This window comes from Streptomyces sp. WMMC940 (genome assembly GCF_027460265.1).
Taxonomy (GTDB): domain Bacteria; phylum Actinomycetota; class Actinomycetes; order Streptomycetales; family Streptomycetaceae; genus Streptomyces.
On the sequence record NZ_JAPZBC010000001.1, the window covers coordinates 6,786,529 to 6,901,871 of the forward strand.

Annotated in this window: 87 protein-coding genes and 1 pseudogene (2 of these 88 only partly in view); 52 read left to right on the plus strand and 36 right to left on the minus strand. The window is 72.8% G+C overall.

Annotated elements, in window-relative coordinates:
- The 8 genes from O7595_RS30005 to O7595_RS30040 form a co-directional block, all read right to left on the minus strand.
- A protein-coding gene (locus O7595_RS30005; protein WP_269731706.1) for an MFS transporter crosses the window boundary here: on the minus strand, positions 1-313 show its beginning. The gene continues 1,082 nt to the left of window position 1, outside the view; the window shows 313 of its 1,395 coding nt (coding positions 1-313); the start codon lies at positions 311-313; its stop codon lies beyond the left edge, outside the window.
- A gap of 273 nt (positions 314-586) precedes the next feature.
- The gene (locus tag O7595_RS30010; protein WP_269731707.1) at positions 587-919 is read right to left on the minus strand and encodes a putative quinol monooxygenase; all 333 of its coding nucleotides are present in this window, start codon (positions 917-919) and stop codon (positions 587-589) included.
- 351 nt (positions 920-1,270) lie between these two features.
- Entirely contained in the window at positions 1,271-2,350 is a 1,080-nt protein-coding gene (locus O7595_RS30015; protein WP_269731708.1) for an ABC transporter ATP-binding protein, read from the minus strand.
- Position 2,351: 1 nt separating this feature from the next.
- On the minus strand, positions 2,352-3,440 hold the full coding sequence (locus O7595_RS30020; protein ID WP_269731709.1) for an ABC transporter ATP-binding protein: 1,089 nt from the start codon (positions 3,438-3,440) through the stop codon (positions 2,352-2,354).
- Positions 3,437-4,282, minus strand: coding sequence for a carbohydrate ABC transporter permease (locus O7595_RS30025; RefSeq protein WP_269731710.1), 846 nt, complete (start codon positions 4,280-4,282; stop codon positions 3,437-3,439). The genes O7595_RS30020 and O7595_RS30025 overlap by 4 nt, the downstream gene beginning before the upstream one ends.
- Positions 4,279-5,157 (minus strand): carbohydrate ABC transporter permease, encoded by an 879-nt coding sequence (locus O7595_RS30030; protein WP_269731711.1) that lies wholly within the window; start codon positions 5,155-5,157, stop codon positions 4,279-4,281. Before O7595_RS30030 ends, O7595_RS30025 begins: the two co-directional genes overlap by 4 nt.
- Positions 5,158-5,235: 78 nt before the next feature.
- Positions 5,236-6,837 carry an extracellular solute-binding protein gene (locus O7595_RS30035; RefSeq protein WP_269731712.1) on the minus strand — a complete coding sequence of 534 codons (1,602 nt, stop codon included), beginning with the start codon at positions 6,835-6,837 and terminating at the stop codon, positions 5,236-5,238.
- An 18-nt stretch (positions 6,838-6,855) separates the two neighbouring features.
- On the minus strand, positions 6,856-7,881 hold the full coding sequence (locus O7595_RS30040; RefSeq protein ID WP_269731713.1) for an NAD(P)-dependent alcohol dehydrogenase: 1,026 nt from the start codon (positions 7,879-7,881) through the stop codon (positions 6,856-6,858).
- Between the two features lie 181 nt (positions 7,882-8,062).
- On the opposite strand from O7595_RS30040, the gene O7595_RS30045 reads away from it, so the two are divergent.
- On the plus strand, positions 8,063-9,847 hold the full coding sequence (locus O7595_RS30045) for a sigma-54-dependent Fis family transcriptional regulator (protein ID WP_269731714.1): 1,785 nt from the start codon (positions 8,063-8,065) through the stop codon (positions 9,845-9,847).
- 137 nt (positions 9,848-9,984) lie between these two features.
- Here the strand turns inward: O7595_RS30045 and O7595_RS30050 are convergent, their stop codons facing one another.
- The 3 genes from O7595_RS30050 to O7595_RS30060 form a co-directional block, all read right to left on the minus strand.
- Positions 9,985-11,274, minus strand: a complete 1,290-nt coding sequence (locus tag O7595_RS30050; RefSeq protein WP_269731715.1) for a cation:proton antiporter domain-containing protein — start codon at positions 11,272-11,274, stop codon at positions 9,985-9,987.
- Entirely contained in the window at positions 11,261-11,902 is a 642-nt protein-coding gene (locus O7595_RS30055) for a flavin reductase family protein (RefSeq protein ID WP_269731716.1), read from the minus strand. The genes O7595_RS30050 and O7595_RS30055 overlap by 14 nt, the downstream gene beginning before the upstream one ends.
- Positions 11,903-12,087: 185 nt before the next feature.
- Positions 12,088-13,686: a tryptophan halogenase family protein gene (locus O7595_RS30060; protein WP_269731717.1), complete on the minus strand. Its 1,599-nt coding sequence runs from the start codon at positions 13,684-13,686 to the stop codon at positions 12,088-12,090.
- Positions 13,687-13,942: 256 nt separating this feature from the next.
- Between O7595_RS30060 and O7595_RS30065 the strand changes: the two genes are divergently transcribed.
- The 14 genes and pseudogenes from O7595_RS30065 to O7595_RS30130 all read left to right on the plus strand — a co-directional run bounded on the left by O7595_RS30065 (position 13,943) and on the right by O7595_RS30130 (position 38,794).
- Positions 13,943-14,929 (plus strand): AfsR/SARP family transcriptional regulator, encoded by a 987-nt coding sequence (locus tag O7595_RS30065; RefSeq protein ID WP_269731718.1) that lies wholly within the window; start codon positions 13,943-13,945, stop codon positions 14,927-14,929.
- Positions 14,930-15,019: 90 nt separating this feature from the next.
- Positions 15,020-16,531, plus strand: a complete 1,512-nt coding sequence (locus O7595_RS30070) for an aldehyde dehydrogenase family protein (protein ID WP_443071870.1) — start codon at positions 15,020-15,022, stop codon at positions 16,529-16,531.
- Positions 16,528-18,360 (plus strand): non-ribosomal peptide synthetase, encoded by a 1,833-nt coding sequence (locus O7595_RS30075; protein WP_269731720.1) that lies wholly within the window; start codon positions 16,528-16,530, stop codon positions 18,358-18,360. Before O7595_RS30070 ends, O7595_RS30075 begins: the two co-directional genes overlap by 4 nt.
- A gap of 3 nt (positions 18,361-18,363) precedes the next feature.
- On the plus strand, positions 18,364-19,113 hold the full coding sequence (locus O7595_RS30080) for a thioesterase II family protein (RefSeq protein ID WP_269731721.1): 750 nt from the start codon (positions 18,364-18,366) through the stop codon (positions 19,111-19,113).
- 63 nt (positions 19,114-19,176) lie between these two features.
- A pseudogene (locus O7595_RS30085) lies at positions 19,177-19,401 on the plus strand (MbtH family protein); the annotation flags it as partial.
- A gap of 1 nt (position 19,402) precedes the next feature.
- Positions 19,403-20,635 (plus strand): cytochrome P450, encoded by a 1,233-nt coding sequence (locus O7595_RS30090; protein ID WP_269731722.1) that lies wholly within the window; start codon positions 19,403-19,405, stop codon positions 20,633-20,635.
- Positions 20,632-24,579 (plus strand): amino acid adenylation domain-containing protein, encoded by a 3,948-nt coding sequence (locus O7595_RS30095; RefSeq protein WP_269731723.1) that lies wholly within the window; start codon positions 20,632-20,634, stop codon positions 24,577-24,579. Before O7595_RS30090 ends, O7595_RS30095 begins: the two co-directional genes overlap by 4 nt.
- 379 nt (positions 24,580-24,958) lie before the next feature.
- A complete protein-coding gene (locus tag O7595_RS30100) occupies positions 24,959-26,074 on the plus strand; it encodes a winged helix DNA-binding domain-containing protein (protein ID WP_269731724.1) in 1,116 nt (371 codons plus the stop codon).
- Positions 26,075-26,137: 63 nt separating this feature from the next.
- Positions 26,138-27,436, plus strand: a complete 1,299-nt coding sequence (locus O7595_RS30105) for an MFS transporter (RefSeq protein WP_269731725.1) — start codon at positions 26,138-26,140, stop codon at positions 27,434-27,436.
- A 164-nt stretch (positions 27,437-27,600) separates the two neighbouring features.
- A complete protein-coding gene (locus O7595_RS30110) occupies positions 27,601-31,689 on the plus strand; it encodes a non-ribosomal peptide synthetase (protein ID WP_269731726.1) in 4,089 nt (1,362 codons plus the stop codon).
- The gene (locus tag O7595_RS30115; protein WP_269731727.1) at positions 31,682-35,038 is read left to right on the plus strand and encodes a non-ribosomal peptide synthetase; all 3,357 of its coding nucleotides are present in this window, start codon (positions 31,682-31,684) and stop codon (positions 35,036-35,038) included. Before O7595_RS30110 ends, O7595_RS30115 begins: the two co-directional genes overlap by 8 nt.
- On the plus strand, positions 35,035-36,447 hold the full coding sequence (locus O7595_RS30120; RefSeq protein WP_269731728.1) for a condensation domain-containing protein: 1,413 nt from the start codon (positions 35,035-35,037) through the stop codon (positions 36,445-36,447). Before O7595_RS30115 ends, O7595_RS30120 begins: the two co-directional genes overlap by 4 nt.
- Before the next feature lie 26 nt (positions 36,448-36,473).
- A complete protein-coding gene (locus O7595_RS30125) occupies positions 36,474-37,664 on the plus strand; it encodes an acyl-CoA dehydrogenase family protein (protein ID WP_269731729.1) in 1,191 nt (396 codons plus the stop codon).
- Complete coding sequence (locus O7595_RS30130) at positions 37,661-38,794, plus strand: acyl-CoA dehydrogenase family protein (protein WP_269731730.1); 1,134 nt, start codon at positions 37,661-37,663, stop codon at positions 38,792-38,794. The genes O7595_RS30125 and O7595_RS30130 overlap by 4 nt, the downstream gene beginning before the upstream one ends.
- Before the next feature lie 122 nt (positions 38,795-38,916).
- Here O7595_RS30130 and O7595_RS30135 read toward each other — a convergent pair whose 3' ends face one another.
- The 6 genes from O7595_RS30135 to O7595_RS30160 form a co-directional block, all read right to left on the minus strand.
- Complete coding sequence (locus O7595_RS30135; protein WP_269731731.1) at positions 38,917-39,498, minus strand: GNAT family N-acetyltransferase; 582 nt, start codon at positions 39,496-39,498, stop codon at positions 38,917-38,919.
- The gene (locus tag O7595_RS30140; protein WP_269731732.1) at positions 39,498-40,589 is read right to left on the minus strand and encodes a threonine aldolase family protein; all 1,092 of its coding nucleotides are present in this window, start codon (positions 40,587-40,589) and stop codon (positions 39,498-39,500) included. Before O7595_RS30140 ends, O7595_RS30135 begins: the two co-directional genes overlap by 1 nt.
- Positions 40,586-41,272 carry a DUF2461 domain-containing protein gene (locus tag O7595_RS30145; protein WP_269731733.1) on the minus strand — a complete coding sequence of 229 codons (687 nt, stop codon included), beginning with the start codon at positions 41,270-41,272 and terminating at the stop codon, positions 40,586-40,588. The genes O7595_RS30140 and O7595_RS30145 overlap by 4 nt, the downstream gene beginning before the upstream one ends.
- Positions 41,269-42,669: a serine hydroxymethyltransferase gene (glyA, locus tag O7595_RS30150; RefSeq protein WP_443071763.1), complete on the minus strand. Its 1,401-nt coding sequence runs from the start codon at positions 42,667-42,669 to the stop codon at positions 41,269-41,271. The genes O7595_RS30145 and glyA overlap by 4 nt, the downstream gene beginning before the upstream one ends.
- A 34-nt stretch (positions 42,670-42,703) precedes the next feature.
- The gene (locus O7595_RS30155; protein WP_269731734.1) at positions 42,704-46,006 is read right to left on the minus strand and encodes a non-ribosomal peptide synthetase; all 3,303 of its coding nucleotides are present in this window, start codon (positions 46,004-46,006) and stop codon (positions 42,704-42,706) included.
- A gap of 94 nt (positions 46,007-46,100) precedes the next feature.
- The gene (locus O7595_RS30160; protein WP_269731735.1) at positions 46,101-47,969 is read right to left on the minus strand and encodes an AfsR/SARP family transcriptional regulator; all 1,869 of its coding nucleotides are present in this window, start codon (positions 47,967-47,969) and stop codon (positions 46,101-46,103) included.
- Between the two features lie 198 nt (positions 47,970-48,167).
- Between O7595_RS30160 and O7595_RS30165 the strand changes: the two genes are divergently transcribed.
- Positions 48,168-48,365 carry a hypothetical protein gene (locus O7595_RS30165; protein ID WP_269731736.1) on the plus strand — a complete coding sequence of 66 codons (198 nt, stop codon included), beginning with the start codon at positions 48,168-48,170 and terminating at the stop codon, positions 48,363-48,365.
- 24 nt (positions 48,366-48,389) lie between these two features.
- On the opposite strand, the gene O7595_RS30170 is transcribed toward O7595_RS30165, so the two are convergent.
- The 3 genes from O7595_RS30170 to O7595_RS30180 all read right to left on the minus strand — a co-directional run bounded on the left by O7595_RS30170 (position 48,390) and on the right by O7595_RS30180 (position 53,113).
- Positions 48,390-51,410, minus strand: a complete 3,021-nt coding sequence (locus tag O7595_RS30170) for an AfsR/SARP family transcriptional regulator (RefSeq protein ID WP_269731737.1) — start codon at positions 51,408-51,410, stop codon at positions 48,390-48,392.
- Positions 51,411-51,589: 179 nt separating this feature from the next.
- The gene (locus O7595_RS30175) at positions 51,590-52,042 is read right to left on the minus strand and encodes a MarR family winged helix-turn-helix transcriptional regulator (RefSeq protein ID WP_269731738.1); all 453 of its coding nucleotides are present in this window, start codon (positions 52,040-52,042) and stop codon (positions 51,590-51,592) included.
- 897 nt (positions 52,043-52,939) lie between these two features.
- The gene (locus tag O7595_RS30180) at positions 52,940-53,113 is read right to left on the minus strand and encodes a CsbD family protein (protein ID WP_269731739.1); all 174 of its coding nucleotides are present in this window, start codon (positions 53,111-53,113) and stop codon (positions 52,940-52,942) included.
- Between the two features lie 166 nt (positions 53,114-53,279).
- On the opposite strand from O7595_RS30180, the gene O7595_RS30185 reads away from it, so the two are divergent.
- Positions 53,280-53,450, plus strand: coding sequence for a hydrophobic protein (locus O7595_RS30185; protein ID WP_109294168.1), 171 nt, complete (start codon positions 53,280-53,282; stop codon positions 53,448-53,450).
- Between the two features lie 100 nt (positions 53,451-53,550).
- Here the strand turns inward: O7595_RS30185 and O7595_RS30190 are convergent, their stop codons facing one another.
- Positions 53,551-54,336, minus strand: a complete 786-nt coding sequence (locus O7595_RS30190) for a LysR substrate-binding domain-containing protein (RefSeq protein WP_269731740.1) — start codon at positions 54,334-54,336, stop codon at positions 53,551-53,553.
- Between the two features lie 57 nt (positions 54,337-54,393).
- On the opposite strand from O7595_RS30190, the gene O7595_RS30195 reads away from it, so the two are divergent.
- Positions 54,394-54,795 carry a DUF5997 family protein gene (locus O7595_RS30195; RefSeq protein WP_269731741.1) on the plus strand — a complete coding sequence of 134 codons (402 nt, stop codon included), beginning with the start codon at positions 54,394-54,396 and terminating at the stop codon, positions 54,793-54,795.
- Positions 54,796-55,028: 233 nt separating this feature from the next.
- Here O7595_RS30195 and O7595_RS30200 read toward each other — a convergent pair whose 3' ends face one another.
- Positions 55,029-55,223 carry a hypothetical protein gene (locus O7595_RS30200; RefSeq protein ID WP_269731742.1) on the minus strand — a complete coding sequence of 65 codons (195 nt, stop codon included), beginning with the start codon at positions 55,221-55,223 and terminating at the stop codon, positions 55,029-55,031.
- 223 nt (positions 55,224-55,446) lie between these two features.
- Complete coding sequence (locus tag O7595_RS30205) at positions 55,447-56,049, minus strand: LAETG motif-containing sortase-dependent surface protein (RefSeq protein ID WP_269731743.1); 603 nt, start codon at positions 56,047-56,049, stop codon at positions 55,447-55,449.
- An 874-nt stretch (positions 56,050-56,923) separates the two neighbouring features.
- Between O7595_RS30205 and dnaK the strand changes: the two genes are divergently transcribed.
- The 9 genes from dnaK to O7595_RS30250 all read left to right on the plus strand — a co-directional run bounded on the left by dnaK (position 56,924) and on the right by O7595_RS30250 (position 67,845).
- The gene (gene dnaK / locus O7595_RS30210; protein ID WP_269731744.1) at positions 56,924-58,834 is read left to right on the plus strand and encodes a molecular chaperone DnaK; all 1,911 of its coding nucleotides are present in this window, start codon (positions 56,924-56,926) and stop codon (positions 58,832-58,834) included.
- An 8-nt stretch (positions 58,835-58,842) separates the two neighbouring features.
- Positions 58,843-59,358 (plus strand): nucleotide exchange factor GrpE, encoded by a 516-nt coding sequence (locus tag O7595_RS30215; protein ID WP_269731745.1) that lies wholly within the window; start codon positions 58,843-58,845, stop codon positions 59,356-59,358.
- 5 nt (positions 59,359-59,363) lie between these two features.
- The gene (locus O7595_RS30220; protein ID WP_269731746.1) at positions 59,364-60,344 is read left to right on the plus strand and encodes a DnaJ C-terminal domain-containing protein; all 981 of its coding nucleotides are present in this window, start codon (positions 59,364-59,366) and stop codon (positions 60,342-60,344) included.
- Positions 60,341-60,745 (plus strand): chaperone modulator CbpM, encoded by a 405-nt coding sequence (locus O7595_RS30225; protein WP_269731747.1) that lies wholly within the window; start codon positions 60,341-60,343, stop codon positions 60,743-60,745. Before O7595_RS30220 ends, O7595_RS30225 begins: the two co-directional genes overlap by 4 nt.
- Entirely contained in the window at positions 60,736-63,384 is a 2,649-nt protein-coding gene (gene clpB / locus O7595_RS30230) for an ATP-dependent chaperone ClpB (protein WP_269731748.1), read from the plus strand. Before O7595_RS30225 ends, clpB begins: the two co-directional genes overlap by 10 nt.
- Before the next feature lie 5 nt (positions 63,385-63,389).
- The gene (gene trxA, locus O7595_RS30235; RefSeq protein ID WP_269732682.1) at positions 63,390-63,839 is read left to right on the plus strand and encodes a thioredoxin; all 450 of its coding nucleotides are present in this window, start codon (positions 63,390-63,392) and stop codon (positions 63,837-63,839) included.
- A 71-nt stretch (positions 63,840-63,910) separates the two neighbouring features.
- The gene (locus O7595_RS30240; RefSeq protein ID WP_269731749.1) at positions 63,911-64,168 is read left to right on the plus strand and encodes a UBP-type zinc finger domain-containing protein; all 258 of its coding nucleotides are present in this window, start codon (positions 63,911-63,913) and stop codon (positions 64,166-64,168) included.
- Between the two features lie 408 nt (positions 64,169-64,576).
- The gene (locus O7595_RS30245; protein WP_269731750.1) at positions 64,577-65,464 is read left to right on the plus strand and encodes a universal stress protein; all 888 of its coding nucleotides are present in this window, start codon (positions 64,577-64,579) and stop codon (positions 65,462-65,464) included.
- Between the two features lie 257 nt (positions 65,465-65,721).
- Complete coding sequence (locus O7595_RS30250) at positions 65,722-67,845, plus strand: DUF1996 domain-containing protein (protein ID WP_269732683.1); 2,124 nt, start codon at positions 65,722-65,724, stop codon at positions 67,843-67,845.
- Between the two features lie 129 nt (positions 67,846-67,974).
- Here O7595_RS30250 and O7595_RS30255 read toward each other — a convergent pair whose 3' ends face one another.
- The gene (locus O7595_RS30255; protein ID WP_269731751.1) at positions 67,975-68,730 is read right to left on the minus strand and encodes a VOC family protein; all 756 of its coding nucleotides are present in this window, start codon (positions 68,728-68,730) and stop codon (positions 67,975-67,977) included.
- A 479-nt stretch (positions 68,731-69,209) separates the two neighbouring features.
- On the opposite strand from O7595_RS30255, the gene O7595_RS30260 reads away from it, so the two are divergent.
- From O7595_RS30260 to O7595_RS30300, 9 genes are all read left to right on the plus strand, one after another.
- Positions 69,210-70,037 carry an Fpg/Nei family DNA glycosylase gene (locus O7595_RS30260; RefSeq protein WP_269731752.1) on the plus strand — a complete coding sequence of 276 codons (828 nt, stop codon included), beginning with the start codon at positions 69,210-69,212 and terminating at the stop codon, positions 70,035-70,037.
- A gap of 369 nt (positions 70,038-70,406) precedes the next feature.
- Positions 70,407-71,114 (plus strand): nucleotidyltransferase family protein, encoded by a 708-nt coding sequence (locus O7595_RS30265; RefSeq protein WP_269731753.1) that lies wholly within the window; start codon positions 70,407-70,409, stop codon positions 71,112-71,114.
- Positions 71,111-71,374 carry a BON domain-containing protein gene (locus O7595_RS30270; RefSeq protein WP_269731754.1) on the plus strand — a complete coding sequence of 88 codons (264 nt, stop codon included), beginning with the start codon at positions 71,111-71,113 and terminating at the stop codon, positions 71,372-71,374. Before O7595_RS30265 ends, O7595_RS30270 begins: the two co-directional genes overlap by 4 nt.
- Positions 71,371-72,177 (plus strand): metallophosphoesterase family protein, encoded by an 807-nt coding sequence (locus O7595_RS30275; RefSeq protein ID WP_269731755.1) that lies wholly within the window; start codon positions 71,371-71,373, stop codon positions 72,175-72,177. The genes O7595_RS30270 and O7595_RS30275 overlap by 4 nt, the downstream gene beginning before the upstream one ends.
- 118 nt (positions 72,178-72,295) lie before the next feature.
- Entirely contained in the window at positions 72,296-72,676 is a 381-nt protein-coding gene (locus O7595_RS30280; protein WP_269731756.1) for a VOC family protein, read from the plus strand.
- Between the two features lie 106 nt (positions 72,677-72,782).
- Complete coding sequence (locus O7595_RS30285) at positions 72,783-73,244, plus strand: SRPBCC family protein (protein WP_269731757.1); 462 nt, start codon at positions 72,783-72,785, stop codon at positions 73,242-73,244.
- A gap of 186 nt (positions 73,245-73,430) precedes the next feature.
- A complete protein-coding gene (locus O7595_RS30290; protein ID WP_269731758.1) occupies positions 73,431-74,519 on the plus strand; it encodes an iron-containing redox enzyme family protein in 1,089 nt (362 codons plus the stop codon).
- Positions 74,520-74,540: 21 nt separating this feature from the next.
- Positions 74,541-75,176: a HemK2/MTQ2 family protein methyltransferase gene (locus O7595_RS30295; RefSeq protein ID WP_269732684.1), complete on the plus strand. Its 636-nt coding sequence runs from the start codon at positions 74,541-74,543 to the stop codon at positions 75,174-75,176.
- The gene (locus O7595_RS30300) at positions 75,157-75,360 is read left to right on the plus strand and encodes a CDGSH iron-sulfur domain-containing protein (protein ID WP_269731759.1); all 204 of its coding nucleotides are present in this window, start codon (positions 75,157-75,159) and stop codon (positions 75,358-75,360) included. Before O7595_RS30295 ends, O7595_RS30300 begins: the two co-directional genes overlap by 20 nt.
- A 149-nt stretch (positions 75,361-75,509) precedes the next feature.
- On the opposite strand, the gene O7595_RS30305 is transcribed toward O7595_RS30300, so the two are convergent.
- Positions 75,510-75,860 carry a WhiB family transcriptional regulator gene (locus tag O7595_RS30305; RefSeq protein WP_269731760.1) on the minus strand — a complete coding sequence of 117 codons (351 nt, stop codon included), beginning with the start codon at positions 75,858-75,860 and terminating at the stop codon, positions 75,510-75,512.
- 265 nt (positions 75,861-76,125) lie between these two features.
- Here O7595_RS30305 and O7595_RS30310 point away from each other — a divergent pair, with 265 nt between their 5' ends.
- Positions 76,126-77,154 carry an NAD-dependent epimerase/dehydratase family protein gene (locus O7595_RS30310; protein ID WP_269731761.1) on the plus strand — a complete coding sequence of 343 codons (1,029 nt, stop codon included), beginning with the start codon at positions 76,126-76,128 and terminating at the stop codon, positions 77,152-77,154.
- Positions 77,155-77,493: 339 nt separating this feature from the next.
- On the opposite strand, the gene O7595_RS30315 is transcribed toward O7595_RS30310, so the two are convergent.
- A complete protein-coding gene (locus O7595_RS30315; protein WP_269731762.1) occupies positions 77,494-77,991 on the minus strand; it encodes a peptidylprolyl isomerase in 498 nt (165 codons plus the stop codon).
- Positions 77,992-78,223: 232 nt separating this feature from the next.
- Between O7595_RS30315 and O7595_RS30320 the strand changes: the two genes are divergently transcribed.
- A complete protein-coding gene (locus tag O7595_RS30320) occupies positions 78,224-80,803 on the plus strand; it encodes a SpoIIE family protein phosphatase (RefSeq protein ID WP_269731763.1) in 2,580 nt (859 codons plus the stop codon).
- A gap of 148 nt (positions 80,804-80,951) precedes the next feature.
- Here O7595_RS30320 and O7595_RS30325 read toward each other — a convergent pair whose 3' ends face one another.
- Together O7595_RS30325 and O7595_RS30330 are read right to left on the minus strand one after the other, a co-directional pair.
- Positions 80,952-82,031: an NAD(P)/FAD-dependent oxidoreductase gene (locus tag O7595_RS30325; protein WP_269731764.1), complete on the minus strand. Its 1,080-nt coding sequence runs from the start codon at positions 82,029-82,031 to the stop codon at positions 80,952-80,954.
- An 85-nt stretch (positions 82,032-82,116) separates the two neighbouring features.
- Complete coding sequence (locus tag O7595_RS30330; protein WP_269731765.1) at positions 82,117-83,139, minus strand: zinc-dependent alcohol dehydrogenase family protein; 1,023 nt, start codon at positions 83,137-83,139, stop codon at positions 82,117-82,119.
- Between the two features lie 225 nt (positions 83,140-83,364).
- On the opposite strand from O7595_RS30330, the gene O7595_RS30335 reads away from it, so the two are divergent.
- From O7595_RS30335 to O7595_RS30355, 5 genes are all read left to right on the plus strand, one after another.
- Positions 83,365-83,547: a hypothetical protein gene (locus O7595_RS30335; protein WP_269731766.1), complete on the plus strand. Its 183-nt coding sequence runs from the start codon at positions 83,365-83,367 to the stop codon at positions 83,545-83,547.
- Positions 83,548-83,935: 388 nt separating this feature from the next.
- Positions 83,936-84,913, plus strand: a complete 978-nt coding sequence (locus tag O7595_RS30340) for an SAM-dependent methyltransferase (protein ID WP_269731767.1) — start codon at positions 83,936-83,938, stop codon at positions 84,911-84,913.
- 218 nt (positions 84,914-85,131) lie between these two features.
- The gene (locus O7595_RS30345; RefSeq protein ID WP_269731768.1) at positions 85,132-87,204 is read left to right on the plus strand and encodes a SpoIIE family protein phosphatase; all 2,073 of its coding nucleotides are present in this window, start codon (positions 85,132-85,134) and stop codon (positions 87,202-87,204) included.
- Positions 87,205-87,275: 71 nt separating this feature from the next.
- Entirely contained in the window at positions 87,276-89,831 is a 2,556-nt protein-coding gene (locus tag O7595_RS30350) for an ATP-binding SpoIIE family protein phosphatase (RefSeq protein ID WP_332328331.1), read from the plus strand.
- Between the two features lie 115 nt (positions 89,832-89,946).
- Positions 89,947-92,166, plus strand: coding sequence for an NADP-dependent isocitrate dehydrogenase (locus O7595_RS30355; protein ID WP_269731770.1), 2,220 nt, complete (start codon positions 89,947-89,949; stop codon positions 92,164-92,166).
- Positions 92,167-92,295: 129 nt separating this feature from the next.
- On the opposite strand, the gene O7595_RS30360 is transcribed toward O7595_RS30355, so the two are convergent.
- Together O7595_RS30360 and O7595_RS30365 are read right to left on the minus strand one after the other, a co-directional pair.
- Positions 92,296-93,876: a GMC family oxidoreductase gene (locus O7595_RS30360; RefSeq protein ID WP_269731771.1), complete on the minus strand. Its 1,581-nt coding sequence runs from the start codon at positions 93,874-93,876 to the stop codon at positions 92,296-92,298.
- A gap of 247 nt (positions 93,877-94,123) precedes the next feature.
- On the minus strand, positions 94,124-95,593 hold the full coding sequence (locus O7595_RS30365) for an aldehyde dehydrogenase family protein (RefSeq protein ID WP_269731772.1): 1,470 nt from the start codon (positions 95,591-95,593) through the stop codon (positions 94,124-94,126).
- A 340-nt stretch (positions 95,594-95,933) separates the two neighbouring features.
- Here O7595_RS30365 and O7595_RS30370 point away from each other — a divergent pair, with 340 nt between their 5' ends.
- The 6 genes from O7595_RS30370 to O7595_RS30395 all read left to right on the plus strand — a co-directional run bounded on the left by O7595_RS30370 (position 95,934) and on the right by O7595_RS30395 (position 104,888).
- Positions 95,934-96,446 carry a hypothetical protein gene (locus O7595_RS30370; RefSeq protein WP_269731773.1) on the plus strand — a complete coding sequence of 171 codons (513 nt, stop codon included), beginning with the start codon at positions 95,934-95,936 and terminating at the stop codon, positions 96,444-96,446.
- Positions 96,416-97,849, plus strand: coding sequence for a hypothetical protein (locus O7595_RS30375; protein ID WP_269731774.1), 1,434 nt, complete (start codon positions 96,416-96,418; stop codon positions 97,847-97,849). The genes O7595_RS30370 and O7595_RS30375 overlap by 31 nt, the downstream gene beginning before the upstream one ends.
- The gene (locus O7595_RS30380; protein ID WP_269731775.1) at positions 97,846-99,612 is read left to right on the plus strand and encodes a vWA domain-containing protein; all 1,767 of its coding nucleotides are present in this window, start codon (positions 97,846-97,848) and stop codon (positions 99,610-99,612) included. Before O7595_RS30375 ends, O7595_RS30380 begins: the two co-directional genes overlap by 4 nt.
- Before the next feature lie 172 nt (positions 99,613-99,784).
- Complete coding sequence (locus tag O7595_RS30385; RefSeq protein ID WP_269731776.1) at positions 99,785-100,897, plus strand: ATP-binding protein; 1,113 nt, start codon at positions 99,785-99,787, stop codon at positions 100,895-100,897.
- Positions 100,894-103,713 carry a DUF5682 family protein gene (locus O7595_RS30390; RefSeq protein WP_269731777.1) on the plus strand — a complete coding sequence of 940 codons (2,820 nt, stop codon included), beginning with the start codon at positions 100,894-100,896 and terminating at the stop codon, positions 103,711-103,713. Before O7595_RS30385 ends, O7595_RS30390 begins: the two co-directional genes overlap by 4 nt.
- 431 nt (positions 103,714-104,144) lie before the next feature.
- Positions 104,145-104,888, plus strand: coding sequence for a DUF2470 domain-containing protein (locus O7595_RS30395; protein ID WP_269731778.1), 744 nt, complete (start codon positions 104,145-104,147; stop codon positions 104,886-104,888).
- A gap of 446 nt (positions 104,889-105,334) precedes the next feature.
- On the opposite strand, the gene O7595_RS30400 is transcribed toward O7595_RS30395, so the two are convergent.
- The 4 genes from O7595_RS30400 to O7595_RS30415 are packed head-to-tail and all read right to left on the minus strand — an operon-like array spanning position 105,335 to position 111,314.
- Entirely contained in the window at positions 105,335-106,597 is a 1,263-nt protein-coding gene (locus O7595_RS30400) for a type III PLP-dependent enzyme (RefSeq protein ID WP_269731779.1), read from the minus strand.
- Positions 106,594-108,345: an IucA/IucC family protein gene (locus tag O7595_RS30405; protein WP_269731780.1), complete on the minus strand. Its 1,752-nt coding sequence runs from the start codon at positions 108,343-108,345 to the stop codon at positions 106,594-106,596. The genes O7595_RS30400 and O7595_RS30405 overlap by 4 nt, the downstream gene beginning before the upstream one ends.
- 6 nt (positions 108,346-108,351) lie before the next feature.
- Complete coding sequence (locus O7595_RS30410; RefSeq protein ID WP_269731781.1) at positions 108,352-110,130, minus strand: IucA/IucC family protein; 1,779 nt, start codon at positions 110,128-110,130, stop codon at positions 108,352-108,354.
- Positions 110,127-111,314: an ATP-grasp domain-containing protein gene (locus tag O7595_RS30415; RefSeq protein WP_269731782.1), complete on the minus strand. Its 1,188-nt coding sequence runs from the start codon at positions 111,312-111,314 to the stop codon at positions 110,127-110,129. Before O7595_RS30415 ends, O7595_RS30410 begins: the two co-directional genes overlap by 4 nt.
- Positions 111,315-111,506: 192 nt before the next feature.
- On the opposite strand from O7595_RS30415, the gene O7595_RS30420 reads away from it, so the two are divergent.
- From O7595_RS30420 to O7595_RS30430, 3 genes are all read left to right on the plus strand, one after another.
- Positions 111,507-112,367, plus strand: coding sequence for a (2Fe-2S)-binding protein (locus O7595_RS30420; protein ID WP_269731783.1), 861 nt, complete (start codon positions 111,507-111,509; stop codon positions 112,365-112,367).
- Between the two features lie 87 nt (positions 112,368-112,454).
- A complete protein-coding gene (locus O7595_RS30425) occupies positions 112,455-113,516 on the plus strand; it encodes a right-handed parallel beta-helix repeat-containing protein (RefSeq protein WP_269731784.1) in 1,062 nt (353 codons plus the stop codon).
- Positions 113,513-114,583, plus strand: a complete 1,071-nt coding sequence (locus O7595_RS30430) for a methyltransferase (protein ID WP_269731785.1) — start codon at positions 113,513-113,515, stop codon at positions 114,581-114,583. Before O7595_RS30425 ends, O7595_RS30430 begins: the two co-directional genes overlap by 4 nt.
- Before the next feature lie 63 nt (positions 114,584-114,646).
- On the opposite strand, the gene O7595_RS30435 is transcribed toward O7595_RS30430, so the two are convergent.
- Together O7595_RS30435 and O7595_RS30440 are read right to left on the minus strand one after the other, a co-directional pair.
- Positions 114,647-114,979, minus strand: coding sequence for a TcmI family type II polyketide cyclase (locus O7595_RS30435; protein ID WP_269731786.1), 333 nt, complete (start codon positions 114,977-114,979; stop codon positions 114,647-114,649).
- A 25-nt stretch (positions 114,980-115,004) separates the two neighbouring features.
- Positions 115,005-115,343, minus strand: the 3' portion of a protein-coding gene (locus tag O7595_RS30440) for an SRPBCC family protein (protein WP_269731787.1). Its footprint extends 144 nt past the window's final position; only the last 339 of its 483 coding nucleotides appear in the window; its start codon lies beyond the right edge, outside the window; the stop codon is at positions 115,005-115,007.

The following is a 115,343-nucleotide window of genomic DNA, read 5'->3' on the forward strand; positions in this document are numbered from 1 at the left end:
TCGCGAAGGTCGCACCGCCCATCAGCAGCAGACTCAGCACCAGCAGCTTCTTGCGCCCGAGGCGGTCCCCGTAGTGCCCGAACACCAGCGCCCCGAGCGGTCGCGCGGCGAACCCGACCGCGTACGTCAGGAACGACAGCAGGGTTCCCACGAGCGGATCGGACTCGGGGAAGAACAGCTTGTTGAAGACCAGCGCCGCGGCTGATCCGTAGAGGAAGAAGTCGTACCACTCGATGGTGGTGCCGATGAGGGAGGCGGCGACGATGCGCTTGAGGTTCGACGGGGCTGGTGGAGCGGTTGCCGAGGCGGCCATGAACACCACTTCCAGGCGTTGGCGGGGACGTATTCGTGTCGGCACAACGTAGAAAGCAGCACGTCACCATCACATGTGGTGGGGCACCATAGTTCTCCCTGCCGGAGTGCGCTCGCCCACCATGAAGGTGGTGCCGGGCTCTCCGCGAGGGCCTCGACAAGGACTGTGATGGCGCGGCGGTCGCACCGCCCCCTCATCGGAGCCTCCCCGGCACGGCCCTGCCAGGGTGACTGCGGATTCCCCGGGGGCAGCGCCGCACCCGCGCCGGGACCACTACTCCTGGCCGGGGACCGCCATCTCCCCCAGTGGCGACCAGTCGTCCTGCGGAACGGTCATGTGGACGATGCGCGGCGTCTCGACCAGATGGGGTGGCAGCGTCTGCTGCGCCGCCCGGAAGTGGGCGGACTGCACATGCGCGCCCCCGGCCTCGTCGTCGCGGAAGGCCTCCACCAGGACGTACTCCGTCGGGTCCTCCACACTGCGCGACCAGTCGAACCACAGGCAGCCGGGCTCGGCGCGCGTGGCCCGGGTGAAGTCGGCGGTGATCTCGGGCCAGCGGTCGGCGTCCTCGGGACGGACCCGGAACTTGGCGGTGATGAAGATCATGGAATTCCTTCGCTGATGTCGGTGGTGATGTCCGCCGCGCGGCGGCGCGGCACGGAGAACGTTCGGGCCGGCACGGAGCCCCGCCCGCGGCCGGTCTCGTCGTGCACGACCGGCCGGTGGCAGGCCGAACTGCGGCGCGGGGTTGTTCCTCTGTCCTCCCGGAGCCACTCGGGCTCGCCGAGACAGGATCGTACGACCTCCGTCCGCCCGCCGCCGGTCCACGGACCCGCGAGAGCGAACGCGCCGCAACGATCCCGGAACGGCCGCACCGCCCCGCGTCCCACCGCGGCCGTGCGGGCGACCCCGAGCCGCGAGGGGACGCGCAAGTGGCGTGCGCGTCCCGACGGACCGTCAGGACCGGAGCGCCAACCGGCCGTCCGCGTAGGGCAGGACCTTGGCGCGCGGGAGATGGACCAGGACCCCCTCACCCGCCGGAAGCCCCTCCTCCCGCGGTGTCTTGGTCCTCACGAGCTGCCCGGCCACCTCGACCTCGAGCACCCGCTGCGCGCCGTGGTCCGTGACACTCCGCAGTCTGCCGGGGAAGGTGTTGGGACCGGGCTCCGTGACGATCCTGACGTACTCGGGCCGGACGCCCACCTGGAGCCGGGCCGGGCTCTGCGGGATGTCCCAGGCGACGGCCAGCGTCCGGCCCTCCAGGGTGAACTGCCCGTCGGCCCGGTCCACGGTCAGGAAGTTCATCGCCGGTGAGCCGATGAAGTAGCCGACGTAGGTGGTCGAGGGCGCCTCGAAGAGCTGTTCCGGGGTGCCCTGCTGTACGGCGCGGCCGTCCTTCATCACCAGCACCTCCTGCGCGAAGCTCATCGCCTCGTACTGGTCGTGCGTCACATAGATCACCGTGGGCCGGAACTGCTCGGTGATCTCACGGATCCTGCGCCGCAGCGAGTGCTTCAGCTGCGGGTCGATGACGGTGAGCGGCTCGTCCATCAGCACGGCCGCCACGTCGTCGCGGACCAGGCCGCGGCCGAGCGAGATCAGCTGCTTGTCGTCGGCTGTGAGTCCGCGGGCGGGCCGGCTCAGCCGGTCGTGCAGGTCCAGGGCCTCGGCGACCTGCCGGACCTTGGCGTCGATCCTCGCCTTGTCCCAGCGCCTGCACTGCAGCGGGAAGGCGAGGTTCTCGTAGACGGTCATGGACCTGTAGATGACCGGGAACTGGAAGACCTGGGCGATGTTGCGGGCCTTCGTGGGCCGGTCCGTGACGTCGACGCCGTCGAACAGCACCTTTCCCCGCGAGGGTCTGACCAGCCCGGAGAGGATGTTCAGCAGTGTCGTCTTGCCGCACCCCGACGGACCGACCAGCGCATAGGTCTTGCCCGGTTCGAAGGTCAGCCTCAGCGGCTTGAGGGCCCACCGCTCCTCTTCGACGCCCGGCGCGTACGCGTGCCCGACGTCGACGATGTCCAACTGCGCCATGTCAACGCCCTTCCACTTCGGTGTGCTCGTACGAAGGTGTCCGCACGAGTGCCCCTTGCTCGTCGAAGGCGAACAACCGGCCTTCGCGGAGCCGCAGTTCGACCGGGTCGCCGAGGCCGATGTCGTGGATGCCCTCGATCTGCACGACGAAGGGGGTCTCGCCGACGGCAGCGTGGACGAAGGTCTCGGAACCGGAGATCTCCACGAAGACGGCCTCACCCCCGACCCCGCCGGCGGCCAGGCCGACGTCCGTCGCGCGCAGGCCGAACTGGTAGCGCCCATCGGGCAGGTCGGCCAGGTGCGCGGGGGCGGGTACGGCCTGGAGACCGGCCGCCACGACCCGGCCGCTCTCGATCCTGCCCGCGAAGATGTTCATGGGCGGGTCGTTGACGATGGACGCGACCGTCGTGGTCGCCGGGCGTTCGTAGACCTCCCGTGGGGTGCCCGTCTGGAGGATCCGGCCCTCGTGCATGACCAGCACCACGTCGCCGAGCATCATCGCCTCGGCGGGTTCCGTGGTCGTGTAGACGACGATGGTGTCGCCCCGGTCGGAGAAGAGGGTCCGGAACTCGTCGCGCAGTTGTTCGCGCAACTTGTAGTCCAGGTTCGCCAGCGGCTCGTCGAGCAGGAGGATGCCGGTGGCGCGGGCCAGGGCGCGCGCCATCGCGACGCGCTGCTGCTGGCCGCCGGAGAGCTGGGAGGGCTTGCGCCTCTCGAAGTCCGCGAGCCCCACACGCGCCAGGCTCTGCCGGACCCGTCGCCGGATCTCGTCCCGTGGCAGCCCGGCCCGCTTCAGCGGGAAGGCCACATTGTCGAACACGTTGAGATGCGGGTAGTTGATGAACTGCTGGTAGACCATGGCGGTGTCGCGTCGCCACACCGGTGTCCCCAGGAAGTCCCCTCCCGCCCGGGTCAGCGCGCCGGAGTCCGCCTTCTCCAGGCCCGCGATCACCCGCAGCAGAGTCGTCTTCCCGGCCATCGTCCGGCCGATGACGGTGTGCAGCCGTCCCGGCTCGAAGGTCGCGGTCACGTTCCTGAGGTGGTCGACGCCGTCGACGGTCAGGCACAGATCAGTGGCGCACAGGTTCATCGGACGGCTCCCGACAGGTTCCCCTTGGACAGCAGGCGCTCGACCCAGAGGGCGAGCAGGACGAGCGGTGCCACGCCGAACAGCGCGGCGGCGGACAGCGTCCACCACGGTGGAATGGAAGAGTTGAGGGCGACGACCGCCTGGGGCAGAGTCTGGACCTCGGTGAAGGTCAGCCGGAAGGCGAAGAAGAAGTCGTTCCAGCCGAAAACGGCGCAGAACATGGCGGCCACGGTCAGCCCGGGCAGGGAGTTCGGCAGTATCGCCCGGACGAAGGTCCGGAACGGGGGGCAGCCGTCCAGCATCGCCATCTCGTCGATCTCCCGCGGGATGCCGTTGAAGAAGTCGACCATCACCCAGACCGCGATGGGCAGCAGCAGCGCGACCGTCACGATGACCAGTCCGGCGATGCTGTCCAGGAGGCCGCCCCATTGCAGGAGGTAGAAGAAGGGGATCACCAGGACGACGGGCGGCATGATCCGCTGGGAGACGAAGAAGAAGACGATGTCGCTGTTCTTGATGAAGCCCAGCCTGAAGCGGTAGCGGGACAGCGCGTACGCGGCCAGGGACCCCAGGGTCAGGCTGATGGCGGACGCGGCGACGGTGACGACGGCGCTGTTGACGAAGGGTTCGATCACATCGACACCGCCGGCGCCGCCGAAGATGTTGCGCCAGCCGGTGAGGGTGGGCTCGTACTGCGCCCAGGGGACGTAGGTGGGGCCGCCCTGGACCGCGTTGGCGTTCTTGAAACTGGTCGTCATCGCCCAGAGGAACGGCCCCGCGACGAAGCAGGCCCACAGGGCGATCACGGTGTACTTGAACACGGGGTAGAGGCGCGACCTCATGAGTCCCCCTTCAGCTTGAAGGCCCTGGTGAGCAGGGCGGCGACGACCGTGAGCGTGACGATCATCAGGACGAGGTAGGTCAGGGACATCGCCCCGCTGTAGCCGGTCTGCTGATCGCGGAGGCCCTGGATGTAGAGGTAGTAGCCCGGGGTCTCGGTGGAGGATCCCGGCCCGCCGGACGTCAGGACGTAGACGCTGTCGGAGAGCTTGGACGCCTCGATCAGCCGGATGATGACCGCGGCCACCGAGACCGGCGCCATCAGCGGGAACGTCACCTTGCGAAAGGTGCGCCAGGTGCCGGCGCCGTCGATGGCCGCGGCCATGAACGGTTCCCTCGGCAGACTCAGCAGGCCGGCCAGCAGCAGCAGGAACATGAACGGGGTCCACTGCCACACCTCGACGGTCATGAGCGCGACCAGCGCCGGCCCCGACTCGGTGAGCCAGGGGATCCCGGTCAGGCCCAGCACCTCCAGCAGGTCGTTCGCCGGTCCCAGGGACTCATGGAAGATCGTCTGCCAGATGGCGGCCATCACCACGGGCGTGGTCATCATGGGGACGAGGAAGAGCACCCGCCAGAATCTGCGGCCGCGTACCTCGCGCCAGACCAGCAGGGCCATGCCGAACCCGATGAGGTACTGGATCAGGACCGTGCCGCCGGCGAGCAGAATCAGCCGGGTGATGGAGGCCCAGAAGCGGCTGTCGTGCAGCATCGCGCCGTAGTTGGCCCCGCCGATGAAGTCCAACTGCGGGTTGCTGACGTTCCAGCCGGAGAAGCTGACGCGGATGGTGAACAGAAGCGGGAAGACGATGATCAGACAGAGCGTGAGCAGTCCCGGCAGCAGGAACATGCTCTTGTGCCGGCGCAGGCCGTCCATGGTTCTCCTTGCGGAAGGGGGGTGCCCCCGGGTGGCCGGCCCGGACCGGCCGGCCACCCGGGGCGTGCTGCGGTCGGATCAGGAGTCGGCCTCGAGCACGACCACGTTGCGATAGGCGCTGCGGACCTTGTCCCTGCCGATCTGATCGGTGATCTCGGACCATTGCCTGGCCACGCCGTCCAGCGCCCGCTGGGGGGAGCTCTGTCCCGCCAGAGCCGCGGCGACGCCGTTGGCCAGCGCGGACATGTACTGGTTGACACCGGGGACGCGCAGGTCGAAGACGCGGTTGGGGCTCTTTTCCATGCCGGAGAGGGTGTTCACATACGACTCGGCGACGTCCTTGTCCCAGCCCTGCTTCTCCCAGAACGCCGGGTCGAAGTGGGCGTTGCGGTACGGGTTGACGCCGAAGCGGCCGATGGTCAGGTCGAGGGCCGTGTTGGCCTCGTTGCTGAAGAAGCACAGGTAGTCGAAGGCCATCTGCTGGTGGCTGGAGGCCTTGGCCACCGCCGAGGTCCATCCCCAGGTGAAGTAGGGCGCCTGGTTGGCCATCTTGTCCCACGACTCCGTGGTGCGGTTGTAGACCTCCGTCGAGCCCGGCAGCGGCGCCGCCATAACCTTGTTGCGGATCCTGCTGTCCGGCTGCTGGGCCTGGACGAAGGCGTCGTCCCAGGAGTAGGACATCAGGGTCTGGCCGCCGCCGAAGGAGAAGATCTCGTCCCCCAGGCCGAAGTTGGCGCCGCCGGGTGCCCAGGTGGACTTCGCCTTGACCATGTCCTCCAGCGCGCGGACGAAGCCGGGTGTGTTGATCAGCGGCTTCATGCTCTCGGGGTCGAAGAAGACACCGCCCTTGACGTGCGGATTCTTCACATACGGCGCCGCCCGGCTGATGAACGCGGAGAACGTCAGGTCATCGCGCTTGGTGACCTCGGCGCTGCCGTAGTTCTTCCTGCCGTCGCCGTCGAGGTCCTTCCCGCTGAAGACCTCGGCGATCTCCTGGTACTCGGCCCAGGTGCCGGGGGCCCGGAGCTCCTTGCCCGTCGCCTTCCTGTACTCCGCCTGCCGCTGGGGGTCCTCCAGCACATCGGTGCGGATCTTGAGGTAGTGCCGGTCGCCGTCCACCGGGTACTGCACGACCTCCCCGTTCCACGTCGCCACGTCCATGTAGGCCTTGGTGACGTCCTTCATGCCGGGGGTGTTGAGGTACTTCTCCGGCACCGGTGCCAGGTACGGTGCCAGGTCGCCGATCCACAGGGACGGGTAGAACATGACGTCGTACGCGGGCTGGCCTGCCTGGAGGGGGGTGAGGATCTTCTGGTGCAGTTCCCCGAAGGGGACGTTGACCACCTCGACCTTCCCCCCGGTGATCTCCTCGAACTGCTTGGCGTGCAGTTGGGTCGGCTCACCGATGACCGGGACGGCATGGCTGATGATCTTCAGCGTCTGTCCGGAGTAGTCCCTGCGGCTGATCGACTCGTAGCTGCAGGGGCCGGGGACGTCCTTGACCTTCGTGGCCGGGTAGTTCTTGCCGTACTTCCTGTAGCTGATCTCCGAGCCGGGCTTGAAGAGCGCGGCCTTGTCCCCGGGCTTGTGCTGTTCCTCGTTCCGGGTGGTGCACGCGGTGGCGGTCAGGGCCGCGACGGCCGCGACGGCGACCAGGCCCGTGTACGGTCTGCTGCGCATGTGTCTTCTCCTGCGGTGTCAGGGAATCAAGATCGCTCGGCCGCGGACGGCCCCGGTGTGCAGGTCGTCGAGGGCCTGCCGGAAGGAGTCGAGGGGGTAGCGCTGGGTGTGCAGGGTGACCTTGCCGCGGGCCGCGAGGACCATCAGCTCGGCGAGGTCGTTGTAGGAGCCCACGAGGTTCCCGATGAAGTTGATCTCCGTGGAGATGACGTCGATCGTCGGCACGTGGAGGTGACCGCCGTAGCCGATGACGTAGTAGTTGCCATTGCGGCGCAGACAGGCCACGCCCGTCTCGACGGCGCCCCCCTCACCGACGAAGTCCAGGACGGCCTCCGCCCCGTGCCCCCCGGTGAGCTCCCGCACCCGCTCGGCCTCGCTGCCGTCCGCGACGAGCGTGTGGTCGGCGCCCAGTTCCCGGGCCAGCGCCAGGGCTTCCGGACTGCGGTCGACGACGATCATCTCGACCGGCGACAGGGCCCGGAGCACCTGGATCCCGATGTGCCCGAGTCCGCCCGCGCCGATGACCACCGCCCGGTCACCGGGCCGCAGCACCCGGGCCGCCTTGGCGACGGCGTGGTACGCCGTCAGCCCGGCGTCGGCCAGCGCCGCCACCGAAGCGGGGTCGAGGGACGGGGCGAGGGGCACGACGGAGCGGGCGCTGGTCCTGACGTACTCGGCGTAGCCGCCGTCGGCGTCGATACCGGGGAAGGCCGAGTCCGTGCAGTGCACGTCGTCGCCGTCCCGGCAGGCGCGGCACAGACCGCAGGTCGCCAGCGGGTGCAGGATGACCGGGTCGCCGACCCGGACGTGGGTGACGGCCTGCCCCACCTCCGCGACCCAGCCGGCGTTCTCGTGACCGATCGTGTAGGGCAGGGTGACGCCGCTCTTCTCCCTCCACTGCCCCTCCAGGATGTGGAGATCGGTCCGGCAGACCCCGGCGCCCCCGATCCTCACGATCACATCGAGCGGACCGGTGATCTGCGGGTCCGGCACGTCCACCAACTCGGGCGGCTTGTCGTACTCGATGACCTGCACGGCTTTCATGGCGGCTCCCTGCGAGTCGGGGGTGATGGTGCGCCGATTACACAGGCCGCCGCTCATGGGCCGATGTCTCAGAAATCGCTCGCGGATGTCTCAATCTGATACACGGCGTGGGCGCCGCGCCGCCGAGCTGGTCCAATCGCTGCAGTGAAGGATTTGTGACGCGCGCGATACGGGAGTGTCAATGCCCCGCCACCAGCCCGGAAGCTCGCTGCAGGCCGCCAGGGAGCTCTATCTGGAAGTCACCAGGGATCCCAGCGCCCGTCCGCTCGTGGTGGCCTCGTGGCAGCGCTCGATGGAGCACCGGGTGAAGTCGGGCAGCCTCGACGCTCCCTATCTGGACGCCCCCAACCTCGACAGCCCCCTCGCCAGGGCGGCTCAGCCGATCCTGGACAGGCTGCACGAGCAGCTCGCCGACGATCCGGTGGCCACGATGATCACCGACCGGAACGGTGTGGTGCTCTCCCGGAAGGTGTCCCATGAGGGGCTGACGACGAATCTCAACCGCGTGCAGCTGGCCCCGGGCCATGTGTTCGCCGAGCGCTATGTGGGCACCAACGGCATCGGGACCGCGCTGGCCAGCGGCCGTCCCGTCATGATCGCCGGAGTGGAGCACTACGTCGAGGCGTTGCGGGACTTCCACTGCGCCGCCGTACCGATCCTGCATCCCACGCGGCGCACGCTGCTGGGGGCCTTCAACCTCACCACCGTCCGTCAGGGCTCCGGCGGAATGCTGATGGCCTTCGCCCGCTCGGTCGCGGCCCAGATCGAGGGAGAGATCGCGGCGATCACCTCGCGGCGGGAACGGGCCCTGTTCCACGACTACATGGCGGCCTGCTCCTCGGTGCGCCCAGAGCCGGTACTGGCCCTCAACCGCGATGTCGTCATGATGAACGAGCAGCTCAGTGCAGCTGTGACCGGGCCGGACCACTACGCGTTGCTCGACCATGCCCGCGAGATCGCCGACACCCCCCGGTCAGAGGGGACGCGCAGCATCGCCCTGCCCTCCGGACGGGTCGCCGAACTCAGGGTCAGCCGCTGCCGGCGCGAGGACAGCGACGCGGGCGCCGTCCTCAGAGTCCGGCTGATCGGACGCCCGCAGCCGGGACCCGCGGCTTTCGCCGCACCTGCCCGGCCCGACCCGGGACTGGTGGGGTCGTCCCCGCAGTGGCTGCGCGCCGTCGCCGACAGCCGGGCTGCGTTCGTCGCCGGGACGTCGCTGCACCTCCTGGGCGAGGCCGGCGTCGGCAAGAGGATGCTGGTCGAGGCCCTGCACCGGGCCCACGGCGGCGGACGCCGGCTGGAGACGGCGCAGCCGCCGCCGTCCGACTCGCCTGCCGTCACCGAGCGCTGGCTGCACGACGTCGGAGAACTGCTCGCCGTGCCGTCCAACGTACTGGTCCTGCGCGACGCCCACCTGCTGGGCGACCGGTTGCGGGAGCGGCTGGGGAACCTGCTGGCCCACCTGGACGGAACCGCCACCGGGCAACTGGTCCTGACCGGCCAACCCTCGACGGCCTGCGCCGACGACCGGCTCGGCGGGCTCTGCGATGCCCTGGTGGAGGTGCCGCCCCTGCGCCATCGCCACGGGGACATCGAGCAATTGGCACGCTTCTTCCTGCGCAGGTACCGGCCGAGCGCTGAGAGCAGGTTCTCCCCGGAGGCCCTGACCGTGCTCCAGCGATGCCCCTGGCCCGAGAACGTCCGGCAGTTCGAGTCGGTGGTGCGCGGGCTGGCTCGGCGGCCCGCGGGACCGGTGATCCACGCGGAGGACCTCCCCCCGGAGTGCCGGGTGTCCTCGCACAAGGTCCTGACCACCATCGAGACGCTGGAACGCGACGCCATCCTGCGCGGGTTGATGGACCGCGACTCCAACGTCCGGCGCACCGCCCAGGACCTGGGTATCTCCCGCGCCACGATGTACCGCAAGATGCGCCGTTACGGGATCGTCCCGTCGAACCTGACCTGACCGAACCTGACCCGACCGAACCCGACAGGGCCCGACCTGACCCGACCGCCGGGTGGGATCGTGGCGTCCTGCCGGTGAGCAGTCGCTCACCGGCAGGAGCTGTGCACGGCCGGGCGGCCGTGGGCGGAAGGCGCCGCTCAGCCCGACGGCGCGGCCGCCTCGGCCGTCGGTGTCGCCGCCGGCTGAGCCGGCGCCTGCTGTCTCCCGCGCTGAAGGCGGCTGACGACCGGGGCCGTGACCGCCGTGGTGATCAGGGCCACCAGGACCAGCATGGTGAAGAGGTCCGGCCCGATGACGCCGAGTTCGAGGCCGATGGTCAGCACCACCAGCTCCGTCAGGCCCCGGCAGTTCATCAGTGCCCCGATCGCCGTGGCCTCCCGCCAGGACCGCCCGCACAGGCGGGCGGCGGCCGCGGCTCCTCCCCACTTGCCGAGCACCGCCACCGCGAGCAGCGCGCCGGCCCAGAGCCACTGCGCGGGGTCGGCCGCCAGAACCCCGATCTCCGTGCTCAGCCCGGTGTGCACGAAGAACAGCGGCAGCAGGACGGGCACCACCACGGCGCGCAGCCGGGCTGCCGACGCCTCGATACGCCGGTGGCCGCGCGGCGCGGCGACGCCGAACAGGAAGGCGCCGAACAGCGTGTGCACCCCGATCAGGTCCGTGGCCAGTGCGGACAGGCACAGACCGCTGAACAGCAGGACCAGGACCACCCCGTCGTTGGCCCGGTCCGCACGCCCCCGCGCCGCCCACCGGGAGAGCAGGGGCCGGACCACCAGCAGCATCGCGGCACCGAAGGCGACCGTGAGCCCGGCCGCCGACACGGCGTCGAACGGCGACCCGGCCGCGGTGAGCGCCACCACGAGCGCCAGCAGGCACCACGCGGCCACGTCGTCCACCGCCGCGCACGCCATCGCGAGCGCGCCGAGCGGAGTTCCGTACAGCCCCCGGTCGACCAGGATCCGGGCCAGCACCGGGAACGCCGTGACGCTCATCGCCACCGCCACGAACAGGGCGAAGGGCAAGAACCCGACCCCGTCCGGGGCCAGTCGGCCGAACAGCGGGAAGGCCAGCAGCGCGCCCAGGCCTAGCGGCACCAGGATGCCCGCCTGGCTGACCGCGACCGCCGTCCGTGAACTGCCGCGCAGCGTACCGAGGTCCAGCTCCAGCCCGACAAGGAACATGAAGCCCAGCAGGCCGATCTGGCCGAGTACCGAGGTGTACGGCAGGACCGGCTCCGGGAAGAGCCAGGTCTGCGCCTCGGGCCACAGCCAGCCGAGCAGCGACGGGCCGAGGAGGATGCCCATGGCGATCTCGCCGATCACGGGAGGCTGGCCGAACCTGCGCAGCAGCGCGGCGCCGGCCTGGCACGCGAGGATCGCGGCCGGTACCGCGACGAGCACCGCGGGCATGATCTCAGCCGCGGACACGGGCGGCTCCTCCGGGCGGTACGACGTGAGGCGGGCGGGGGGAGGCGGCCGGCGGGGGCGCCGCCGCGGCGGCGGACCACTCGGCGTAGCGGCGCAGCCCGTACAGCAGCGGCTGCGCCGACGGGCGCACGGTGACCCGGCGGGCCTCGGCGAAGACCGCCGTGTGGTCGCCGAAGGCCGCGGTCTTCACGACCGCGCAGTCGGCGACGGCGTGGGCGGACGCGGTCAGGTGCGGACCGCTCGCCCCCAGCGGCAGACGCCACTCGGTGCGTTCGAAGCGGGCCGGGTCGCCGGAGGCGAACAGGTCAGATGTGCCCCGGGCCCTCTCGTGCAGCAGGTTGAGCGCGAACTGCCCTTGCGCGAGCAGCGCTTCCAGGGTCGGGCTCGCCGTCCGGATGCACACCACCAGGGTGGGCGGGGCCAGCGCGACGCTCGCCAGCGAACTGCACGTCAGGCCGCGGGGCAGACCGTCGGCATCGAGGGTGGTGACGACGGAGACGCCCGAGGGGAAGGCGGCCATGAAGGGCCGGAGGTCCGCCTCGTGGAGGACGACGGGATCCTCCGCCGCCGGTGTCCCCTCGACTGGGTCTCCGTCCGGTATGTCCGGACGAGATGGGAAGGTGGGCATGTCTGACTCCCTGTGGGTGACGAAGCAGTACGGCCCGGCGTCCGGCGGACTGCGCCGGGCGCCGGGCCGTGGGAACGGCGGTGGACCGGGTCCTGGACCGGCCCGGATCCGAGCCGGAGTGCTTGCGGAGCCTGGGAGGTGTCGAGGGCGGGGACCGGGGGGTGGAGTCCGCGCCCCCGATCGGCCTACGAGTGGAGTCGCTTCAGGTACTCGTAGGCGCTCGGCAGCGTCTCCAGCAGGTTCTGCTGCTGGCGCTTGACCGTCTCGAAGAGCGGCTCCGCCCCGGCCACGGACTCGGGCTTGTAGGCCAGGGCAGGGAGCGGGGCGTCCGGCTCCAGGCCCAGGCCGGCGAAGATGCAGTAGTAGCTGCCGTTGGTCCAGAAGTTGCGGAACTCGGCCTCGAAGTTGCCGTAGTACGTCGACTCGTCGGTGATGGGGGAGTTGATGGGCAGGCCGGCGCGGTACGCCGAGATCTTCTGCTGGATGTTGTCGGGGAGCGTCAGCTTCTTGTTGGCCTGCCAGAACGGCGTGTCGTTGCGCGGGGCGTAGAAGAAGTGCGCCTGGATGAAGTCGCGGGTGTCGTCGAACATCACCTCGATCTCGCGGTTGAAGGCGTCGACCAGACCCTCGTTGAAGGTCGTGTCCGGGAAGTGCTTGGCCAGCTGGTAGATGGCCGCGGTGATGAAGTAGATGCCCGTCGACTCCAGGGGCTCCAGGAAGCACGAGGACAGCCCGATGCTGACGACGTTCTTCACCCAGGCCCGGCGGTTGCGCCCCACCCGGAACCTGATGTGGTTGAAGGCCGTCTTCTCCGGGTCCAGCCCCCACATCGCGGCGAACTCGGCCGTCGCCTCGTCCTGGTCGGTGAACTTGCCGGAGTACACGTAACCGGTGCCGAAGCGGCCCAGCATGGGGATCTTCCAGGCCCAGCCCGAGGACATCGCGATCGCCGAGGTGTAGGGCTCCACGCCGCCGGCCTCGTCGTCGTGCGGCACGGCGGTGGCGACCGCGCTGTCGCACAGCAGGTGGTCGCTCATGTCGATGAACGGCTCGGCCATCGCCTTGTTGATGAGCAGCCCTCGGAAGCCGGAGCAGTCCACGAAGAGGTCGGCGTCCAGGTCCTTGCCGCTCTTCGTCCGCAGCGAGGTGACGTAGCCCCGCTCGTCCTGGACCACCTCGGTCATCTCGTCCTCGACGTGCCGGACGCTCTGCTTCTCGACGGCGAAGCGGCGCAGGAAGTCGGCTACGAGCTGGGCGTCGAAGTGCCAGGCGTAGCGGGTGGCCGAGCGCCCGTCGAGCCAGCGCGGCGCCTTCATCGCGTCCATGATCGGGGGCTCGCGGAAGCACGCGTAGTCGAACGGCTCCGTCGTGCGGCCCTCGTACTTGCGTTTGAACCAGTAGTGCGACAGCGGCGTCTGGTCGTAGTCGGGCAGCAGCCCGAACGGGTGGTAGAAGTGGTCGGGCCGCCCGTCCGGAAGCGTCCTGGCCGTCGACTCCCCCCGGCCCTCGGTCCGCCAGTTCACGAACCGCACGGCCATCTTGAAGCTGGCGTTGCACTCCCGCATCCACTCGTCCTCGGGGATGCCGAGGTAGTCGAAGAACGCGCGCTGCAGGTTGGGCACGGTCGCCTCGCCGACCCCGATCCGCGGAATCGTCGGCGCCTCCAGCACCGTGATGTCGACCGTTCCCTGGAGAGCCTTGCCGAGATACGCGGCTGTCATCCAGCCGGCCGTGCCGCCGCCCAGGATGACGACCTTCTTCAGTCGGGTGTCGGTGCTGGTCATGGAGCAGCCCTCATTTCTGAGTCGGGAATCGCGGTCGGGCGCTGGGAGCCGGCGCAGAGACGGGCCGGACGCGGCACGACCGACCGGGCAGGACCTGAACCTCCGGCGCCGGCCGGGACCGTCGGAGCCTCAGCGTGCGCGGCCGCTCTATGACGGAACTACAGAGGCGCTATCCGGCCGGTATAGGCCGGATGTAGACCCCGGGAACAGAATCGCCGCAGGCAGAACGGCATGCGGCGGACCTCAGGAGGAAGCGATGACCACCGCGGTGACCGGAATTGCACGGCATGCGGTACGCATCCGCTTCCTGGGTGACTTCGAGTTGACCGTGAACGGCGCCCCGGTGCGGCGCTGGCGGGCCGGAAAGTCCCGGGGGCTCTTCCAGTACCTCGTGATCCACCGAGGTCAGACCCTCACCCGCGACCGGCTGTACGAGGCACTGTGGCCCGGCTCCGACGGGGCCGCCGGCGACAGTTCGCTGAAGGTCGCCGCGCACGCACTGCGACGGGTCCTCGACGCCCACCCCGACGGTTCCGGCGAGTCCGGAATCCGGCTGCACTACCGCGACTTCGGCTACGCCCTCGACATCGCCGACCTCTGGTCGGACGTGGACCGCTTCCAGGAGCTCGCCCACGCCGGGCTGCGGACCGCCGCGTCCGGCGACCGGGCCCTCGCCCGCGAACCGCTGCGGTCCGCCGTCGCGCTGTACGCGGGCGAGTTCCTGCGCGGCGAGCGCGCCGACTGGGTCGCCGAACACCGCGAGTACCTGCGGTCGCTGGCCCTGCGAGCCCTGGACGTGCTGCGCGCCGACGCCGCCGAGCGCGAGGACTTCCCGGACCTCATCGAGGTCTGCCGCCGCACCCTGGGCATCGACCGGCACCACGAGGAGACCTACCGGGCGCTGATGACGGCGCACGGGGTGCGCGGCGAACACGCCTGCGTGCGCCGCTGGTACGAGCTGTGCGCGCGCCGGCTGCGGGACGACCTGGCGGTGGCGCCGTCCCGGGAGACCGACCGGCTGCTCCACGCGATGCTGCCCGCCCGGGCCGCCGCCACCCCGCCGCGCACCGTCCCGGTGACCGCCGCGGGGCTCTCCGGACTCCACCCGCGTGCCGTACGGCGGACCCGGCCCGACGCCCGGACAGCCGCCCTGGGTCTTGCCACCCCCACGGCCGGCCTCCGGGCCGGGCCCCGGCCGCCCACAGCTGCTCCGGGACTCGTCCCGCCCGCACGAACCCAGTGACCGAGCGAACCCAGTGAGGAATCCACCGTGACCGTGCTGACCGTGCCGCAGGACTCCGCCGCACCGACGGCCGAGCCGTCCGCACCCGCCCTGCCACCCCGCTACGACGACCAGTGGATCGGCGGCCGCTGGACGGCCTCCGACGCCGAGAGCCGCCTGGTCGTCACCGACCCCGGCACCGAGCAGCCGCTCGCCACCGTGCCCGCCGGCACCCCTCGCGACGCCGACCTCGCCGTGCGTGCCGCCGCCGGGGCCTTCCCCGGCTGGGCCGCCACGCCCGTGCGCGAGCGGGCCGCACTGCTTCGCCGCGTGGTGGAGGGACTGGAGCGCCGCGCCGAGGACTTCGCCCGGGTCATCACCGCCGAGGTGGGCGCCCCCACCCGCATGGCGCTGCAGACCCAGGTCGGGCTGGCCGTGGGCATGGCCGCGCACTGCGTCGAGACCGCCGCCTCCTACGGCTTCGAGGAGCGGGTGGGCCACTCGCTGGTGGTCCGCGAGCCCGCCGGTGTCGCCGTCTGCATCACGCCGTGGAACGTACCGCTGCTGCTCACGGTGCAGAAGCTGCTGCCGGCCCTCGCGGCCGGCTGCACCGTCGTCCACAAGCCCAGCGAGCTCACACCGCTGCACGCCCGGCTCCTCGCCGAGGTGTTCGCCGAGGCCGATCTGCCGCCCGGTGTGGTGAACACGGCGGTGGGAACCGGCGACACCCTCGGCACCGCGCTCGTCGCCCATCCGCTCGTCGACGTGGTGTCGCTGACCGGGTCCACCCGTGCCGGGCGCCGGGTGTCGGCCCTGGGCGCCGACGGTGTCAAGCGGATCCACCTGGAGCTCGGCGGCAAGAACGCCAGCCTCGTCCTGGACGACGCCGATCTGGGGACCGCCGTCGGCGCCACGGTCGACCAGGTGCTCTTCAACACCGGCCAGACGTGCCTGCAGTGGAGCCGGCTGCTGGTGCCCCGGGAGCGCCAGGACGAAGCGGTGGAACTCGCCGGCCGGATCATGGACGGCTATGTGACCGGCGACCCCCGCGACCCCGCCACGGACCTGGGCCCGCTGGTGTCCGCCGCCGCGCACGCCCGCGTGGGCGAGTACATACGCCGCGGCGAGACGGAGGGCGGCGCCCGGCTGGTCCACGGCGGCGCCGGCCGGCCCGAAGGGCTGGACACCGGCTACTACGTCCGTCCCACGATCTTCGCCGACGTCGACCCGCTGACCACCATCGGGCAGGAGGAGATCTTCGGGCCGGTGCTGTGCGTCATCCCCTACGACGACGAGGACCAGGCCGTACGCATCGTCAACGGGACGCGCTACGGGCTGCACGGCGCTGTCTGGTCGGGCGACGACACCCGGGCCGAGCGGGTGGCACGCCGGTTCCGTACCGGCCTCGTCGACGTCAACGGCGGCTCGTTCAACCCCGCCGCCCCGTTCGGCGGGTTCAAGCAGTCCGGCGTCGGCCGCGAGTGCGGCGCCGCCGGACTGGAGGCATTCCTCGAGACCAAGTCGATGCAGCTGCCCCAGGCGTCCGGCGACCAGGTGGTCGGTCCGCGTCTGCGCGCCGCCGTGCCGGCCGGCGACCCCGGCCAGGAGAGGAACGACGGATGACCGCCCACCCCGCCGCCGCGCCGGCGGTCCGGCCCGCACACGCCCGGCCGGACTCCGCTCTCCCGCCCCTGTTCGCGGCGCTGGAGCGCTGGACCCGCGAACGACCCGACGACCCGGCCGTCAGCGCCGGGGACGGCGCGCTGAGCCATGCCGGGCTCGCCGCACGCACCGCGGCGATGGCCGCCGGACTGTCCGCCGCCGGCGCCGGTCCAGAGACGGCCGTGGGCCTGCTCCTCGGGCGGTCCCGGGACAGCGTGCCCGCGCTGCTCGCCGTGTGGAGCCTGGGTGCCACGGCCGTGCCGCTCGATCCCGGGCACCCCGTGGAGCGGCTGGCGTCCGTACTGGGCGACGCCGGCGTCTCCGTCCTCGTCACCCCCGAGGTGCCCGCCGGGCTTGACGTCGCCGACGTCCGCACCCTGGACCCGGCCGGCCCCGCCTGCCGGGTGAGCTCCGCGACCGGCTCGCTCGACGTGGTCGATCCGGGACCGGACACCTGCGCGTACGTCATCTACACCTCGGGTACCACCGGGCGTCCCAAGGGCGTCGAGGTCACCTACCGCGGCCTCGACACCTTTGTGCGAGCCCTCGCCGGGCTCGGTCCGCAGCCCGCCGGTCTGGGCCTGAACGCCGTCTCGCCCGCCTTCGACGGCTGGCTGTGGTGCACCCTGCTCTACCTCGTGCACGGCCAGGGCGTCGCCCTGGTGGACCTGTCCCTGGAAGGGCTGCGCCGGGCCGCCGACGCCGGCCGCGAGCCGATCCCCGCAGGACTGCGGACCGCCTCCCTCACCCCGTCGCTGCTCGCGGCCCACGGCGGCGCGCTGAGCGGGGCCGAGGTCGTCGTGGTAGCCGGCGAGCAGTGCCCGGCCGCACTGGCCGAACGCTTCTCGCGAGGCCGGCGGCTGCTCAACGTGTACGGGCCGACGGAGGTGACCATCGCGGCCACCTGGGCCGACAGCGAGCGGGGTGACGATGTGAGCACCATCGGACGGCCGTTGCCCGACTACCGCGCCTACGTGCTCGACGACGACCTGATCCCGGTCGCCGAGGGCGTCGAGGGCGAGCTCTACCTCGGCGGACCCGCCGTGGCCCGCGGCTACCGCAACCGGCCGGGGCTCACCGCGGCCCGGTTCCTGCCCGACCCGTTCCAGGGCGGCGGCGCGCGGATGTACCGCACCGGGGACCTCGTGGTCCGCCGGCCCGGCGGCGAACTGGAGTACCGCGGCCGGCGCGACGACCAGGTGAAGGTCCGCGGCCACCGCATCGAACTGGGCGAGGTCGAGCGGGTCGCCGCCGAGCTCCCCGAGGTCGTCGCCGCCGCCGCCTGTGTCCTCGGCTCGGGCCGGACGCTGGGGCTCGCGGTCGTCGCGGCCCCCGGCGCGGAAGGCGCACTGGCGGAGTCCGTGACCGGGCACTGCGCCAAGCTGCTGCCGGAGGCCGCGGTGCCCGCGACGGTCCGGGTCGTCGACCGCATCCCCACCCTGACCACGGGCAAGGCCGACCGCGGCGAACTCGCCCGCCGTCTCGCGGAGCCCGCACGGGAGGAGGGGGCGGGCAACGCCAACGCGCGGGAGCGCGAAGTCATGGCGGTCTGGGGCGAGGCCCTGGAGCGCGAGGTCCCCGGACCGGACGCCGACTTCTTCGAACTGGGCGGGCACTCGCTCGCCGCGGCCCGCGTCGTCGCCGAGCTGCGGCGGACCACCGGGCTGCGCCTCACGCTCGGGACGCTGCTCTCCCGACCGACCGTCGCGGACGTCGCCGCCGAACTCGACCGCCTCGCCGCCGAGTCAGGGGCACCGGACACCGCGCTGCGCACCGCCGAGGGGGCCTGAACCATGGGAAGCTGGATCTCCACCTGGCCCACCGGCCCGGACGACGCGGCCCTCCCCGCACTGCTCTGCCTACCGCAGGCAGGGGCCGGCTGCCAGCAGTTCCGCGCCTGGGCCAAGGCCCTGGCCGGTGTCGCCCAGGTCCACGGCGTGCAACTGCCCGGCCGTGAGAACCGCTGGCGCGACCCGATGCCGGAGACCTTCGGAGAGGCCGTCGAGGCGATCACCGCAGAGCTGCGCCCGATCGTCGCCGGTGGCCGCCGGCTGGTCGTCTTCGGCCACAGCTTCGGCGGACTCCTCGGCTACGAGGTCGCCCGCCGGGTGACGCCCGACGTCCTGGTGGTCAGCGCCTGCCGCGCGCCCGGGCACTGGGACGGCGCCGGGCGGGGCATCGTCGAGGACGAGGAGGAACTGGACAAGCTCTTCGACACGGCCGGGCTCGATCCGGCGTTCCTCGACGAGGACACCCGGGCCGTGATGGTCGCGATGCTCCGCAGGGACGCCGTGCTGTCGCTGAGTTACACCCACACGCCCGGCGACCCGCTGCGCGTGCCGGTGCACGCCTGGAGCGCGGCCGGCGACGAGACCGTCCCCGTCGGGGACCTGGCCGGCTGGGCCGCCGTCACCACGGCCGGCTTCCGGGTGCACCGTGTCGAGGGCGGCCACCACGCCGTGCTGCGCCGCCCCGCGGCGGTCCTGGAACACCTCGCCTCACTGCTGCGGGACGACACGACCGCGGCCGCCACCCCCGCCTGACCGGCGGATGACCCGCCGACAGGGCGGTCCCCTTCCCGCAGCACCGCCCCGAGCCCGGAGGACGCCGTGCCCACGACCCATCAGGTCCTCGTCAACGACGAGGAGCAGTACGCCCTTTACCCTTCGGCGCGCGAGGTGCCCGACGGCTGGACACCGGTCGGGTTCAGCGGCAGCGAGGACGAGTGCGTGGCCCATGTGGACGCGCACTGGACCGACACCCGCCCCCGCTGCGTGCGCGAAGCGACCGCCGCCCACCGCGCCGCCGCCGGCGCGGGCGAAGGAGCCTGAGATGCACATCGACCTGCTCGATCCGGAGCCCTTCGGCCGCAACGAGTTCTGGCCCGTCTTCACCTGGCTGCGCGCCAACGACCCCGTCCACCGGCACCCCGGGCCCGGCCGTGGGGACGAGGGCTTCTGGGTGCTCAGCAAGCACCGCGACATCGTGCGGGTGTACGCCGACAGCGACACGTTCAGCTCCGCCCTGGGGATGCGGCTCGGCAGCGACCCCGCAGCCGTCACCGCCGTCACCCAGCGCATGCTGATCGTGTCCGACGCGCCCCACCACACCCGGCTCAAGCGGGCCCTCTACCAGGCGTTCGCGCCCCAGCAGATGCCACGGCTGGAAGCCCTCGTCACCCGTGTCGTCGCCGAACTCGTCGCCGAGGCGGCCGAACTGGACGAGCTGGACTTCATCGACCTGGCCAAGCAGCTCCCCAACAGGGTGGTCTGCGCCATGATGGGCATCCCCCGCGCCGACTGGGCGTGGATCGGGGCGCTCACCACCGACGCGTTCGACTCCCCGGACGAGTCCGTGCGCAGCAACGCCCACTCGGAGATCTTCCTCTACTTCATGGAACTGCTTGCCGAGCGGCGGGCCCGCCCCGGCGACGACCTGGTGAGCCAGATCGCCCACGACACCCTCGTCGACGAGGGCGACGGAACCGCACGGCCCCTCAGCGACGAGGAGATCGTCTTCAACTGCAACGGCGTGCTCTCCGGTGCCAACGAGACCACGCGCTACTCGGCCGCCGGCGCGGTGCACATGTTCGCGCAACTGCCGGAACAGTGGGAGCTGCTGCGGAGCCTGGGGCCCGCCGGGATCGCGCCCGCCGTCGAGGAGATCCTGCGCTGGACCACACCGGGTGTGCACGCCTTGCGCACCGCCCTGCGCGACACCGAGGTCAATGGGACGCCCATCGCCGCCGGCGACCGGGTCACGCTGTGGAACGTCTCCGCCAACCGCGACGAGGACGTCTTCACCGACCCGCACGCCTTCCGCGTCGACAGGCGGCCGAACCGGCACGTCGCCTTCGGCCACGGACGCCACCTCTGCCTCGGGGCCCGGCTCGCCCGCTTCGAACTCGGCGCCCTGCTCACCGAGATGCTCGGCAGGCTCGACGGGTTCGAACTGACCGGACCCGCGCTCTTCAACTCGTCCAACTTCACCTGGGGCATCAGGAGCCTCCCGGTGCGGCTGCTGCGCAGCCGAGTCCCCGCACCCCGAGAAAGGGCCGCGCTGTGACCACCGCACTGACCGACTTCAACCGCACCGACACGGACTTCCCCCGCACCGGCTACCCGGAACTCCTGGCCGCGCAGGCCGCCCGTACCCCTGCGGCCCCCGCCCTGGTGCACGGCGGCCGGGTCTGGACGTTCGAGGAGCTGGAGACCGCCACCAACCGGCTGGCGCACGCCCTGGTCGCGCGGGGCGCCGGACCCGGTGAACGGATCGGACTGTGCTATCCGCGCGGGGCCGACCACGTCATCGGATCCCTCGGGATCCTGAAGACGGGCTCCGCGATAGTGGCGCTCGATCCGGTCAACCCCGACGAGCGGCTCACCGCGATGATCGACGACGCGGGGCCCCTGCTGGTGCTCACGCCCCCCGAGATCGCCGCGCGGCTGCCCGAGGACGTGGCCCGCGCCGAGGTGGCCACCGCCGGTCTCGACCGGCCCGGCACCCCGGTCGGCGTGGCCACCGGCCCCGACACCGTCAGCCACCTCATCTACACCTCCGGGTCCACCGGCACCCCCAAGGCCGTTCTGGAGCGGCACGGCGCACTCACCAACCTGGTGCACTGGACCGCCCGTGCCTACGGGGTGCGCCCCGGTGACCGGGCGTCCTGGATGTCGACACCGGGCTTCGCCGTGCAGATCATGGAGTGGCTGCCCTATCTGCCCCTCGGCGCCGCCGTCCACATCCCCGAGGGGGGCCGGGCGCAGACGCCGGAGCAGATCCGCGACTGGCTCGCCGCCGAGCGCATCACCCACACCATGCTGGTCGCCGCGCTCGCCGAGCCCGTCTGGGCGCTCGACTGGCCGGCGGACACCGCGCTGCGTGTCCTGGTGACGACGGCGGAGCGCGTGCACTCCTGGCCGCCCACCGACACGCCGTTCCGGGTCGTGATGACATACGGAACCACCGAGACCACCAACGTCCTGACCTGCCTCGATCTCGGCGCGGGCGTCGACTTCACCAGCCAGGCCACCCCCGAGGCGATCCGCACGACCCGTCAGGTCCCGGTCGGCGTGCCCATCGCCAACATGCGGGTGCACCTGCTGGACGAACACGACCGGCCGGTCCCCGACGGAGAGGTGGGGCGGCTCCACGTCTCCGGCGCCGGCGTGGCCGCCGGCTACCACGGCCGCCCCGATCTCACCGCGGCGAAGTTCCGCACGGGCGTCGCCGTCGACGGCGATCCGCACCCGGTGCTGTACGACACCGGGGACCTGGCGCGCCGCCGCGAGGACGGCGCCGTCGAACTCCTCGGCCGCTCCGACGCCCAGGTGAAGATCCGCGGCTTCCGGGTCGAACTCGGCGAGGTCGAGACCCATGTGGCCCGGGGCGACGGTGTCTCCGAGGCCGTCGTGGTGGTCCACGAACGCGCCGCCGACGACCGGCGGCTGGTGGCGTACGTCGCCGCGGAGCCCGGCACGGACCCGGGCCCCGCGGGGATCCGGGCCGCCGTGGCCCGCACCCTGCCCTACTACATGGTGCCGTCCGCGGTCGTCGTCCTGCCCGCCCTGCCCCGCCTGGCCAACGGCAAGGTCGACCGGCGCGCCCTCCCCGAACCGCCCGAGCCCCACGACGGCGTCGGCACCGGATACGAGCCCCCGCGCAACGAGGTCGAGGACGGGCTCGTCCGGCTGTGGGCCGGGGCGTTCCGCACCGAGGTCGTCGGCATCCACGACAACTTCTTCGACCTCGGCGGCCACTCGCTGCTCGCCTTCCAGCTGATCGACGAGATCCGCCGGCGCTACGGCGTCGAGCTGAGCCTGTCCGACCTGTCCTCCCGCCCGACCGTCGCCGAACTGGGCGAGATCGTCACGACCCGGCGCGAGGGCGGACGGGACGGCTTCGGCGGACTGCCCGCCATCGTGCCCGACCCGGCCGGCCGCTTCGCGCCCTTCCCGCTGACCGAGAGCCAGCAGGCACTGTGGATCGGCCGCGGCGGGCTCGTCGACCTCGGCAACGTCGGCTGCCACGGCTACTTCGAGTGGGAGAGCGAGCGCCTCGACGTACCCCGCTTCGAGACCGCATGGCGCCTCCTCGTCGACCGCCATGACGCCCTGCGCACCCGCATCCTCCCCGACGGCACCCAGCAGGTGTACGAGGAGGTCCCCGACTACGACATCCCCGTCACCGATCTCGGCACGCTGGACCCGGACGCCCGCGAGGCGGAGCTCGCCGTCCTGCGGGACCGGCTGTCCCACCAGGTCCTCGACGCCGACAGCTGGCCCCTGTTCGACGTGCGGATCAGCCTGCTCGGCGGCGGCCGCGCCCGGATCCACCTCTGCCTCGACTTCCTCGTCGCCGACGCCTGGAGCTACTTCCAGGTCCTCGTGCCGGACCTCGTCGCGTACTACGCCGACCCGACAGCCCAACTCCCGCCGCTGGAGCTGACGTTCCGCGACTACGTGCTGGCCGTCGGGGACTCCCTGCGGGACAGCGAGCTCTACCGCCGCTCCGAGTGGTACTGGCGGGACCGCCTCGCCGGACTGCCGCCCGCGCCGGAGCTCCCCGAGCGCCCGGCGGACGCCCCGGAACTGCCGGTCCGCTTCGAACGGCTCAGCCACGTCGTCCCCGCCGACCTGTGGAACCGCATCCAGGACCATGCCGGCGACCGCAAGATCACCGCGTCCGGAGTGCTCGCCGCCGCCTATGCGGAGATCCTCGGCAGGGCCTGCGGGCAGGCCAGGTTCACCGTCAACTTCCCGCTCTTCAACCGGCTTCCGCTGCACCCGCAGGTCAACTCGCTGCTCGCGGACACCACGACGACCCTGCTGCTCGCCGTCGAGCAGGAGGCCACCACCTTCGCCGGCCGCGCGCAGGCCGTCCAGCGGCGCCTGTGGGCGGACCTGGAGCACCGCTACTTCAGCGGCGTCCAGGTGCTGCGGGAACTGACCCGGCTCCGCGGCACCCTCGCCCCGGCCATGCCCGTGGTGATGACCAGCCTCGCCGGCCACCCGCCCCACTACGAGCAGAACGAGCTCGGCGTGCCCGTCTACGGCATCTCCCAGACCCCCCAGGTCTCGCTGGACTTCCAGGTCTTCGAGAAGGCGGGCGGCCTCACCTTCAATTGGGACCACCTCCCCGCGGTGTACCCGGACGGTCTGATCGAGGGCATGTTCGAGGAGTTCGTCGCCCTCATCGAGTCACTGGGGGAGGAGGACGCCTGGGAGCGCCACTCACCGCCACCCGGCGAGGACACGACCGAGGCAGGGGCCGTCGGGGAACGGGACACCGGGGACGCCTGGGAACGCTACTGGGCGGGCATCGAGCGCACCGGCCGCGGCGGCGACGTCATCTGGGACGCCGACAGCGGCGAGGAGTTCACCTGGCTGCTCGACCAGGCCAAGCGGCACTTCCGGGACGACATGCCGGTCGTCGACCTCGGCTGCGGCAACGGCCGCTACAGCCGTGAACTCGCCGCGCGCTACCCGCGCGTCGTAGGGGTGGACGTGTCCTCCAGCGCCATCGAGCACGCCGTCCGGGAGGCGCGGGAGGCGGGGGTGGCCAACGTCGACCACTTCGCCGTCGACATGACCGACGCGGCGCAGGCGGCTGCCCTGGGCGAAGGCCCCTACAACATCTTCGTCCGTGGCGTCTTCCACGTCCTCGACGACGCTGCGCGGGCCCGGCTCGCGTCCGTCGCGGGCAGGCTGCTCGGGCGCGACGGAGTGCTGATCGTCCACGAACCCGACTACTCCAGCAACTCCTTCGGCTACCTCGGCTTCGTCGGCGGAAAGCGCGGCCGGGCCGAGGACCTGGTGGGCCCGCTGGAGGCGGCCGGCGTACGGCACTCCCACCGCTTCACCCGGCCCGAACTCGCCGCCGCCTTCCCGGCGGACGACTGGGAGATCGTGCACGACCAGGCGGTGCGGCTGCACGCCGTCGACCCCGAGTCGGACTCCGAGGCGCTGCTGCTCCCCGGTTACTACGCGGTGCTCCGCCGCAGGCACTGAAGGGCCGCCGGGGCGGCAGCCGCCGCCGGTCGCTCCCGGCGCCCGCCACTCGGGAGCGACCGGCGGGGGAGGTGAGGTGGGTCGGACCGTGGCGAGCGGGACCGGGCGGCCGCTCCAGCGGTCCGTCGCCGACCACCACCAGGGCGCCGTCGCCGCCACGCTCTCGTCAGGCCCTGCGCCGCCGATCCCCTCGGGCTCCCGGCGCGGGGCCCGGCGGTCGTGCGGGGGCGAGGGCGGTGCGAACGCCCGCACGGCCGGCCGGGGCACGGCGGAAGGCGGGCACCAGAGCGGCCGCCTGCGCGGTGGCCGGTGAAACAGATGCGGCCGCGGACGGTGTCCGGCGGCCGCACGGACCATTCCGGTGAAAGACTGAGGAACTGTGGAACGACGAACCGCCGACCGGCTGCTCAGAGCACACGCACAGGCGATCGGGGGCCGGGCCCGTGAGAAGACGGTCGCCGGCGCCCTGGAGCGGGTCGTGGCCGTCCAGGCACAGGACCTCGGCGCCGCCGCTCTCGGCCTGCGCGCCCGCGTCGGCGGCCTGACCGCCGAGGACGTACGGCGCGCCACCGACTCCGAACGGACCGCCGTACGGGGCTGGTTCATGCGTGGGACGCTCCAGCTCGTCCCGGCCGCCGACGCCCGCTGGCTGCTCGGACTGCTCGGGCCCGTCCACCTGGCCCTCGGCGCCCGCCGGCTGCGGGAACTCGGCCTGGACGAGCCCCTGTGCGACCGTGCGTCCCGGCTGATCGTGAACGCCGTCGACGGCGAAGGACCGCTCACCCGGGCCGAACTCACCGAACGCCTCGCCACCCTGGGCGTCGCATCCGAAGGCCAGTCCGCGTTCCACCTCATCCGGCGCGCCGCGCTGTCCGGGCTCATCTGCCACGGGCCCCAGCGCGACGGCGAGGCGACGTTCGTCCTCCTCGACGACTGGCTGCCGTCGGACGGCCCGCCGCCCTTCTCCGGGGAGGCCGCGGAGAGGGAACTGGCCCGCCGCTACCGGCTGGCACACGGACCCTCGGACGCGGCCGATTTCGCGCACTGGTCGGGGCTGCGCGCCACCGTGTGCAAAAGAGCCTGGGCGGCCGCGGGAGAACCTACTCGGGAAAACGCGGAGGAAATTCCCCGAGGCGATGTGCGGCTGCTGCCGGCCTTCGACAACTACCTTGTCGGATACCGGGGCAGGGAACTGTCGGTGCCCGCCGCACATGAGCGCCGCGTCTGGCCGGGGGGCGGGATCATCCGCGCGACCGTCATGGTCGACGGCTGGGCGGTGGGCACCTGGTCGGGGGGCAGGCACGGCAGCGGGCCGGTGGTCGAGCCCTTCGCCGGCGGAGAACCGCCGGAGGCGGTGGCGGCGGACGAGGCCGCGACGGAGGAGATCGAGGCCGGGATCGCCCGTGAGGGCGCCGATCTCGCACGGTTCTACAACGGTTCTCACACGCTCTCTACGCCCGGTCTCCAACCGCCCGGATTCGTAACCGGGCACTAACCGCGCGTCCCTACCTTCAATGCCGTCCGACAATTCCGTCCCCGATCAGAAAAGGGCGTCGACATGGCACTCGGTCGGCATTCCGATTTCAACCGCCTGTGGTTCGGGCAGACCGTCAGCAACTTCGGTGACAAGATCTCGCTGCTCGCGCTGCCGACCCTCGCGGTCGTCTTTCTCGACGGGGGAGCGTTCGAGGTCGGCGTGCTCGGCGCGCTGCGCTTCCTCCCGTTCCTCCTGCTCGCTCCGGTCGCCGGGCTCGTCGCCGACCGGGTCTCGCGCCGCGCCGTCATGATCGTGGCAGACCTCGGCCGCTTCCTGGCGCTGGGCACCATCCCACTGGCCTTCGCACTCGACTCCGTCACGATGACGCACGTCTACGTCGTGGCCGCCGCCACCGGCATCCTGACCGCCTTCTTCGAGGTCTCCTACCAGTCCTGGCTGCCGCAGCTGATCGGCACCGAGAACCTCGTCGAGGGCAACACCAAGCTCCAGATCAGCCGAAGCGTCGCCGAAGCGGTCGGCGCCGGCGCCGGTGGCGCGCTGATCCAGTTCCTCGGCGCCGCCCGCGCGATCACCGCGGACGCGCTGACTTTCCTCGTCTCGCTGGTCGCCCTGCTCCTCATCCGGCACCGCGACACCCGCGCCAGGGTCGAGGAGACGAAGGCCTCGGCCAAGGCCGAGATGAAGGAGGGCCTGAAGACCCTCTTCGGAACCCCCGTCCTGCGCAGCCTGTTCACCGCCAACGTCGTGGTCAACCTCGGTGCCGCGATGGGCGACGCGCTGCTGATCGTGTACGCCTACAAGGTCCTCGACCTGAGCCCCGGCCAGGTGGGCGCGGCCTTCGCCGTGATGTCCGTCTTCGTGATCGTCGGCGCGGTGCTGTCCGAGCAGGTCTCCAAGGCGCTCACCCTGGGCCGCACCCTGGTCCTGACGGCGGTCGTCCTCGGCGCCGGCTACATCCTGGTCCCGACCGGCGGCGCCGTCGCCGGCTTCGTCGGACTGATCGTGGTCCAGGCCGTCATCGGCTTCGTGTCCCCGATGTTCGACATCCACGTCCTCAGCCTGGTCCAGGGCGTCACGCCCAACGAGCAGATGGGCCGTGTCAGCGGCACCGCCCTCTCGGCGGTCTACGGCGCCCTGTCCCTCGGCTACCTGGTGGGCGGCGCGCTCGGCGAGGCGCTCGGCCTCACCGGCGCCCTGGCCGTCGCCGGAGCGATCACCGCGATCGGCGGTCTGACACTGCTCGGCGGCCCGGTCGCCGCCATCAAGGAGATGCCGGGCGGCGACGCCCCCGAGGCGCAGGACACCCCGGGAACCGAGCCCGCCGCGTCCGCCGGGGACGACACCAAGATCCGCGCCTAGGGCGCAACACGCCCCAGGACTCCCCGCGCACCGGAGCGGGCGCCGGCCCCGGCCGGCCCCCGCTCCGCAGCCGCACACCGCACCGGCGGACGTACCGCCGGCGCGCATCCGCACCCCCGCGCCCCCCGCCGTCTTCCTCTCGACCACACGCACGGAGGCACAAGGTGAGCGAGTCCCTCGCCGAACGCATAGCCGCACTGCCGAAGTCCCGCCGGGCACTGTTCCAGGCCCTCGCGGGCCGCAACGGGGGACGCGCCGCAGCCAGGGAGGACCCGGACCCGGCACCGCGGGACCCGGATGAACCGCCGGTGCTCTCCTTCGCCCAGCGCCGGCTGTGGTTCGTCGACCAGCTCCAGCCCGGCAGCCCGGCCTACAACGTGCCGGTCGCCACGCGTATCCGCGGCTCCCTCGACGTCCCCGCCCTCCACGGTGCGCTCCAGGACCTCGTGGACCGGCACGAGATCCTCCGCACCGTCCACGAGGACGTCCCGGGCGCGGCCGAGGCGGTGCCCCGGGTGCTGGAGGGGCACCGGCTGCCTCTGCCGGTGACCGAACTGCCCGACGAGGACGCCGTCCGCGCCTTCTACGACGCGGACGCCTCGGCTCCCTTCGACCTCGCGGGGGACGTCCCGCTGCGCGCCTCGCTCGCCCGGATGTCCGCCGACGACCACGTCCTCGTCCTCAATCTGCACCACATCGTCACCGACGGCTGGTCCATGCGGCTGCTGACCACCGAACTGGAGTCCGCCTACGCGGCCCGTACCGGGGCACAGGCCCCACCGCTGTCCCCCCTCGCCCTCCAGTACGCGGACTTCGCCGCCTGGCAGCGCCGCCGCATCAGTGGCGAGCGGCTGGAGCGCCTCACCGGCTTCTGGCGCGAGGAACTCGCCGGCGCGAGCCCCGTGGACCTGCCCACCGACCGGCCCCGGCCCCCCGTGTTCGGCCATGCGGGAGCGTCCCGCTACATCGAACTGCCCCCGCGGCTCATCGCCCGGCTGAGGGAGTTCGGCAAGTCAGAGGGCGCCACCCTCTACATGACGCTGCTGGCCGGGTTCGCCGCCACCCTGCGCCGCTGGACCGGCCAGGACGACATCGTCGTCGGCACCTCCGTGTCCGGCCGCGACCACCCCGCCTTCAGCGACCTCATCGGCTTCTTCGTCAACACCCTGCCGTTGCGGATCGGCGCCCCGGGAGACCTCTCGTTCGCCGGACTCGTCCGCGCGACCCGGCACACCACCCTGCAGGCGTACGCCCACCAGGAACTGCCGTTCGACCTGATCGTGGACACGGCCGGTCTGCCGCGCGATCCCAGCCGGCCACCACTCACCTCCGTGATGTTCCTGCTCGACGAGACCCCCGACACCGCGCCCCGACTCGCCGGACTCGCCACCGAACCCCTCGACTTCGCCTCCCGCGCCACCAAGTACGACCTGATGATCAGCGTCCACGACGCCGGCAGCACCGTCCGCGCCCTCGTGGAGTACCCCACCGACCTTTTCGACCCCGCGACCGTCGACCGGCTCCTGGGCAACTTCCTCACCACCCTCGAAGGAGCCGTCGACCGCCCCGAGACACCTCTCCGCGACCTCCCGCTGCTCACCGGGGCCGAGCGTCGCGCCGCGCTGGACGACTGGAACGCCACCAGGGCCCCCTTCCCCCAGGACGCCTGCCTGCACCAGCTGTTCGAGGAGCACGCCGACCGCAGGCCGGACGCCGCGGCGGTGGTCTGCGGTGGCCTGGGCGGTTGGACCGTCACCTACCGGGAGCTGGAGGAGCGCGCGAACCGGCTCGCCCACCGGCTGACCGAGGCGGGCGCCCGCCCCGACCGGACCGTGGCCCTGTGCCTGCGCCGCGGCCCCGGACTGATCACCGCGATCCTCGCCGTCCTCAAGGCGGGCGCCGCCTACGTCCCGCTCGACCCCGAGTACCCGCAGGAGCGCCTGGGCCTGCTGCTCGACGACGCGGCACCGCCCATCGTCGTCTCCGACGCGGAACTCGTGGGCCGGCTGCCGCTCCGCCCCGGCACCGACCGGATCCTGCTGGACGCCGACCGGCCGCTACTGGAGACGTTCCCCGCGACCCGTCCCGCGGTCCCCGTCACCTCCCGCGACCTCGCGTACGTCATCTTCACCTCCGGCTCCACCGGCACCCCCAAGGGGATCGCCCTGGAGCACCGCGGGGTCGTCAACAACCTGCTCGACCTCAACCGCTCCTACGGCATCGGCCCCGGCGACGCCGTCCTCGCCCTCTCCTCGCCGAGCTTCGACATGAGCGTCTACGAGACCCTCGGCATGCTCGCGGCCGGCGGCACCGTCGTCCTGCCGGACCCCGCGGCGGCCAAGGACCCGGCGCACTGGGCCGAACTGCTCGAGCGCCACGGCGTGACCGTGTGGAACTCCGCGCCCGCGCTGCTCGGGCTGCTCCTCGACCAGCTGGAGCACGCCTCCGGTCCCGCGCTGCCCGGACTGCGCGCCGCCTTCCTCGGCGGCGACTGGATCCCCGTCACCCAGCCCGACCGGATCCGGGCCTTCGCCCCCGGGCTGCGGTTCGCGGCGCTCGGCGGGGCGACCGAGGCGTCCATCCACTCCGTCGAGTACCGGGTGGGCCGCGTCGAGCCGGGCTGGACGAAGCTGCCGTACGGCCGGCCGATGGCCAACCAGCGCACCTACATCCTCGACCCCGAGGACCGGCTCGTGCCGGTCGGCGTGCCCGGCGAACTGCACCTCGGCGGGACCGGACTGGCCCGCGGGTACCTCAACCGGCCGGAGCTGACCGCCGAGAAGTTCGTCCATGTCGAACTCGAGCCCGGACGCACCGAGAGGCTCTACCGGACCGGCGACCTCGCCCGCTACCTGCCCGACGGCACCGTCGAGCTGCTCGGCCGCACCGACTTCCGCATCAAGCTCAACGGGCTGCGCATCGAACCCGGCGAGGTGGAGGGCGCCCTGCGCGACCAGCCCGGCGTCCGCGAGGCCGTCGTCGTCGCCCGGCAGTCGGCCGGCTCCGCCCGCCTGGTGGGCTACGTCGTGCCCGAGGACGGCGCGGTCCCGGACACCGCCGCCCTGCGCAGTGCGCTGGGCACGGTGCTGCCCCCGCACTGCGTGCCGGCCGAACTCGTCGCCCTGGAGCGGCTGCCGCTCAGCCCCAACGGCAAGGTCGACCGCAACGCCCTGCCCGATCCGCGCGCCGCCGCTCCCTCGGCCGGATCGCCCAGCGCGGCGGCGGATCCCGCCCGGGGAACACCCGCGGCCCGCCGGATCGCGGCCGTCTGGGCGGATGTCCTCGGACTCGCCGACGTCGGCGCCGACGACGACTTCTTCGCCCTCGGCGGTGACTCCTTCGCCGCCGTACGTGCGGTCCGGGCCGTCGCCGAGGCCCTGCCGGAGGCCCACGCGCTGCGCGTGGTGGACCTGTTCGGCAACCCGACCCCGGCGGGCCTCGCCGCCCGCGCCGCCGAACTGGGCGGCAGCGGCGGCGGGACGCAACCGCACCGGCTGCTGCACCGGCTGTCCTCCGGGGACGGCCACGACGGGGCCGCCCTGACCCTGGTGTGCTTCCCCCACGGCGGCGGTGACGCCATCGCCTACCGGCCACTGGCGGCCGAACTGCCGCCGCACATGGAGCTGCTGGCCGTCTCCCCGCCCGGCCACGACCCGCTCGCCCCTGGCCCCATGCTTCCCGTCACCGAGTTCGCCGAACTCGCCGCCCGGGAGATCGCCCGCACCGTCACCGGGCCGTTCGCGGTCTACGGCCACTGCGCCGGCGTCGTCGCCGCCCTGGAGACCACGCGTGTGCTGGAACGCGACGGTCTGCGGCCCGTGGCGCTCCACCTGGCGGCCGCGCTCCCCGAGGACGACCCCGACTTCGCCCTGGAGATGGAACGCACCTCCAGCGACGACGACCTCGTCGCCTACCTCACCGCGATGGACGGCTTCGACGGCGTCCTCGACGACAGCGACCTGACGGCCGTGATGCGGATGGTCCGCCACGACATGACCGAGGCGGCCCGGTTCTTCGCCCGTACGCCCCAGGGCTATGAACGGCCGCTCACCACCCCGCTCACCTGCGTCGTCGGTGACGCCGACGACGCCACCCAGGGATATGAGCAGGGCCACCGGGCGTGGGGCCGATACGCCCGTGAACTGCGGCTCGCCGTGATCCCCGGCGGCCGCCACTACTTCGCCAAGCATCTGCCCGACCGGCTCGCCGCGCTGCTGGCCGATCTGCACCGCAACGGAGGAACCCATGTCTGACCTCGCCGAACGGCTCGGCCGGCTGCCCCAGGGCCAGCGCTCCCGGCTGCTGGGCCGGATGCGCAACCAGATGACCGCGGGCGTCGGCCACCGCGTCGAACTCAGGCGCGTCGACCACGGGACACGTTCCCGCGCCTCCTTCCAGCAGGAGCAGATGTGGTTCGTCGACCGGCTGGGCGCCGGCAAGGCCCGCAACAACATAGCCCTCGCCGTCCGGCTGGACGGCCCGCTCGACCGGGCCGCGCTGCACGAGGCGGTCAACGCCGTCGTCGCCGGCCACCAGGTCCTCCACAGCAGGCTCGTCGAGGTCGACGGGGTGCCCTGGCAGGAACCCGTGCCCGCTTTCGTCCTCGGCGTCCAGACCAGCGACCTGGGCGCGAGTGAGGACCCGGAGCGGGAGCTGGCCGAACTCACCGCGTCCTGCGCGTCGGCGCCGTTCGACCTGGCCGACGCCCCGCCCGTACGTGCCCACCTGGTGCGGCTCGCCGACGAGCGGCACGTACTGCTGTGGGTCGTCCACCACGTCGTCTGGGACCCGGGCTCCACCCGCATCTTCACCGAGGAGCTCACCTCCTGCTACGCCCAGGCGGCCCAGGGCCGGCGCCCGGAACCGGCCTCCCCGCCCGTCGAGTACGCCGACTTCGCCGCCTGGCAGCGCGCCAAGCTCGACAACGACGAGCACCGCAGGGCGCTCGCCGACAAGTGGCGGCAGCTGCTCGCCGGCGCCGAGGCCACCGAGGTCATGCCCGACCATCCGCGCAGCCCCGAGACACGCGGAGACGGGCGCGGCCTGAGCCTGCGGCTGGAGCAGGACCTGTTGGACCGGCTCAGGGCGCTGGCCGAGAGCTCCGACACCACCGTCTTCACCACCCTGCTCGCCGCCTTCAACGCGCTGCTGCGCCACTGGACCCACACCGAGGACGTCGTCGTCGGCACGGCCAGCGCCTCCCGCCCCCACCCCGACCTGGAACGGGTCATCGGCTGCTTCGTCCAGATGATCACCCTGCGCACGGAGGTGGGGGACGGCCTCACCTTCCGCGAGCTCGTCTCCCGTACGGCGGGCACCGTCATGGACGCCTTCACCAACAGCGAGCTCCCCTTCGAGCAGGTCGTCGATGCCGTACGGCCGCTCCGAGACCCGCTGCGGCACCCCCTGTTCCAGATCGAGTTCACCTCGCTCGGCCGCTGGGGCGCGCACACCACCCGGTCCGCCGACGTGGACTTCGCCGTCGAGCAACTGCACGACGGGGCCGCCAAGTTCGACATGAGCTTCCTGGTCGGCGAGAACGACGGGCTGGAGCTGTCCCTGGAGTACAACACCTCGCTCTACCGCCACGGCACCGCCTCCGCGCTGCTGACGGCCTTCCGCCGGGTCATCGAGCAGGTCGCCGCCGACCCCGACCTCCCCGTCGGCGAGATCAGCCTCGTGGAAGAGCCGGCGGCGTCCCGGCACGCCCGTGAACTGTCCCGCGGCGGCCCCGTCGACGAGGCCGCCTGGACCACCACCCTCGACCGTGCCTTCCGCGAGCGCGCCACCATCCAGCCCGACGCCGTCGCCGTCCGCCACGTCGGGACGACGCTGGACTACGCCGCCCTGGACCGCTGGTCCGAGGCCATCGCACACCGGTTGCGCGACCGGGGAGTACGGCACGGCGACCCGGTCGCCGTCTGCCTCGGGCGGGGTCCGGCGGCGGTCGCGGCCCTGCTCGGCATCCTCAAGGCCGGCGCCCACTACCTGCCCGTCGACCCGGCCGCCCCGGCCGAGCGCACCAGGACCGTGCTGGCCGACGCCGGCGTCCGGCACGCCCTCGTCGACGACGGGGCCGACCTGCCCGTCCCGCTGGAGCTCGTCACGGCCGGCACCACGGCCCCGGTGCGCGAAGTGCCGTCCCTGGCCCCGACGTCGAGCCCCGCCGACCTCGCCTACGTGCTCTACACCTCGGGCAGCAGCGGAACCCCGAAGGGCGTCATGATCGAGCACCGCTCGGTCACCCACTTCTCCCGCACGATCGCCCGCGCGTACGAGATGGGCACCGGCGACCGCGTCCTGCACTTCGCCCCGCTCACCTTCGACGTCTCCGTCTTCGAGGTCTTCACCACCCTGCTGTCCGGCGGGGAACTCGTCATCGCCACCGACGACGAGCGCCGCGACCCGGCCCTCCTCGCGGCCCGGATGCGCGACGACGCGGTGACCGTCGCCGAACTGCCGCCCGCCCTGCTGCCCCTGCTGGACCAGGCCCGCCTGCCCGACCTGCGGCTGGTCTCCGTCGGCGGTGAGGCGTTCCCCGGCAAGCTGGTCGCCGAATGGACGGCGGGGGAGCGGCGGTTCGTCAACGGCTACGGCCCGACCGAGGCCACCGTCGCCGTCACCCTCATGGACTGTGCCGGCAGCTACGACCGCAATCCGCCCATCGGCCGCCCGATGCCGGGCCACCAGGCGTTCGTCCTCGACGAGCGACTGCGCCCCGTACCGCCCGGAGTACCGGCCGAACTGTGCGTCGCCGGACCCGGCGTCGCCCGAGGCTACCTCGGGCGGCCCGAACTGACGGCGGAACGGTTCGTCACCAACCCCTACGCCGACGGTCCGGAGACCGAACGGCTGTACCGCACCGGCGATCTCGTGCGCTGGCTCCCCGGTGGGAACCTGGAGTTCCTCGGCCGCACCGACCGGCAGCTGAAGCTGCGCGGCCACCGCATCGAACCGGGCGAGGTGGAGGCCGTGCTCCTCGGCCACCCCTCCGTGCAGCAGGCCGTCGCGGTCGCCCGGCCCGGCGCCGGGGGCGAACCCGTCCTCGCCGCGTACGTCACCGTCGAACAGGCCGGCGGGTACGCCTCCGAGGTCGCCGATGCCGAGGGGCTGCGGGCCTACGCCGCCTCCCGGCTGCCCGGCTACATGGTGCCGGTGGTCGTCGTCCTGGACGATCTGCCCCTCACCCCGCACGGCAAGGTCGACGTCGCGGCGCTGCCGCTGCCCGTGGACCAGGCCGTCGGTGGCACCGCCCCGCGCGACGCGGTCGAGGAGCAGATCTGCCGCGACATCCTCACCCCGCTGCTGGAGTGGACGAGCCCCGATGTCGAAGGCGACTTCTTCGCACTCGGCGGCAGTTCGCTCCAGGCGACGATCGTCGTCTCACGGGTCCGCGCCGTCTTCGGCATCGACATCGCGCTGGCCGACTTCTTCAGCCGCCCGACCGTCGCCGGACTCGCCGACCTCGTCCGCACCGCCCGGGCCGAGGCGGCCGGCGAGCAGGACCGGCTGCTGGCGGTGTTCGACCAGATCGAGAACATGAGCGACGAGGAGGCCGCAGCGCTGCTCGACTCGCTGCAGAACCCGGACGGCGGGCGATGACCGCCGACGCGGCCACCGGGGTCGACCGGGCCCTCGCCGCCCTGCCGGAGGCCAAGCGGGAGCTCGCTCGGATGCTGCTCGCGGCCCGGAGCCCCGTCCCCGCCCGGCCGGCTCCGCGCTCCGGCGCGGGGCCCGTGCCGGCCACCGCTCTCCAGGCCCGGCTCCTGAGGCGCGAGCGGCTCGGCACCGCGGGTGGCAGCGGCACCGGTTCGCACGCCGTACGGCTCACCGGACGACTCGACACGGGGCGGTTGCGCGAGGCGCTCACCGGTGTACTGGCCCGCCACGAGGCACTGCGCTGCCGGATCACCGAGCCCGCGGACGGCGGCGGACCGCTGCTGACGGTGGACGAGGACCCGTGCCTGCGCCTGACCCGCACGGACCTGACGCACCGCACGGCCGCGGCGCGGCGGGACGCCGTACGCGCCCAGCTGGCCGAGAGCGCCGCGACACCGCTGTCCCTGGAGAGCGGCCGCACCAGCGCGTTCCGCCTGCTGACGCTCGGCGAGGACGACCACGTCCTCGTCCTCGCCTCGCACCTGGGCGTCTTCGACGGCTGGTCGTCGGGGGTGTTCCTGGACGACCTCGCCACCGGCTACCGCGAGGGCCCCGGGAGCCTCGCCCCGCCCGAGCTGCAGTTCCCCGACTACGCGGACTGGCAGCGGCGCTGGCTCGCCTCCCCGGACGGTGCCACCGAACTGGCGGACCGACGCGCAGCGTTCGCCGGGACCACACCGGCGCGGGGGGCACCCGGCGGCTTCGAGCGGGGCCATGTCCCGGTACGCCTGGACCGCGGGCCGGGCAGCTCGCTCGCCGAGGGACTGGCTCTGGGAGCCGCCGAGGGCGCCACCCCCTTCATGACGCTCGTCGCGGCCCTCGCCGTCGTCCTGGCCCGGCGCGACGGGACCACGGAGGCCGTCGTCGGCACGCCGGCGGCGGGCCGCTTCGCCGGGCCGCTCGAGGGGGCCGTCGGACAGTTCACCACGGTCGTGCCGATCCGGATCGACCTCTCCGGCCGCCCCTCCTTCGTGGAACTGCTCCACCGCACCCGCACGGCGGTCGCCGACGGGCTGAGTCGTCAACGGCTGCCCGTGGACGAGCTCTTCACCGGCGGGACGCAGCCGTACGGCGTCCTGTTCGCCCTCCACAACTATCCCGCCGTCCCCCTCGGCCTGCCCGGCATCGAGGTGGGCCAGCTTCCCGGTCCGCCCGCCCACCACCTCGAGCTGTACAGCACCGACCCCGCCGCCACCCTGGCCTGCGTCGGCCTGGTCGAACGCGGGGGCGAGATCGGCGGAACGGCCGAGTTCAACCGCAGGGCCGCCGGTCCCGAGGACGTGACCGCGCTGCTCGGCGGAGTCGAGGAGGTCCTCGCCCGTGCCGCCGCGTCCCCCGGGACCACCCTCTGACGCGCCCTAGCCCCTGGGAGTAACCGTTGCTCACCACCGAGTTCTACCGGGCACCCGCCGACTGCGGCCTCGTCCGCTCCGGTGAGGGTGCGCCCCGCACACCCATGCGAGCCCTCCGCGAGGAGATCCATGACGTCCTGGTGTCCGCACCCGTCGCCGCCGCCCGGCGCAGCAGGGATCCCCGTCCCGTCCACCGGGCCCTCGGCGACGCGGGACTGCTCGCCCCGCAGTGGCCCGAGGAGTACGGCGGCCGGGGAGTCAGCCAGGTCGCCGCCGCCGTGCTCGTCGAGGAACTGGCGATGCACGACGTGCCCGACCTGCTGCACACCCTGACCGTGCAGATCGTCGGGTCCACCCTCCTCAACGTCGCGAGCGCCGCCATGAAAGCCCGTCATCTGCCGGGCTTCGCCGCCGGGACCGCCTTCGGCTGCGTGCTCTTCAGCGAGCCGCAGGCCGGCTCCGACCTGAACATCCTGTCCACCCGCGCCGTCTCCGACGGCAACGGCGGGTACAAGCTCTACGGCACGAAGGTCCACTCGCTGTTCGCCGGCCTCGCCGACTACGGCCTGTGCCTCGCGCGCGCCGAGAACGACGCCTTCACCCTGTTCCTGGTGCCCCTGGCCCAGCAGGGTGTGACGATCACCGCCGTCCCCGGCATCGGGGACGACGCCTTCCACGAGGTCACCCTGGACGGCGTGGCCGTCACCGCGGACGACGTGGTCGGCGAGCCGGGCCAGGGCTGGGCGATCGTCGTCAAGACGCTCGCCTTCGAACGCACCGGACTCGACTACTACGTCAAGGCCCTGCGCTGGTACCGCGCCGCGGTGGAACGGCTCGAAGCCCACACCGACCGGCTGCAGTCCGGCCAGCACGACCAGATCGGCCTGGCCAAGCTCAACGCCCGCCTCCTGGCCGCGGGCACGCTCGTACGGCGGGTGCTGACCCGGCTGGACCGCGGCGAGCTCAACGAGGACGAGGCGGCGGCCGCCAAGTGGTACACCACCGAACTCGCCGCGGAGGTCGCCTGGTGGGCCGCCGAACTGGACGGCGACCACAGCATGACCCTCGACGACCCCGGTACCGACGGGGTGGCACATCCACTGGACTCGGCGCTGCGGGAAGCCCCCGGGATGCGGATATCGGGCGGCACCGCCGAGATGATGCTCGAGACGCTGGCCCGGCTGCGTCTCGACTCAGGGGCGGAGGTACGGCCTTGACAAGCGCAGTACAACGGACGGCGGACGGCAGGCCACCCGTGGAGCGGTGGCGGGAGCGCGAGGACGAGGACTCCCTCTTCCGGCAGCTCCGGCTCACCGTTCGGCAGGGCCTGGAGATCGACGCCGCCACGCCCACCAGCGCGTGGGAGGCCCTGACGGGCGTGGGGGCCTGGGAGTTCGCCCTGCCCATCGCCATGGACGGCCTCGACCTCGGCCAGGCCGTCGTCGCCATGGTCTGCGAAGAGGGCGGCAACGCGATGCAACCCGTGCCGCTCACCGACACCTTCCTCGCGCTGGACCTGCTGTCCGGGCTCGGTCCGCTCGCCCCGGAGTGCCTCGACGGCCTGCTCGACCGGGTGCGGGACGGCTCGCACCCCGTCGCCGTGCCGGGCCGGCTGCCCGACCCGCGCGGTTCCGTTCCACCCGGCATCACCTGGAAACCCGACGGTGACGACGGCGGTGTCGTGCTGACCGGCTCCGCGGGGCCCTTCGCCGCGGGTGTCGAGCCCGGTTCGCTGCTCGTCCTGGCCTCCGGGCCGGACGGGCCGTGCGTCGCCCTCGTCGACCCGTCGGCCCCCGGGGTCGAACTGCGCGCGCTCCGCGACCACGGCGGCGGCGCGGTCTCCGGCGCCGTCCTCGACGGAGCCCGGATACCGGCGGGATCCGTCGTCCTGCGGGGCATCGCGGCCGAGCAGGCGCTGGCCCGGGCGGGTCTGCGCGCCGCCGTCCACCAGGCGTCGCTGCTCGCCGGCATCACCGCGGCCGCGCTGACGGCCGTCGTCTCCCGCATCAGGAGCCGCCGGCAGTTCGGCCAGGCACTGGTGAGGCACCAGGGGCCGCGGCTGAGGGTCGCCGGTCTCCTGGCCCGTCTCGACGCGGTGCGCTGGGCGGTCGGAGACGCCGCCAAGGACCTGGACGAGAACCGGCTCGGCCCCGGCGACGCGGCGGGGCTGATCGCCCTGACCGCGGAGACAGCGCTGGACGTCACCCGTGACGCGGTCCATCTGCACGGGGCCTCCGGCCTGGTCAGGGACGGATCGGTGGCCGGGTGCTACCGGCGGGCCGCCTGGGAGGCACTGCGCTGCGGACGTCCCACCCAGCTGTGGGACATCGCCGCGCACACCGCATGAGGAGAGGCACGGGGAGGGGCTCCCGCACCGGGCGGGAGCCCCTGGCCCCTGGCCGTCCCCGCCGGCCCGCTCCCGTGGCGCCGGGGCCCGCCGGCAGTCGGGGCCCCGGCGCCACGGGACGTTCAGTCCAGGTCGCGGCGCATCACCCAGCGATAGCGCTTGTCGCTCTTGGCCTCGGTCCTGCGGACCCGGTGGAAGCCCGCCCGCTCGAACATCTCCATCGTGCCGACGTAGGCGAGCGTCGCGTTCACCCGGCCGCCCTCCGGATCCACGGGGTAACCCTCCACCGCGGGAGCGCCGTTGACCCGCGCGTGTTCCACCGCGCCCTCCAGCAGACGGGACGCGACGCCCTTGCCGCGGAACTCCTTGCGCACGACGAAGCACGTGACGGACCACACCGGCAGGTCGTCGACGGGGGTGATCGTCTTCGACGACGTGAGCCGGTCCAGGTGCTTGCGCGGCGCCACGTTGCACCAGCCGGCCACCTCCCCGTCGAGATAGCCGAGCACTCCGGGGGGCGGATCCCCCGCCTCGACGAGGGAGCCCAGGTGCGCGCCCCGCTCGTCGGCGGTCATCCGCCCGTAGTCGCCGGTGGTCAGCCGCCAGGCCATGCACCAGCAGGTGTGCGCGCTCTTGCGCGGCTGCAGGACCGCTCGCACGTCGTCCCATCGCTCGGCGGTCGCCGGCAGAACTTCCCAACTCATCAGGCTACTTCGCTCTCTTTCCATTGCTGTGCGTGTCCCGCGGTCGCGGGAACGCCCCTCGTCCGGCGACCCTCGCCCATGAGGGACGCCAGGACCCCCGCGGCACGACGGCACGCCTGTCGCCCGACACCCAGATGTGTGACGAGCCGGACCGTCCGTGGACCGGGCGCGGTCACCAGGACCCCCTCCCGGGCCGCCCCGGCCACGACCTCCTCGGCGTCCGGTGTGTCGACGAGGACGACATTGGTCTCCTGCGGACGCACCGCGCATCCGGCGTCCCGCAGCCCCGTCGCGAGCAGGGCCGCGTGGGTGTGGTCCTCGGCCATGCGCTCCAGGTGGTGGTCCAGCGCGTGCAGGCCCGCGGCGGCCAGGATCCCCGACTGCCGCATGCCTCCTCCCAGACCGTGCCGCAACGACCGCGCCCTGGGAAGGCGTTCGGCGGCCGTGAGCAGAACGGAGCCGACCGGGGCGCCGAGCCCCTTCGACAGGCACACCGACAGGGTGTCGGCCACCGGGGCCCCGTACTCCGCGAGCGGCGTTCCGGTCGCGGTGTGCGCGTTCCAGATCCGGGCGCCGTCGATGTGCACCGACGCCCCGGCGCTCGCGGTCAGCCGCCGGATCGCGCGCAGTGTCTCCACGGGGTACACGGTGCCGCCCGCGCGGGTGTGGGTCTGCTCGAGCGCCACCGCGCGGGTGCCGACGGTGTAGGCGTTGCCCGGACGCAGGACGCCCTCCAGCTCCTCGGCCCCGAGCAGTCCCCGCTCACCGGGGACGGTGCGCGTCTGGATCCCGCCGTACCGGGCGGGCGAGCCCTCCTCGTGGGCCAGGATGTGGGCCTCGGCGTCGCAGACGACCTCCTGTCCGGGCGCAGCGAGCAGACGCAGCGCGATCTGGTTGGCCATCACGCCCGACGGGACGAACAGGGCGCCGCCGAAGCCGAACATGCCGGCCAGGCGGTCCTCCAGCGCTCGGGCGGTCGGGTCCTCCCCGAACAGGTCGTCGCCGACCTCGGCGACGGCCATCGCACGGCGCATCGCGGGGGTCGGACGGGTCACGGTGTCGCTGCGCAGATCGACGGGCTCCATGTTCATGACGGCGTGTCAGCTCCTTGTGTGCCTCGCGGTCGCGGTGTCAGCCCGCGGACCGCGGCCCAGTCCAGCAGCGGCCGCACCAGTTCCCAGGTCTCCCGGACGAAGGCTCCGGCGGCGGCCGAACCGAGCGAGGGGCCCGGTCCGAGCCGCCGTCCGGCGTCGATCTTCCGGTGCCGCAGCAGCTCCAGTCGGGGGTGGTCCGCCGGCACGCCCCGTGGCCGGGTGGTGAGCCGGTCCCCGCCGATCGTGAACCCCAGGCCGGTCAGCCGGTCGGTGATCGCGGCCAGTTCCGCGCCGCCGTCCTCCTCCTCGACGGCGGCGCGGTAGCGGGCGACCTCGGCGCCCCCGTACGGGTACCAGCGCCCGGAGGCGTACAGCCCCTCCCGGTCCAGATGCAGCCAGAAGCCCAGCGCGGGCAGCACGTCCAGGTACGCGCCCTGGTACGTCTTGTACGGGGACTTGTCGTGGGACATCCGGGTGTCCCGGACCGGGCCGAGCAGACGCACCCCTCCCGCGTACTCGGCGAAGCGCGCCGACAGTTCGCCGGCCAGCTCCTCCATGGGCGCCCGGACGTCCCGCTCGTACACCGCGCGATGACGAGCCCGCCAGGACTCCTTGGAGTTGTCGGCGGCGAGTGCCTCGTACAGGCGCGGTGCCGAGGGCGGGAAGCCGCTGAACGTCACGACCCGTACCCCGGGAGCGGGTGGCGGGCGCACAGTGCGTCGACGCGTGCCCGCGCCGCCGCGCGCGCCTCGACCGGGAGCACTCCGGAGCCGGCCCGCAGCGCGTCGAGGACGTCCGCGACCAGGTCCGCGCACTCGCCCGCCGCGTTGCGGTCCATGCCGCGTGCCGCCAGGGTGTTGCTGCCCAGCCGCAGTCCGGCGGTGGTCCGCACGGGCGTGGTGTCGCCCGGGACGCGGTTGCGGTTGACGACGATGCCGCAGGACTCCAGGGCCTGCTCGGCGACGTCCCCGGTCAGACCGGCCGGGCGCAGGTCGATGAGCACCATGTGGGTGTCCGTCCCGCCGGTGACCAGGCGCAGGCCGCGTTCGGACAGCCGCTCGGCGATCGCCTGGGCGCCGTCCGCCAGCCGCTTGGCCAGCTCGGCGAACTCGGGCCCCGCCACGAAGTCCAGGGCCCGGGCCTTGGCCGCGATCGACGCGAGGTCCGGAGTGCCCTGGGTGAACGGGAACACCGCGCGGCGCATGGTCGAGGCGAGCGTCCCGCGCTCGGGCCCGGACTTGCCGGCGTCACGGCCGAGCAGGATCAGCCCGCCCCGCGGCCCGTACAGCTGCTTGTAGGTGCTGGTGGTGGTGATGTGGGCGTGGTCGACGGGGCTCGGGTGCAGTCCCGCGGCGACGAGGCCCGCGATGTGGGAGATGTCGGCGAGCAGATAGGCGTTCGTCTCGTCGGCGATCTCCCGGAAGCGGGCGAAGTCGATGCTGCGCGGGTAGGCACTCGCCCCGCAGACGATCAGCTTGGGCCGGTGGGTGAGGGCCAGATCGCGGATCCGGTCGTAGTCCAGCAGCCCCTCGGGGGTGAGCCGGTACCCCACGGCGTTGTAGTAGCGGCCGCTGACCGAGGCGGGTGAGCCGTGCGTGAGATGCCCCCCGCAGTCGAGGTCCAGGCCCAGCAGGGTGTCGCCGGGTGCGAGCAGGGCGGTGAGCACCGCCAGGTTCGCCGACGACCCCGAGTGCGGCTGGACGATGGCGTCCCGCGCCGAGAACGCCGCACGGGCCCGCTCGATCGCCAGCCGCTCGATCTCGTCGGCGACCGAGCAGCCGGCGTGGTAGCGCCCGCCCGGATAGCCCTCGGCGGTGAGATTCCCGAGCGTGCTTCCGCCGCAGGCCAGCACGGACGGGTCGGCGACGCTCGAGGCGGCGACCATCATCAGCGTGTTGTTCTGACGGTCCGCCTCGCGGTTCAGCAGCTCGTACAGGACGGCGTCGGTGCGGCGCAGCCTGGTGGCGGCGTGTCCGGCGAAGGTGATCATGTCGGGTGTCTCCGGCCGCGGACCCGCGGCCGTCGGAGCACCGTACGCGCCCGGGGCGCCCAGCGGCGCGGGCAGGGTGAACGTCATGGCTGTCCCCTCGTGGAGTTCCTGTGGTCGTCGGTCAGGCGCGGGCCGCGGCCCCGGGCACGTCCGGCGTACCGGCGGGGAGATCCGCACCGTCCTCGTCCGGCAGCGCACCGAGGGCCTCCGCCGCGGCCAGAGCCTCGGCGCCGTGCTTCTCGTCGGCGGCGATCCGCGCGGCCAACGTCGCCAGCACGGGGGTGCGGAACACCGTCTTGACGGGCACGGGCACCCCCAGCAGGTCCTGGAGGAGGCCCGCCAGCCGGGTTCCGCTCAGCGAATCGCCGCCCAGCTTGAAGAAGTTGTCGCCGGGGCCGACCCGGTCGAGGCCGAGGATGTCGGCGACGGCCGCGCACAGCACCAGCTCCAGCGCGTCGCCCGGCTCCGCGGCCGCGTCCGCCGCCGCGGAGTCGTCGGCGGCCTGGCGGCTGCCGGCGGTGGAGGCGAGCAGCAACCGGTCCACCTTGCCGTTGCGGGTGAGCGGCAGCTCCTCCAGCACGGTCAGCGCGGAGGGGACCATGTACGCGGGCAGTTGCTCCGAGAGCCGGGCGAGGATCTGCTCTCCCGTGCCCTCCCGGCCGGCGACGACATAGGCGTGCAACCGCCGGACGCCGTGGGCGCTGGCGGGGGCGACCACCACGGCCGCCGCGACGCGCTCGTCCTGCCGCAGCGCCGCCTCGATCTCGCCGAGTTCGATCCGGTGGCCCTGGACCTTCACCTGGAAGTCGTCCCGGCCCAGGATCTCGATGCTTCCGTCCGGGAGGTAGCGCCCCAGATCCCCCGTCAGATAGGCCCGCTCACCGGTGTCCGGCAGTGCCACGAAGCGGCTGCGGGTCAGCTCCTCGTTCTTCAGGTAGCCGAGCGCCAGCCCGACGTCGCTGGCCACGGCCATCTCGCCGACCACGCCCAGCGGGCGCTCGTGGGCGGAGCCGTCCACGATGTAGTACCGCTGGTTGGTGATGGGCTTGCCGTAAGGGATGCTGGACCAGGCCGGGTCGACCTCGCCGATCGGCTGGAACAGCGACCAGCAGATCGTCTCCGTCGGGCCGCCCGAGCCCACCACCTGGACGCGGGGGCTCTGGGCGCGCAACCGGTCCGGCAGGGTCAGCGGGATCCAGTCGCCGGAGAGCACCGAGAGACGCAGGGACTCCAGGGGGCGTCCGCCGCCGCGCCGTTCCCGGACCTCCGCCTCGCCGACGAGGAGTTCCATCAGTACCGGCACGGAGTTCCACAGCGTGACGCGCTCCGCGGACACCAGGTCGGCCCACACGTCCGGCTCGGCGTGCTCGAACGGCGGCGGGACGAGGACGGTGCCTCCTTGCGTCAGCACGCCGAACACGTCGTAGATCGATGCGTCGAAGTGCAGTCCGGAGACGGCCAGCAGCCGGTCGGCGCCGTCCACCCCGAACCGCCGGGCCACGTCGCGGATCAGGTTGACGACACCGATGTGGTCGACCATGACGCCCTTGGGCTCACCCGTCGAACCGGAGGTGAAGATGGTGTACGCCATGTCGGCCGGGGTCTGCGCGACCTCCGGCAGTCCGGCGTCGCCGATCTCGAAGTCCTCGTCGACGCGGTAGCGGTGGGCGTTCGGCGGCCAGCCGATCCGGGAATCCAGCCGGGACTGGGTGAGCACCTTGTCCACTCCGGCGTGGGCCAGGAGCCTGCGCAGGCGCTCGGGAGGCAGGGAGGCGTCGAGCGGCAGATAGGCCGCGCCGGACGCCAGGATCCCGTAGACCGCGGCGTACTGTTCCCAGCCCTTCTCCATCACGACGGCGATCAGCTCGCCCGGCTTCGCGCCGTGCTGCCGCAGTCTGCGGCCGATCCGCCAGGCGTAGGAGGCGAGTTCCGCGTAGCTGAGCCGCCGACCGGCGTCCACGACCGCCTCGGCGTCCGGCGTGCGGGCGGCCTGCTCGGCGAACAGCTCGTGCAGGGTGATGTACGGGATCTGGCCCGCCGTGTCGTTGACCCGGCGGCGCAGCTCGCGTTCGGCGGGGGGGATCAGGTCGAAGCGCCGGCTGCGCAGGCTCTGCGGTTCCTCCACGAGGCGCCGGACGAGGGAGACGTACGCCCCGAACGCGGCCGCGGTGAACCCGGGCGCGAAGGCGCCGTCGACGTAGTCCCAGATGATCCGCAGTTCCCCGCCGAGTTCGCGCAACTGGACGTCGAGGGACACCTGCGGGGTCTGCGAGATCGAATAGACCTCGTGCCCAAGGTCGGTGACCGGGCGGCGGGCCGGGTAGTCCAGCAGGCTGGTGACGACCACCGGCATCCCGGCCTGCGCGCCGGCACCGTGCAGCCGGGTCAGTTCGCGCAGCACCCGGACGCCGTTGAACGCACCGTGCTCCATGTCCCGGCCGAGCTGGTCGCGCAGGGCCCTCGCCCGGTCGAGGAAGGTCGCGCCCGAACCGTCCGCGGCGAGGAGCACGGCGTTGGTGAAGTCCCCCAGCACCGAACCGATGTCCTCGTGCACCCGGGGACGCTCGAAGACCGGGTAGTTCAGGGTGAAGTCGGTCTCCTCCGCCCAGCAGCGGACCACCTCGGCGAACGCGGCGGTGAGCAGTACCGACGGGGAGACCTCCGCCTCCCGCGCCACGTTCCTGAGACGTTCCCAGTCCGCGGGCGACAGCCGGTGCTCGTGCCGTTCGAAGCGGACCCCGGCCCCACCGCCCCCGCCCTTCGGCAGCGAAGGCGCCGGCGGGAGCTCGGGGACCCGCTCCAGCCAGTAGTCACGGGCCGCGCGGAACGCCTCCGTGCCGGGCATCACGTCGGCACGCCAGCGAGCGTAGTCGGCGAACGTGAGGCCGGGCTCGGGCAGTTCGGCCCCGGGGTCCTCGTACAGGTCGATCAGGTCCGGGAAGAGCACCTGGAAGGCGCTGGAGGCGTCCAGCACCTGCAGATCGATGCCCAGATGGACCCGGCCCCGGCTCCCCTCGCCCGGCAGCAGCACCATCCTCAGGTCGAACAGCGGCCAGCTGCCCACCGGGAACACCCGGTGGCTCATCTCCTCGCGCAGTTCGACGAGCCGCTTCTCGGCCTCGTCGACGGTGAGCCCGCGCAGGTCCAGCACCGGTGTCTCGTACGGGGGAGGCTCCGCGAGCACGTGCTGCGCGCCGTCGGAGCGGCCGACGGCACGCAGCATGTCGTGACGGGCGACGACCCGGCGCCAGGCGGCGGCGAACCGCTCCGGATCCAGGTCCTCGCGCTCCCATTCGAAGTACCCGTAGCAGCCGATGCTGCCCAGCTCGACGCCCTCTCCCCGCCCGATCATCAGCGCCTGCTGCGTCTCGGTCATGGGGAAGGGGACGGCGCTGTCGGCGGGGCCGTGCAAGAGCTCGGTCATGGTCCAACTCCACTCGCTCTGAAGGGAATTCATTAGGCCGGGACTGCAGAGGCGTCACCGCTCCGCCGGGCGGAGCGAGGGTAGGCCGCGCCGGTTAGCCACCGGTTACGCCCCCACGGAACCGTCCGGCCGGCGCGCCCTGCGCCCGGTCGTCCGGAAGGGAGAGGGCGAAGAGCCGCACCAGTGGGTGGAACACGTAGCAGGGCCGGCCCCACTCGTCGGCGCCGCTCACCTCCAGCAGCGCCTCGTCCGCCAAGGCCTCCAGCAGCAGCTCGGCCTCCCCCTCGGGCAGCCCCAGCAACCCGGCGGCCCGCACCGCGGGGAACGGCTCCGGGCCCATGCCGCCGAGGTCCGGGAACGCCCGGCGGGCGTCCGGCCGCAGTGCCCGCCAGGAGGCGAGCAGCGCGCCCTGCACGTCCAGGTCGCCCGAGTGGAGTTCCCGCAGCCGCGTGTCGGGGTCCGCCAGCCGCCGGGCGAACCGGTCCGGCGCGTAGTGCGGCCGGGCCGCTATCCGCGTGCCCGCGATGCGCAGCGCCAGCGGCAGCCCCGCGCAGTGCTCCACGATGACCGCCGCCGCACCGGGGGCGGCGGCGATCCGCTCCGGCCCCGCTGCCGCTGCCAGTACCTGGAGCGCCGGTCCGTCCTCCAGTGGATCGAGGGCCACGGTGTGGGCCCCGGCCACGGTGGGTAGCGCGGTGCGTCCCGTGACGAGGACGGCCGGTTCCGGGGTGTTGGGGAGCAGCGGTCCGAGCTGCGCCGCGCTCGCGGCGTTGTCCAGCAGAACGAGCAGCCGCCTGCCGCCGGTGCGCTCCCGGTAGAGACGGACGAGTTCGTCGGTGTCGTCGGCCACGCCCGAGCCGAGGGCGAGCCCCAGTGCCCGCAGCAGCTGCACCAGCACCCCGCCGGCCGGCCGCGCGGTGCCGTCCGGAGCACGCAGGTCGGCGTACAGCTGTCCGTCGGGGAAGTGCCGCTTGCAGCGGTGCGCCGCGTGCACGGCGAGCGCGGTCTTGCCGACGCCGGCCATTCCCGTCACCAGAACCCGGCGGGGCCGGTCCGCCGCGGACGCGTCCGGGGTGAGGGCCCGGGACAGCAGTTCCAGTTCGCGCTCGCGGCCCGTGAAGTCCACCGTGTCCGGGGGCAGTGTGGCGGGCACGCCGTGGGTCTCCCGTTCGCCCTGGCGGCGGCCGCCGGGCTCCGACGCCGCCGGGGCGCCGGCCCGCCGGGGATGCCGCACCAGGGAGCCGTCCAGCAGCGCCCGGTAGGTGGCCTGCAGTTCCTCGCCCGGGTCGACGCCGAGTTCCTCGGCCAGCACCGCGCGGCCGTGGTGGTAGAGGTGGATCGCGTCGGCCTGCCGTCCGCAGCGGCACAGCGCGGTCATCAGCTGGCAGCGGATGCGCTCCCGCAGGGGGAACTCCGCAACGAGGCCGGTGAGTTCGACGGTGATCTCCTCGTGGCGTCCGAGCGCGAGGTCGGCGGCGATCCGGTTCTCCAGGGTGACGGCGCGTGCCTCCGTCAGGCAGGGGGCCTCGGCGGCCGCGAGATGGTCCGTGGTGTTGGCCAGCGGAGGGCCGTTCCAGCGCGCGAGGGCGCCCCGGAGAAGATCTCCCGCCCTTTCGTGATCCTGCGCGGAAAGCGCTTCCCGGCCCTCCCGGTCGAGTTCCTGGAATTCGATCAGATCGAGCGAGGAATTGCCTATGGCCATGGCATATCCGGGTGGCCTGCGGTCGATGAGTATGTCGTCGCCCAGGATTTTCCGCAGCCTCGACACATAGGTGTACAGCTGGGCGCTCGCGGTGGCGGGCGGTGTCCAGCCCCAGAGCAGCCGGCTCAGCCGGTCGTCGGAGACGACCTCCTCGCGGGACATCAGCAACGCTGCCAGCACGGTGTGCAGCTTGGTGCCGGAGAGCGGCACTCTGCTCCCGTGCCGGCGGACCTCGACCGGCCCGAGCACTCGGAATTCCATGGCAGCCCCGTTCGTGATTCACGCGAAGAATCTGGGAACGACGCTAGAGGGGTGCGTTATTTTCTCGATATCGTGTCGGTTTCACGGGGGTCCCGACGCGTGAAATCGGTGGGACAAGGGATCGAAAGGAGGCGTCCCTACTGTCCGTTCGTACCGCAGCAAGCGGCAATGACGGTCCACCGATGAGGGGGAATCGCAATGCGCAGCACTCGGACGGCGAAGCGGGCGACGATGGCCGGTCTGTTCGTACTGGCGGGGCTCATCACGGGCGCCGGCGCCGGACTGGGCTTCACCGGGCACTCCACGACGGTCGCGAACGCCGACGACATGCCCTGGGGCATCGTCGAACCGACGGGGCCGACCGCGGCCTCCGACGACGACATGCCCTGGGGCTGAGTCCCCGAACCCTCCGGGACCGGCTCAGTCGGACCGGTCCGCCAGGAGCAGCCGCAACGTCCCGGGTGTGAAGCATCGTTCCGTCCCGGGGACCGCGGCAGCACCCGCCCCGCCCGGCCCGCCGCGCAGCGCGGCGAGCAGCCTCAAGACCCTTTCCCGCCAGGGCTGGGCCCCGACTTCGCCGAGCGCGGCATGAGCCCGCTCGAACCTCTCCGCCGCTGCCGAGTGCCGGCCGTCCAGCGCCTCCACACAGCCCAGATCGGTCTCCACCCGCGCGTACAGGAAGCGGTCGGACAGTTCCTCAGTGATCTCCAGGGCCTGCCTCAGCGTGCTCTCGGCCGCCGGGAGCAGGCCCTGGCTCCACTGCGTCTCGCCCAGTCCGCGCAGCGCGTGTGCCTCGCCGACCCGGTCGCCCTCCTTGCGGGACAACTGCAGCACCTCGTGGAAGGACTGGGCCGCGTCGTCCAGTTCGCCCGCGCACAGTCGCGCCTCCGCGAGCCGGTAGAGGTTCTGCGTCTCCGCGCGCACCGACCCGGACCGCCGGCTGAGCGCCACCGCCTCCACGGCCAGTGGGAGCGCCTGCCCCACTTGTCCGCGGTCCAGTTCTATCTGCGCCAGATAGCCGAGCAGATGGGCCTGGTTGCGGGTGTCGCGCACCTCGGAGAAGCCCTCCAGCGCGGCCCGGCAGAACTCCAGCGCCCGGTCCCAGTCCCCCTGGAGCCTGGCACACATCGCCAGGTTCCGCTGGGCGAGCGCCGCCCCGTGGACGTCGTCGCTGCCCCGCAGGATTCGCAGAGCGGCCATGTTCCAACCCTCGGCCTGCTCGTAGCGCCGCTGGTAGATGGCGAGCGAGCCCAGCAGGCGCAGCGTCGTGGCCTCGCCCACCCGGTCGCCCACGCGCCGGGCGGAGGACAGGGCCGCGTCGGCGCAACGCTGCCAGTCCTCCAGGTAGTTGCGCGTCTCGAAGTGCGGCACCGCGCTCTCCGTCAGGGCCCACGCGTACCGCGCCCGGCCCGTCTCGGCCGCGTGCGCCACGACGTCCGCGACCGCGGCCCGCTCGGACTCGAACCAGTCCAGCGGCGCGGCAAGCAGTTCGTCCGCCGTTCCCGACAGGAAGGCCGGTGCCCGCTGCGCCGGTCGGCCCACCGGGAAGTCCCGGCCGTCCAGCCGCCGATGTGCCTCCTCCGCGAGCCACAGCCAGGCGGCGAACGCGCGCTCCAGCGCGGCGTCGCACTGCTCCTCCGTCTCGTCGGCCTCGGCACGCTCGCGCGCGAAGAGCTGGAGCAGGTCCTGGAACCGGTACCGGGCGGGCCTGCCCGGTACCGGCTCCACGGCCTCCAGCAACTGGGCGTCCACGAGCTGGTCGAGCAGTTCCTCGGCCCGCCACAGGCTGGTGTCGACCGTCGCGGCCGCGGCCCACGCCGCGAAGTCCGGGGTGCGCAGCAGCCCGAGCCGGCGGTACATCCGGGCCGCCTCCGGAGACAGGTCCCGGTAGGTCAGCCGGAAGCCGGCCCGGACCCCGCCCTCCTCCGGGCTCAGCTCGTCCAGCCGCCGCCGCTGGTCGCGCAGTCGCTCGACCAGCCCGCGCACCGTGAGACCGGGTTTGGCCGCCAGCCGTGCTCCCGCGATCCGCAGCGCCAGCGGCAGGCAGTCGCAGAGCGCGCTCAGCTGCTCGAGCCCCACCGGGTCGCTGCCGAAGCGGTCGGTACCGGCGATCTTGGTGAGCAGTGTGGTGGCCTCGGCGGGCGGGAGGACGCGCAACCTGATCCGCAGAGCCGTGTAGTCGCCGGTCACATCGTCCAGGACCTCGCGCCCGGTGGCCAGGACGACACTTCGGCCGCCGCCCGGGAGCAGGGGCCGCAGTTGGGCGAACGACCGTACGTTGTCCAGGAGGACCAGCATTCTGCGCGTGCTGAGCAGGCTCCGGTACAGCGCCGCACGCTCGTCGAGCTCCTCCGGGATCTGCGGGGCAGGCACCCCGAGCGCGCGGAGGAAGCGGTCGAGCACGGCGGCGGGGGAGACCGGGGGGTTCTCCTCGTCGTAGCCGCGCAGATCGGCGAAGAGCTGACCGTCCGGGAAGCGGTCGGCGGCCTGACTCGCCCAGTGAACGGACAGTGCGGTCTTGCCCACCCCGCCCACACCGACGACCGTGGCCAAGGCGGGGGCGTGGGGGTGGTAGGGCTCCTTGAGCAGCCGGTCGAGCGCGGCCAATTCCTGCTGTCGTCCGGTGAACCGCATGACGTCCGCGGGCAGTTGTGCCGGAACCGTCAGGACGTTGACCGACGCGGGTGGAGCGGTGGCGGGCGGTCGGGACAGCTCGGGCGAGTCGTGCAGGATCAGATCGTGCAACTGCTGCAGCGCGGGCCCCGGTTCGATGCCCAGCTCCTCGTTCAGCAGCCGGCGCCCCAGCCGGAACACCTCCAGGGCCTCGGCGCGCTGTCCGGAGCGGTAGAGGGCCAGCATCAGATGCTCGCGCGACTGCTCCCGCAGGGGGTGCCGTGCCACGAGTTCACCGAGCTCCCCGGTCAGCACCCGGTGTCTGCCCAGCTCCAGCATCAGACCGGCGCGCTCCTCCATCAGATCGAGCCGGAGCTGCTCCAACCTGGCCGCCTCCGCCTCGATCCGCTCGCCCGAGAGCTTGTCCAGCGCCGCCCCCCGCCACTTGCTGAGAGCCTCCTCCAACAGCGCGCAGGCGTCCTCGGCCCGACCGTGGCGCGCGGCGTCACGCCCCTGTTCCGCGTGCTGCAGAAACTCCACGACGTCGATGCGGTGCTCACCGCGGGCGAGTACGTAGCCGGGCGGGGACGTCAGCAGCAGCTCGCTCTCGCCCGCTTCCTTGAAGGTCTTGCGCAGCGTGGCGACGCAGATGGCGATCTGGTTGCGGGCGGTCGCCGGAGGGCTCTCCGGCCACACCGCGTCCACCAGGGTGTCCACGGACACGATCCGGTCGGCGGAGAGAAGCAGCATCGCGAGGACGGTGGACTGGCGTCTGCCTTTGATCCGGACCGGCACCCCGTCTGCCTGAACCAGCAGGGGGCCGAGCATTCTGAAGACTAACTGGTTCAAGAGGTCCCCCCGATGTGCCCCTGTTCAAGGCGCTGACGGTACAATACGGAAGCACTCGAAATCGGCCATCAACAGCCCTTCCGGCAGGGCGATTTCCAGCCCTGGCGGGTGGACCGCGGAGCGTGCGGGCGCGGTGGCCCCACAGGGGCTTCGCGGACTCAGGAACGGGTTTGCGGTGCGACGGCGCAGAGGGCCCGCGACAATTCCCCCAGCATCTCGATGATCTTGCGGAATCCATCCTCGCCACCCAGCTCTCCGCACAGTCGGCGGGTCAGTTCGGCCTGGCCGGGCTCGATTCCGTGCAGGACCGCCCTACCGCCGTCGGTGACCTCGAGCAGTTTGGCGCGCCGGTGTGCCGGGTTGTCCCGGTAGGCTGCCAGTCTCCGGCTCACCAGCACATCGGACGTACGCTGCACGCTCTGTCGGGTGACACCCAGGAGGCGGGCCACCTCGGAGACGGGTCGCGGCCCGGTGCCTATGGCGTTGAGTACCTGCCACTGGGCCGCGCTGAGTCCGTGCGCCAGCGTCAGCCTGTTGAGCTCGGCCGTGAACCTGCCGGTCAGGTGGAGCACCGCGAGTGCGGAGCGGCTGAGCGCGTCGACGCTGGTCACGCCACCACGAGCGTCCTCACAGTACTTGGCGACACGCAAAACGGCCCCCTCCGCAGGAAGTCGACACACTGAGCGTCCGTCGGTCCGCGGCCCCCGATGGTTCCGGCCACATGTTGCCGCACCGTACCGTTGGCCGAACGCAGTGTCCATGATGTGTTCGATTACCGGAATCTCACGCGCCGCTTGTGGTGGCCGCCTCCGCCGAACCTCGGGAACGAAGCAGCGGATCCATGTGGCACCCCGCCGACGGCCGATGCCGTGCGGCCGGCCGGACGGCCGCGGCGGGGAGGCGAGACCGATGCCGCCCGAGTCGCGGTCATCCGGTCGGTGCGAAGCGCGTCGGCACCTCGGTGCGGCCGTCGTCGCGCCGACAGCAGACGCCAGCGGCCCGCTGGTTGATGTGGGCGGCCCACCGGAAGGGACTGCCGGGTGTCTCGTCGGCAGTGCGGGGTCTTCGTAGTCACTGCGGCACAGCCGCATCCCGCCGTGTAGACGCCCGTGCGGATGCCGAACCATCGTGGACGGGGCGGGCGATGCGGCCGACGGACTCGCCGGTGGCCGAGGCGGGTCGCCGGACTTCGCGGTGTGCTGCCGGGTGGGCGGGGCAATCGTGCGCGAAGGGACGGAGGAACCGAGGGACCGAGTACGCCGCCGGGCCGGGTGAGGAGCACCGAGCGCCGAGCCGGGAGCGCGGACGGCCCTGCGGCGGGCTCCGGTCCGCACGGACCTTCCGGGCGCCGCGCCATCGATGAGCGGTGTTTCGGCAGGCGTTCGTTCGGCGGATGGTCGTTCGCCGGGCGGTCGTTTCGGTGCGCGTCATTCCGGTGACCCGCGCGGAAACGAGGCCGGCCCGGTATCCGCCGCGCGAATACCGGGCCTCGGAGCCGGAGGGCCCCCTCAGCGGTGAAAGGCGTCCTTGGTCTTCTCCTTCGCCGCGCGCATATCGCCCTTCGACTGTTCGGCCCGCCCCTCGGCGGTCATCCGTTCGTTGCCGACCGCGCGTCCCAGGGTCTCCTTCACCTTGCCCTTGGCCTGCTCGATCTTGGCCTGGGTCTTCTCGTCCGCAGCCATGACTCTCACTTCCCGGAAGTCGACGACAGGTGCACTGCGTCGACTCACCCGAGCCCGCGCCGTCAAACCCCCCGGTCCGTCCGGGAAAGGACGGCGGAGTGATCGACCGTGCCGCAGGTATGAATTCGCGGAGTGGGGGCAACCGTGGCTTCGGAGGTTGATAAACATGGTTCCGTTGCTGCTGGTTCTCATACTCGCCGCGCTGCTTTTCGGTGCTGGATTCGCTCTCGAAGCGCTCTGGTGGATCGCCGCGATCGTCCTCGTCGTCTGGCTGCTCGGTTTCGTCATCCGGCCGGCCGGGCCCGGTGGCGGCCGGGGACGCTGGTACCGCTGGTAGGTCGGCGCCGCGCCGACTGCCCGAACGCGGGTGCCCCGGGAGGACCTCCCGGGGCACCCGCGTCCCCGTGTCCGGACGGCGCCCGAACGGACCCCGTGGATCAGGAGCGGCGGCGCGGCTTGCCGGGCCGGGCACCCCTGCGCCCGGCGGAAGCGCCGCCGCGCCCTGTTGCAGCACCGCGCCGTCCCCCGGACGCGGTCTTGCCGCCCGCCGCTTCGCGCGCCGGGCGGCCCGAGCGCCGGGCCTTGTCCTTCGGCTGCTCCGCGGGGGAGGTGCGGCGGCCCCGCGTGCTGTTGACGGTCCTCCCGCGGACGACGCCGATGAAGTCGTCCACCAGATCGGTGGTCCGATCCTCGGGCCAGGACAGGGCGACGCCCGACTGAGGGGCGTCGGTGACCGGGCGGTATGTGAGGTCCCTGCGGTGGTGCAGCCGGGCGAGGGACTGGGGGACCACCAGCACACCCACCCCCGCGGCCACGAGCTCGATCGCGTCCGCGGTCGTCGCCGGGCGCTCGATCGCGGGACGTCCGGGGAGGTCCCGCCACTCGAGGGTGTCGTCCAGCGGGTGGAACACGACGTCGTCGGCGAGGTCCTCCAGGGACACCTCGTCGACGGCCGAGATCGCGTGGTCCTTCGGCACGACGACCACCGTCGTCTCCGTGTAGAGGGGGATGGCGCTGAAAACGGCGCGGTCGACGGGCAGTCGCACCACACCGGCGTCGGCGCCCCCGTCGCGCAACAGCCCCGGCGCCTCGGCGGCCGGCACCGCGATGAGGTCCAGTGGGACGTCCGGCAGCCGATCCTGCCAGATCCGCACCCATTTGCCAGGAGTCACGCCGGGTACGTAGGCGAGCCTGAACGAGGGGGGAGCTTCCGAGCCAGTCACCGCTCCAGGTTATCCGGCGTGGTCGGAGCTCGTGCACGCGCTCGATATCCTTGTCCCATGACGTCGCACCACGGCACCCAGACCATGAAGCCCGCCACGGCGGCCAAGAAGCTGGGTGTGTACCTCGAAGCCACCCCTGCGGAGTTCCGGGAGGGCGTCGTCTCGCGCGACGAGCTCAACGCGCTCCAGTCCGACCCGCCCGAGTGGCTCCGCGAGCTGCGGCGCAACGGCCCGCACCCGCGTCCCGTGGTCGCGGCGAAGCTGGGCGTCTCCATCTCCGGCCTGGCCCGCGGCGGTGTGACGGAGCCCCTGACCACGGAGCAGATCGAGGCGCTGAAGCAGGAGGGCCCCGAGTGGCTCCAGCGGGAGCGCGCGACCCAGGCCGAGGTGCGCAAGGAGGCCGTGCGCCTCAGGGAGAAGCGCGCCGAGAAGGACGCCGAGGCCGAGGGGCGTTCCTGACGGCAGGCCCGTGCGCGGGCCGGCCCGCCGGTGACCAGGAGTCCCCGCGCCGGTGATCAGCGGCGTCAATACGTGATCTTCGTCCACGCGATCGTGCCGAGCAGGCCCGTCCCCCGCCGAGGTCGAGGCCGCCTTCCGGCTCCACGGTCTGCCGGCCCGGCGCCCGCGCCCGGGCCGATCCCCACGTACACCCCGCTGCCCCGCAGGGTCGCCGCGTCGACGGCGGAGTAGCGTCAGACGAACACGCTGTGCCCGGCGACGTGGGCGTCGGCGGTGATGTGCGGGACCGGGTTCGCCGCGTCGACGGCGGAGTAGCGCCAGACGGACACGCTGCGTGCCGAGTCCCCGGGGCGCAGCGGGACCGGGTGCGGGCCCGGGTCGTCGAGCCGGGTGATCGGTTCCGTCCCCTTGAGCACGGTCACGTCCATGGGCCGCACGTACCATCTCGCGGACGGTGTCGCCCGAACCGTCCCGTGGACGGCGCGCATGTGCGTCCAGGACGTTGCCGAGGCCGTGGTCAGGTCTCCGCCTTCCTGGCTCTTCGGCCCGGAAGGTCCGTCACACCACCGCAGTGTGACGGCACCGGATCGTGACCGTGCCCCGCGACCCAGATGGGCCTCGGGGCACGGACCCGCCTTGCGCGGACGGCGGTCAGCCGCGACCGGCGCGGCGCCGGCGCGTCACCACGAGGATGCCGGCCCCGGCCGCGACCGCCGCGGCCGCGGCGCCCGCGATCACGGGCGTGGCGCTGGATCCGCCGGTCTCCGCGAGGGGCGGCGTGCTCGGCTCGGGCGCGGGCGGCGCCTCGGAGCTGGGCGGCTCCGAGCTCGGGGTGTCCGAGGGCTCCGGCTCCTCCGGGGTCCCGGAGGGTTCCGGCGTCCCGGAGGGTTCCGGCGTCTCGCAGACGGGCGCGCTCTTGGTCTCGTCGTGCGAGAACCGGTCGCCGTCGCCGGCCTTCACCACGAGCCGCACCTCGACCTCGGCCTTGTGCTCGGGCAGCTGCAGCGTCTTGCTGAACTCGCGCCCGAACGCCTCGGTGGGCAGCAGGTCCTTGCCGTCGACGGTGACCGTCACCGTGTTGGTGACGTTGGGGCTGTACGCCTTGAGGTCGACCGTGACCTCGGAGCAGGTCACCGTCCAGACGGGCGTATGGGCCGACGCCGGAGCGGCGCTCAGGCCCACTCCGACCAGCCCGAAGGCAGCGCCGGCCATAAGAGCGCCCGAGCGCTTCCACGCACGGGTGGGTGCATTCATCAATCCTCCATGGAGGTCCGAACACCTGGTCTGATGGCAGCGCACAGTACTCCTCCCGCGAACCAGTGTTCACTCCGCCCCCGATAACGACTTGGTCCCATCACCCCACCGGGCGGGGGGCGTTGGCGCCGGCGCTACCCGTCCCTACGCCGTCCTGCTGCCGGCGCCGGGGCGCTGCCCCCGTCCGTCCGGTGCTGCGAGCGACCGGGGCGGCCCGGGGTGGACGGGAGCGTTCGCCCCTGCGCGATGTCGCAGTCCTCGCACTTCCGGGCGTGATCCCTTTCGGCCCGCCCTCGCCGCTGGAGGTCCTCGGCCGCGCCCGGCTGCCCTGCGGCGGGCCGCTTCGGCACCACGGCGGGCTCCGCACCGGATGACGGGCCGGGCGTCCGCGGCCGTGCCCCTTTCCGAAGCCGTCGCCGGCCGCATGGCCCGGCCCCCTGCCGGGCCTGAGGGAGGATGCGGCCGGAGGAGCCCGCGCCGCCGCTGCGCCCGTACGGGGTCGCCCAACTCTCGCGCCGACGGAGAGGTCCGGTGCCGGGCTTCGAGCCGCGTCGGAAAGATCGCCGATGGTCCGAATTGCCCCGATTGGTCGATATCCGTCAGGCTTGTACTGGCAGGACGGGAGTGGACCCGTGTGGACGTGGCAGGAGCAGGCCGCGAGGCTTCCGCGGCACGGCGCCGGAGCAGGCGCGGGGCCGACGGCGCCGATGGCGCCCGACGGACCATGGGCCGGCCGGACCGCCGGACGCGGCAACCAACCGTGCCGTACGGCCGGCGCGGCGCCGCCCCCGCGCACCCGTGTGCCCGTCCCCACCGACCTGAGCATCCGCCTCCCGACCTGTGAACCGCGCGTCGTGCGACGAAGGAGAACCTCATGGCCAAGGCAGTCGGAATCGACCTGGGGACCACCAACTCGGTGATCGCGGCTTGGGAGGGTGGAGAGGCCGCAGTCCTCCCGAATTCCGAGGGCAGCCGCACGACCCCCTCCGTCGTCGCCTTCACCGACACCGGGGAACGGCTCGTCGGCCAGTTGGCACGCCGCCAGGCGATTCTCAACCCCAAGGGGACGATCTACTCGGCCAAACGCTTCATCGGCCGCCGCTACGACGAGATTTCCGACGAGGCCAAGGCCGTCGCGTTCGACGTCGTTCCGGACGAGCACGGCAACGCGCGCTTCGACGTGCGGGGCAAGCTGTACTCGCCGGAGGAGATCAGCGCGCTGGTGCTGCGCAAACTGGCCGACGACGCGGGCAAGCAGCTGGGGGAGCGGGTGACCGAGGCGGTCATCACCGTTCCCGCGTACTTCAACGACGCCCAGCGCCAGGCCACCAAGGACGCCGGGCGGATCGCCGGCCTGGAAGTGCTCCGCATCATCAACGAGCCGACCGCCGCGGCCCTCGCCTACGGCCTGGACAAGAAGGGCCACGAGACGGTGCTGGTGTTCGACCTCGGCGGCGGCACGTTCGACGTGAGCCTGCTCGATGTCGGGGACGGCGTGGTCGAGGTACGGTCCACCGCCGGTGACAGCCACCTCGGCGGCGACGACTTCGACCGGCGCCTGGTCGACCACCTGGCCGACAAGTTCCAGCAGGAAGACGGCATCGACCTGCGCCAGGATCCCCAGGCACTGCAGCGGCTGTTCGAGGCAGCGGAGAAGGCCAAGGTCGAACTGAGCTCCGTGACCCAGACACAGGTCAGCCTGCCGTTCGTCACCGCCGACGCGGCCGGCCCCAAGCACCTGACGGAAACCGTCATGCGGTCCACGTTCGAGCAGATCACCGCGGACCTCGTCGAGCGGACCCTGGAGCCCGTCAAGCAGGCCATGGCGGACGCCAAGGTCACCGGGAACGACATCGACGAGGTCATCCTCGTCGGCGGGTCCACCCGCATCCCGGCCGTGCAGGCCCTCGTCCGCCGGCTGACGGGCGGCAAGGAGCCGAACATGAGCGTCAACCCCGACGAGGTCGTGGCCCTGGGCGCCGCGATCCAGGCGGGCGTGCTCAAGGGCGAGGTCAAGGACGTCCTGCTGCTCGACGTGACCCCGCTGTCGCTGGGCGTGGAGACCCGCGGCGGTGTGATGACCAGGCTCGTCGAACGGAACACGACCGTCCCCGTCCGCCGTACGCAGACGTTCTCCACCGCCGAGGACAACCAGCCGGCCGTCGACGTCGTCGCCCTCCAGGGCGAGCGGGAGATGGCCGCCGACAACCGTGTCCTCGGGCGCTTCCAGCTGAAGGACATCCGGCCGGCCCCCCGGGGCGAGCCGCAGATCGAGGTCACCTTCGACGTGGACGCCAACGGCATCCTGAACGTCACCGCGCGCGACAAGAACACGGGAGCCGAGCAGGGCATCACCATCAGCGAGGGCTCCAACCTCGACCAGGGCGAGGTGGAGCGGATGGTCCAGGAGGCCGAGCGCCACCGCGGCGAGGACCACGCGCTGCGCGAGGCCGTCGACGCACGCAACGAACTGGACGCCGTGGCCTACCAGGTCGAGCGCGCACTCCAGGACCTGGGAGACGCCGCGCCCCCGCACGAGAAGGCGAGGGCGGAGATCCTGGTCGGCGACGCCCGGCAGGCCGTGCGGGAGGAGGCGCCGGTCGACCGGGTCAGGTCACTGACGTCCGAACTCCAGCAGGTCCACGCCTCGTTGTCCGCCCACCGGGCCGGTGCCGCCGCCGGTGCCGCGCCGGGCGCGCCGGGAGCGAGGGCCGAAGCCGGTGCGTCGGTCGGTGCCGGAGGGTCCGACGACGACGTGATCGACGCCGAGTTCGACAAGGGCTGAGACGGTACATGACCACCGACGACGTACCCGTTCCGCCGGAGGAGCCCGGCCGGGCACCGGCCGCGGAGGGACAGCCGGACGTCGGGGAACCCACCGCGGAACTCGACGAGGTCCGGGACCGCTGGCGGCGCTCCCTCGCGGATCTGGACAACCTCCGCAAGCGTCATGCGCGGGAGCTGCAGCGCGAACGGAGCGACGAAAGGGCCCGCACGTCCGCGGCCTGGCTGCCCGTGGTCGACAACCTGGAACTCGCCCTCCAGCACGCTGGATCCGACCAGTCCGCCGTGCTGGAGGGAGTCAGGGCCGTGCGCGATCTGGCCGTCGACGTCCTCCGGGGACTCGGGTACCCCCGCTACGAGGAGACGGGAGTGCCGTTCGACCCGGCCCGGCACGAGGTGGTCGGCCTCGTCGACGACCCCGGGGCCGAACCCAACACCGTGGTCCGGGTCCAGCGGCCCGGCTACGGCGAGGGCGACCGGCAACTGCGTCCCGCGGCCGTCGTGGTGAACAAGCGGCAGGAGTGACGCCCATGGCGCGTGACTACTACGACGTGCTCGGGGTCGGCCGCGGCGCCGGTTCCGACGAGATCCAGGCGGCCTTCCGCAAGCTGGCCCGCAGGCACCACCCCGACGTCAACAAGGACCCGCAGGCCGAGGAGCGGTTCAGGGAGGTCAACGAGGCGTACGGCGTGCTGTCCGACCCCGACACGCGCCGCCGCTACGACCGGTTCGGCGAGCACTTCCGGGACGTCCCGGAGGACTACGACGAGCGTGTCGCGGCCGCCGCGGGTGCCCGGGGCGGTCGCGGAGGGTACGCATGGTCCGGCGCCCCGGGCGGCGACGGCCGCCGGGTCCGCTTCGTGTCCGACTTCGGGGACGGCCACGAGGGCCACGAGGGCGGCGCGGGCGTGGACTTCGAGGACCTGCTCGGCGGGCTGTTCGGGCGCGGCGGGACCAGGGCCAGGGGGCCCGTGCCCGGCGCGGACCAGGAGGCGGAGCTCCCGCTCGGCGTCGAAGAGGCCTACCACGGTGGCAGACGCGGCATCACCCTCTCCGGACCGGACGGTCCGCGGACCTACGACGTGGCCGTTCCCCGCGGGGTCGTCGAGGGCCAGCGCATCCGGCTGGCCGGGGAGGGCGGCCGGGGGAGCGGTGGCGGCCCGTCGGGCGACCTGTTCCTGCGTGTGCGGATCACACCGGACTCGCGGTTCCGGCTGGAGGGCCGTGACATCCACGTGGTCCTCCCGGTCACCCCCTGGGAGGCCGCCCTCGGTGCCACCGTGCCCGTTCCCACCCCCGGCGGCACGGCGAAGGTCACCGTGCCGGGCGGTTCGTCCGGCGGCCGCAGACTGCGGCTGCGCGGCGAGGGGATGCCCAACCCCCGCGGCGGCGACGGGGACCTCTACGCGGAGGTCCGGATCATGGTGCCGACGAAACTCTCCGAACGCGAACGCGAACTGTTCGGCCAACTCGCCGCCGACTCCACCTTCGACCCGAGGAACCCAGGATGACCCACGACCCCCGGTCTTCCGGGCGGGCCCCCGGACACCGCCCGGCGACACCACCGGCCCGGCAGCCGGGCGTGAACGTCGTCGTACGGCGCTACGCGATGGATCCGGTCCCCCGGCTGGACCTGGACGCCGTCGCACGCAGCGCCTCCCTCCACCCCGAGGTCGTCCGGCGGTTCGTCGCGCTCGGCCTGATCGACGCGACCCGCGGCGCCGACGGGCGGCTGTGGTTCGACCGGAGCGCCCCCTCCGCACTGGCCCGCATCCAACGCCTACGGGCCGGGCTGCACCTCGACTACGCCTCCCTCGGTCTGGTGCTCGATCTGCTCGACCGGATCAGCGAACTGGAGGACGCACTGAGGCGCAGCAACGCCGGCACCAGGAGTGATGAATCGTGGATATGAACCGGCTGACCCAGAAGTCGCAGGAAGCCCTGGGGGAGGCACAGACGATCGCCGGACGGCTCGACCAGACCGAGGTCGACGGCGAGCATCTGCTGCTCGCCCTCATCGACCAGCCTGAGGGCCTGGTGCCCCGGCTGCTCGACCGGACGGACGTCGACACCCAGGGGCTGCGCGGGGCCGTGACGGAGTCGCTGGCCCGCCGACCCAGGGTGACCGGCCCCGGAGCCCGGCCCGGCCAGGTGTTCATCACCCAGCGGCTCGCGCAGGTGCTGGACACCGCCGAGCGGGAGGCCAAGCGGCTCAAGGACGAGTACGTCTCCGTCGAGCACCTCGTCCTCGCCCTCGTGGACGAGGGGTCGAGGACCTCCGCGGGCCGGTTGCTCAAGGAGTTCGGCGTCACGGAGGAGTCGTTCCTCGACGCCCTCACGCAGATCCGCGGGCACCAGCGCGTCACCTCCGCCACACCCGAGGGTTCGTACGAGGCACTCGAGAAGTACGGCCGGGACCTGGTCGCCGAGGCCCGCGGCGGAAGGACGGACCCGGTGATCGGCCGCGACGCGGAGATCCGCCGCGTCATCCAGATCCTGAGCCGGAAGACCAAGAACAACCCCGTCCTGATCGGCGAACCGGGCGTCGGCAAGACGGCGATCGTGGAGGGGCTGGCCCAGCGGATCGTACGCGGGGACGTGCCCGACGGGCTGCGCGACCGGACGATCTTCGCCCTGGACATGAGCCTGCTGGTCGCGGGCGCCAAGTACCGGGGTGAGTTCGAGGAACGGCTGCAGGCGGTGCTCGGCGAGGTCAAAGGCGCCGAGGGGCGGATCCTGCTCTTCGTCGACGAACTGCACACCGTCGTCGGCGCGGGCGGCGGCCCCGAGGGGGCCATGGACGCCGGGAACATGCTCAAACCGATGCTGGCACGCGGTGAACTCCACATGATCGGCGCCACCACCCTCGTCGAGTACCGCAAGTACGTCGAGTCCGACGCCGCCCTCGAACGCCGTTTCCAGCAGGTGGTCGTGGACGAGCCCAGCGTCGAGGACACCATCTCCATCCTTCGCGGACTGCGCGAACGCCTGGAGGTCTTCCACGGAGTGAAGATCCAGGACACCGCGCTCGTCGCCGCGGCCACCCTCAGCCACCGCTACATCTCCGACCGGTTCCTGCCGGACAAGGCGATCGACCTCGTGGACGAGGCCTGCGCCCGGCTGCGGACGGAGATCGACTCGATGCCGGCCGAACTCGACGAGATCACCCGCCGGGTGACCCGGCTGGAGATCGAGGAGGCGGCGCTCGACACGGAGACCGAACCCGCCAGCCGCAAGCGCCTCGAGGAACTCCGGCGCGAACTGGCCGACCTGCGCGCCGAGGCCGACGCCATGCACGCCAAGTGGGAGGCCGAGCGCCAGGCCATCAGACGGGTGCAGGAACTGCGCCAGGACCTGGAGCAGGCACGGCAGGACGCCGAGGAGGCCGAACGGAACTACGACCTCAACCGCGCCGCGGAACTCCGCTACGGCAGGATCACCGAACTGGAGAGGCGGCTCGCGGCCGAGGAGGACTCCCTCGCCGCCAAGCAGGGCGAGAACCGGCTGCTGCACGAGGTCGTCACCGAGGACGAGATCGCCGAGATCGTCGCCGCATGGACCGGGATCCCCGTCACCCGGCTCCAGGAGAGCGAACGCGAGAAGCTGCTGCGGCTCGACGAGATCCTCGCCGAGCACGTCGTGGGGCAGGGCGAGGCGGTCAGACTCGTCACCGACGCGATCATCCGGGCCCGTTCCGGCATCCGGGACCCGCGGCGGCCGATCGGCTCGTTCGTCTTCCTCGGCCCGACCGGCGTGGGCAAGACCGAGCTCGCCAAGGCGCTGGCGGCGGCGCTGTTCGACAGCGAGGAGAGCCTGATCCGCCTGGACATGAGCGAGTACCAGGAACGGCACACCGTCAGCAGGCTGGTCGGCGCGCCCCCGGGATACGTCGGCTACGAGGAGGGCGGCCAGCTCACCGAGGCCGTCCGCCGCAAGCCGTACTCGGTCGTCCTGTTCGACGAGATCGAGAAGGCGCACGCCGACGTCTTCAACACCCTGCTGCAGGTACTCGACGACGGCCGGATCACCGACGCCCAGGGCCGCACGGTCGACTTCCGCAACACCGTCGTCATCATGACCTCCAACATCGGGTCGACGTACCTGCTCGACGGCGTCACCGCCGACGGCGAGATCAAGCCCGAGACCCGGGCCCTGGTCATGGGCGATCTGCAGGCGCACTTCCGGCCGGAGTTCCTCAACCGCATCGACGACGTCGTACTGTTCAAGCCCCTCGGCATGGCACAGATCAAGCAGATCGTCGACCTCCAGTTCGACGATCTGCGCCGGCGGCTCGCGGAGCGCCGGATCACCCTGGAACTCACCGACGCCGCCCGCGAGCACATCGCCGAGCAGGGCTTCGACCCCGTGTACGGTGCCCGGCCGCTGCGCCGCTACCTCTCGCACGAGGTCGAGACCCTGGTCGGCCGTGCACTGATCCGCGGTGACGTCCGGGACGATTCCACGGTCCGCGTCGGCGAGCAGGACGGCGAACTCCTCGTGACCTACGACGACGCGCCAAGCCACCCGCGACCCGTGCGGGAGGCCGCGTGAGCCCGATGAAGCCGACCGGCGCGGGCGGCAGAACGGTCGCGTGCACCGAGTGCGGCCGCGGGAACCGCGTGCCGGTGGCCGCCGACGGCCGTCCGCGCTGCGGGAGCTGCAAGGCCCCGCTCCCGTGGATCGCCGACGCGGGCGACGACGACTTCGAGCAGGTCGCGGAGAAGGCCGCGCCCGTCGTGCTCGTCGACCTCTGGGCCACCTGGTGCGGGCCGTGCCGCATGGTCAGTCCGGCGCTGGAGCAGGTCGCACGGGAACTGGCCGGACGGATCAAGCTGGTCAAGGTCGACGTCGACCAGGCGCCGCGCATCGCGCAGAAGTTCCAGGTGCAGGCCGTGCCGACCCTGATCCTGATGGACCGGGGAGAGGTCGTCTCCCGGCAGGCGGGCGCGGCCCCGGCACCCGCTCTGCGCCAGTGGGTCGAACAGACCCTGCGGGGCCGCCGCTGAACACCCCCAAGCCGCCAGACCCTGCGGGGCCGCCGCTGAACACCCCAAGCCGCCGAAGGAGGCCGCCAGTGATGGAGACCGATCCGCATCTCGACATGGTGCGTCCGGTGTCGCCGAACACCCCCGAGGGCTGCGAGGAGTGCCTGCGGCTCGGATCACCCTGGGTCCATCTGAGACTCTGCCTCACCTGCGGTCACGTCGGGTGCTGCGACTCCTCGCCGCTCAAGCACGCCGGCCGGCACGCCGCGACCGAGGGCCACCCGATCGTGCAGTCCTTCGAACCGGGTGAGGACTGGCGCTGGTGCTACATCGACGGCGCCATGGTCTGACGGCGACGGACCGTCCTCCCGGCTCCTGCGGGCGTATGTGCCTCGACCGGTATCGCCGGGCCCGCGCCGCGAGGCGCCGTGCGCACGGCCCCGACGCGGCCCGCCCAGGGGCTGCCGTTCGGCGCCGTGCTGCCCGGCGCGTCCTGCCCGGGAAGCCCCTCTCGATCCGGGCCGAGAGCCCCGAACGGCTTACGCACAGCGCCGGATTGGCCCGCACCACGTCCTCCCGTACGGGCGCGCCGGTGGGGTCGGCGCCGTGCCGGGTGCCGGGTTGGAGCTGGGAGCCGGCAAGCGGGTCGACGACGGTTCGTGCGGGTGCCTGCTCCGAGCGGCCCGTCGCTGTGGCGCCGGGACGGGACCGAGGTGAGTCTGGTAGTGAGGACGGAGAACCGGCCGAAAGGTGGCGGCATGGGCGGCCTGGTGGTAGTGGGAGTGGACGGATCGGCGTCCGGCCTGGCCGCGGTCGAGGAGGCGGCCCGGGAGGCCCGGTGGCGCGGGGCCACGCTCCGGGTCGTGCACGCGTTCATCTGGGACAGGATGCACGTGCCGCTGGGCCCGCCCTCGTACGGGCCGCCCGGGGGCGGTCTGCGGAACGCGGCCGCCCGGCTCCTGGCCGAAGCGGTCGAGCGGGCCGCGGCCACCGCACCGGAAGTGGAGGTCGTCTCCGCCGTGGTGTCGGGCGAGCCGTTGACCGTGCTCGGGACGGAGTCCCGGGGAGCGGAACTGGTCGTCGTGGGTTCCCGCGGGATGGGCGGCTTCGTCGGGCTCCTGGTCGGGTCCACGGCCGTGCATCTGGCGGCGCACGGCCGATGCCCCGTGCTGGTGGTCCGGGAGCGTTCCCACAGCGGGGGCCCCGTTCTGGTGGGCGTCGACGGTTCTCCGGCGAGTGAGGCGGCGGTCGACTTCGCCTTCGCGGAGGCAGCGTTGCGCGGGACCGGAGTACTCGCCCTCCACGCCTATACGCCGTGGAACGCTCCGCTGCCACCGCCGCAGGACCCGTCGATGCCGTACGCGAACCCACCGGGGGCGCTCACGGAGGCGGAGGAGCGTCTGCTGGCGGAGGCACTGGCGGGCCGACGGGCGACGTACCCGGGCGTCCCGGTCGAGCACGAGGTCGTGCGGGCCGACACACGGAAGGCCCTGATCGAGGCGAGCGGGTCGGCGCAGATCCTCGTCGTCGGTGCCCGGGGGCGCGGGGGCTTCAAGGGGCTGCTGCTGGGATCGGTGAGCCAGGCCATGCTCCATCACGCTGACTGCCCCGTCGCCGTGGTGCGCAAGAGCGGCGCCGGCGTCTGAAGCGACCGGGCCTTCGGGGCCCGCCGCGGGGACTCCGGCGCAGTGCCTCCGGCGGCCGGCCCACCCCGCCGGGGACGACGAGTTGCGGATTGCTTTGAACACTCCGCGGCACGCGTCCGTATGGAACTCAGCGGGTCCCCCACAGCCGTTCGCGGCCACGCGCGAACCGGCAGAGACGCACAGGAGTTCCATTGAGAAGAAGTGCACGCAGACGCTCAACGGGCGGCAGGAAAGTAGTGGCGGCCTCGATCGCGCTCATGCTGGGCGGGGGCGGGCTGATCGCCGTCAACACCTATGCCTCGGCCGGCGAGGGGTGGGGGCAGTCGCAGAACCAGACTCTCGGTGCGGGCGCTGCCGCGTCCACCATCAAGTGTCCTGAGGTCGCGAACGGGCTCTCGGAGGTGCCGGACGCGGCGAGGCCGGAGGTCGACAAGGAACTGGCCGCGATGGACAGCCAGATCACGGAGGCATACAAGCGGTTCGCCGAGCAGAAGGAACAGGTCGCGCGGGACCCGAAGTTCGCCGAGAACGCGGTCCTCGGTCCGCTGGAGGACAAACGGACCGCCAGCCTCGACCGCATCTCCACGGCGATCGGCCGGTCCGGCGAACGGCCGAAGGGCCTCGAGTCCATGGCTGCCTGCGAGTTGAAGGAGGACGACGCCGACAATCAGGGTCAGGACGGCGGTCAGGGCGAGGGCCAGGACAACGGCCAGGGCCAGGACGACGGCGGCCAGGACCAGGGCGACGGCAACGGCAACGGCGGTCAGGCCGGCAACGGCCCCGAGCAGTCCGACTTCGTCGACATCCAGTCCGTCCAGCCGAACGTCGACAACCCCCCCAACCAGCAGAACGCGTCCCGGGGCACGTTCACGACCGACTGTGGTGTGAACGAGAACGGGAAGTTCAACCCGGACAACGTGATCGTCGCTCCCGGTGTCGCCAACGGCGCCCACCACATGCACGACTACGTGGGCAACCAGGCCAACGACGCCTTCGCCAGCGACGACGACCTCGCCAACGGGCAGACGACCTGTGTGGACCAGGGCGACAAGTCGACGTACTACTGGCCGGTGCTGCGGCTGCAGAACGGGCAGCAGGAGAACGACGCCGACGCCGACGGCGGCGGCAAGGACCAGAACGTCGGTGAGATCCAGACGCCGTCGCAGGTCACGCTGAACTTCGTCGGCAGCCCGGTGTCCGAGGTGACGGCCATGCCGCGGTTCCTGCGGATCATCACCGGCGACGCCAAGGCGTTCGTCAACGGTGACGCGAACGCGAACGCGTCGTGGAGCTGCACCGGGTTCGAGGACCGCCAGCTGAAGGACAAGTACCCGATCTGCCCCGAGGGCAGCCAGGTGGTGCGGTCGTTCAAGTTCCAGAGCTGCTGGGACGGTCAGAACACCGACAGCGCCAACCACCGCACCCATGTCGCCTTCGCCCAGGACAACGGTGCCTGCCCCAACGGCTTCCGGGCCATTCCGCAGCTCGTGCAGCGCATCGTCTACGACGTGCCGCCGCCGGTCTTCGACGGGGCGAACCCGAGCGTCTTCGCGGTCGACTCGTTCCCGGAGCAGCTGCACAAGCCCATCACCGACCACGGCGACTTCATCAACGTCTTCGACGAGAACCTGATGGAGGAGCTGGTGAGCTGCATCAACGAGGGCCGCGAGTGCGGTCCCGGCGATGCGGGCGCACCTCCTGCCGACGGCGGTGACAACGGCGGTGACAACGGCGGTGACAACGGCGGTGACAACGGCGGTGACAACGGCGGTGACAACGGCGGTGACGACGGCGCCGGCAACGGGGAGAACCCCGCTGACCCGGCCCCGCCGAACGACGGCGCGACGGGCGGTCAGGACGCTCCCGACGCACCGGGCGAGCCGCAGAACCCCGGCGGCGACAACCCGCCCGCCGACGGTGGAGCGGGCGGTCAGGACGCACCCGGTGCCCCGGGCGGGGACGACAAGCCCGGCGCTGCCGCCGGTGCCGGTCAGGACGGCTCCGGTCAGAATGGTGCCGGTCAGGACGGCTCGGGCGGCGACGGCGGCTCCGGGGAGCAGAACGCCCCGGAAGGCGGCGGTGACGTGAAGGACCCCGAGGTCCTCGCCGGTTCCTCCGCCGGTTCCTCCGCCGGGTCGAACGGCTCGTCGCAGACCGGAACGGGCGACGGCGAACCCGCCGCCCAGGCCACGAAGGACGCGGGGGAGAACGATCCCGAGCCCAACGGCGGCAGCCGGCCCGTGGCCGCGGGACAGGGCGGCGGGCTCGCCGAGACGGGTGCCCAGCTGTGGCCGTCCGCAGCCGGAGCCGTGCTGCTCGTCGCGGGAGTCCTGCTGCTCCGTACGCGTCGTCCGCAGCGCGCGGCCGCACGCCGTCACTGACGCGGTCCCGTACCTCGGCCCTGGCCGGTCCCGTCGACACGGGGCCGGCCAGGTCGTTGCGGGCGCCCGCATCTCTCGGCCCCCGGCCCCGTCCGCCGGACCGAGGACGCAGGACGCAGGACGCAGGACTCAGCGCGGGGAAGAAGCCGCCGCCGGCACCGGATCGTTCGACGTGACGGTGAACAGGCCGCCGTCGGGGTCGACGAGGGTGACCCAGTCCTCCGCCCCGGCCGCTCGGGCCGGTGCGGCGACCCGGCCGCCGAGGCCGACTGCCGTACGGACGGCGGAGTCCACGTCGGGCACGTAGAAGTACACGTGCCAGCGGGGGCGGATGTGCGGGTCGGGAGCCTCGCCGGCCGCCCCGCCGGTGATCCGGGCGACCACGTCCCCCTGGTGGCGGAGGACGACGTGGTCTTCCTCGTAGGCGACCTGGCAGCAACCCGGCTGTGCGCAGGCCCAGTCCAGCACCTCGGCGTAGAAGATCGCCGCTTCGAAGGCGTCGCGGGTGCGCAGCTCCAGCCAGGCGGGGGCCTTGTCGGTCCCCATGCTCCAGTCGGGGATGGCCTTGCCCTGCCAGATGCCGAACACGGCGCCGTCGCGGTCCGCGGCCAGCGCAGCCCGGCCGGTGCCGAAGCTGAGCGGGCCCACGGCCACCGTGGCACTGCGCTCGTGTATACGGGACGCGGTCGCGTCCGCGTCGTCCACCGCGAAGTACGGTGTCCACGCCACGGCGACCGCGAGGCTCTCCGCGAGCGCCCCGATACCGGCGACCGGAGTGCCGTCGAGGAAGCCGACGGAGAACTCCTCGCCCAGTCGGGTGGGACGGAACGCCCACCCGAGCACCTTCGCGTAGAACTCCTCCGCCGCAGGCAGGTCACGAGCCATGAGGCTCACCCAGCACGGAGCGCCGAACAGCGCATGACTTGACGTAGACACGACAGCCGCCCATCTCCACCTCGCGCGAGTCCGGACACGCGAGACTGGAATTCTCACGCTACTCCGCTCGTCCGGTCCCCGCCGGGTCGCGTCACCCCGAGTGTCCGGGTCGCGCCCGTCCGTGAGGGGCCCGGCCGCCGCGCAACGGGGCGGGCGCGGTGTGCCGGGTACCGGCCGGCCCCTTCGACGCCGGGCGCGTGGGGCGCACGGGGACGGGTACCCGGCCTCATGAGCCGCGCCCCGCCGCGGACGCCCGGAGGCTCGGGTACGTGGAGCCCCGGGGAACGTCCCGCCGGGGAGTCCCGGAGCCGACGTCCCGGAGACGTCCCGGGACAACGGCACGGAGCCGGGTCCCAGAACCGGGGCCCGGACCGAAGACCGGTTCGAGGAGCCGGATCGGAGGCGGGATCGATCCTCCGGAGGTGGGAATGCCCGAGCTGCCGGACGTCGAGGGCTTCCGTGAGGTGCTGAGCTCCTGCGGCCGTGGCCGCAGGGTGACGAGCATCGTGGTGCGCGACCCCGCGGTTCTGCGCGGGGTCACGGTGCGTCGGCTGCGGCGGGAGGTCGAGGGGCAGCGGTTCGGGGAGCCCCGGCGCCGCGGCAAGTGGCTGATCGCTCCCACGGACGACGGGCCCGCTCTCGTCTGGCACTTCGGCATGACGGGAGCCCTGGTCTGCGCCGCCTCGGACGAGCCGCTCGGTCCGCACGACCGAGTCGTGCTCACGCTCGAGGACGACCGGCAGTTGCGCTATCGCGACCAGCGCAAGCTCCAGGGCGTCCAGCTCGCCGGGAGCGAGCGGGCAGTCACGTGCATCCTCGCCGACCTCGGTCCCGACGCCCTGTCCGTCTCCCGTGAGGAGTTCCACGAGCTGCTCGGCGGGCGGCGGGGCGCCGTGAAGAACGTGCTGATGGACCAGTCCGTCCTCGCGGGTCTGGGCAATCTGCTCAGCGACGAGATCCTGTGGCGAGCAGGAGTGGCCCCGGACAGGGCCGCCCGAGAGCTGAGCGACGCGGAGACCCGCGGCCTGTACACGGCGATGCGCAGGGTCCTCGCGTCGTCCGTGCGCGCCGCACGCGTGCCTCCCAGGCGTACCTGGCTGACCGGCCGGCGGGAGGACTCCGAACCCCGGTGCCCGCGCTGCGACGGACCACTGCGCTCCCGCCGCCTCTCCGGCCGCCGCACCCTGTGGTGCCCGCACTGCCAGAGCCGCTCCCGTCGCGCGGAACGCGATGTTCATCCCGCAAAAGGCGGGTAGGCGCGCTGCATGGCGAAACGGTCGGCGCGGCCGCTGCCGGAGGACGACTCCGCCCCTGGGGCGGCGTCCCGTGCGCCCGGCGAGCCGCGGCATGGGCCTCGGACCGTACCGGCCCCCGGGCCCGGCTCCGCCCGGGCAGGGGCCGGTGCGGTGGAGCGCGACGAGGGATCACGAAGGCCAGGGCTGTGGAACGGCATGACGACCGGGCCGTCGAACGACTGGGGCGCACGGACCACCGGGGGCCCGACGGACGTCGAGGGTCGACAGAGGGCGGCCGGAGGCGGCGGATGACGAGGCACGGCTCGCTCAGGAGGCACAGGTCCGGCGCAGGACCGGGGTCGACGGAGCACCGCAGGACGGAGAACCGACATGGACCAGGCCCCGACGGGGAACCGGAGCGACGGCCGTCGGCTGCACGTCGCCGGTAGCGGCGACGCCCCGCCGGGTGGCCGTGCCCCGGGTGCCGCCGGGCCGCCTTCCGGCCGGGCGGCATCGCTGCCGCAGGACCACACCCAGGCCATCCTGGAGACGACGAAGCACGTGGCCGCACTACTGAAGGCGTCCGGGCATCCCTTCGCGCTGGCCGGAAGCGTCGCCGCGCACGCCCACGGAGTGCCGGCGGGCTTCCAGCACGACACGGACTTCTGCATCCGGAGCGAGGACGTCGACGGGGTGGTCCAGGCGCTGCGGGACGGCGGCGTGGAAATCGTCCCCGCCCCGGAGGACTGGCTGGTCAAGGCCAGATCGGGCGATGAGGACATCGATCTGATCTTCCATCTGGCAGGCGGGCCGGTGACCGACGCCATGCTGGAACGCGCGCCCGTGCTGGCCGTCGACTCGGTGCGGATGCCGGTCCTGGCCCCGTACGACCTGCTCAGCAGCCTGCTCGCGGCCCTGTCCGAGCACCACTGCGACTTCGCGCCGCTGCTGACCGTCGCACGCACCCTGCGGGAGCTCATCGACTGGGACGCCCTGCGGGAGGAGCACCAGCGGAATCCGCTGCCGGACGCGTTCCTCTACCTGCTGGAACGTCTCGGCGTCATCGAACCACGGGAACCGAGGGAGGCCGGGCCGTGAAGCACACCGACACCGGCGAGGGTGCCTACCGCGTCGCACGGATCCGCGAACGCCTGGCCGGGGACGACACCGCCGAACTGGGCGTCCGCGTCGAGGAACGCGGCGGCGCCGTGCTGCTCACCGGCACCGTGTCCTCGCCGGAACAGCGCGACGGGATCCTGCGCACCGTGCGGGACGAACTGGGCGACGACACCCCCGTCCGGTCCGACCTCGTGGTCGCCTCCACCGCCGCGCCCGACGTCCACGAGGAGCTGCCATGATCCGCATCGCGGCCGTCGGCGACATCCATCTCGGCGAGGACGGCCGGGGCAGGCTTCGCCCGGCCTTCGACACCCTCCGCGACCGCGCGGACGTCTTCCTGCTCGCGGGTGACCTCACCCGCCACGGCACCGTGGCCGAGGCCGAGGTCGTCGCCGGAGAAGTGGCGGGGTTGCCCGTGCCGGTCGTGGGCGTCCTCGGCAACCACGACTACCACGGCGATCAGGAGGCGGAGATCACGGCCGTGCTCGGGGACGCCGGGGTCACCGTCCTGGAGGGCGATTCGGCCGTGCTCGACATCGACGGCACGAAGGTCGGCGTCGCCGGTACGAAGGGCTTCTGCGGCGGCTACGCGGGCCGCAGCGCGGGAGAGTTCGGCGAACCGCTGATGAAGGAGTTCGTCCGCTACACCCGGCGCTGCGCGACGAACCTGCGCCGCTCGCTGGAGGCTCTGGCCGCGGAGGGCAGCGATGTGCGCATCGCCCTGACGCACTTCTCGCCCGTCCCCGACACCCTCGCCGGCGAGCCGCCCGAGATCTATCCGTTCCTCGGCAGCTATCTGCTGGCCGAGGCCGTCGATGAGGGGGGCGCGGACCTGGCCGTGCACGGCCATGCGCACCTCGGCGTGGAACACGGCATGACCGACGGCGGCGTGCGGGTGCGCAATGTGGCGCAGCCCGTGATCGGGCGCGCGTTCGCCGTCTACGACCTCCGCGTACCTCAACGGTCCGGGTGTGTCCACCGATCAACCGATCCCCGGACCACCCCCGTGGACCGGAAGCAGCCGGGCAGTAGCCGGACATGACGGTGAACAACCCCGACCCCGGCCCGCTCCGGGTACCGACTCCCCTGACATGACTGAGGGTTGGGATGGGGGGTACCCGCCGTACCCATCCGTGAAGTCATGCCGAAGGGGAGGGGACATGGCGGTTCCCAAGACGGCGATGCTAGCCCTCGACTGCGCCGAGCCGGAGGCGCTCGCCGAGTTCTACGCGGCGCTGCTCGGCGCCGAGGTGCGAAGGACGTCCGACTCCGATCTCATCGAGGTCGTCGGCCAGGACGGTTCCGTACTGGGCTTCCAGCGCGACCATGGACTCGCGCCCCCGAGCTGGCCCCGTCCGGAGGACGCCCAGCAGGCCCATCTGCTGGTCCTGCTGCCCAGGGGGGACCTGGACGAGGCGGAGCGCGAGGCCGTGAGCCTCGGGGCGACCCCGATGGACGTGACCGACCGGGGGACCCCGCGCGAGGCCCGGTTGCTGTCCGACCCGGCAGGCCACTCCTTCCTGCTGCGGGCCCGCGGGTAGCCGGTGCCCGGAGGTGGTGGCTCCGCCGGTAGTGGGTACGCGCGGGGCGTGCCCGTTCGTGCGGCGGGCGTCGCCCGCACGGCCGCGGACGAGAGGAGTCGCTGTCATGAGCACGATCAGGGAATCCGTCGAGGTCGACGTCCCCGTCAGCACCGCGTACAACCAGTGGACGCAGTTCGAGGAGTTCCCGAACTTCATGGAGGGCGTCGAGGAGGTGAAGCAGCTCGACGACCGCCACAACCACTGGACCACCAGGATCGGCGGCGTCCACCGGGAGTTCGACACCGAGATCGTCGACCAGCTCCCGGACGAGCGCATCACCTGGCGCACCACCGGCGGTGACACCAGGCAGAAGGGTACGGTCGCCTTCCAGCGCCTGGACGACACGCGCACCCGTGTGGAGCTGGTGATGGATGTCGAACCCACCGGAGCCGCCGAGAGGGCCGCGGCCATGGCCGGACTGATCGACCGGCGGGTGAAGGCCGACATGCGGCGTTTCAAGGACTTCGTCGAGGGCCGGGGTGACGAGTCCGGGGCCTGGCGCGGACGCATCCGTCCCACCACCTGATCCGCTCCCACCGCCCTCGCCCCGGTCGGGACTCCGGATCTCCCCTCCGCCCGCGGACGCCGCATCGTGCCGGCGGAGCCGCGGACCGGTCGTCCGGAGGCGCCGGCTGCCCGATGGGAAACGGCGTGGCCCGCCCCCTTCCACCGACCGAGGAGCAAAGAGGGGCACAGTGGGTACACGTGAGGCATGAGTGACACAGCGGCCGACCTTCGGGCGCCGGCGCTGCCGAAGCCGCGGGGCGCGCTCTCCGAGGCGGTCATCGGCCGCCTCACCGAGGGAACGCCGCTTCCCGCGGTCGCGGTCGCCGCCGGGACGGACCCGTACGGCGACGATCTTCAGCTCGCCCTCTACCTCTGCTACGAGCTCCACTACCGCGGCTTCTCCGGGGTGGATCCGGCCCTGGAGTGGGATCCGGGCCTGCTCGGGGTGCGGCGCGCTCTGGAGGACCGTTTCCTGGCGGCCCTGCGGAGGGACGCCACCCGCCACGAGACCGTTGACGAGGCCGTGGCGGGGCTCCTGGTCGAGCCGGTCCGGGGCGCCTCGATATCGCACCATCTGTGGCACGAGGGAGAACTGTGGCAGCTGAGGGAGCTCGCGGCCCAGCGGTCCCTGTACCACCTCAAGGAGGCCGACCCGCACGCCTGGGTGCTGCCGAGGCTGTGGGGTCGGGCCAAGGCGGGGATGGCCGCCGTGGAGTTCGACGAGTACGGCGGCGGTCGGGCGGACCGGATCCACGCCCGACTCTTCGCCGCCCTCATGGAGGACCTGGGGCTGGACACCACGTACGGCCGCTATGTCGACTCGGCGCCCGCGCCGATGCTGGCGACGGTGAACGTCATGTCCCTGTTCGGGCTGCACCGCGCGCTGCGAGGCTGTCTGGTCGGGCACTTCGCGACCGTCGAGATCACGTCCTCACCGGCGTCGCGGCGGATGGCCGGGGCGATGCGCCGCGCCGGGGCCGGCCCCGCGGCCGAGTTCTTCTACGACGAGCACGTCGAGGCGGACGCCGTCCACGAGCAGGTCGTGCGGCGCGAGGTCATCGCCGGTCTTCTCGACGAGGAGCCCTCGCTGGAGGCCGATGTGGCGTTCGGTGTCGACGCCACCGTCCATCTCGACGAGCGCCTCGAGCGGCATGTGCTCGCCGCCTGGCGGGACGGTCGGACCTCGCTGAGGGGCAGGGGCCTGCCCGCCCGGTCGGATACCGGGGCCCGAATGCGGGCGACCCGTGCGGGCGGACCAGCGGGCACGGATGATTGGGCTGATATGTCAGGGTAAGCGTTGTATGTGACGCTCATCATGTTGCCGGGGGTGTACGCCCCGCAGGACGACACCGTCCTCCTCGCCGGGGCCCTCCGGCGGGAGGTGCTGCCGCCGAGGGCCAGGGTTCTCGACGTGGGCACCGGGACGGGCGTCCTGGCCGTGGCGGCGGCCAGACGCGGCGCCCGCGTCACCGCCGTGGACATCTCCCGGTCGGCGGTGTGGACGGCTCGGCTCAACGCACTGCTGGCCCGGACGCCGGTGCGGGTACTGCGTGGCGATCTCACCGCCCCCGTCGAGGGCTGCGCCTTCGACCTCGTCGTCGCCAACCCGCCGTACGTGCCCAGCCCCGGCCCGCCCGGCCGGGGTGCGGCGCGCGCCTGGGACGCCGGACGCGACGGACGGCTGGTGCTGGACCGGATCTGCGGTGAGGTGCCCGGGCTGCTGCGGCCGGGCGGGGTGCTGCTCCTCGTGCACTCGGCGCTGAGCGGTGAGCGGGCCACGCTGGCCCGGTTGCGGTCGGCCGGGCTGAGGACGGAGGTCACCGAGCGACGTCAGGTGGCTCTGGGGCCCGTCCTGCGGTCGAGGCGGGTGTGGCTGTGCCGCCGGGGCCTGCTGAGCCCGGGCGGTCAGAGGGAGGAACTGGTGGTCATCCGTGCCGAACGAACGCGGTGAGAAGCCGCGCCGCATCACCGCTCGGACCGACGGGCCGGTGCTCGTCGAGGGTCCGGTAGAGATCGTCCTCGAGGACGGAACCGTGGTTTCCTCGGACCGCTTCTGCGTCGCCCTGTGCACCTGCCGGAGAAGCCTTCGCTTCCCCTGGTGCGACACCAGTCACCGGCGCCGCGCACGCGACTGAGTCGGGGCGTCCGGTCACCACGCGCGCCCGGACGGGGCAGCGCGCGCGCGGTGACCGGACGCCCCGACTCCGGATGGCCGGGTGCCCGGCCGTCGTGAAGGCCGGGCGCGGATGCCCGGACGGACGGACCGGAGGCTCCGCCCGCTTCCTCAGGCGGCCGGGCGGCACACCCTGTCCCGGTCGCCCCGCTCGGCCTCCCGCCGGCCGCGCTCCTCCCGCTCGCCCCTGGCGGGCCCGAGCAGCGTCCGGAGCTCGCGCTCGCCGAGTCCGCCCCATACGCCGAACCGCTCACGGGTCTCCAGGGCGTGGCGCAGACAGGACCTGCGTACCGGACACCGGCCGCACACGCGCTTGGCCTTCTTCTCCCGCTCGTCCCGGGCGTCACCGCGCTCGTTGGGCGGATGGAAGAACAGGCTGCTGTCCGCGCCCCGGCAGGCGGCGCGCAGTTGCCAGTCCCAGTGGTGGTTCGCTGCGCCGGGCAGGCGCGACACATCCGTCATCGGACGTCCTCTCCCTCGGGTGTCGTCCCCGGGTACCCCGCGCCCGTCGCGCCAAGCGGACGGCAGCGCATGCCCGTACGGCAAGCGCCCTCCCCGTCCTCGACCGACGCCCTCCGCCGGTCCTTGCCGGTCCGCCGGGGTCCTCCCGCCCCTCGTCGCCGATCCGGTACTCGCCTGGCCGGAACAGGTGCGAAGCCGGGTATACCGGACGCCCTGGCGGGTACGCGCACGGATGCAAGCGGCCCTCCGCTGAAAGGCGGCAGAGATGAACGGGACGACCCCCGACGGGACCGGACTGCGCGTGGTGGTCGTCGGGGCCACCGGCAACGCCGGGACGAGCGTGGTGGAGGCACTCTCCGGGCATCCGGGCGTGGCCTCGCTCGTCGGACTGGCCCGCCGGATCCCCTCCTGGCGGCCGGACCGCACCACCTGGGCGGCCGCCGACATCGACCCCGGCGGCGCCGACCTCGTGCCGCTCCTCACCGGAGCCGACGCCGTCATTCATCTGGCCTGGAAGTTCCAGCCCACCCACGATCCCGTGACGACCTGGCGGACCAACGTGCTCGGCGCCATCCGCGTCTTCGAGGCGGCGGCCGCTGCCGGCGTGCCCGCGTTGGTCCACGCCTCATCGGTCGGGGCCTACTCACCGGGTCCCAAGACCAATGCGGTGGACGAGAGCTGGCCCACCCACGGCTGGCCCCAGGCGGCGTACTGCCGCGAGAAGGCGTACCTGGAGCGCTACCTCGACGCCTACGAACACCGGAATCCCGCGACGCGGGTCGTGCGGATGCGCCCGGGGTTCCTGTTCAAGCGCGAGTCCGCCTCCCAGCAGCGCCGGCTGTTCGCGGGCCGTCTCCTGCCCGCGCATCTCGTCCGCCCGTCGCTCGTGCCCGCCGTACCCGATCTGCCAGGGCTGACGTTCCAGGCGCTGCACACCGACGACGCGGCGGCCGCGTACCGGGAGGCCGTCGTCCGGCCGGTCCGGGGCGCATTCAACCTCGCCGCGGCCCCGCCTCTGGACGCGGCCGGACTCGCGCGGATCCTGGAGGCACGACCGCTGCGGCTTCCGCTCCCGCCGGTGCGGGCCGCGCTGTCCGCGGCCTGGCGGCTGCGCCTGGTGCCCGCTTCGCCCGATCTTTTCGACGCGGTACTGCGGCTGCCGCTGATGGACTGTTCGCGTGCCCGGGACGAACTCGGCTGGACGCCGCGCCACACGGCCGTCGAGGCGGTACGGGAATTCCTCGACGGCCTGCACGCTCAGGCCGGGATGGACACCGCCCCACTGGCGGCGTGAGGCAGGGAGCGCGCCTGGGCCGTCCCGCCGGTCGTCGCTCCCGCCGTGCCCCTGGCCGCCCGCGGCACGCCCGCTGCCCCGGCCCGCAACACGCCGCCCGCGGCGTTCGGTTCGGCCGGCTCCGCGCCCGGATCGTCCCGGCGGGGGGCGTCCGCGGCGAGTTCCACCGGGAACCGGTGCTCCGGTGGCCGCCCGGCATCAGGAGGACGAACCGCGGCTGCTCGCACGGCGATCACCTCGGCGCCCGTGCGGGGGCGGTCGGCGGACGAGGCGCGCGCCGCCACCCCGCCCCGGCGGGTCGGTGACCGCTACCGGGGCCGGGAGGGCTTCGGCCGGGGCTCAGCCCTCGACGACGCCCGACTTGGCGATGGTGATCTTCGCCTGGGTGGCGCCGTTGCGCGATCCCAGGGACTCGATCCGCTTGACGACGTCCATGCCCTCGACGACCTCGCCGAACACGACGTGCTTGTTGTCCAGCCAGTCGGTGACGATGGTCGTGATGAAGAACTGCGAGCCGTTGGTGTTCGGGCCCGCGTTGGCCATGGACAGCTGACCGGGCTTGGTGTGCTTGATCTGGAAGTTCTCGTCGGCGAACTTCTCGCCGTAGATGCTCTTGCCGCCCGTGCCGTTGCCGGCCGTGAAGTCACCGCCCTGGAGCATGAAGTCGGGGATGACGCGGTGGAAGCCGGAGCCCTCGTAGCCGAAGCCGTGCTCGCCGGTGGCGAGCTCACGGAAGTTGCGCGCGGTCTTGGGGACCACGTCGTCGAACAGCGTGAAGACGATCCGCCCGGCGGGCTCGTCGTTGATGGTGATGTCGAAGAAAACGTCGTTGCTCATGGGGTCCATGCTGTCATCCGTGCCCGGGGGAGTTCACACCAGACCCCTCCGACCTGGGGCGTGTCCGCACCGGGCGTGTCTCGTAGCGGTCCGTCACCACCACCCCGTTCACCCGTTCGTACGCCCTCGGAGCCATGTACGGAGGTGCCGGCCGCGCATCCGGTCCGATCGGTTGCGCAGGGTCAGCATCAGGCGGATTCTGGACCTGACGAAGCCGGCCGGTGAGGGCGTCATGAACAACGCGAGAAAGTCGACCGAGGACGCCGACTTCCGCGGACCGCTCGACGTCACGAGCGCCGCCACGTTCGTGCTCGACGAGCGCGACGTCGTCATCGGCTGGAGCCACGCGGCGCAGGAGCTCCTCGGCTACCGGACCGACGAGATCATCGGACGGCCCGTCGCCGTGATCCTGGAGCCCGACGGCACACCCGGTCCCGGCGCCGCACCGGAACGCCGGGCGGCAGCCGGCCGGGCCGCCGGCCCGGGTGGCAGCCCCCTGATCCCTCCCTTCCCCGAGCACGACGTGCACGCCGCCGTCCACCGGGACGGCCACCGGATGCGGCTCGTGACCGCCGTCTGCCTGCTCTCCGGGACGGGTCAGGCGGAGCGCGTCGTCGTGGTGGCCGACCGGGAACGGCTCAGGGAATGGGAGTCCCGCCTCGCCATGCTCCAGGGGCTGGCCACCGAGTCGCCCCTGGGGTTCGCGATTTACGACGTCGATCTCCGGCTCGTCTGGTGCAACGCCGCCTCGGAGCGGGAGATCGGGCGCCCGCTCGCCGAGACCCGAGGCGAACTCGCCGAAGACCTCTACCCCAGGGGCAGGTTCGTCACCCCGGGGTACCCGGAGACGCTCCACGCGGTCATGCGTCAGGTGCTGGACACCGGGGAGCCGTTCCTCGACCTGCACTTCCGCGCGGAGCAGCCCAGCGATCCGGGCCAGGAACACCTCTGGTCCTGCTCCTACTACCGGCTGCAGGACGCGAACGGCCATGTGTTCGGCGTGTGCGAGGACGCCTTCGACATCTCCGACCGCTACGAGGCGCAGCGCCAGGTGAACCTGCTGGTCGAGGCGGGCCGCAGCGTCGGAACGACCCTGGACGTGCTCGTCACGGCCGGCGAACTCGCCGCGGTGGCCGTGCCGGAGTTCGCCGACCGCGTGGAGGTGGACCTGGCCCCCGCGGTCCTGGAGGGCGAGGTGCCGGGCGGTGCGGGAACCAGGGCGACGGATCTGCTGCGCGCCGCCTCTCGTCCGGCGGGGGCTCCGGATTCCCGGGCCCCGGGGCCCGGGCCCTCCGCCCACGCCACCGTCGACGGGCGGGCCGGTGGCGCTCCGGGGGAACGGAGCGGCCTCCCGCGGCCGGTGACGTACCGGGAGGGCTCGCCCCAGCACCGCAGCCTCGCCTCCGGCGGGCTCGTACTGGAGGACGACACCCTGGTCGTTCCCCTGCGTGCCGGAGGCGGTGTGCTGGGGCTCGCCACGTTCGTGCGCGACGGCCGGCGGAGCTTCTTCGACCGCGGGGCGGTCGCCGTGGCGGACGAACTCGTCGCCCGCGCCGCGGTGTCCGTCGACAACGCCCGCCGCTACACCCGGGAGAGGGAGTCGGCGCTGGCCCTCCAGCGGCAGCTCCTGCCCCAGCACCTCCCGTCGAACTCGGCCGTCGACCTGGCGTACCGCTATCTGCCCACGGACGACCTCAGCGGGGTCGGCGGCGACTGGTTCGACGTCATCCCGCTGTCCGGGACGCGCGTCGGGCTCGTCGTCGGCGACGTGGTGGGCCACGGCCTGCACGCGGCGGCCACCATGGGGCGGCTGCGCACGACCGTACGGGCGCTGGCGCCCCTGGACCTGCCGCCCGACGAACTCCTCAAACGACTCGACGACCTCGTCGGGCAGTCGGCCCAGGACAGCGCCGACGCCCTCGGCACGCTCACCGGCGACGACGACGTCGCGGCCGGTGCCACCTGCCTGTACGCCGTCTACGACCCCGTGTCGCGACGGTGCACCATGGCGCGCGCCGGGCACCTGCCGCCGGCGGTCGTCGAACCCGGGGGGCGCGTCACCTTCCCCGACCTGCCGGCCGGACCCCCGCTGGGGCTGGGCGGGCTGCCCTTCGAGTGCCTGGAGATCGAGCTGTCCGTCGGCAGTCTGCTGGCGCTCTTCACGGACGGCCTGGTCGAGGCCCGCGACCGGGACATCGACAAGGGGCTGGAGACCCTGGCGCGGGTACTCGCCGGGGGCGCGGATCCCGCGGACTCCCTGGAGGACCTGTGCGACCGGGCCATCTCCGAACTGCTGCCCGACGGCACCACCAACGACGACACCGCGCTGCTGCTGGTACGGACCCGGGAGCTGGACGACCGCAGGGTGGCCGTCTGGAGCCTGCCGGCGGAACCCGTCGCCGCGGGTCGCGCGCGCGAGCTCGTCGCGCACCGGCTGCGGTCCTGGGGGCTGGACGAACTGGTCTTCACCACCGAGCTGATCGCGAGCGAGCTGGTCACGAACGCGGTCAGATACGCCGAAGGGCCGCTGCACCTGAGGCTCATCCACGACCGCACCCTGGTGTGCGAGGTGGCGGACGCCGGCCACACCGCCCCCCACCTCCGCCACAGTGCCGACGACGACGAGGGTGGGCGCGGGCTGTTCATCGTCGCCCAGCTCGTCCAGCGCTGGGGCACGCGGTACGGCCAGGACGGCAAGGCCATTTGGACCGAGCAGGCCCTCCCGGCACCCTCGCGTCCGCTCCCCGGCGCCGGCGTCGGCGTCGGCGACTCGACCTGCCTCCCGGACGACCCGGTGCCGGCCCGCCCCTGACCGCCGCCCCCCACGCGTCGGGCTGCCCCCGCACCTGCCCGGGGGCGGTGTCCGTGCGCGTCCTGCCGATCCTCGTCGCACCGGCTCCGGGTGCTTCGCCCCGCACCCGGCCGGTCCGTCCCGCCCTGCACCGCACCGCCGGGCCGCCTCACCCCGCTGAGCCGCGATCCTCGTCGAGCAGGGATAGCCCGTGACGGCGTTTCCCGAGGACGCGCTCGGAGGCCGCCGCCTCGGCCGCCGTGCCGAACGCCTCCGGGGCGCGGGCCGCCGAGCGGCGGGCCGCGACCGCCGCGGCGGTGTCGGCGGCCACGAGTTCGGCGTTGATCGCCATGGCCGCCTGGGCTCCGGACGCCGCCGCCACGGCGACGCTCGCCGTGAGGTCGGTGACGTTGCCCGCCACCCACACCCCCTCGGCCCCCGTAGCCCCCCGTGCGTCGGACTCCACATAACGGCCCACGCCCATGGGGTGTTCGGCGGTCGTCACGCCGAGTCCGGCGAGCAGATCCCCGCGTGCCGTGAATCTCGGGCCCACCGCCAGTGCCCGCACCGGCACCTGCCGGCCCGATGCCAGTCGCACCCCGCAGAGCCGGTCGTCCTCGACCGCGAGACCGGTCACCTCGCCGTCGACCACGGCGATGCCCCTCGCCGCCAACTGCTCCCACTGCTCTTCGGCCGGGTCGTCCGCGGTGTGGAGGAAGAGGGTCACGTCCGGCGTCCACTGCCGGAACAGCAGTGCCTGGTGCATCGCCGCGGGACCGCTCGCGAGCACCCCGATCGGCTCGTCCCGCACCTCCCAGCCGTGGCAGTACGGGCAGTGCAGCACATCCCGGCCCCAGCGCTCGCGCAGGCCCGGAACGCCCGGCAGTTCGTCGACCAGACCGGAGGCCACCAGCAGGTGCCGCGCCCGGTGGCTGCGGCCGCCCGCGGTCCCCACGACGAAGCGGCCACCGTCCCGGCGGATGCCCGTCACCGTGTCCGGCACGATCATCCCGCCGTACCGGCCGACCTCCTCCCGCCCGGTCCGGACCAGCTCGCCCGGGGACATCCCCTCCCGGCCGAGGAGGCCGTGGACGCCGGCGGCGGGGGCGTTGCGCGGCTCCCCGGAGTCGATCACCAGCACGGTTCTCCTGGCCCGCGCCAGGGTCAGCGCGGCGGACAGCCCGGCGGCGCCGCCCCCCACGACCACGACGTCCAGTTCCGCGAGATCCCGCTCGTTCGTCTCGTTCATGGCGCCACCCTGCGACCGTTCCGGACAGCTAGGCAATGTTTCTTGCCGTTTCGGCAAAGGGTCCCGCTGTCGTGGTCCGTCTGCCTCACGGCGGTACGAGCACGGCCACGCCCGTGACGTTCCCGGCCGCCAGGTCCGCCAGCGCCCGGTCCGCCTGCCGCATCGGGTAGCGCACGGCCCGCACGGTGGGGCGCACCCGCGCGGCCTCGGCGAGGAAGGCCCGGCCGTCGTCCCGGGTGTTGGCGGCGACGCTGCGCACGGTGCGCTCCTGGAACAGGTGCCGCTCGTAGTCGAGCGGCGGCACGTCGGTCAGGTGGATGCCGGCGATCGCCAGGGTCCCGCCCCGGTCCAGGGCCTCGAGCGCCTTCGGTACCAGGACTCCGGCGGGTGCGAACAGGATCGCGGAGTCCAGGGGGCACGGAGGGACGTCGGGCCCGGCGGACGCGGCACCCAGCTCCAGCGCGAGCCGCCGCGCCTTCGGTGAGCGGGTGACGACATGGACCTCGGCGCCCCGGGCCACGGCGAGCTGGGCGGTCAGATGGGCGGAGGCGCCGAAGCCGTAGACGCCGAGCCGTCCGCCCTGCGGCAGTTCGGCGCGATCCAGGGCCCGGTAGCCGATGATCCCGGCGCACAGCAGCGGAGCCGCGTCCTCGTCCGGCAGGCCCTCCGGCAGCCCGTACACGTACCGCGCGTCCACGACCGTGCACCCGGCGAACCCCCCGTGGACGTCCCAGCCGGTGTAGCGCGAGGCGGGGCAGAGGTTCTCCCGTCCGGCCCGGCACCAGCGGCACTGTCCGCACGTCCCGGCCAGCCAGGCCGCGCCCACCCGGTCACCGGGTGCGAATCCGCCGGCGGAAGGACCTGCCGCCAGCACCTCGCCGACGATCTCGTGGCCCGGGGTGCAGCGGGGCCGGCGGGGTGGCAGGTCGCCCTCGGCGAGATGCAGGTCCGTACGGCAGACACCGCATGCGAGGACGCGCAGCAACAGCTCGTCGGGACCGGGTGCGGGGATCTCGCGCTCGACGCGGCGCAGCGGCCCCGCGGCGATCGGCGCGGGACGCTCGACCACCCAGGCGTGGGTCGTGCCGGAACTCGGGAGTGCCGCCATCGCTCTCCTGACGTACCGCTGGAACTCTCCTGCCGTACCGCCGGGACAGCACACATCGTATCGGCGGACGGCGCCGCCGGACGGGTGAGGGCGTCCGGCGGGCCGCGGCAACGGTTCTGTGGTCTATTCCTAGTGGCATCCCACTCGGCGGTGGCGCGTACGTATGACGGCGCCCCGACCGGGTAGCCAACGGCGCAGAAACCTCACGCAGTGAAGGAGGTCGCCATGAAGCGAGCCAGGCAGCACGGGAAGCCCGTTCCCAAGGCCGAGGAAGAGCTCGACAGGGAGATCATGGACGTCGCGCCGGAGATGACCGGGCGCCGCCGTGCACGCGGTGGTGCGGGGGACGTTCTCAGGACCAGGCGACAGGCCGGGGAAGGCGCGCCCACCGGCAGCCGGCTGCCGTAGACGGCCTTGTGGCGGCGGGCGCTCCGGCCCTGGCCGGAGCGCCCGCCGCGGCGTCCCACGGGGCGGTCGGCCGGATGCGGTGGGGCGCGGCTGCCGCGCGGAGGCGCGCCCGGCCGGCGCGCGCCTCCGGCCGCCTCGTCCGGGCCTCGCTCGATCGCTCAGCGTGCCGGTTCGGCGGCACACGGTTAATGTGATCGGAAGGTGCGCTTCCGCGTAACGCGGTCCGGATCGTCGACGGGTCGACGGCCGTGAGCAGCGCGGTCCTCCGGTGCGACCCGGGCGTCCGGGAACCGTCTCGCGTGCACACCTCCTCCGAACGGCTGCCGCCGTTCCCGATCCGCCGCCCGCCCGCGGCCGTCGGAATACCGCCGAATCGACAGGCAGGCAGGTGATCGCGTTGATCGGGTCGAGAAGAACGTCCGCGTACAAGGGCACCTCGTCAGAGGCGATCCTTCATCAGTACGACTTCCTGGGCGAGTTCTACCGGCTGACGCTCGGCCCCGAACTCGTCTACTCCTACGGCATGTGGGAGGACGGCGACACGCTCGAATCGGCACAGCTCCGCAAGCTGGACCACCATGTGGCGGCGGCGCGGGCGACGGGCGCCGGCCGAGTCCTCGACGTCGGCTGCGGATGGGGCAGCCTCATGCAGCGGCTCGTGGAGAACCATGACGTGCGCCATGCCGTCGGGCTCACGATGAGCCCGGGCCAGGCGGCATGGGTCCGCCAGAAGGGCTGGCCCAACTGCGAGATCCTGGCCGAGAACTGGTTCGACCACGAGCCGGACGCCCCGTACGACGCGATCATCGCGATCGAGGCGATCGAGCACTTCGCGGGCACGACCATGCTCCGGCGCAAGCGGGTGGCCAGTTACCGCACGTTCTTCGAGCGCTGTCACACCTGGCTGCGGCCCGGCGGGCGCGTCTCCCTCCAGGCCAACGCCTGGAACGGCGGCGGCTGGTTCACCTCCCTGGTGCTCCCGCCGCGCCGGCCCGCCGGGCACGAGGGGAACGGCGCCGGTCGGGTCCGAACGGCTCTGAAGGACGTCCGGGACGGTTTCGACAACGTCCGCGAGGGCATGCACGCCTCCCGCAAGGTCTTCCCCGAGGTGTTCCTCCCGACCCGGGGCGAGCTCACCGAGGCGGCCCGCGGCCTGTTCCGGATCCCGGAGGTGCGCAGCGACCCCGAAGACGGCGTGAAGACCGTGGCCAGCTGGCTGGAGCGGGCGCAGGCCAACCGGGCCAGGGGCGCCGAGCTCATCGGGGAGGACGCGGTCGCCGACATCATCAGGGAGCAGCGCACCGCGCTGAAGTTCCTGCGCGAGCGCCGCTACACCGCGCTGCGGATGGTCTTCGAGAAGGTCTGAGCCTCGGACGGCCCTCGGTGCGGTCCGATGTCGGGGCCGGGTCGCCGCACGGCGACCCGGCCCCATCGTTTGCCGGTTCCGGTGCCTTGGATAGGGTGATTCCTGAGAAAATGCACCCAAAAGGCTGCACCGGTGCCGGGCGAACGGCGCTCATCCGGGAATCGCCGGGGAGTTCCCGGTCCGCGCTGCGCCCCCGCTCCCCGGGGTGAGGCGGTTGCGTGGACGTTCACGAGCCGATGAGCAAGGTGCCCGACCAGCCCCTGACAGTGGTCGGGTACGCGGGTGTGCTGCGCGATCTGCTGCCGGTCGCGCTGTGGCGGACGGACGCGGGCGGACGCATCGTCGAGTGGTCGCTGGCCGCCCAGGACGTCCTCGGGCATTCGCCGGAGGACCTGCTCGGCCGCGACGTCAACCAAGCACTCGTCCCGGAGGGCAACCGGGAGCTGGCCGAGCAGCTCGCCCAGCGCGTTCTGGCCGGTGAGACGGTCGTCGGCACCCTCCCCGTGCGCCATCGCGACGGCCACTTCGTGGCGATGGAGATGTGGATCTGCCCCGCGGCGGATCCGCAGGGCGAGACGGGCGTCATGGCGATCGCCGTCGAGACCTCCGCCGTCCTGCGCATGCGGGACTCACTCGCGGCCATGGAGGGCCTGTTCACCCAGTCGCCCATCGGGCTCGCGATGCTCGGCCCCGATCTGCGCTATCTGCGCGTCAACGAAGCGCTGGCCAGGATGAACGGCGTGCCCGCGGAAGACCATCTCGGCAAGCGGCCCACCGAGGTCGTCCCCGGGGTCAACGTCGAGGTCCTCGAATCGCTGATGCGGGAGGTCCTGCAGCGGGGCGAGGCGATGGTCGACGTACGGGGCACCGCCCGAACCCCCGCCGAGCCCGGCCGCGACCGCATGTGGTCCTGCTCCTTCGCCCCGCTCCTCGACATCACGGGCCGCCGGCTGGGACTGATCGCCTCGCTTCTCGACATCAGCGACCAGGAGGAGGCCCGGTCCCAGGCCCGCCGGGCCGAGGGGCGGTTCGCGCTGCTCGCGGACGCCGGCGCACGCATCGGCACCACCCTGGACCTGCGCCGGACCGCCGAGGAGGTGGTGCAGATGCTGGTGCCGGAGATCGCCGACTCGGCCGACGTCCAGCTGCTGGAGGAGGTCCTCGGCCCCGACGAGGCCACGGAGTCCAGCAAGGGCATGGTGCGCCGGATGGCGGCCGTGTTCCCCGAGGCGGACGCCCCCACCGCGACGCTCGTCGCGGGCACCACCTACCAGGTGCCGCTCGGCTCGGTGTACGAACGGGTCATCGCCGACGGCCGGCCGATGGACCTCTTCCGCAGCGACCTGCCGACGCTGTTCCCCGGCCCCGGGGGCGAGCGGCTGCGCGAGTACTTCGGCTCCCGCATCCGCTCCGCGCGCCTGGTGCCGCTGGTCGCCCGGGGCAAGGCCCTCGGTGCCGTGGTGCTCACCCGTACCCGGGACCGCGAGCCGTTCGACGAACTGGACAAGGTGTTGATCGACGAGCTGGTCGCCCGGGCGGCGCTCAACATCGACAACGCGCGCATGTACACCGGCCAGCGGGAAGCGGCGCTCACCCTCCGGCGCAGCCTGTCGATCGCCGCGCTGCCGGAGGTGACCGGGCTGGAGCTCACCGGGCGCTATCTGCCCGCCAGCGACCACGAGGTCGGTGGCGACTGGTTCGACGTGATCGCCCTCCCCGACGGCCGGACCGGACTCGTCATCGGCGACGTGATGGGGCACGGCATCCACGCGGCGGCGGTCATGGGACAGCTGCGCACCGTGGTGCGGACGCTGGCGCGGCACCACGTCCCCCCGGCCCGGATGCTCCACTCCCTCGACGCCGCCGTGGCCGATCTCGGGGAGAACGAGATGGCCACCTGCGTGTACGCCGTCCTCGACCCGGCGTCCGGGGACTGCCTGATCGCCCGGGCGGGCCATCCGCCCCCGGCCGTGGTCGCCGCGGACGGCGCGGTCGCCTTCCTCGACGGCTCTCCCGGCACGCCACTGGGCACCGGCTGCGCGGAGTTCCGTACCGAAAGGGTGCCGCTGGCACCCGGCGCCCTGCTGGTGCTCTACACGGACGGGCTGATCGAGGCCCGCGGCAGGGACCTGGACGAGGGCATGCGGGAGCTCGCCACGGCACTGCGGCACCTCGACCTGCCCCTGGAGGACACCTGCGACCGCGTTCTCTCCCGGCTGCTGCCCTCGGCGGCACGCGACGACGTGGCGGTACTGCTGGCCAGGCGCACCCGGCGGCGGGCGGCGCGGTGACACCGGCGTCGTTCCCGGACATGTGGCCCCCCGCAGGCCCCGGAGGACCGGGAGAACGGCCGGTGCGGCGGGTGGACGACACCCGTGCGGACGTCACCGGGGCCGACCGCGACGACTACCCCTTCGCCGTCGCGGGCACGGCGGCGGCACTGCTGGACGGCGCCGGCACCGTCGTGGCCCTGACTCCGGCGGCCGAGGTGCTGCTCGGCCGTCGCTCCGCGGACGTCTGCGGGAGGCCCGTACGGGAGCTGCTGGCGGACGCGGGCGCCTGGGAGGCCCTGCTCGCGCAGCGGGTGGGCGTGCCGCGGCGGGACGAGGTGCCGGACCCGGCCGGTACCAGGGCCGCCGGCCGGGGAGAGCAGGCTCCCCCGGATCCACCGGCGGGCTGGGAGGGCCGGGTGACGCTCCGACACGGCTCCGGACACGACCTGGACGTCGGCTTCGGCGTCCTTCCCCTCGACGAGGGCCGCGGTGACGGCACGGCCCGCTTCCTGGTCGTCGGTGCGCCCGCCGACGCGCTCGTGCGGTGGCGGCAGGACCGCGCCCTCACCCGGGAGCTGTTCCTCCAGGGCCGGGTGGGGCTCGCCCTCTTCGACGCCGGACTGCGGCTGCTGCGGACCAACTCCCACCTGCTGCCCTACACCGGGCTGCCCGTCGACCTCGGCGGCCGGCGCCTCGGGGACTTCCTCCGCGCCGAGGACGCCGACACCATCGACGCACAGCTGAGGGAGGTCCTGCGTACGGGCGCCCCGCTGATCGGCTTCAGCACCGCGGTGCGCACCCTCGCCGACCCCATGGGCGGCCGGGAACTGTCCTTCTCGGCGTTCCGGCTGCTGGAGTCGGACGGCCGCGCGATGGGCGTGGCGACGGTCTTCACCGACGTCACCGACCACCAGCGGGCCCGCGGCCGGCTGGAGCTCCTGTACCGCGCCACGGAGGCGCTGAGCGGATCGCTCTCGGTCATGCGCACCGTCGAGGATCTGGCGGAGGTCCTGGCGCCCGCGCTCGGGGACCGCGCCGCCGTGGACCTCGCGGAGACCGTGCTGACGGGCGGCGAACCGCCGGCGGACGGCCGGCACACGCTGGTGCTGCTGCGGATGGCCGTCGCCGGGGCCGAGGCCGGCGTGCCGCGGACCGGCACGGCCCATGTGGAACCCATCGCAGGCCCCGACGGGTGCGACCCCGAGGACCTCGCGGGCAACGGCCACGGTGCGCTGGTCACCGGACTCCGCCGGGACACGGCGTCCACGGGCGGTGCGCCGGAGTGGACGGCCGCCGTGCCGGGCGCCCACTCGGCGATGGCCGCCCCGCTGCGCGCCCGGGGCATCATGTTCGGCCGGCTCCTGGTCTGGCGCACCGGGCACCGCCCGACCCTGGACCTGGACGATCTGGCGCTGCTGGAGGAGATCGCCGCACGGGCCGCGCTCGCGGTGGACAACGCCCGCCGCTACACGAAGGAGCGCCGCACCGCCGTGGGCCTCCAGCGCAGCCTGCTGCCGCCCGCGACCTGCGAGCGGCCCGCGCTGGAGGCGGCCGGCGCCTATCTGCCGGCCGACGCCGACAGCGGCGTGGGCGGTGACTGGTTCGACGTCATCCCGCTGTCCTCGGCCCGGGTCGCCCTGGTCGTGGGTGACGTGGCCGGTCACGGACTGCACGCCACGGCCATGATGGGGCGGCTGCGCAGCGCCGTGCGGGCGCTGGCCGATCTCGACCTGGAACCCGAGGAACTGCTGGCACACCTGGACGACCTGGTCCTCCAGGTCGCCGCCGAGGCCGAGAGCGAGGAGCCGGGCAACGGAGACACCGGCATCCCCCTTCCCGGCGGTCCGGCCGGTGCCACCTGCCTCTACGCCGTCTACGACCCGGTGGCCCGGAGTTGCGTCATGGCGAGCGCCGGGCATCCACCGCCCGCGGTCGTCACCCCGGACGGCACCGTGGACTGGGTCGACCTGAGCCCCGGCCCGCCGCTCGGTGTCGGCGGCTGGCCCTTCGAGGCCGTCGAGCGCGATCTGGCGCCGGGCAGCGTCCTGGCCCTCTACACCGACGGCCTGATCGAACGCGGGGACGGAGACGTCGACGAGGGCATGCGGGACCTGGCGGACCGGCTGAGACGTGCGGAGGTGCTGGATCGGCCGCTGCGCCACGCCCGCCACGACATCGTGGCGGACCTCCCGCCGGGCCGGCTGAAGGACGACGTCACGCTGCTGCTGGCCCGTACCCGCGAGGTGCCCGCCGGTTCCACCGCCACCTGGCTGCTCGACGCCGACCCCGCCGTCGTCGCGGACGCGCGCCATCTGGTGCTGGAGCAGCTGAGCCGCTGGGACCTCGACGAACTGGGCTTCACCACCGAGCTGGTCGCCAGTGAGCTCGTCACCAACGCCATCCGCTACGCCGGCGGTCCCGTGCGCCTCCGGCTGATCCGAACCGACGCGCTGACCTGCGAGGTCTCCGATCCGAGCAACACCCAGCCCAGAATGCGCCGGGCCCGGACGTCGGAGGAGGGGGGACGCGGTCTCTACCTCGTCGCCCAGCTCTCGCGCCGCTGGGGCAGCCGCTACACCCGGGAGGGGAAGACCGTCTGGTCCGAGCAGCCCCTGCCCCTCGTTCCCGCCGGCCACTCACCGTGAGACCGCGGGCCGGCGGTGTTCCGCCGGTTGTGGGGCAGGCCACTGTCGAGAGGGGAGCCGCCCCGAGATATCTTGATGTCGAGCAATGTTGCAGACGTGGAGAGCGGAGCACCCGGTGAGTGACTCGACCATCATCTACACACACACTGACGAGGCCCCGGCCCTGGCGACGTACTCGTTCCTGCCGGTGATCCAGGCGTACGCCTCGACGGCCGGAGTCGCCGTGGAGACCCGGGACATCTCGCTGGCGGGGCGGATCATCTCCCAGTTCCCGGAGTACCTGGAGGAGGGCCAGCGCATCGACGACGCCCTCGCCGAGCTCGGCGAACTGGCCAAGACCCCCGGCGCCAACATCATCAAGCTGCCGAACATCTCGGCTTCCATCCCGCAGCTGAAGGCCGCGATCGCCGAGCTGCAGGAGCAGGGCTACGCGCTGCCGGCCTACCCCGACGACCCGAAGACCGACGAGGAGCGCGACGTCCGCGCCCGCTACGACAAGGTCAAGGGCAGCGCCGTCAACCCCGTGCTGCGCGAGGGCAACTCCGACCGCCGCGCGCCCGCCTCGGTCAAGAACTACGCCAAGGCCCACCCGCACCGCATGGGTGCCTGGACCTCCGAGTCCAAGACCAACGTCGCGCACATGACCGGCGACGACTTCCGCTCCACCGAGAAGTCCGCCGTCGTCGCCGAGGACGGCACGCTCCGCATCGAGCTCGTGGGCGACGACGGCAGCACCACCGTGCTGCGCGAGTCGGTCCCGGTGCTCGCCGGCGAGGTCGTCGACGCGTCCGTGATGCGCGTGGCCGTCCTGCGCGAGTTCCTCGGCGAGCAGGTCGCCCGCGCCAAGGCCGAGGACGTGCTCTTCTCCGTGCACCTCAAGGCCACGATGATGAAGGTCTCCGACCCGATCGTCTTCGGCCACGTCGTCCGGGCCTTCTTCCCCAAGACCTTCGCCGAGCACGGTGAGGCCCTCGCCGCGGCCGGCCTGACGCCCAACGACGGTCTCGGCGGCATCCTCAAGGGCCTGGAGTCGCTGCCCGAGGGCGACGCGATCAAGGCGTCCTTCGAGGCCGAGCTCGCCGAGGGCCCCGCCCTGGCGATGGTCGACTCCGACCGCGGCATCACCAACCTGCACGTGCCGAGCGACGTCATCGTCGACGCCTCGATGCCGGCGATGATCCGCACCTCCGGCCACATGTGGGGCCCGGACGGCCAGGAGGCCGACACCCTCGCCGTCATCCCGGACAGCAGCTACGCGGGCATCTACCAGGTCGTCATCGACGACTGCCGCGCCCACGGCGCCTTCGACCCGGCGACCATGGGATCCGTCCCGAACGTCGGTCTGATGGCCCAGAAGGCCGAGGAGTACGGCAGCCACGACAAGACCTTCGAGGTCGCGACCACCGGTACGGTCCGCGTCGTCGACGCCGACGGCAACGCCGTGCTCGAGCAGACGGTCAGCGCCGGCGACATCTTCCGCATGTGCCAGACCAAGGACGCGCCGATCAAGGACTGGGTCAAGCTCGCCGTCACCCGAGCCCGCGCCACCGGCGACCCGGCCGTGTTCTGGCTCGACGAGGGCCGCGCGCACGACGCCCGGCTGATCGAGAAGGTCCGCCGCTACCTGGCGGAGCACGACACCGAGGGCCTGCAGATCGAGGTCATGGCCCCGGTCGACGCGATCCGCTTCTCCCTGGAGCGCATCCGCCGCGGCGAGAACACCATCTCGGTCACCGGCAACGTGCTGCGCGACTACCTGACCGACCTGTTCCCGATCCTGGAGCTGGGCACCAGCGCCAAGATGCTGTCGGTCGTCCCGCTGATGAACGGCGGCGGACTGTTCGAGACCGGCGCCGGCGGCTCCGCGCCGAAGCACGTCCAGCAGCTCGTCAAGGAGAACTACCTCCGCTGGGACAGCCTGGGCGAGTTCCTGGCGCTCGCGGTCAGCTTCGAGCACCTGGCCACCACGACGGGCAACGCCCGCGCCCGGATCCTGGCCGACACGCTCGACCGCGCGACCGGCACCTTCCTCAACGAGAACAAGTCGCCGAGCCGCCGCCTCGGTGGTATCGACAACCGCGGCAGCCATTTCTACCTGGCTCTCTACTGGGCCCAGGAGTTGGCGAAGCAGACCGACGACGCCCAGCTCGCCGAGGCGTTCGCCGGGCTGGCCAAGACGCTGACGGAGCAGGAGGGCACCATCGTCGACGAGCTGATCGCCGTGCAGGGCTCGCCCGCCGACATCGGCGGCTACTACCAGCCGGACGCGGCCAAGGCCTCGGCGGTCATGCGCCCGTCGCAGACCCTCAACCAGGCGCTCGCGACCCTCGGCTGAACCCGGGGAGCAGGGGCGTCCTCCCGTGCGGGACGCCCCTGCCGTCCCGGCAGCCCTCCGCCCCGTCCGGTGCACGATCACCGGACGGGGCGCATCCGTCGGCGGCCCTGGAGCCGCAGCGAGGCCCGCTCAGCCGTTCCCCGCGTCCGCGTCGGCCTTGACCAGGTCGGCGCACTTCTCGCCGATCATCATCGTCGTGATGCAGGGATTGACGGTGGTGAGCAGCGGCATCACCGAGGCGTCGGCCACCCGCAGGCCCCGTACGCCCTTGACCCGCAGGCGCGCGTCGAGCGGCGACTCCGGATCGTCGTCGCCGCCCATCCGCACGGTACCCGCGGGGTGGTAGACGGTGTTGTGGGTCGCGCGCACATAGGCGAACAGCTCGTCGTCGCTCGTGGTGCCGGGCCCGGGGGCGAGCTCCGCACCGGCCCAGTCCGTCATCGGCGTGCGGGAGACGATGTCCCGTGCCAGCCGCAGCCCGTACGTCATCACGCGGATGTCGTGCTCGTCGGTGAAGTACCGGGGGTCGACCATCGGCTTGTCGCGGAAGTCCCGGCTGCGCAGCCGGACCGTCCCCCGCGAGCGGGCCCGGGTCACGTTCGGGGTCAGCGAGAAGGCGTTGTCGGACGTGGGATAACCCTGCCGGTAGGTGTTCAGGTCGAAGGGCACGGAACCGTAGTGGAACATCAGGTCCGGGCGGTCCAGGCCGGGCACGGTGTCCGCGAAGACACCGATCTCCCACCACTGGGTGGAGGTGGTCACCATGGGCTGCTTCGCCTCCCACATGATCACTCCCTCCGGGTGGTCCTGCAGGTGTGAGCCGACGCCGGGGGCGTCCACCCGGACGTCGACCCCGACGTCCCGCAGATGCCCTCCCGGCCCGATGCCCGACAGCATCAGCAGCTTGGGCGAGTCGATCGCCCCGCAGGCCACGACCACCTCACCACGGGCGGTCACCACCGAGGTGTGGACGGTGTCCGGCTCCAGGTACTCGACACCCGTGCACCGGCCGTCGGCGGAGAACAAGAGACGCCGCGCCCGTACCCCGGTCCGCACCTCCAGATTCGGCCGGTTGCCGAGCACCGGGTGCAGATAGGACACCGAGGCGGACGAACGGGTCCCGTCCGGGCGGGCGTTGATCTGGAACCAGTTGGCGCCCCGTACCACCGTGGTGCCGGCGTTGAACGGGGTGGTCGGGATGCCCGCCTCGGCGCAGGCCTCCAACAGGGCCCGCCCGCAGGGGTCCCTCGGGGGTACCGTCCGCAGCCGCACCGGGCCGGAACGTCCGTGGTGCTCGCCGGGCGCGTCGTTGTTCTCCAGCCGCCGGTACAGCGGGTAGCACTCCGCGGCGCTCCAGCCGGTGCAGCCCCCCGCCGCCCACTCGTCCAGATCCTCCGCGGGCGCCCAGAACGCGATGCAGGAGTTGTGCGACGAACAGCCGCCGAGGACCCTCGCCCGGGCATGGCGGAGGAAACTGTTGCCGTTCACCTGCGGTTCGACCGGGTAGTCCCAGTCGTATCCCGACTCCAGCAGGGCCATCCAGCGCTCCAGCACCAGGATGTTGTCGTCGCCCACGTCCGAGGGACCGGCCTCCAGCAGGCAGACGCTGACGTCCGGGTCCTCGCTGAGCCGGGCGGCGACGACGGCGCCGGCCGTGCCGCCGCCCACGACGACGTGGTCGAACTCCGGCACGGACATGGGTGAAACCATGGCATCTCCAGGTCGTCGGGGAGCCGTCAGGTCGTGTCCGGACGCGTCCGGGCGTGCCTGGAGGGCTCGTCAGGAGCCGCCGGACCGCCGGTCGGCGCGGACTGGTACGCGTGCTCGGCGAGCACGCCCGTCCTTCGGCGCCGGACGAACGGGTTCCGGCCTGTGGCCCGGTTCCGCGAGCGACGGTCCGGCGTGGCGGCCGGGACCCGACGGGTCCTCCCGTACGGGGCCCGTTCCGCGTCGGCCGTCATGCGAACCACCTCTGTGGGCTCGGTGCGAGATTGCGCCAGATGTGCTTGGCCTCGAGGTACTCGCCCAGACCGGCCAGTCCGAGTTCGCGGCCGAACCCGGACTGCTTCATCCCTCCCCACTCCGCCTGCGGGACGTACGGATGGAAGTCGTTGATCCATACCGTGCCGGCCCGCATCCTCGAAGCCACCCGGTGGGCGCGCGCCGGATCCCCGGTCCAGACGGCTCCCGCGAGCCCGTAGACCGTGTCGTTGGCGAGCGCCACCGCCTCTTCCTCGTTGCGGAACCGCTCCACGGTCAGCACCGGGCCGAAGGACTCGTCGCGCACCACGGTCATGTCCGGGGTGCACTCGTCGAGCACCGTCGGGAGGTAGTAGAAGCCGTCGGCGAGCTCCGGGTCGTCCGGTCGGGAGCCGCCGCAGCGCAGGACCGCGCCCTCGGCGAGACCGGCCGCGACGTACGCCTCGATCTTCTCCAGATGTCCGGCGGAGATCAGGGGGCCCGCGCGGGCGTTGTCGTCGAAGGGCCCGCCGAGCCTGATGGACTCCGCCTGCTTGACGACCTCCGCCACGAACGCGTCGTGCAGATCCTCCTGCACCAGTAGGCGTGCCCCGGCCGAGCAGACCTGGCCGGAGTGGAGGAAGACGGCGGTCGCCGCGTAGTCCACCGCCGCCTCGAACTCCGCGTCGGAGAACACCACGTTCGGGTTCTTGCCGCCGAGTTCGAGCGCCACCTTCTTCACCGTCGGCGCGGCGGCCGCCATGATGCGACGGCCGGTGACCAGGCCGCCGGTGAACGAGACCATGTCCACCCTGGGGTCCTCGGTGAGCGGGGCCCCGACCACACCGCCCGCGCCCAGCACCAGATTGGCGACGCCGTCGGGCAGCCCCGCCTCGGTGAGCAGCCGCATCAGCATCACCGCGGTGTGCGGGGTCAGTTCACTCGGCTTGAGGACGAAGGTGTTGCCGGCGCCGAGGGCCGGGGCGACCTTCCACGAGGTCTGGAGCAGTGGGTAGTTCCACGGAGTGATCAGCGTGCAGACCCCGACGGGCTCATGGACGACCCGGCTGTCCACGTCCGGCTGTCCGGCGTCGACGACGCGGTCGTGACCGCCCGCCGCCACGAGATGGCCGAACCAGCGGAAGCACCTGGCGATGTCGTCCATGTCGTACGCGCTCTCCACCATCCGCTTGCCCGTGTCCAGTGACTCGGCGCGGGCGAGTTCGGCCTTGTCACGCTCCAGGAGGGCGGCGGTGCGCAGCAGCAGCCGGCCGCGTTCGGCCGCCGGGGTGCGGGGCCAGGGCCCGCTGTCGTAGGCGTCCCGGGCGGCGGCGAGGGCGGCGGAGACGTCCTCCGGTCCCGCCTCGTCGACGGTCGCCACCAGTGTGCCGTCGGCCGGACAGCGGATCTCCCGCTTCCTCCCGCCGGCCGCGGCGGTCCAGGTACCGCCGATGAAGAGCTCGGGCATGTGGGGCCACCTCCGGGTTCGGACGGGCGGGCGTACCGGAGCGCCTTCCGAGTCGTGCGGTTTCTTCGTGTTTCTTCTGCTTCGAGGCTAGAGAGCCCGGGGCCGCTCTGCACCGCGAGCGGTGTCCGACGCCCGGAGTCCGCCACCTCGCGTGCCTCCGCGGCTACCCAGGGTGCGTGCCGGGTGTTCCTCCGCCCGTTCCCGTGGGTTCGTCCCGGTGACCGCTCGCCGCACGGGGCGGCTCGCCCAAGATCGGCGTTGTCAGTGCGCGCCGCTAGGTTCAGTCGTGTCCCGCCGGCCTCTCTCTTCCGGCAGGGACTTCCCCTGCTGTGCAAAGGAGATGGGTGCGTTGTCCGACTGGGAGAAGCGGAGCGCGGCACGCGTGGTGGCGCCCGCGCGACCGCGAAAGCTGGCCAAGGTCCCGTTCGTCGAGCTGGCCGACGGACGCCTGCAGGGCGTGGTGTCCAGCGGCTCGGACATCGAGCGGGTCTATGTGTCGTCGGTCGAGGCGGGCACGTACGCGTTCGCCTGCAGCACGAACAACAACCGGCCCTGCGGCGGTGCGCGCGGCTCGTTCTGCAACCACATCCGGACCCTGGTCGGCGAAGCCGTGCTGCAGTACGGTGCCGAGCGCGTCGCCCGATGGCTGCGGGTCGACACGGGGGACGGGGAGCCGACGGCGGCCGGCGTCACCGCCGCCATGACCGCCACCCGCCCCGCCCAGGCGGAGACGAAGACCGCCGCTCCCGTGTTCAGCCGGTTCCTGCGCCACCTGGCCTACCTCGAACTGACCCCCGACACGGCTCCGTTGCCGGAGATGCAGTGGTTCCCGCAGACCAGGGCGGTGGCGTGATGCGCACCGCCCTGCTCACCGATCCGGTCGACGGGCTCGACGAGGCCCTGGGCGCCGTGGACGCCTTCGACCGCGTCCTGGTCGGTGGACTCCTGCGTCCCCAGCCCGCCCAGGCCGCGGGTCTGGCCGCACTCGCCGACGCCGTGGCGGGCACGCCGCTGGCCTCCCGGACCGCCGAGGCGGCAGCGAGGGCCGCGGCCGGAGCCGCCGGCGAGGACCACTTCGTCGCCCTGGCCTCCGCCCGGACGGCGCTCCTCGGCTCCGTCCACGACGCGCTCATCACCCGGATCGACGAGGTGACCGGCCGTCCGCGCATCGAGGAGGCCGCGCCGCCGCCCGCCCGGCGACAGCCGGCGAACCTGTCGGCCGCCGCGCGCTCCTGGCTCTCCGACCTGGCGCGCGCCGGATGGCAGGGCATCGACCTCGAACTGGTCTCAGGGGCCGCCCAGGTGGTCTCCGCGATGCTTCCCGACCCGGCACTGCGCCGGTCCGCGACGCTCCTGGACGGCTTCGCAGCCGAACTCGCCGCCTCCTCCTCCTCCTGCCCGGGGGCGACGCTCGAAGGCGTCCCCGTGCGCCGCTGGGCCGACCTCTGGTCGCGGGCGATGCTCCTGACGCTGCCCGGTGCGGCCGCGGTGTCCGCACCCGGCACGGCCACCGGCCGTCTGCTGCCGCTCGGCGTCGACGTCCACGAGCACGCGACAGCCGCGCAGGCCCAGGTCCACGCGGTGTTCGAGCCCGCGGACGGCACCGCGCCCCGGCTGGTGCGCGCCGCCGTGTCCGTGCCGAAACCGGACACGGTCGTGGGGGCAGGCGTCTGGCAGCTGTTCCGTCCGCGCATGGCGCTGCTGGCGGCGGTGAGCGAAGGGAGCTCGATGGATCTGTCCGATGTGCCGATCACCGCGGAGGGCGACCTGATCTGGGACGACGAGCGAGCGCGCCCGGGCGGGCCCGCCGATGCCTTCGCCACCGCCCGCGTCGCCCTGGCCGCGGCCGCGGCCACGGCCGCGGCAGCCGCACCGCTGGACCGCCACCCGGCGCGTATCGCCGAGCCGGTGTTCCTGGAGGGCTACACCGCACGCAGGGATGACGGCGTACTGCTGTTCGAGGTCGCCGGGCATCCCGTGGTCGTCGACGCCGACCGCGTTCCGGTCGCGGGCCCGCTGACGCCGGAGGCCGTCGAGGCGTCGGGCGCGTGCATAGGACTGCTCCGTTGGGACGCCGGCGTGTTCAGGCTCCAGCCGCTCGCCGTCGAGACGACCGTGCGGAAGAGGACCACGGCGGTGCACGGCGGGGCCTGGGCCGGCGGCACGACCGACAAGGCCGGCCTCAGGGCGGAGAAGGCCGCCACCGATGCCGTGAAGGTGCTGCGCGAGAGGGCGGGGAGGCTGCTGCGGAAATGACCGAGCAGACGACCGCACCCGAGCAGAAGGACCGGCACCCCGGGGTGGACTCCCACGACAACCGCCGCCAGGTCCTGTACTGGCGGCTCCTCGCCCGCCTCTTCGACCGTGAGGAGCAGACGACGCTGGAATCGGCGAGCCTCGCCGTCGTCGAGGACATCGGGCTGCCACCCGCGCTGCTGGATCCGCTGGCGTCCGTCGACTCCGTCGTGCAGCGCCATCCGGAGCTGGCCGCCGAGTTCGACGGCCTGATGGTGCCCCGACCCGATGACGGGACCGGCCGTGGATCCGTTCACCGGCCCGGTGCCGGCGCGGGGCCCGTCGACCGGCCCGACGGCGGGTCCGCCGCCGAACCCGGGTCCCGGTCCGCGGCCGGGTCCGCACCCGAGCCGGAGGCCCCACCCGTGCCGGCACCTGTCACCGGCAGCGGTTCCGCGGCGACCGGAGCCGCAGCCGTACCCGAGGCGGGGTCCCCGGCGGCATCCGGAAGCGGTATGGCATCCGTGGCAGGGCCCGGTACCGGAACCGATCCCGGAGCCGCGGTGGCCGGGACCACCACGGGATCCGCAGCCGAGCCCGATGACGTACCCGAGGCGGACGTCGCCGGCGGGGGCGGTCGCGACCGCGCCGCCGAACTGCGCCGCGCCGCACTGGTGTCGAAGGTGCTGCTCAACGTCTTCTCTCCCGGATCCGGCACGGTCACCGCCGGGCAGCTCTCGCGCTGGCAGTCCGACGCGGGCTGGCTGGAGCGTGCGCTCGGCTGCCGCCCCGGTGAACTGCGCGGCGGCCGGACCGGCGGCGGCGCGGCCGGCCGGGGCGTCAGCCCCATCGGCACCGGTGGCGGTGGGGCGCCCGACCTCGGCGCGCTGGTCCCGGCGATCGGCCCGGAACTCGGCGCCATCGAGGCCGACCTCGTGCGGCGGATGCATCTGCGCGAAGTCCTCGCCGACCCCCGGCTCGCCTCGCAGCTCACCCCGAGCATGTCGCTGATCGAGCAGCTGCTGCGTGACAAGAACAATCTGTCCGGTGTGGCGCTGGCCAATGCCAAGGCCCTGATCCGCCGCTTCGTCGACGAGGTCGCCGAGGTGCTGCGGACCCAGGTGGAGAAGGCCACGGTCGGTGCCCTGGACCGCTCCGTGCCGCCCAAGCGCGTCTTCCGCAACCTGGACCTCGACCGCACGATCTGGAAGAACCTCACCAACTGGAGCCCGGAGGAGGAGCGGTTGTACGTCGACCGCCTCTACTACCGGCACACCGTGCGCAGGACGACGCCGCAGCGGCTCGTCGTGGTCGTGGACCAGTCCGGATCCATGGTCGACTCGATGGTCAACTGCACCATCCTCGCCTCGATCTTCACCGGGCTGCCGAAGGTGGACGTCCATCTGATCGCCTACGACACCCAGGCCCTCGACCTCACCCCCTGGGTGCACGACCCCTTCGAGACCCTGCTGCGCACCAACCTCGGCGGCGGCACCGACGGCACGGTCGCCATGGCGCTCGCCCAGCCGAAGATCGCCGAACCCAGCAACACCGTCGTGGTGTGGATCTCGGACTTCTACGAGTGGCGGAGCGAACAGCTCTTCGAGTCCATGGCCGCCGTGCATCGGTCGGGAGCCAAGTTCATCCCCGTCGGTTCGGTGACCAGCTCCGGCCGCGGCAGCGTCAACCCCTGGTTCCGGGAACGCTTCAAGGACCTCGGCACACCCGTGATATCCGGTCACATACGCAAGCTGGTCCACGAACTCAAGACGTTTCTCGCCTAGTTCTCCACGAGAGGCTCGGCCGGCGACCGCCCCGCAGCCGTCACTCCCGGGCCCTGCCCGTCCGTCCGTGTCGCCCTCTGCCAGGGCACCGCGGCCACGACGACCTCTCCTCAGGCTGAGACGTCCTCACGCTCACACGTCCTCACGCTCACACGTTCAGAAAGGCCCTGACATGTCCGAACTGCTGCGCGCCCCTGCCGAGATCAAGTACGCCGAGGAACTCGACTGGCTGGAGTCGATCGACGACGGCCCCAAGCCCTTCTCCTGGCGGCTCTCCCCGAAGATGGTCCGGCTGTTCGTCCTGGGATCGGAGCGCTCCGACGGTCTCGAGAGGGAGATCTCCCAGAAGTGGTTCGGCGACCGCAGCTTCGTCGAGCGTGCCATCGTCACCCTGGCCTCCGACCGCGGTCTGCTGCTCATAGGCGACCCCGGCACCGGGAAGAGCTGGCTCGCCGAGCTGCTGTCCGCGGCGATCTGCCGCAACTCCACCCTGGTGGTGCAGGGCACGGCCGGCACCACCGAGGACCACATCAAGTACTCGTGGAACGTGTCCATGGTCATCGCCAAGGGCCAGTCCCGCGAGTCGATGATCCCCTCGCCGATCATGACCGCGATGGAGACCGGTGCGATCGGCCGCTTCGAGGAGCTCACCCGCTCCACCAGCGACGTCCAGGACGCCCTGATCTCCATCCTGTCGGAGAAGTACATCTCGGTCCCCGAACTGGACAGCGACGGAATCGTCTTCGCCAAGCCCGGCTTCTCCGTCATCGCCACCGCCAACAGCCGTGACCGGGGTGTCAACGACCTGTCCTCGGCGCTCAAGCGGCGCTTCAACTTCGTGCGCATCCCGGTGGTGACGAACAAGAAGAGCGAGGCGGAGATCGTTCGTTTCCGCACCGAGGAACTGCTGCGCCGCCACCAGATCGACCTGGACGTGCCGCCGACGCTGCTGGACGTACTGCTGCAGAGCTTCGCCGATCTGCGGGCCTCCGCGGCCTCGGCCGGCAGCGACGACGAGAAGCTGGAGTCCGCGCTGTCGACGGCCGAGCAGATCGGCGTGCTGGAGGACGCGATCCTGCACAGCAACTTCTTCGGAGAGCGCGCGCTGACCGCCCACACCCTCGCCTCCTCCCTCGTCGGGTCGCTGGCGCGGCGCGAGCCCGAGGACCTGGCCATCCTCAACAAGTATCTGCACGGCGTCGTCGAGCCGCGCAGCAAGGACGAGGGCGGCTCGTGGCCGGAGTTCCTGGAGGGCGGCCGCGACGCGATCGCCACCCTGTCATGAGCGCCGCCCAGGAGGGGACGTTCACCGGCCTGCGGTCCCAACTGCAGGCAGCGGCGACGGCCTTCGCCGACGGCCCGGACGCGCTCGAGGGCATTCTGCTCGGCATCGTCGACGACGTGGACCGCGCTGTGCGGGAGCCCCTGGAGATCTTCCCGGTCTGCCACCACTCACCAGCCTCGGCGCTCGCGATGGCGCGGCGGCTGAGGGAGAAGCAGCCGAAGGTGGTGTACCTCGAACTGTGCGAGGACATGGCCCCGCTCCTGACCGAACTGCGCAACTGCAGACTCCCGGTCGCGGTCCAGGCGTTCGCCACCGAGATCGAGGGGTTCCCGGCCGACTGGTCGCCCCTCTCGGTGGTCGCTCCCATCACCGAGGCGTCGGCCGAGTACCAGGCGATCGCCTATGCACTCGACACCCCGGGTGTCGAACTCGTTCTCGTCGACCGCTCCTCCGACCACGTGTTCCAGTGGGACGCGCGCGGAGCGGACCCCTCGGAACCCTCCGAACCGGCCGGTCCGGGCGCGCCGGGCGAGGAGGAGGCAGCCCTGCACGGGGACGCGGTCGGCGTCGAGATCGGGGACCTCCGGCCCCGCTTCGCCGAACTGGAGGAACATCTGCTGCGCCATGGCCGGGTCCGGCACTGGTCGGAGTGGTGGCACCAGTACGTGGAACTGCCGCTCGGGGACAGCGACCACGACACCTACCGGCAGGTCATGCTGCTGATCGGCAGTCTGTTCCGCCGCCTCGCGCCGGGTGACCTCCGGCGGGTGCGCGTGGACGAGGACCGCGAGCGCTACATGTGGACCCGGATGCGCGAGCACCTGGCCGCCACCGGCACGGACCCCGCTGACTGCCTGTACGTCTGCGGCGCGTTCCACGCGGCCAGCCGTGTCGCCGAGTTCGGCGTGGACGGTGCCGACGGCTTCGAGATCGGACCCCGGACCGCGACCAGGTGGCAGCACGGTCTGATTCCGTCCAGCCACGCCGCGATCGAGGCGCAGTTCGGCCTCGCCTCGGGTTCGGTGTCCATCGCCTCGACGGTGTGGGCGAAGAACGTCAGGCGCACCCGCGTCGAGCCCTTCCGGCTGGCCGGACAGGCGGGCACGAAGAAGCGCGCGAGTGCGGCGAAAGCGGGCCCGGCAGCCGCCGACGCGGCGGTGCCGGCCTCCGACAGGCTCTCCGGCTTTCTGCAGCGGCCGCCCGTCCTCGACCGGCTCGACGAGGCCGAACTGCTCGGCTGGTCGGTAGAGATCGTGCGGGCGGCGCGTCGTAACGGCTATCTCGCCTCCACCGCCGACGCCATCGCCGTCTTCGAGACGTCGATCCTGCTCGCCGGGATGCGTGACCGCGCCAAGCCCACCCCGTACGACTTCCAGGACGCGGCCGTCACCTGCATCGAGAAGGACACCGTGCCGGGCCGGCGCGATGTGCGCCGGCTCGTGGAGATCATGATGGGCGGCGACCGGACCGGCCAGGTCGGCTACGACGCGCTGCCGCCCCTGGCGCGCGACGTGCACGACCGGCTCGCGCCGCTCGGGCTGAAGCTCCAGCAGCGCGGGGTGCGGCGTGCGTTGCTGGACATCGCTTCCCGGCCGGAGCTGGAGAAGTGCTCCGACGTGCTGTGGATGCTGCGGTACCTGATGCCGCAGGGCGCCGCGCGCCCGATCATGGGTGAGCGGCGGCTCGGCGAGCGCCCCATCCAGGAGTCCTGGGACCTCGCCCTGGGCACCCACCAGCGTGCGCTGATCGAGCTCGGCTACGAGGGCGTCAGCATCGAGCAGGTGCTGGAGCAGCGGCTGCGGCGCACGGCGTACGACCCTCGGGCGACGACGGCCGTCGTCCTCGAGGCCGTCGAGGACGCGACGCTCCATCTGCGCAGCCGGCGCCTCGCCGACGAGCTGGGCACCCGTGCCCTGGAGGTGCTGGCCACCGAGCGCAGCGTCGACGGCGCCCCCGAGGTGCTGCGTCGGGTGCGCGGACTGCTGGCGTACTACCGGACCAGCGAGCCGGTGCTGCCGCCGTGGATCGAGTCCTTCGTCAGGACGGGGTACGCGCACTACTGCACCCTGCTGCCGACGGCGTTCACCGACGAGGACGCGACCGTGCGCCAGGTCGCCGCGATGCTGGGGTTCCTGTTCAGCATGGAGGGCCTGGCGCTGTCCCTGGGCTGCGACCGGATGCAACTGGAGCTGGCGGTCGCCCAGTCGCACCCCGAGGAGCCGGCGAAGGTCGCGCTGCTCTGGGCGGCGCGGATCCAGCTCGGCAGCCTGTCCCGGGCGGAGCTGCGGGCACGCTGCGACGAACTCCTCGGCAATCCCTTGGTGGTTCCGGCCTATCCGCGTTACCTCAGCGGATTCCTCCACGCGCTGGAGCCGGTGCCCGCCCTGGCCGAATTCGTCGTGGAGGCGGTGTCCAACGCCTTCGCCCGGCTGCCGGACCCGGTGCTGCTGCCGTGGCTGCCGAATCTGATCGGCACCCTGAGGTCCGGCGGTGCGGAGCAGGTGCCGCTGCTGATCCGTGAGGCCGGCCGGATCTTTCCCGGGCGGCTCCGGGCCCTGGACACATGGGTGCCGCCGTGGCGCGTGGAGCCGGACCCGAGGATGGGGCGTTCCGCCCGGCCGGGGGGCGCCGGCCGCTCCGTCCCGCTGCTCGCCGCCCACCCCGCCACCTGCGACGCGGCGGCGGAGCTGCTGGGTTGCGACGTCGTGTGGGAGACGACGGACCCGGGCCCGCGCGGCGCGGCACTCGTCCATGCCCATCCGGCTACGGCGGCGGCGCTGCAGGCTCTGCCGGCGCCTGAGCCCGTTGGACGGTGAGCCCGGTCCGCCCCGGCCGCAGGGTGGCGCACCGGGTTCCCCGCGACCACCTCGCGACCGGCTCGGACGGCGGCCGTCGGGGCACGGGACGGGACGCCGTGACGGGCGGCCGTCCGTGATGGGCACGCGGTGTCCGTACGGGGCGGGGGGAGCAGGGCCCAGGCCCAGGCCCAGGCCGTTGCCGGAGAACTCCGTTCCGGTGCCGGCGGCGGAACACTCGGCGCACGCGGCGCCTTCCTCGGGCGGTGTTCTCCGCCGTCCGCCGGCCGCGTGTGCGCCCCGTACGGTGCGGGTCCGGGATGCGGGCGGTGGTCGTCCCGTGCGGACGGGTGCGGCGGAACAGCGGGTGCCGGACCCCGACGGGTGATGCGCCCGCACCGCATTATGCGTTAAGTTAGGTGTGCCTAACCTAACTAGTCGAGGGGTGCGGAATGACTGCTGACGACGTCTGCGCGGGCGAGGGGGCGAGCGCGGCCGAACAGGTGCGTACGGTGCTGGCCGCCGCCGAATCGTTCACGGTGGTCACCGACGCGCACACCTGTGACCTGGTCGGCGGCGGTCTGCACAGCGTCGGCGGCGACGGCCGACTGCTGCTGAGGGTGCCGGCCGACTGCCGACTGGCCGGTGAGGTCGCCCTCGCACCACGCGGCACGCTCGCCGTCGTGCTCAAGTTCACCGATGTCGCGCCGGTCGCGGTCCGCGACCGGGTGCGCTCCCGCGTCACCGTCGCCGGTTGGCTTGCCCAGGCCCCGCCGGAGCGCGAGGAGTCCGGCACCGTCACGTTCCGGATGGTCACGGCACACGTCGCCCTGGAGACCCCCACCGGGCCGGTCACCGTCGGCCTCGACGAACTGGCCCTGGCCCGGCCGGACGTGCTCGCCCTCCATGAGGCCGCCATGCTCACCCACCTCGTCGACGACCACCCCGATGTGGTGGCCCAGCTCACACGACTGGTGGACCCGCGGCTGCTCCAGGGCGTGGTCCGGGTGTGGCCGCTGGCCATGGACCGGCGGGGGATCACCCTCCGCCTCGAACACCCGCACAGCCAACGGGACGTCCTGCTGCCCTTCCCCGCGCCCGTGCGCGACCCGGGGCATGCGGGCGACCGGGTCCGGGAACTCCTGGCGGAGGCCCGCGCCTGCCGTCGCGGAAGCCGACTGCCGAGCCGGCCGTGAGCGGCGGACGCCCCGAGCGGTTCCCCGCCCGCCGCAGCGCGCGTCCCGCCGCGCAGTGCCCGGGTCGGACCACCGGGGAACCCTCACCGGAGCCCGGCGCCGACCTGGTCGGCGCGATCATCCGCGCCGCCCCTCGCGCGGCAGCGATCTGCACACCGCCGGGACCTCCGCGTCCCCGAGGGCGCGAAGTGTCGCCCGGCCCGTAAGGCCCGGCACGCGCGCCCGCTGCGTCGTCGGACCCGTCCGGGTGCGCCCCGTACGAGGCCGGCCGGGACGTTCCGGGCAAGGACGTCGCGAACCCGCCTTCGGCGCGGGTTCCGCCCCTGTACGCCACGGACTTCCCTGGGCGACCGCCGGGACCGGAGCCCGGGGCGGACGGCCTCGACACGACGAACGGGCCCGGGCGACCCGCGTGGCACGGGCCGTGTGGAGACCGTGTGCCTCCCTCACCCGCCGGGGAGCCCACCGAGGAAGTGGAAGCCCGGCCGTGGGTGCATGAGGAAGTCGTGGTGCGAGATGTTCCAGGCGTACGCACCCGCGAGCGCGAACACCAGCCGGTCCCCGGCCCGCAGACCCGGCGCCGGCACCCCGCGGGCGAGTACGTCCTTCGGCGTGCACAGCTGCCCCGCCACGGTCACCCTGTCGCCCCGGGCCGCGGGACGCGGCCACGGGTGGGGCCAGCCGGTCACGGGCAGCACGGCACAGGGCTGGTCGTGGCCCTTCGTCGCCGGGGTGCGCAGATGGTGCGTTCCGCCTCGGACCACGGCGAAGTCCTCGCCGTGGCTGCGCTTCACGTCCAGCACCTCGGTGGCGTACCAGCCGCAGTACGCGGTCAGCGCGCGCCCCGGTTCGATGCGCAGCCTGAGGTCCGGGTGGCCCTCGGCGAGGCGCGCCAGTCCGGCTCCGTAGCCGGCCCAGTCGAACCGGGTGCCGGGATCCGCGTAGTCGACGGTCATGCCGCCCCCGACGTTCACCTCGTGGAGCGGTACGCCGTGGTGCTCGAAGAGCCGTACGGCCCATGACACCACGGACTCGGCGACGGCGAGCTGCGCCGCCGCCCCGAGCCCGCTCGCCAGATGGGCGTGGACCCCGCGCACCCGCAGCCGGGGGCAGGACCCGCCGGTGAGGAACCGCATCACGTCGTCGGCCTCGGACGGGTCCAGACCGAACGGTGTCGGCCGGCCGCCCATGGACAGCGCACTCGCCCTCAACGCCCCTTCGGACAGTGGCAGATTGAAGCGCAGCAGCACCGCGACCGGTGGGGCGGGCGCCGGACGCTCGGCGGCCAGGGCCGCCAGCATCCGCAGTTCGTGGGTGCTCTCGACATGGAACCGCGCCACACCGGCCGCCAGTGCCGCCGCCGTCTCGGCAGGCGTCTTCCCGGGACCGCCGAACGCCAGCGGACGATCCGGTACGGCCCTGGCCGTATGGGCCAGTTCGCCGCCCGAGGACACCTCGAAGCCGTCCACGTACGGCGAGAGGGCCGTCAGGACCTCCGGTTCGGGATTGGCCTTGGCGGCGTAGTAGAGCTCGACCCGCTCCGGCAGTGCCTCCCGTACCGCCGCGGCGTGCTCCCGCAGCGCGTCGAGGTCGTAGAGGTAGGCAGGGAGCCGGTCGACCGGGAGGGAGAGGGCCCGCTCGCGAACCGGTGCGGTGACGGCGGGGGAGACCGCGGCGGGTGCCGCGACGGCCGTCGGGGAGTCCGTCATCGTGCGCTCCGGATGTCGTCGTTGCGGGCCGCTCCGGACAGCACGTCCTCGGCGAGCGGGGAGGGCAGCCGCACATAACCGGCCTCACGGTCGGCCGTGCGGGCCCAGCGGGTGAGCAGATTGGCCTTGGCGGGCAGCGGCGCGCCCGACAACAGCCCTTCGAGCCGCGGCTGCCGCCCGTGCTCGGCGGCGTGGCGGCGGAGCGTGTCCCGTACCTCGGCCCACAGTTCGGTCTCCACGCCCGGGTGCAGATCGGCGAGGGCCGCGAGCATCTCGGACACGTGGTTCACCAGGAGGCAGTAGACCACCCGGTCCCAGCCGCGCCCGGCGCCGTACGTCATGGGCCCGGCCACGGCCGCCGGCAGCACGGCGAGCGCGGCGGAGTGCCGGTCCGCGAGGAGCTTGGTGCCCTCCAGATCGCGGAACAGCACCTGCCGGGGACGGCCCTCGTCGTCCACGCACACGAGGACGTTCTGCAGATGCGGCTCCAGGACGAGGCCGTGGTCGAAGTACGCGGCGAGCACCGGCGGCACCAGCAGCGCGAGGTACGCGCGCCACCAGGACAGCGCCGTGCGCGGGTCCGTGTCCGCCAGGAGCCGGGAGATGTGGGCGGGCCCGGTGGCGTACTCGTCGGCGACCGCCGCGGCGAGCAGAGGGGTGAGTCCGGGCCGCAGCCTCCGGCCGAGCCCTTCGCGGACGATCACGCCGAAGCCCTCCAGCAGTCCCCGGACCGGCACTCCGTCCGGCCCGGGCAGGGCGAGGCTCCGGTACGCGGGTTCGCGCAGCACGTCGCTGCCGGGGAAGCGGGCCGCCAGTTCGGCGAGGACCGGCTCCAGCAGCCGGGTCAGCGCCACCGCGCCGGACAGTTCGTATTCCGCGTTCTTCCGGAGGCAGTTGGTGATGCGGACGTTGAGGCTGAACTTCAGGAAGCCGTTCCCGTCGAACAGGGTGCGGACGGAGGCCGTGGCGGCGAAGGGGGTGGTGCCGGGGCCGAGGTCGAGGACCTCACCGCGGGCGAGGGCCGTGCGCAGCCGGGGGTCGTCGCGCAGCAGTGCGTACTGCCACGGGTGGGCGGGCAGCAGCCGGTAGCCGTCCGGAGCGCGTCCCAGCCGGTCCAGCGCCGCGTCGGCACCCGGCTCCGCCGACTCCCCGGCGACCAGGTCCTCGCGTACCGCGAGCAGCCGCAGCGGGAACGACGCGCCGGCCTCGGGCGCGTACGCCGCCCAGGCCGCGGGGTCCCCGTCGCGGGCCTTGGGCGTCGGGTGGAAGCGGTGCCCGAGGGCGAGGGACTGCTCCGAGGCGAGATACGCGGCGGGCACGGCACGCGGGCCGGTGGCCCGCGCGGCCGGGCGGCCCTCGGCGAGCGCGGAGGCGACGCCCCGGTGGCTGGAGGCGACCTGCTCCAGGAACTCCTCGTTGCGCACGCCCGTGCGCAGCGTCAGCTCCGCCTGGACGAGCTCGGCGAGCCGCTGCCAGCCGACGGGCGACCAGCCGCCGGACGTCTCCTCGGCGACGGGGCCGCCGAACCGGTGGGCGCCGAGCAGCGACGTACGGCGCAGCGCGACGCGCAGCAGCGCGCCGCGGCGGGGCAGCCGCAGCAGCAGGTGCCCGCCGATGACCGCGGTCTGGTGCTCGGGTCCGCACAGTTCACGCAGGAGGCAGTTGAGGAGGGTGTGGGCGACCGCAACGTCGGCCGAGGGCGGGGGCGCCAGCGCGGAGCGGTGCGCGGAAGGATGTGTGGAGGTCATCCCGGTTCACACTCCCCGCAGCAGGTAGTTGGGGCCGGTGGTGTAGTGCTTGTTGATGTCGGACGCTCCCGAACGTTCCTTGGCCAGCAGGGTTCCCGCGGTCACCATCGCCTTCACGGGCAGCTCGGGCGCGTCCAGCACCCGCGCCCGCAGCACGGCCCCGGGCTCACCCGGCCCGGTCCCGAGCCGCTCGACGGCCTCGGCCAGCCGATCCCGGACGAGCCGCAGCAGCCGGTCCAACGGGGCGCGTCCGTGGCGGGCGAGGTCGAAGGCGTAGGCCCCCGCGCACAGATGGACGGTGATGGTGGTGAAGAGGTCGGCGAGCGGACCGTCGCCGTCGGTGAGTATGCGGCGGTCGTCGAAGTCCCCCGGCCCGGGCGCGTCCGGGCCGAGCGCCGTCCGCAGCCGGCCACCGTGGACCCGCGGGCCGTCGTTGTCCTTGAGGAGCAGCCGCAGCCGGGGGCCCCGGCCGGTCCCGTCCAGCACGAGGGACACGTTCTGCTGGTGGGACTCCAGGGCGATCCCGTACCCGAAGAGCGTGGTCTGGAAGTCCAGCAGCAGCGTGAGAACGGCGTCCAGCAGCACGAGCGGGTCGCCGCCGTGGAAGCGGTCGGCCAGATGGTCGACGACCAGCCGCCCTCCGGGTGCCCGGGCGAGCAGGGCCGCCATCGGCACGACGACGCAGCCGTCGAGCCCCGCGGGCTGGCGGCGCAGCAGCACCGCGAGCAGTTCGTGCCCGGCGTGGGCGAAACGGGTCTCGTCGGCGTGCAGGACGGTGTCCCGGAACCGTGGTTCGCGGGAGGTCACGGTCTGGAGCAGACGCTGGACGGCGGCACCGTCGCGCAGGGTCCCGGGCTTGATGGTGCGCCGGTTGAGCCGGCCCAGTGTGGAGGTGGCGAGCGGCAGTTTCAGATGGATCCCGGGCCGGTCCGCGAGGGCGACCGTCCGCATGGACAGGGTGGGCACGACGTCCAGGTGGGCCCGCGGCGCGGGGAACGCCCGGCCACGGAGTCCCGCGGCGCGCACCGCCTTGCCGAGCGGGCCCGCTGCCGTGAGCGGGTGCACGGGCAGCGCGACATGGCTGCCGTCGAGGCCGGACAGCCCGAGGGCCGAGGGCGCCGGGCCGGGGAGCGGGCCCACGGCGGTCACGGCCTCGCGCGGTACGGCGAGCCAGCGCAGCGCGAACCGGGGGTGGAACTCGGGCGCGTACGCCCGCAGCGCCGCAACGGCCAGGCCGGACCTGCCGCGGGCGGTGGGGTACACGGGGTGGTCGAGCCGGGCGGCGAGCGCGTCCAGGGCGAGGCCGCCCGACAGCCCGGTCCAGTGGGCGGGATCGGCGCCGTGGCGCTCCGCGAGTGTCCGCAGCACCTCCTCCTCCGTGGCCTCGTGCAGCCGTACGGCGGCGAGGGTCCGGCGGCACTCCTCGGCGAACGCCTCGAAACCGCCCCGGTCCACCGGCGCGGCGAGGGAACGGAGTTCGGCCAGGACCGTGTCGGTGTCCGTCAGCTCGGCGCCGTCGGACTCCCGGCGCAGCAGCGGTTCCCTGGCCGCCCACACGCACTGGAAGCCGTCCTCGCGCACCGGCAGCAGCAGCGCGTCGGGTCCGGGGGTCGCCAGCCGCAGCCAGGTCCCGTCCGCGCGCTCGACCGGGTGGCTGCGGCTGCGCAGCCCCGCGACGTCCTCGCGAAGCAGGGCGCTCAGCACCCGCAGCAGCAGTTCGTCTCCGGCAGTCGCCGGTCCGGCCGTCCGTGCCCGGGCGGCGGCGCCCGCCGGGGGGACCGTCAAGGTGCGATCTCCCAGCGCTGCGCGGCCAGGAACGCGGCCACGACGCGGTCCACGGCCGACAGGTCGGTTCCGGTGGCCCGCACCACGCCGAGGAAGTCCCGGTTGGTGCCGTACACCGGGTGGCGCTCGCCGAGGCCGCGCAGCGGCCGGTACGTCAGTCTCACTCCGTCCGTCTCCACTTCGGTCGCCCCGGGGGCCGACGTCAGCGTCCCGGCACGGTCTGCGCACGGGTAGTCGAGCCTGGCCGCCCCGTCGGTCCGCGCGCCCAGCACCGGCGGGAGCGGCTCGCCGAGATGGGTGCGAAGGACGTGCTCGAAGAGCGGTATGTCCAGCAGCCCGGCGAGCAGCAGATCGCACTGGTCCCCGATGGCACGGTAGTTGACTTCGATGATCCGCGCGCGGCCTTCGTGCACCGTGAACTCGGTGTGGCAGGCTCCGAACCCCACGCCGAGCGCGTCGAGTTGGTCGAGCACCTGCGTCTCGATGTCCCTCGGGTGCCGGGGCACGTAGGTCAGCCGCTCCTCGATGAAGTACGGGGGAGGGGACAGCTCGGTGCGGAACCCGCCCAGCACATGGCGCACCCGCCCGTCGCCCAGGGTCTCCAGGGTGAACAGCTCGCCGGGCAGGTACTCCTCGACCACCAGCGCCGCCCCCGGCCGCCGTGCCCGGATCTCCTCGCAGCGCCGCACCAGTTCCGGCGCGTTCCCGGCCATGACGACGTCCTCGCTGGCCACGCCCTCGCGCGGTTTGACGACGCACGGGTACGGGACGTCGGCGGCGAGGGCGGCGGGGTCCTCCCCGGCGGTCAGTTCCACGGACCGCACGGTGTCGGCGCCCGAGGCGGCCAGCCGGCGGCGCATCTCGGCCTTGTCCTTCGTGCGCAGCGTCGCTCGCCAGTCCTTCGCGGCCAGCCCGAAGTAGTCGGCGGCGAGAGCGGCCTGGGTCTGCAGATGGTCGCTGTTGGTGAAGACCGCCTCGGGGGTGCCGTGGGCGGAGACACGGGAGACGACGGCCCGGAAGTCGCGCACGTCGCACTCCAGCACCTCGACGTCCGGGTACACGGCTCGGTGTGCGGCGGGCCGGTCGGTGAGCAGAGTGACGTCCAGGCCGAGCCGGCGGGCGGCCGGGAGGAATCCCTCGGTGACCGAGTCGGTCGGGTTCAGGGCAAGCAGGTACAACCGCATGAGGGGGCCACTCCGCGCTCGGATCCGGTGATCCGACCGTTCCGGATCACGGGACGTGAGCCTAGGTTAGGCACACCTAAGTCTGTCAATTCGCCGCGACGCGGCCCCGGTTGGCGCATGAGATCCCCTCTGTGGTTAAGGTGAGGCTCGCCTTACCTCATTCTGTCTCAGTCGTCGTGTCGAGGAGCGTCCGTGACCCTGGCTCCGGTGTACCCTCCTGCCGCCGCCGTGAGCTGCGCCACCCTGGCCGGCTCGGCGTTCCGCAGACTGGTGGCGCTCTGCCCCGCCCTCGACGCGGACGTCGCGGAGCCCGGTTCGCGGACCCCGCAGGGCTGGGCCGACGGTGCCGAGCTGGCCGGGCGCCCCGAGTTCCTGGACGCCCTGGTCGCCGCCGAGACCCTGCGGGTGGAGCGCGACCACGGCCGCACTCCGCGTCCCGACGTCGCGGCCTCCCGCGCGCTGCACGACTACCTCTGGTCCGTCGGTCTGCTGATGAGCGGTCCCTGGTGTCTGGAGCGTCGCGTCCCGCGGATCCGGCCCGAGGGCGTTCGCGTCAGCCTCACCACCGGGGCGTTCTCCGTCGTTCCCGGGGGCTTCGCGTGCCTCCCGGATGATCCGGCCGCCGGGATGCCGGGTGCGAGGGTGCTGCCGCACGAGGAGGCCCTGCGCGCGGAGCTGCGCGCCGGTTTCGCCGACCATGTGCGTCCGCTGCTCTCCGCGATCGCCCCGCGGGTGCGCCGCGGGCCCCGTGCCCTGTGGGGCATGGCCGGCGACGACCTGGTGTCCGGCGTCTGGTACCTCGGCCGGATGCTGGGGGAGGAGGAGCGCGGCGTGCGGGCCGCGACCGAGCTGCTGCCGGAGCCCGTCCCGCCGTTCCCCGGAGGCGCTGACTTCCGGAGGCTCGCCGGACGCGCGGGCCGGTCGTACCCGACCCGCACCCGCGCGGGCTGCTGCCTCTACTACACCCTCCGCCCGGCCGAGGCGTGCGGCACCTGCCCGCGGACGAGTGACGCCGAGCGGCTGCGCCGGCTGGAGGGTGACGGCCCCTGCTGACGGGGCCCGCCCGGGAGGCCTCCACGACACGCTTCTGATGGGTGAGTCATGTGGCGACTTGTCCTATTCGCCACATAATTTGAGCTCATGACGAAACGACAGTTCATGTACCTCGGCTGTGTCGCTCTGATGGTGACCTCGGGGCTGGGCGTGGCGGCACCGGCAGGCGCCCGCACCACCTACGACGTGGTCCCCGGCGAGTCGATCCAGCTCGCGGTCGACCGGGCGCGCCCCGGCGACACCATCGACATCGCCCCCGGCGTCTACCGGGAGAGCGTCATCATCAGGAAGTCCGACCTGACGCTGCGGGGCGCGGGTGAGCGGACCGTCCTCGTGCCCTCCACGGCCAAGCCGACGCACGTCTGCGGACTGGGCGGCAACGGCATCTGCGTCATCGGCACCGACGCGAAGCCCGCCACGAACGTCCGGGTCCACTCGTTGACGGTGTCGAAGTTCAGGAAGAACGGCATCTGGGCCTCACGCACCAACAAGCTGAGCATCCGCGGCGTCACGGCGGTGGGGAACGGCAACTGGGGCATCGCCCAGGAGCGCTCCCTGCGGTCCGAGATCCGCGGCAACGCGGCCCGTGACAACGCGGAGTCGGGCATCTTCGTGTCGAACACCATCGACACCGAGGCCGGCGCCGTCAACACCCGGCGCACCGTGGTCATGGACAACCTGCTGGCCGGGAACCGCATCGGCATCACCGTCCGGCGCCTGCGGAACCTGTACGTGAACAACAACGTCGTCACCGGCAACTGCGCGGGCATGTTCATCGTGGGCGACGAGGGTGTCCCCCGGACGGGCGACCTGACCGTGCGCGGCAACCGGGTGCACCACAACAACAAGTCCTGCGCCAAGACCGCACGGCTCCCGAGGATCCAGGGCGCCGGCATCGTCCTCACCGGCGTCGAGGGCGCCACCGTCGCGTCGAACGCCGTCTGGAGCAACGTCGGCACCTCCCCGTTCTCCGGCGGGATCGTGCTCTTCAAGAGCATCGTGGGCGCACCCAACAGCGGCAACGTCATCAAGGCCAACATGCTGGTGGCCAACCGTCCGGCGGACCTCGCCAACCGGGACACCGGCACCGGCAACACGTTCTCCGGCAACTACTGCCGCCTGTCCGAGAAGGCGGGGAAGTGCGCATGACGACCGGCACGACCGGCGCGGCCACGGACACCGCGGGTTCCACCGTCCGCACCGCCACCCCGCCGTCCATGCGGCTGCGGGAACTCGTCTTCGGCGCGGCCCTGGCCGGTTCCGTACGGGCCGCCGCCCGCCTCGGCGTCGCGGACGCGCTGGGCGATACCCCGGCCACCGCCGAGGACCTGGCGGCGGCCGTCGATGCCGACCCCCGGGCGCTGCGGCGGATGCTGCGTGCGCTGACCTGCTACGGCATCTTCACCGAGCAGGCGGACGGCACGTTCGCCCACACCGAGATGTCACGGCTGTTGCGGGAGGACGACCCGCACAGCCTGAAGTACATCTCCCTGTGGTGCACCGAGCCGTGGACCTGGGACGCCTGGCCGCGCCTCGACGAGGCGGTACGGACGGGCCGGAGCGTCTTCGAGGGCCTGTACGGCAAGGGCTTCTTCGACCACCTCCACGAGGACGCGCACGAGTCCGCGCACGTCTTCAACCAGGCCATGACCACCTCCAGCATGCAGTCCGCGCTGGACGTGGCGGAACTGCTCGACCTCACGGGAGCGGCCACCGTCGCGGACATCGGCGGCGGCCAGGGCCACGTCCTGGCGAGCCTGCTGGAGAAGAACCCCGGCCTCAGGGGCACGCTGCTGGACCTGCCCCGCGTCGTGGCCAACGCCGATCCCCGGCTGCGGGACGGCGGGGCCCTCGCCGACCGGGTCACCATCGTCCCCGGCGACTGCCGGGAGACCATCCCGGTCGAGGCCGACGTCTACATCATCAAGAACATCCTGGAATGGGACGACGACAGCACCCGCAGAACCCTCCGCAACGTCGTCTCGGCGGCCCGTCCGGGAGCCAGGGTGGTGGTCATCGAGAACCTCGTCGACGACACCCCGTCGATGAAGTTCACCACCTCGATGGACCTGCTGCTGCTCCTCAACGTGGGCGGTGCGAAGCACACCCGGCAGAGCATGACCACCAGGATGGCGGACGCCGGTCTCGTCGTCGGCGACGTCCGTCCGGTCAACGCGTACCTGCACGCCTTCGACAGCGTCACACCCGGCGGCTGACCGCCGGGCTCCCTCCCCCGCGCCGGCTCCGCGTCCGCACGCGGAGCCGGCGACTCGTCGTGCTCATCCCTTCGCCGGCCGCTCCCAGCGGTAGAACTCGTGGGCCATGGCGTCCTTCGGGCTGCGCCAGGTCTCCGGGTCGTACGCGCTGACGTAGGCGGAGAGCTTGTCGCTGATGTCACGGAACTCGGGGTGGCCCGCCACCTTGGCCACCGCCGGCCCCGGCGGCCGGTCGGCTTCGATCAGATGGAGGTAGACATCGCCGAACTGGAAGAGGCTGCGCCGGGTCACCCCGACCAGGTCGGGCAGTTCGCCCCGGTCGGAGGCCTCGAACACCTTGGCGATGTCATGGGCCGAGTCCGGTGCCATTCGGGCGACGATGAGGGCGTGGTGCATCGAGGGGGATCCCTTCGCTGGACGGTCAGTCGGAGTGGACCGAGACCGGCGTGCCGCGTTCCCGGGCGCGCTGCTCGATCTTCTCCTTGATGAGGGCCATCTGGACCTTGGAGTTCTTGTTGATGTTGTCGGTCATCCAGTCGTCGTCGACCGGGGCGTCCGGCTTCATCGCGAAGTCCTGGGTCCAGTGCATGAGGACGCCCTCGGGCGTCCGGGTGTACTTCCAGTGGATGTCCATGTGCTGGAAGGGGCCCGTCTCGACCCGTCGGGCGCGCACGGTCCTCGCACCCGGGTCGATGACGCGCTCCGACACCCAGCTCCACACCGTGCCGTTCTCGTCGGGGTGCATGGTCAGCCGGAACTT

Coding starts and splice junctions, on each gene's coding strand:
- O7595_RS30025 (WP_269731710.1), bottom strand. CDS start 4,282: ATGAGGTCGCGCCTCTACCCCGTGTTCAAGTACACCGTGATCGCCCTG.
- O7595_RS30215 (WP_269731745.1), top strand. CDS start 58,843: ATGACCACCGACGACGTACCCGTTCCGCCGGAGGAGCCCGGCCGGGCA.
- O7595_RS30285 (WP_269731757.1), top strand. CDS start 72,783: ATGAGCACGATCAGGGAATCCGTCGAGGTCGACGTCCCCGTCAGCACC.
- O7595_RS30370 (WP_269731773.1), top strand. CDS start 95,934: ATGGGTGCGTTGTCCGACTGGGAGAAGCGGAGCGCGGCACGCGTGGTG.
- O7595_RS30030 (WP_269731711.1), bottom strand. CDS start 5,157: ATGGACGGCCTGCGCCGGCACAAGAGCATGTTCCTGCTGCCGGGACTG.
- O7595_RS30320 (WP_269731763.1), top strand. CDS start 78,224: ATGAACAACGCGAGAAAGTCGACCGAGGACGCCGACTTCCGCGGACCG.
- O7595_RS30260 (WP_269731752.1), top strand. CDS start 69,210: ATGCCCGAGCTGCCGGACGTCGAGGGCTTCCGTGAGGTGCTGAGCTCC.
- O7595_RS30255 (WP_269731751.1), bottom strand. CDS start 68,730: ATGGCTCGTGACCTGCCTGCGGCGGAGGAGTTCTACGCGAAGGTGCTC.
- trxA (WP_269732682.1), top strand. CDS start 63,390: ATGAAGCCGACCGGCGCGGGCGGCAGAACGGTCGCGTGCACCGAGTGC.
- O7595_RS30140 (WP_269731732.1), bottom strand. CDS start 40,589: ATGAACATGGAGCCCGTCGATCTGCGCAGCGACACCGTGACCCGTCCG.
- O7595_RS30360 (WP_269731771.1), bottom strand. CDS start 93,876: ATGGTTTCACCCATGTCCGTGCCGGAGTTCGACCACGTCGTCGTGGGC.
- O7595_RS30065 (WP_269731718.1), top strand. CDS start 13,943: ATGACCACCGCGGTGACCGGAATTGCACGGCATGCGGTACGCATCCGC.
- O7595_RS30020 (WP_269731709.1), bottom strand. CDS start 3,440: ATGAACCTGTGCGCCACTGATCTGTGCCTGACCGTCGACGGCGTCGAC.
- O7595_RS30105 (WP_269731725.1), top strand. CDS start 26,138: ATGGCACTCGGTCGGCATTCCGATTTCAACCGCCTGTGGTTCGGGCAG.
- O7595_RS30335 (WP_269731766.1), top strand. CDS start 83,365: ATGAAGCGAGCCAGGCAGCACGGGAAGCCCGTTCCCAAGGCCGAGGAA.
- glyA (WP_443071763.1), bottom strand. CDS start 42,669: ATGACGTTCACCCTGCCCGCGCCGCTGGGCGCCCCGGGCGCGTACGGT.
- O7595_RS30080 (WP_269731721.1), top strand. CDS start 18,364: ATGGGAAGCTGGATCTCCACCTGGCCCACCGGCCCGGACGACGCGGCC.
- O7595_RS30435 (WP_269731786.1), bottom strand. CDS start 114,979: ATGCACCACGCCCTCATCGTCGCCCGAATGGCACCGGACTCGGCCCAT.
- O7595_RS30200 (WP_269731742.1), bottom strand. CDS start 55,223: ATGGACGTGACCGTGCTCAAGGGGACGGAACCGATCACCCGGCTCGAC.
- O7595_RS30120 (WP_269731728.1), top strand. CDS start 35,035: ATGACCGCCGACGCGGCCACCGGGGTCGACCGGGCCCTCGCCGCCCTG.
- O7595_RS30225 (WP_269731747.1), top strand. CDS start 60,341: ATGACCCACGACCCCCGGTCTTCCGGGCGGGCCCCCGGACACCGCCCG.
- O7595_RS30295 (WP_269732684.1), top strand. CDS start 74,541: ATGTTGCCGGGGGTGTACGCCCCGCAGGACGACACCGTCCTCCTCGCC.
- O7595_RS30250 (WP_269732683.1), top strand. CDS start 65,722: ATGCTGGGCGGGGGCGGGCTGATCGCCGTCAACACCTATGCCTCGGCC.
- O7595_RS30205 (WP_269731743.1), bottom strand. CDS start 56,049: ATGAATGCACCCACCCGTGCGTGGAAGCGCTCGGGCGCTCTTATGGCC.
- O7595_RS30405 (WP_269731780.1), bottom strand. CDS start 108,345: ATGACCTCCACACATCCTTCCGCGCACCGCTCCGCGCTGGCGCCCCCG.
- O7595_RS30365 (WP_269731772.1), bottom strand. CDS start 95,593: ATGCCCGAGCTCTTCATCGGCGGTACCTGGACCGCCGCGGCCGGCGGG.
- O7595_RS30400 (WP_269731779.1), bottom strand. CDS start 106,597: ATGACGGACTCCCCGACGGCCGTCGCGGCACCCGCCGCGGTCTCCCCC.
- O7595_RS30275 (WP_269731755.1), top strand. CDS start 71,371: ATGATCCGCATCGCGGCCGTCGGCGACATCCATCTCGGCGAGGACGGC.
- O7595_RS30010 (WP_269731707.1), bottom strand. CDS start 919: ATGATCTTCATCACCGCCAAGTTCCGGGTCCGTCCCGAGGACGCCGAC.
- O7595_RS30135 (WP_269731731.1), bottom strand. CDS start 39,498: ATGAGTTGGGAAGTTCTGCCGGCGACCGCCGAGCGATGGGACGACGTG.
- O7595_RS30330 (WP_269731765.1), bottom strand. CDS start 83,139: ATGGCGGCACTCCCGAGTTCCGGCACGACCCACGCCTGGGTGGTCGAG.
- O7595_RS30045 (WP_269731714.1), top strand. CDS start 8,063: ATGCCCCGCCACCAGCCCGGAAGCTCGCTGCAGGCCGCCAGGGAGCTC.
- O7595_RS30040 (WP_269731713.1), bottom strand. CDS start 7,881: ATGAAAGCCGTGCAGGTCATCGAGTACGACAAGCCGCCCGAGTTGGTG.
- O7595_RS30310 (WP_269731761.1), top strand. CDS start 76,126: ATGAACGGGACGACCCCCGACGGGACCGGACTGCGCGTGGTGGTCGTC.
- O7595_RS30015 (WP_269731708.1), bottom strand. CDS start 2,350: ATGGCGCAGTTGGACATCGTCGACGTCGGGCACGCGTACGCGCCGGGC.
- O7595_RS30115 (WP_269731727.1), top strand. CDS start 31,682: ATGTCTGACCTCGCCGAACGGCTCGGCCGGCTGCCCCAGGGCCAGCGC.
- O7595_RS30395 (WP_269731778.1), top strand. CDS start 104,145: ATGACTGCTGACGACGTCTGCGCGGGCGAGGGGGCGAGCGCGGCCGAA.
- O7595_RS30315 (WP_269731762.1), bottom strand. CDS start 77,991: ATGAGCAACGACGTTTTCTTCGACATCACCATCAACGACGAGCCCGCC.
- O7595_RS30165 (WP_269731736.1), top strand. CDS start 48,168: ATGCGCAGCACTCGGACGGCGAAGCGGGCGACGATGGCCGGTCTGTTC.
- O7595_RS30385 (WP_269731776.1), top strand. CDS start 99,785: ATGTCCGAACTGCTGCGCGCCCCTGCCGAGATCAAGTACGCCGAGGAA.
- O7595_RS30290 (WP_269731758.1), top strand. CDS start 73,431: ATGAGTGACACAGCGGCCGACCTTCGGGCGCCGGCGCTGCCGAAGCCG.
- O7595_RS30035 (WP_269731712.1), bottom strand. CDS start 6,837: ATGCGCAGCAGACCGTACACGGGCCTGGTCGCCGTCGCGGCCGTCGCG.
- O7595_RS30170 (WP_269731737.1), bottom strand. CDS start 51,410: ATGCTCGGCCCCCTGCTGGTTCAGGCAGACGGGGTGCCGGTCCGGATC.
- O7595_RS30415 (WP_269731782.1), bottom strand. CDS start 111,314: ATGCGGTTGTACCTGCTTGCCCTGAACCCGACCGACTCGGTCACCGAG.
- O7595_RS30240 (WP_269731749.1), top strand. CDS start 63,911: ATGGAGACCGATCCGCATCTCGACATGGTGCGTCCGGTGTCGCCGAAC.
- O7595_RS30055 (WP_269731716.1), bottom strand. CDS start 11,902: ATGCCCACCTTCCCATCTCGTCCGGACATACCGGACGGAGACCCAGTC.
- O7595_RS30060 (WP_269731717.1), bottom strand. CDS start 13,686: ATGACCAGCACCGACACCCGACTGAAGAAGGTCGTCATCCTGGGCGGC.
- O7595_RS30185 (WP_109294168.1), top strand. CDS start 53,280: ATGGTTCCGTTGCTGCTGGTTCTCATACTCGCCGCGCTGCTTTTCGGT.
- O7595_RS30155 (WP_269731734.1), bottom strand. CDS start 46,006: ATGACCGAGCTCTTGCACGGCCCCGCCGACAGCGCCGTCCCCTTCCCC.
- O7595_RS30245 (WP_269731750.1), top strand. CDS start 64,577: ATGGGCGGCCTGGTGGTAGTGGGAGTGGACGGATCGGCGTCCGGCCTG.
- O7595_RS30305 (WP_269731760.1), bottom strand. CDS start 75,860: ATGACGGATGTGTCGCGCCTGCCCGGCGCAGCGAACCACCACTGGGAC.
- O7595_RS30430 (WP_269731785.1), top strand. CDS start 113,513: ATGACGACCGGCACGACCGGCGCGGCCACGGACACCGCGGGTTCCACC.
- O7595_RS30390 (WP_269731777.1), top strand. CDS start 100,894: ATGAGCGCCGCCCAGGAGGGGACGTTCACCGGCCTGCGGTCCCAACTG.
- dnaK (WP_269731744.1), top strand. CDS start 56,924: ATGGCCAAGGCAGTCGGAATCGACCTGGGGACCACCAACTCGGTGATC.
- O7595_RS30425 (WP_269731784.1), top strand. CDS start 112,455: ATGACGAAACGACAGTTCATGTACCTCGGCTGTGTCGCTCTGATGGTG.
- O7595_RS30325 (WP_269731764.1), bottom strand. CDS start 82,031: ATGAACGAGACGAACGAGCGGGATCTCGCGGAACTGGACGTCGTGGTC.
- O7595_RS30090 (WP_269731722.1), top strand. CDS start 19,403: ATGCACATCGACCTGCTCGATCCGGAGCCCTTCGGCCGCAACGAGTTC.
- O7595_RS30195 (WP_269731741.1), top strand. CDS start 54,394: ATGACGTCGCACCACGGCACCCAGACCATGAAGCCCGCCACGGCGGCC.
- O7595_RS30280 (WP_269731756.1), top strand. CDS start 72,296: ATGGCGGTTCCCAAGACGGCGATGCTAGCCCTCGACTGCGCCGAGCCG.
- O7595_RS30380 (WP_269731775.1), top strand. CDS start 97,846: ATGACCGAGCAGACGACCGCACCCGAGCAGAAGGACCGGCACCCCGGG.
- O7595_RS30265 (WP_269731753.1), top strand. CDS start 70,407: ATGGACCAGGCCCCGACGGGGAACCGGAGCGACGGCCGTCGGCTGCAC.
- O7595_RS30180 (WP_269731739.1), bottom strand. CDS start 53,113: ATGGCTGCGGACGAGAAGACCCAGGCCAAGATCGAGCAGGCCAAGGGC.
- O7595_RS30075 (WP_269731720.1), top strand. CDS start 16,528: ATGACCGCCCACCCCGCCGCCGCGCCGGCGGTCCGGCCCGCACACGCC.
- O7595_RS30160 (WP_269731735.1), bottom strand. CDS start 47,969: ATGGAATTCCGAGTGCTCGGGCCGGTCGAGGTCCGCCGGCACGGGAGC.
- O7595_RS30220 (WP_269731746.1), top strand. CDS start 59,364: ATGGCGCGTGACTACTACGACGTGCTCGGGGTCGGCCGCGGCGCCGGT.